106 protein-coding genes and 6 pseudogenes (1 of these 112 running past the window's edge) are annotated in these 115,343 nt (G+C 55.0%); 71 read left to right on the top strand and 41 right to left on the bottom strand.

All coding sequences use genetic code 11. The features are described 5' to 3' along the window. From paaK to Q0816_RS15350, 3 genes are all read left to right on the top strand, one after another. A protein-coding gene (gene paaK / locus Q0816_RS15360) for a phenylacetate--CoA ligase PaaK (RefSeq protein ID WP_298852106.1) crosses the window boundary here: on the top strand, positions 1–294 show its 3' end. It extends 1,017 nt beyond the left edge of the window; only the last 294 of its 1,311 coding nucleotides appear in the window; its start codon lies off the left edge, out of view; it ends in the stop codon at positions 292–294. Positions 295–297: 3 nt separating this feature from the next. After that, positions 298–894: a TetR/AcrR family transcriptional regulator gene (locus Q0816_RS15355; protein WP_298852103.1), complete on the top strand. Its 597-nt coding sequence runs from the start codon at positions 298–300 to the stop codon at positions 892–894. A 119-nt stretch (positions 895–1,013) separates the two neighbouring features. Beyond that, complete coding sequence (locus tag Q0816_RS15350) at positions 1,014–1,634, top strand: transferase hexapeptide repeat family protein (RefSeq protein ID WP_298852101.1); 621 nt, start codon at positions 1,014–1,016, stop codon at positions 1,632–1,634. A 133-nt stretch (positions 1,635–1,767) separates the two neighbouring features. On the opposite strand, the gene Q0816_RS15340 is transcribed toward Q0816_RS15350, so the two are convergent. The 7 genes from Q0816_RS15340 to Q0816_RS15310 are packed head-to-tail and all read right to left on the bottom strand — an operon-like array spanning position 1,768 to position 8,745. Next, a complete protein-coding gene (locus Q0816_RS15340) occupies positions 1,768–2,823 on the bottom strand; it encodes an aldolase/citrate lyase family protein (RefSeq protein ID WP_367180505.1) in 1,056 nt (351 codons plus the stop codon). 11 nt (positions 2,824–2,834) lie between these two features. Continuing rightward, complete coding sequence (hpaH, locus tag Q0816_RS15335) at positions 2,835–3,635, bottom strand: 2-oxo-hept-4-ene-1,7-dioate hydratase (RefSeq protein ID WP_298852099.1); 801 nt, start codon at positions 3,633–3,635, stop codon at positions 2,835–2,837. Then, positions 3,632–4,486, bottom strand: a complete 855-nt coding sequence (locus tag Q0816_RS15330) for a fumarylacetoacetate hydrolase family protein (RefSeq protein WP_298852096.1) — start codon at positions 4,484–4,486, stop codon at positions 3,632–3,634. The genes hpaH and Q0816_RS15330 overlap by 4 nt, the downstream gene beginning before the upstream one ends. After that, positions 4,483–5,880, bottom strand: a complete 1,398-nt coding sequence (locus Q0816_RS15325) for a pyridoxal-dependent decarboxylase (protein ID WP_298852094.1) — start codon at positions 5,878–5,880, stop codon at positions 4,483–4,485. Before Q0816_RS15325 ends, Q0816_RS15330 begins: the two co-directional genes overlap by 4 nt. Before the next feature lie 58 nt (positions 5,881–5,938). After that, on the bottom strand, positions 5,939–6,781 hold the full coding sequence (hpaD, locus tag Q0816_RS15320) for a 3,4-dihydroxyphenylacetate 2,3-dioxygenase (RefSeq protein ID WP_298852092.1): 843 nt from the start codon (positions 6,779–6,781) through the stop codon (positions 5,939–5,941). A gap of 53 nt (positions 6,782–6,834) precedes the next feature. After that, positions 6,835–8,343: a 5-carboxymethyl-2-hydroxymuconate semialdehyde dehydrogenase gene (gene hpaE, locus Q0816_RS15315; RefSeq protein ID WP_298852091.1), complete on the bottom strand. Its 1,509-nt coding sequence runs from the start codon at positions 8,341–8,343 to the stop codon at positions 6,835–6,837. Between the two features lie 3 nt (positions 8,344–8,346). Then, positions 8,347–8,745 (bottom strand): 5-carboxymethyl-2-hydroxymuconate Delta-isomerase, encoded by a 399-nt coding sequence (locus Q0816_RS15310; RefSeq protein WP_298852090.1) that lies wholly within the window; start codon positions 8,743–8,745, stop codon positions 8,347–8,349. A gap of 105 nt (positions 8,746–8,850) precedes the next feature. On the opposite strand from Q0816_RS15310, the gene hpaR reads away from it, so the two are divergent. Beyond that, complete coding sequence (gene hpaR / locus Q0816_RS15305) at positions 8,851–9,291, top strand: homoprotocatechuate degradation operon regulator HpaR (RefSeq protein WP_298852088.1); 441 nt, start codon at positions 8,851–8,853, stop codon at positions 9,289–9,291. Positions 9,292–9,323: 32 nt separating this feature from the next. On the opposite strand, the gene Q0816_RS15300 is transcribed toward hpaR, so the two are convergent. After that, positions 9,324–10,676 carry an aminotransferase class III-fold pyridoxal phosphate-dependent enzyme gene (locus Q0816_RS15300; RefSeq protein ID WP_298852087.1) on the bottom strand — a complete coding sequence of 451 codons (1,353 nt, stop codon included), beginning with the start codon at positions 10,674–10,676 and terminating at the stop codon, positions 9,324–9,326. Between the two features lie 34 nt (positions 10,677–10,710). Further along, positions 10,711–11,490, bottom strand: coding sequence for an IclR family transcriptional regulator (locus Q0816_RS15295; protein WP_298852086.1), 780 nt, complete (start codon positions 11,488–11,490; stop codon positions 10,711–10,713). 108 nt (positions 11,491–11,598) lie between these two features. Between Q0816_RS15295 and Q0816_RS15290 the strand changes: the two genes are divergently transcribed. The 8 genes and pseudogenes from Q0816_RS15290 to Q0816_RS26065 all read left to right on the top strand — a co-directional run. Next, complete coding sequence (locus Q0816_RS15290) at positions 11,599–12,528, top strand: tripartite tricarboxylate transporter substrate binding protein (protein WP_298852085.1); 930 nt, start codon at positions 11,599–11,601, stop codon at positions 12,526–12,528. Positions 12,529–12,591: 63 nt separating this feature from the next. Then, positions 12,592–13,128, top strand: a complete 537-nt coding sequence (locus tag Q0816_RS15285; protein WP_298852084.1) for a tripartite tricarboxylate transporter TctB family protein — start codon at positions 12,592–12,594, stop codon at positions 13,126–13,128. A gap of 7 nt (positions 13,129–13,135) precedes the next feature. Beyond that, positions 13,136–14,656: a tripartite tricarboxylate transporter permease gene (locus Q0816_RS15280; protein WP_298852083.1), complete on the top strand. Its 1,521-nt coding sequence runs from the start codon at positions 13,136–13,138 to the stop codon at positions 14,654–14,656. A 5-nt stretch (positions 14,657–14,661) separates the two neighbouring features. Beyond that, a complete protein-coding gene (locus Q0816_RS15275; RefSeq protein WP_298852082.1) occupies positions 14,662–16,146 on the top strand; it encodes an aldehyde dehydrogenase in 1,485 nt (494 codons plus the stop codon). Between the two features lie 15 nt (positions 16,147–16,161). Next, complete coding sequence (locus tag Q0816_RS15270; protein ID WP_298852081.1) at positions 16,162–17,457, top strand: aminotransferase class III-fold pyridoxal phosphate-dependent enzyme; 1,296 nt, start codon at positions 16,162–16,164, stop codon at positions 17,455–17,457. Further along, complete coding sequence (locus Q0816_RS15265; RefSeq protein WP_298852079.1) at positions 17,454–18,395, top strand: phosphotransferase; 942 nt, start codon at positions 17,454–17,456, stop codon at positions 18,393–18,395. Before Q0816_RS15270 ends, Q0816_RS15265 begins: the two co-directional genes overlap by 4 nt. Positions 18,396–18,408: 13 nt before the next feature. Further along, complete coding sequence (locus Q0816_RS15260; RefSeq protein ID WP_298852078.1) at positions 18,409–19,644, top strand: Tm-1-like ATP-binding domain-containing protein; 1,236 nt, start codon at positions 18,409–18,411, stop codon at positions 19,642–19,644. Positions 19,645–19,847: 203 nt separating this feature from the next. Continuing rightward, a pseudogene (locus Q0816_RS26065) lies at positions 19,848–20,207 on the top strand (DUF6636 domain-containing protein); the annotation flags it as partial. A gap of 45 nt (positions 20,208–20,252) precedes the next feature. On the opposite strand, the gene Q0816_RS15255 reads toward Q0816_RS26065, so the two are convergent. Continuing rightward, on the bottom strand, positions 20,253–21,131 hold the full coding sequence (locus Q0816_RS15255) for a LysR substrate-binding domain-containing protein (RefSeq protein WP_298852077.1): 879 nt from the start codon (positions 21,129–21,131) through the stop codon (positions 20,253–20,255). 102 nt (positions 21,132–21,233) lie between these two features. On the opposite strand from Q0816_RS15255, the gene Q0816_RS15250 reads away from it, so the two are divergent. Then, complete coding sequence (locus tag Q0816_RS15250) at positions 21,234–22,796, top strand: trimethylamine methyltransferase family protein (RefSeq protein ID WP_367180503.1); 1,563 nt, start codon at positions 21,234–21,236, stop codon at positions 22,794–22,796. A gap of 290 nt (positions 22,797–23,086) precedes the next feature. On the opposite strand, the gene Q0816_RS15245 is transcribed toward Q0816_RS15250, so the two are convergent. Both Q0816_RS15245 and Q0816_RS15240 read right to left on the bottom strand, forming a co-directional pair. Beyond that, positions 23,087–23,824 (bottom strand): response regulator transcription factor, encoded by a 738-nt coding sequence (locus Q0816_RS15245; protein ID WP_298852074.1) that lies wholly within the window; start codon positions 23,822–23,824, stop codon positions 23,087–23,089. Further along, the gene (locus tag Q0816_RS15240; protein WP_298852072.1) at positions 23,821–25,011 is read right to left on the bottom strand and encodes an ATP-binding protein; all 1,191 of its coding nucleotides are present in this window, start codon (positions 25,009–25,011) and stop codon (positions 23,821–23,823) included. The genes Q0816_RS15245 and Q0816_RS15240 overlap by 4 nt, the downstream gene beginning before the upstream one ends. A gap of 108 nt (positions 25,012–25,119) precedes the next feature. On the opposite strand from Q0816_RS15240, the gene Q0816_RS15235 reads away from it, so the two are divergent. Genes Q0816_RS15235 through Q0816_RS15215 form a run of 5 tightly spaced genes read left to right on the top strand, consistent with a single transcriptional unit; the run spans position 25,120 to position 30,534 of the window. Then, positions 25,120–26,250, top strand: a complete 1,131-nt coding sequence (locus Q0816_RS15235; protein WP_298852069.1) for a substrate-binding domain-containing protein — start codon at positions 25,120–25,122, stop codon at positions 26,248–26,250. A gap of 6 nt (positions 26,251–26,256) precedes the next feature. After that, the gene (locus Q0816_RS15230) at positions 26,257–27,729 is read left to right on the top strand and encodes a sugar ABC transporter ATP-binding protein (RefSeq protein ID WP_298852067.1); all 1,473 of its coding nucleotides are present in this window, start codon (positions 26,257–26,259) and stop codon (positions 27,727–27,729) included. Then, a complete protein-coding gene (locus Q0816_RS15225; RefSeq protein ID WP_298852064.1) occupies positions 27,726–28,652 on the top strand; it encodes an ABC transporter permease in 927 nt (308 codons plus the stop codon). Before Q0816_RS15230 ends, Q0816_RS15225 begins: the two co-directional genes overlap by 4 nt. After that, positions 28,649–29,626, top strand: coding sequence for an ABC transporter permease (locus Q0816_RS15220; RefSeq protein WP_298852062.1), 978 nt, complete (start codon positions 28,649–28,651; stop codon positions 29,624–29,626). The genes Q0816_RS15225 and Q0816_RS15220 overlap by 4 nt, the downstream gene beginning before the upstream one ends. Beyond that, a complete protein-coding gene (locus Q0816_RS15215; protein ID WP_298852059.1) occupies positions 29,623–30,534 on the top strand; it encodes an SMP-30/gluconolactonase/LRE family protein in 912 nt (303 codons plus the stop codon). The genes Q0816_RS15220 and Q0816_RS15215 overlap by 4 nt, the downstream gene beginning before the upstream one ends. A 14-nt stretch (positions 30,535–30,548) precedes the next feature. Here the strand turns inward: Q0816_RS15215 and Q0816_RS15210 are convergent, their stop codons facing one another. Together Q0816_RS15210 and Q0816_RS15205 are read right to left on the bottom strand one after the other, a co-directional pair. After that, positions 30,549–31,010 carry a hypothetical protein gene (locus Q0816_RS15210; RefSeq protein ID WP_298852056.1) on the bottom strand — a complete coding sequence of 154 codons (462 nt, stop codon included), beginning with the start codon at positions 31,008–31,010 and terminating at the stop codon, positions 30,549–30,551. Between the two features lie 80 nt (positions 31,011–31,090). After that, a complete protein-coding gene (locus Q0816_RS15205; RefSeq protein ID WP_298852053.1) occupies positions 31,091–31,795 on the bottom strand; it encodes a helix-turn-helix transcriptional regulator in 705 nt (234 codons plus the stop codon). Between the two features lie 268 nt (positions 31,796–32,063). Between Q0816_RS15205 and Q0816_RS15200 the strand changes: the two genes are divergently transcribed. From Q0816_RS15200 to Q0816_RS15150, 11 genes are all read left to right on the top strand, one after another. After that, a complete protein-coding gene (locus Q0816_RS15200) occupies positions 32,064–32,864 on the top strand; it encodes a transporter substrate-binding domain-containing protein (protein ID WP_298852051.1) in 801 nt (266 codons plus the stop codon). Between the two features lie 72 nt (positions 32,865–32,936). Next, a complete protein-coding gene (locus Q0816_RS15195) occupies positions 32,937–33,599 on the top strand; it encodes an amino acid ABC transporter permease (RefSeq protein WP_298852049.1) in 663 nt (220 codons plus the stop codon). Positions 33,600–33,610: 11 nt separating this feature from the next. Continuing rightward, on the top strand, positions 33,611–34,273 hold the full coding sequence (locus tag Q0816_RS15190) for an amino acid ABC transporter permease (RefSeq protein ID WP_298852048.1): 663 nt from the start codon (positions 33,611–33,613) through the stop codon (positions 34,271–34,273). After that, a complete protein-coding gene (locus tag Q0816_RS15185; protein WP_298852046.1) occupies positions 34,270–34,992 on the top strand; it encodes an amino acid ABC transporter ATP-binding protein in 723 nt (240 codons plus the stop codon). The genes Q0816_RS15190 and Q0816_RS15185 overlap by 4 nt, the downstream gene beginning before the upstream one ends. Before the next feature lie 40 nt (positions 34,993–35,032). Further along, positions 35,033–35,992, top strand: coding sequence for a dihydrodipicolinate synthase family protein (locus Q0816_RS15180; RefSeq protein ID WP_298852044.1), 960 nt, complete (start codon positions 35,033–35,035; stop codon positions 35,990–35,992). After that, positions 35,983–36,915: a proline racemase family protein gene (locus tag Q0816_RS15175; protein WP_298852042.1), complete on the top strand. Its 933-nt coding sequence runs from the start codon at positions 35,983–35,985 to the stop codon at positions 36,913–36,915. Before Q0816_RS15180 ends, Q0816_RS15175 begins: the two co-directional genes overlap by 10 nt. A 66-nt stretch (positions 36,916–36,981) precedes the next feature. Next, the gene (locus tag Q0816_RS15170) at positions 36,982–38,232 is read left to right on the top strand and encodes an FAD-binding oxidoreductase (RefSeq protein WP_298852039.1); all 1,251 of its coding nucleotides are present in this window, start codon (positions 36,982–36,984) and stop codon (positions 38,230–38,232) included. Positions 38,233–38,247: 15 nt separating this feature from the next. After that, positions 38,248–39,351 carry a cis-3-hydroxy-L-proline dehydratase gene (locus Q0816_RS15165; protein ID WP_298852036.1) on the top strand — a complete coding sequence of 368 codons (1,104 nt, stop codon included), beginning with the start codon at positions 38,248–38,250 and terminating at the stop codon, positions 39,349–39,351. 8 nt (positions 39,352–39,359) lie between these two features. After that, a complete protein-coding gene (locus Q0816_RS15160; RefSeq protein WP_298852033.1) occupies positions 39,360–40,385 on the top strand; it encodes a proline racemase family protein in 1,026 nt (341 codons plus the stop codon). A gap of 327 nt (positions 40,386–40,712) precedes the next feature. Then, positions 40,713–41,393, top strand: coding sequence for a GntR family transcriptional regulator (locus tag Q0816_RS15155; RefSeq protein WP_298852030.1), 681 nt, complete (start codon positions 40,713–40,715; stop codon positions 41,391–41,393). A gap of 72 nt (positions 41,394–41,465) precedes the next feature. Further along, positions 41,466–42,980 (top strand): aldehyde dehydrogenase (NADP(+)), encoded by a 1,515-nt coding sequence (locus Q0816_RS15150; protein ID WP_298852028.1) that lies wholly within the window; start codon positions 41,466–41,468, stop codon positions 42,978–42,980. A 172-nt stretch (positions 42,981–43,152) separates the two neighbouring features. Here the strand turns inward: Q0816_RS15150 and Q0816_RS15145 are convergent, their stop codons facing one another. Beyond that, entirely contained in the window at positions 43,153–44,673 is a 1,521-nt protein-coding gene (locus Q0816_RS15145) for a winged helix-turn-helix domain-containing protein (protein ID WP_298852026.1), read from the bottom strand. Between the two features lie 169 nt (positions 44,674–44,842). Between Q0816_RS15145 and Q0816_RS15140 the strand changes: the two genes are divergently transcribed. The 7 genes from Q0816_RS15140 (at position 44,843) to Q0816_RS15110 (ending at position 50,449) form a co-directional block, all read left to right on the top strand. Next, a complete protein-coding gene (locus tag Q0816_RS15140; RefSeq protein ID WP_298852024.1) occupies positions 44,843–45,679 on the top strand; it encodes a class I SAM-dependent methyltransferase in 837 nt (278 codons plus the stop codon). Between the two features lie 69 nt (positions 45,680–45,748). After that, the gene (locus tag Q0816_RS15135; RefSeq protein ID WP_298852022.1) at positions 45,749–46,315 is read left to right on the top strand and encodes an OsmC family protein; all 567 of its coding nucleotides are present in this window, start codon (positions 45,749–45,751) and stop codon (positions 46,313–46,315) included. 157 nt (positions 46,316–46,472) lie between these two features. Continuing rightward, the gene (locus Q0816_RS15130; RefSeq protein ID WP_298852021.1) at positions 46,473–47,447 is read left to right on the top strand and encodes a LysR substrate-binding domain-containing protein; all 975 of its coding nucleotides are present in this window, start codon (positions 46,473–46,475) and stop codon (positions 47,445–47,447) included. A gap of 97 nt (positions 47,448–47,544) precedes the next feature. Continuing rightward, on the top strand, positions 47,545–48,606 hold the full coding sequence (locus tag Q0816_RS15125) for an LLM class flavin-dependent oxidoreductase (RefSeq protein ID WP_298852020.1): 1,062 nt from the start codon (positions 47,545–47,547) through the stop codon (positions 48,604–48,606). After that, positions 48,603–49,394, top strand: a complete 792-nt coding sequence (locus Q0816_RS15120) for an SDR family oxidoreductase (protein WP_298852019.1) — start codon at positions 48,603–48,605, stop codon at positions 49,392–49,394. The genes Q0816_RS15125 and Q0816_RS15120 overlap by 4 nt, the downstream gene beginning before the upstream one ends. A 3-nt stretch (positions 49,395–49,397) precedes the next feature. Next, positions 49,398–50,201, top strand: a complete 804-nt coding sequence (locus Q0816_RS15115) for an SDR family NAD(P)-dependent oxidoreductase (protein ID WP_298852018.1) — start codon at positions 49,398–49,400, stop codon at positions 50,199–50,201. Further along, positions 50,189–50,449 carry a hypothetical protein gene (locus Q0816_RS15110; RefSeq protein WP_298852017.1) on the top strand — a complete coding sequence of 87 codons (261 nt, stop codon included), beginning with the start codon at positions 50,189–50,191 and terminating at the stop codon, positions 50,447–50,449. Before Q0816_RS15115 ends, Q0816_RS15110 begins: the two co-directional genes overlap by 13 nt. Positions 50,450–50,609: 160 nt before the next feature. On the opposite strand, the gene Q0816_RS15105 is transcribed toward Q0816_RS15110, so the two are convergent. The 3 genes from Q0816_RS15105 to Q0816_RS15095 form a co-directional block, all read right to left on the bottom strand. Continuing rightward, positions 50,610–51,905, bottom strand: coding sequence for a glycoside hydrolase family 99-like domain-containing protein (locus Q0816_RS15105; protein ID WP_298852016.1), 1,296 nt, complete (start codon positions 51,903–51,905; stop codon positions 50,610–50,612). A 128-nt stretch (positions 51,906–52,033) separates the two neighbouring features. Continuing rightward, positions 52,034–53,299, bottom strand: coding sequence for a glycoside hydrolase family 99-like domain-containing protein (locus tag Q0816_RS15100; RefSeq protein ID WP_298852015.1), 1,266 nt, complete (start codon positions 53,297–53,299; stop codon positions 52,034–52,036). Then, entirely contained in the window at positions 53,299–54,495 is a 1,197-nt protein-coding gene (locus Q0816_RS15095) for a class I SAM-dependent methyltransferase (protein WP_298852215.1), read from the bottom strand. The genes Q0816_RS15100 and Q0816_RS15095 overlap by 1 nt, the downstream gene beginning before the upstream one ends. 610 nt (positions 54,496–55,105) lie before the next feature. Between Q0816_RS15095 and Q0816_RS15090 the strand changes: the two genes are divergently transcribed. Beyond that, positions 55,106–55,960, top strand: coding sequence for a glycosyltransferase family 2 protein (locus Q0816_RS15090; RefSeq protein ID WP_298852014.1), 855 nt, complete (start codon positions 55,106–55,108; stop codon positions 55,958–55,960). A gap of 83 nt (positions 55,961–56,043) precedes the next feature. On the opposite strand, the gene rfbA is transcribed toward Q0816_RS15090, so the two are convergent. From rfbA to rfbC, 4 genes are read right to left on the bottom strand one after another with little or no spacing between them, the layout of a single operon-like run. After that, the gene (rfbA, locus tag Q0816_RS15085; RefSeq protein ID WP_298852013.1) at positions 56,044–56,910 is read right to left on the bottom strand and encodes a glucose-1-phosphate thymidylyltransferase RfbA; all 867 of its coding nucleotides are present in this window, start codon (positions 56,908–56,910) and stop codon (positions 56,044–56,046) included. Between the two features lie 18 nt (positions 56,911–56,928). Beyond that, entirely contained in the window at positions 56,929–57,792 is an 864-nt protein-coding gene (gene rfbD, locus Q0816_RS15080) for a dTDP-4-dehydrorhamnose reductase (RefSeq protein ID WP_298852012.1), read from the bottom strand. Then, the gene (gene rfbB, locus Q0816_RS15075; protein ID WP_298852011.1) at positions 57,789–58,829 is read right to left on the bottom strand and encodes a dTDP-glucose 4,6-dehydratase; all 1,041 of its coding nucleotides are present in this window, start codon (positions 58,827–58,829) and stop codon (positions 57,789–57,791) included. Before rfbB ends, rfbD begins: the two co-directional genes overlap by 4 nt. Beyond that, complete coding sequence (gene rfbC, locus Q0816_RS15070; RefSeq protein WP_298852010.1) at positions 58,829–59,395, bottom strand: dTDP-4-dehydrorhamnose 3,5-epimerase; 567 nt, start codon at positions 59,393–59,395, stop codon at positions 58,829–58,831. The genes rfbB and rfbC overlap by 1 nt, the downstream gene beginning before the upstream one ends. A 1,027-nt stretch (positions 59,396–60,422) precedes the next feature. On the opposite strand from rfbC, the gene Q0816_RS15065 reads away from it, so the two are divergent. Then, positions 60,423–60,974, top strand: coding sequence for a gluconate 2-dehydrogenase subunit 3 family protein (locus Q0816_RS15065; RefSeq protein WP_298852009.1), 552 nt, complete (start codon positions 60,423–60,425; stop codon positions 60,972–60,974). Between the two features lie 40 nt (positions 60,975–61,014). After that, the gene (locus Q0816_RS15060) at positions 61,015–62,592 is read left to right on the top strand and encodes a GMC family oxidoreductase (protein WP_298852008.1); all 1,578 of its coding nucleotides are present in this window, start codon (positions 61,015–61,017) and stop codon (positions 62,590–62,592) included. On the opposite strand, the gene Q0816_RS15055 is transcribed toward Q0816_RS15060, so the two are convergent. Next, a complete protein-coding gene (locus Q0816_RS15055) occupies positions 62,589–63,299 on the bottom strand; it encodes a glutathione S-transferase N-terminal domain-containing protein (RefSeq protein ID WP_298852007.1) in 711 nt (236 codons plus the stop codon). The genes Q0816_RS15060 and Q0816_RS15055 overlap by 4 nt on opposite strands. A gap of 276 nt (positions 63,300–63,575) precedes the next feature. On the opposite strand from Q0816_RS15055, the gene Q0816_RS15050 reads away from it, so the two are divergent. After that, complete coding sequence (locus Q0816_RS15050) at positions 63,576–65,096, top strand: basic amino acid/polyamine antiporter (protein WP_367180502.1); 1,521 nt, start codon at positions 63,576–63,578, stop codon at positions 65,094–65,096. A gap of 31 nt (positions 65,097–65,127) precedes the next feature. On the opposite strand, the gene Q0816_RS15045 is transcribed toward Q0816_RS15050, so the two are convergent. The 3 genes from Q0816_RS15045 to Q0816_RS15035 form a co-directional block, all read right to left on the bottom strand. Beyond that, on the bottom strand, positions 65,128–66,486 hold the full coding sequence (locus Q0816_RS15045; protein WP_298852006.1) for an amino acid permease: 1,359 nt from the start codon (positions 66,484–66,486) through the stop codon (positions 65,128–65,130). A 77-nt stretch (positions 66,487–66,563) separates the two neighbouring features. Continuing rightward, a complete protein-coding gene (locus Q0816_RS15040) occupies positions 66,564–68,915 on the bottom strand; it encodes an Orn/Lys/Arg decarboxylase N-terminal domain-containing protein (RefSeq protein WP_298852005.1) in 2,352 nt (783 codons plus the stop codon). A gap of 400 nt (positions 68,916–69,315) precedes the next feature. Further along, the gene (locus tag Q0816_RS15035; RefSeq protein WP_298852003.1) at positions 69,316–70,212 is read right to left on the bottom strand and encodes a LysR family transcriptional regulator; all 897 of its coding nucleotides are present in this window, start codon (positions 70,210–70,212) and stop codon (positions 69,316–69,318) included. Between the two features lie 90 nt (positions 70,213–70,302). Between Q0816_RS15035 and Q0816_RS15030 the strand changes: the two genes are divergently transcribed. The 3 genes from Q0816_RS15030 (at position 70,303) to Q0816_RS15020 (ending at position 73,969) form a co-directional block, all read left to right on the top strand. Continuing rightward, the gene (locus Q0816_RS15030; RefSeq protein ID WP_298852002.1) at positions 70,303–71,139 is read left to right on the top strand and encodes a TauD/TfdA family dioxygenase; all 837 of its coding nucleotides are present in this window, start codon (positions 70,303–70,305) and stop codon (positions 71,137–71,139) included. A gap of 9 nt (positions 71,140–71,148) precedes the next feature. Then, complete coding sequence (locus tag Q0816_RS15025) at positions 71,149–72,780, top strand: arylsulfatase (RefSeq protein WP_298852000.1); 1,632 nt, start codon at positions 71,149–71,151, stop codon at positions 72,778–72,780. Positions 72,781–73,087: 307 nt separating this feature from the next. Then, on the top strand, positions 73,088–73,969 hold the full coding sequence (locus tag Q0816_RS15020; RefSeq protein WP_298851999.1) for a hypothetical protein: 882 nt from the start codon (positions 73,088–73,090) through the stop codon (positions 73,967–73,969). On the opposite strand, the gene Q0816_RS15015 is transcribed toward Q0816_RS15020, so the two are convergent. Next, a complete protein-coding gene (locus Q0816_RS15015) occupies positions 73,920–75,497 on the bottom strand; it encodes a winged helix-turn-helix domain-containing protein (RefSeq protein WP_298851998.1) in 1,578 nt (525 codons plus the stop codon). The genes Q0816_RS15020 and Q0816_RS15015 overlap by 50 nt on opposite strands. Positions 75,498–75,624: 127 nt before the next feature. Between Q0816_RS15015 and Q0816_RS15010 the strand changes: the two genes are divergently transcribed. The 3 genes from Q0816_RS15010 to Q0816_RS15000 all read left to right on the top strand — a co-directional run bounded on the left by Q0816_RS15010 (position 75,625) and on the right by Q0816_RS15000 (position 77,838). Continuing rightward, on the top strand, positions 75,625–76,557 hold the full coding sequence (locus Q0816_RS15010) for a homocysteine S-methyltransferase family protein (protein WP_298851997.1): 933 nt from the start codon (positions 75,625–75,627) through the stop codon (positions 76,555–76,557). 114 nt (positions 76,558–76,671) lie between these two features. Then, positions 76,672–77,346 (top strand): hypothetical protein, encoded by a 675-nt coding sequence (locus Q0816_RS15005; protein ID WP_298851996.1) that lies wholly within the window; start codon positions 76,672–76,674, stop codon positions 77,344–77,346. Between the two features lie 309 nt (positions 77,347–77,655). Continuing rightward, positions 77,656–77,838: a hypothetical protein gene (locus Q0816_RS15000; protein ID WP_298851995.1), complete on the top strand. Its 183-nt coding sequence runs from the start codon at positions 77,656–77,658 to the stop codon at positions 77,836–77,838. Positions 77,839–78,284: 446 nt separating this feature from the next. Here the strand turns inward: Q0816_RS15000 and Q0816_RS14995 are convergent, their stop codons facing one another. Beyond that, positions 78,285–79,118 (bottom strand): LuxR C-terminal-related transcriptional regulator, encoded by an 834-nt coding sequence (locus Q0816_RS14995; RefSeq protein ID WP_298851994.1) that lies wholly within the window; start codon positions 79,116–79,118, stop codon positions 78,285–78,287. A 147-nt stretch (positions 79,119–79,265) separates the two neighbouring features. Between Q0816_RS14995 and Q0816_RS14990 the strand changes: the two genes are divergently transcribed. The 9 genes from Q0816_RS14990 to Q0816_RS14950 all read left to right on the top strand — a co-directional run bounded on the left by Q0816_RS14990 (position 79,266) and on the right by Q0816_RS14950 (position 87,509). Next, positions 79,266–80,519, top strand: coding sequence for a cysteine desulfurase-like protein (locus Q0816_RS14990; protein WP_298851993.1), 1,254 nt, complete (start codon positions 79,266–79,268; stop codon positions 80,517–80,519). A 32-nt stretch (positions 80,520–80,551) separates the two neighbouring features. Further along, the gene (locus Q0816_RS14985; protein ID WP_298851992.1) at positions 80,552–81,367 is read left to right on the top strand and encodes a transporter substrate-binding domain-containing protein; all 816 of its coding nucleotides are present in this window, start codon (positions 80,552–80,554) and stop codon (positions 81,365–81,367) included. Positions 81,368–81,465: 98 nt separating this feature from the next. Next, entirely contained in the window at positions 81,466–82,161 is a 696-nt protein-coding gene (locus tag Q0816_RS14980) for an ABC transporter permease (protein ID WP_298851991.1), read from the top strand. Next, positions 82,158–82,853 (top strand): ABC transporter permease, encoded by a 696-nt coding sequence (locus Q0816_RS14975; RefSeq protein WP_298851989.1) that lies wholly within the window; start codon positions 82,158–82,160, stop codon positions 82,851–82,853. Before Q0816_RS14980 ends, Q0816_RS14975 begins: the two co-directional genes overlap by 4 nt. Position 82,854: 1 nt before the next feature. Continuing rightward, entirely contained in the window at positions 82,855–83,607 is a 753-nt protein-coding gene (locus tag Q0816_RS14970; protein ID WP_298851987.1) for an amino acid ABC transporter ATP-binding protein, read from the top strand. A gap of 13 nt (positions 83,608–83,620) precedes the next feature. Further along, positions 83,621–84,409: an inositol monophosphatase family protein gene (locus tag Q0816_RS14965; RefSeq protein ID WP_298851986.1), complete on the top strand. Its 789-nt coding sequence runs from the start codon at positions 83,621–83,623 to the stop codon at positions 84,407–84,409. A 5-nt stretch (positions 84,410–84,414) separates the two neighbouring features. Next, on the top strand, positions 84,415–85,371 hold the full coding sequence (locus tag Q0816_RS14960; RefSeq protein ID WP_298851985.1) for an ornithine cyclodeaminase family protein: 957 nt from the start codon (positions 84,415–84,417) through the stop codon (positions 85,369–85,371). 30 nt (positions 85,372–85,401) lie between these two features. Further along, on the top strand, positions 85,402–86,550 hold the full coding sequence (locus tag Q0816_RS14955; protein WP_298851983.1) for an aminotransferase: 1,149 nt from the start codon (positions 85,402–85,404) through the stop codon (positions 86,548–86,550). Beyond that, a complete protein-coding gene (locus tag Q0816_RS14950) occupies positions 86,547–87,509 on the top strand; it encodes a pyridoxal-phosphate dependent enzyme (protein ID WP_298851982.1) in 963 nt (320 codons plus the stop codon). Before Q0816_RS14955 ends, Q0816_RS14950 begins: the two co-directional genes overlap by 4 nt. Positions 87,510–87,657: 148 nt before the next feature. Here the strand turns inward: Q0816_RS14950 and Q0816_RS14945 are convergent. Then, a pseudogene (locus Q0816_RS14945) lies at positions 87,658–88,511 on the bottom strand (transposase); the annotation flags it as partial. A gap of 314 nt (positions 88,512–88,825) precedes the next feature. On the opposite strand from Q0816_RS14945, the gene Q0816_RS14940 reads away from it, so the two are divergent. From Q0816_RS14940 to Q0816_RS26055, 3 genes are read left to right on the top strand one after another with little or no spacing between them, the layout of a single operon-like run. Further along, entirely contained in the window at positions 88,826–89,119 is a 294-nt protein-coding gene (locus tag Q0816_RS14940; protein ID WP_298852213.1) for an antibiotic biosynthesis monooxygenase, read from the top strand. Further along, on the top strand, positions 89,119–89,442 hold the full coding sequence (locus tag Q0816_RS26060) for a methyltransferase domain-containing protein (RefSeq protein WP_367180501.1): 324 nt from the start codon (positions 89,119–89,121) through the stop codon (positions 89,440–89,442). The genes Q0816_RS14940 and Q0816_RS26060 overlap by 1 nt, the downstream gene beginning before the upstream one ends. Continuing rightward, entirely contained in the window at positions 89,393–89,536 is a 144-nt protein-coding gene (locus tag Q0816_RS26055; RefSeq protein ID WP_367180499.1) for a class I SAM-dependent methyltransferase, read from the top strand. The genes Q0816_RS26060 and Q0816_RS26055 overlap by 50 nt, the downstream gene beginning before the upstream one ends. Here the strand turns inward: Q0816_RS26055 and Q0816_RS14935 are convergent. The 3 genes and pseudogenes from Q0816_RS14935 to Q0816_RS14925 form a co-directional block, all read right to left on the bottom strand. Next, a pseudogene (locus tag Q0816_RS14935) lies at positions 89,485–89,772 on the bottom strand (IS6 family transposase); the annotation flags it as partial. The gene Q0816_RS26055 and the pseudogene Q0816_RS14935 overlap by 52 nt on opposite strands. Before the next feature lie 109 nt (positions 89,773–89,881). Beyond that, positions 89,882–91,210: a sensor histidine kinase gene (locus Q0816_RS14930; RefSeq protein ID WP_298851981.1), complete on the bottom strand. Its 1,329-nt coding sequence runs from the start codon at positions 91,208–91,210 to the stop codon at positions 89,882–89,884. Positions 91,211–91,245: 35 nt separating this feature from the next. Then, entirely contained in the window at positions 91,246–91,914 is a 669-nt protein-coding gene (locus Q0816_RS14925; RefSeq protein WP_298851980.1) for a response regulator transcription factor, read from the bottom strand. 139 nt (positions 91,915–92,053) lie between these two features. Between Q0816_RS14925 and Q0816_RS14920 the strand changes: the two genes are divergently transcribed. The 5 genes from Q0816_RS14920 (at position 92,054) to Q0816_RS14900 (ending at position 97,655) form a co-directional block, all read left to right on the top strand. Further along, positions 92,054–93,142, top strand: a complete 1,089-nt coding sequence (locus tag Q0816_RS14920; RefSeq protein WP_298851979.1) for a tricarboxylate transporter — start codon at positions 92,054–92,056, stop codon at positions 93,140–93,142. An 82-nt stretch (positions 93,143–93,224) separates the two neighbouring features. Then, on the top strand, positions 93,225–95,255 hold the full coding sequence (locus tag Q0816_RS14915) for a tripartite tricarboxylate transporter permease (RefSeq protein ID WP_298851978.1): 2,031 nt from the start codon (positions 93,225–93,227) through the stop codon (positions 95,253–95,255). Then, the gene (locus Q0816_RS14910; protein ID WP_298852212.1) at positions 95,252–96,388 is read left to right on the top strand and encodes a 4-oxalomesaconate tautomerase; all 1,137 of its coding nucleotides are present in this window, start codon (positions 95,252–95,254) and stop codon (positions 96,386–96,388) included. Before Q0816_RS14915 ends, Q0816_RS14910 begins: the two co-directional genes overlap by 4 nt. Positions 96,389–96,441: 53 nt before the next feature. Continuing rightward, a complete protein-coding gene (locus Q0816_RS14905; RefSeq protein WP_298851977.1) occupies positions 96,442–96,678 on the top strand; it encodes a hypothetical protein in 237 nt (78 codons plus the stop codon). Next, positions 96,675–97,655 (top strand): D-2-hydroxyacid dehydrogenase family protein, encoded by a 981-nt coding sequence (locus Q0816_RS14900; protein ID WP_298851975.1) that lies wholly within the window; start codon positions 96,675–96,677, stop codon positions 97,653–97,655. Before Q0816_RS14905 ends, Q0816_RS14900 begins: the two co-directional genes overlap by 4 nt. On the opposite strand, the gene Q0816_RS14895 is transcribed toward Q0816_RS14900, so the two are convergent. Further along, positions 97,624–98,643, bottom strand: a complete 1,020-nt coding sequence (locus Q0816_RS14895; protein ID WP_298851973.1) for an AbrB family transcriptional regulator — start codon at positions 98,641–98,643, stop codon at positions 97,624–97,626. The genes Q0816_RS14900 and Q0816_RS14895 overlap by 32 nt on opposite strands. A 122-nt stretch (positions 98,644–98,765) precedes the next feature. On the opposite strand from Q0816_RS14895, the pseudogene Q0816_RS14890 reads away from it, so the two are divergent. The 5 genes and pseudogenes from Q0816_RS14890 to Q0816_RS14875 all read left to right on the top strand — a co-directional run. Next, positions 98,766–98,918: pseudogene (locus Q0816_RS14890) on the top strand (GntR family transcriptional regulator); the annotation flags it as partial. 74 nt (positions 98,919–98,992) lie between these two features. Then, positions 98,993–99,341: pseudogene (locus Q0816_RS14885) on the top strand (transposase); the annotation flags it as partial. A 274-nt stretch (positions 99,342–99,615) separates the two neighbouring features. After that, on the top strand, positions 99,616–99,882 hold the full coding sequence (locus tag Q0816_RS14880) for a hypothetical protein (RefSeq protein ID WP_298851971.1): 267 nt from the start codon (positions 99,616–99,618) through the stop codon (positions 99,880–99,882). Positions 99,883–100,070: 188 nt separating this feature from the next. Beyond that, a complete protein-coding gene (locus Q0816_RS26050) occupies positions 100,071–100,304 on the top strand; it encodes a transposase (RefSeq protein ID WP_367180498.1) in 234 nt (77 codons plus the stop codon). 315 nt (positions 100,305–100,619) lie between these two features. Beyond that, a pseudogene (locus Q0816_RS14875) lies at positions 100,620–100,715 on the top strand (IS5/IS1182 family transposase); the annotation flags it as partial. 570 nt (positions 100,716–101,285) lie between these two features. On the opposite strand, the gene Q0816_RS14870 reads toward Q0816_RS14875, so the two are convergent. From Q0816_RS14870 to Q0816_RS14840, 7 genes are all read right to left on the bottom strand, one after another. Continuing rightward, positions 101,286–102,023 (bottom strand): hypothetical protein, encoded by a 738-nt coding sequence (locus Q0816_RS14870; protein WP_298851969.1) that lies wholly within the window; start codon positions 102,021–102,023, stop codon positions 101,286–101,288. Positions 102,024–102,697: 674 nt separating this feature from the next. After that, positions 102,698–104,041, bottom strand: a complete 1,344-nt coding sequence (locus Q0816_RS14865; RefSeq protein ID WP_298851967.1) for an MmgE/PrpD family protein — start codon at positions 104,039–104,041, stop codon at positions 102,698–102,700. Between the two features lie 48 nt (positions 104,042–104,089). Further along, the gene (locus Q0816_RS14860) at positions 104,090–105,454 is read right to left on the bottom strand and encodes an MmgE/PrpD family protein (RefSeq protein WP_298851964.1); all 1,365 of its coding nucleotides are present in this window, start codon (positions 105,452–105,454) and stop codon (positions 104,090–104,092) included. A 36-nt stretch (positions 105,455–105,490) separates the two neighbouring features. Continuing rightward, a complete protein-coding gene (gene ltaE, locus Q0816_RS14855) occupies positions 105,491–106,540 on the bottom strand; it encodes a low-specificity L-threonine aldolase (RefSeq protein WP_298851962.1) in 1,050 nt (349 codons plus the stop codon). After that, on the bottom strand, positions 106,537–107,214 hold the full coding sequence (locus Q0816_RS14850; protein WP_298851959.1) for a hypothetical protein: 678 nt from the start codon (positions 107,212–107,214) through the stop codon (positions 106,537–106,539). The genes ltaE and Q0816_RS14850 overlap by 4 nt, the downstream gene beginning before the upstream one ends. Before the next feature lie 123 nt (positions 107,215–107,337). After that, positions 107,338–108,222 (bottom strand): LysR substrate-binding domain-containing protein, encoded by an 885-nt coding sequence (locus Q0816_RS14845; RefSeq protein ID WP_298851957.1) that lies wholly within the window; start codon positions 108,220–108,222, stop codon positions 107,338–107,340. A gap of 371 nt (positions 108,223–108,593) precedes the next feature. Then, complete coding sequence (locus tag Q0816_RS14840; RefSeq protein WP_298851955.1) at positions 108,594–110,333, bottom strand: arylsulfatase; 1,740 nt, start codon at positions 110,331–110,333, stop codon at positions 108,594–108,596. Between the two features lie 133 nt (positions 110,334–110,466). On the opposite strand from Q0816_RS14840, the gene Q0816_RS14835 reads away from it, so the two are divergent. Together Q0816_RS14835 and Q0816_RS14830 are read left to right on the top strand one after the other, a co-directional pair. Beyond that, positions 110,467–111,384: a LysR family transcriptional regulator gene (locus tag Q0816_RS14835; protein ID WP_298851954.1), complete on the top strand. Its 918-nt coding sequence runs from the start codon at positions 110,467–110,469 to the stop codon at positions 111,382–111,384. 673 nt (positions 111,385–112,057) lie between these two features. Then, positions 112,058–112,918, top strand: coding sequence for a murein L,D-transpeptidase catalytic domain family protein (locus tag Q0816_RS14830; protein ID WP_298851952.1), 861 nt, complete (start codon positions 112,058–112,060; stop codon positions 112,916–112,918). Positions 112,919–113,154: 236 nt separating this feature from the next. Here Q0816_RS14830 and Q0816_RS14825 read toward each other — a convergent pair whose 3' ends face one another. Then, positions 113,155–113,436 (bottom strand): HlyU family transcriptional regulator, encoded by a 282-nt coding sequence (locus tag Q0816_RS14825; protein WP_298851950.1) that lies wholly within the window; start codon positions 113,434–113,436, stop codon positions 113,155–113,157. Positions 113,437–114,242: 806 nt separating this feature from the next. Here Q0816_RS14825 and Q0816_RS14820 point away from each other — a divergent pair. After that, a partial coding sequence (locus Q0816_RS14820; RefSeq protein WP_298851948.1) for a metallophosphoesterase occupies positions 114,243–115,343 on the top strand: 1,101 nt, incomplete at its 3' end.

Genomic DNA, 115,343 nt, shown 5'->3' with positions numbered 1-115,343 from the left:
GTCAACGTATTCCCCAGCCAGATTGAAGAGCAGGTCATGGCAACGGGTGGCCTAGCCCCTTATTATCAGATCGAGCTGTACAAATCCGGCCGGATGGATGCCATGCGGGTCTTTGTAGAAGCGTCTGTGGACTCTACCGATGAGCTGTCAAAAACAGCCGCAGCACGGATGCTGACCAAGCGGATCAAGGACGTCGTTGGCGTTTCAACGGAAATTGTTGTAGGTGACCCCGGCGACGTCGAACGCTCTCAGGGCAAGGCGAAGCGCGTCGTAGACAATCGCGATAAGGAGTAAGCCTTGGCCCGGACAATCGCAAAAGATCACGATCAAAAGCGGGAACAAATTCTGAAGACCGCTGCCAAAGTGTTTGCCGATCAGGGGTTTGACCGCGCCTCGATGACCCTGTTGGCGCGAGAGTGCGGGATTTCAAAGGCCAATATCTACCACTACTACGACAGCAAGGATGCCATTCTGTATGACATCCTCGAAACCTATCTGCGCGAGCTGCGTGACCGGATTTGCAATGTGGATATGAACGGTCTTACCCCTGAGCAAAAGCTGCGGAAAGCAGTGCACGAAATCCTGTTTGCCTACCAAGGGGCAGATGACGAACACAGGGTGCAGATCAGTGGCATGAGCGCATTGACTGAGGAACAGCAAAAACTCCTGCGGGGGTATCAGCTTGAAATGGTGAACTTTGTCCGCGACATCCTGAAAGAATTATCACCAGATGCCTTTGACAATGCCAAAGACAAGCTTCGCGGTGCCACTATGTCAATCTTTGGGATGTTGAACTGGTACTATATGTGGAACACCGGTGCCGGATCCAAAGCCCGCGAAGATTACGCAGATCTGGTTAGCACCTTGACGGTACATGGCGTGCAGAATCTGTAGGCAAATTGCTTTGGATTTCTGGGCAACCACCCGTTGAGTCGGCGCTGCCACGGGCCACATCGAATACGCACGCAGCAATTCGACGTCGATAATTCCCCTAAAAATGAAAGGATAAGTATATGGGCGGATGTTACGCATTTGATGACGTTGTACCGGTCATTGCCCAAACCACTTTTGTGCATCCGGACGCTGTTATCCTCGGCGACGTGATCATAGGGGAAGGCTGTTATGTCGGGCCTGCTGCAGTCCTGCGCGGTGATTTTGGCCGGATCATCATTGGCGATGGATCGAATATTCAGGAAACCTGCGTGTTACACAGCTTCCCCGGTCGGGATGTGATCATCGAACGATCCGGTCATGTCGGACATGGCGCTGTCCTGCATGGGTGCCATCTGGAAGAAAACGTTCTGATTGGAATGAACAGCGTCATCATGGACGAGGTTCGAATTGCGCGGAATTGTATTGTTGGTGCGTTAAGCTTTGTGAAAGCGAAGTCCACATTCGAACCCCGGCAAATGATCGCAGGCTCTCCGGCACGGGTCTTGCGCCCGCTGACTGAATCGGAAATCAATTGGAAATCCCGAGGCACCGGAGTTTATCAGGAACTTGCTCGCAGAGCAGCGAGCGAAATAGTTCCGGTAGATCCCTTACGCGCCGTTGAGCCGGATCGACGCCGAGTGCGCGCCCCGGATTTCGACCCGCTGGTTTTAGAGCGGCTGGCAAACCAGCAAAGAGATTGAGTTTCTCTGTCAAAACCTCAAACATCTTCGAATGTCGATCTCCGACATTTAGTCTACTTTAACGATGAAATGCTGCAGCGGGACACGGATTCGGCCACAGTAATCTTTGATGGTCAAAATTGCCCGAGGGATTTCACTCAAGCCAATCAATGCTGAATTTTTCGCGAAAGGCGAACCGCTCCAGATGAGCCTCAATCACGTTTTGCCAACCGGCCAAGTCGCCGCGCGGTCCAGTGGTGGCGATGATAGTGAGACAGGTGTCGCTTGCTGTCAGGGTCACACGATCACCGTCGGAGAAAGAAACACTGCCCTGCGTTTCGTCAAATGATACCTGGGCCTTGTGCGACCAATGCATACAGAGTTGTTGAAGATATTTGGAGGCCGCACCCGTCTGCGCAGTTCCCGAGACGGTCTGGTCCGCCAGCAGGCTTAGACCTTTTGCGGCGGCGGACCGGATAGCCTTGGCAAACAACGTCACATCAATGTCAGTGGCCACAAATGTTGCCCCAAGATCCAGACATTTTCGCTGCACAACCGAGTCCAGGGTCAAGATTCCGGCGGCCTTGCCTGCCGCAACGATGCGCCGGATCGCATCCAGCACAGCCGCAACCACTTCTGGGTTCGCGGCGTTGCTGATATGGCCCATGTCTGCGGCCAAATCCGATGGTCCGATGAACACGCCATCCACATCGGTCGCCAGAATATCGTCCAGCGCCTCTAACCCCAACCTGTTTTCCACCTGCACCAGCAAACAGATCTGGGCATCCGCTGTTTTCAGATAGTCAGGGATGGCTGCAAATCGTGAGGCCCGCGCCAAAGCGGAACCAACGCCCCGCACCCCATGAGGTGGGTACCGCACAGCCCGCACCAAATCGCGCGCCTGATCACCGCTTTCCACCATCGGAACCAGAATGTTCTGCACCCCGGCATCGAGATATTGCTTGATCATCCAGGTCTCGCCAATCGGCAGACGTGCGACTGGGACGCTGCCAGATCCCTCGATCACCCTTACTTGTTCAAGGATTGAACGCAGGTCGTTTGGTGCATGCTCTCCGTCAACAAGTAGCCAGTCGAACTGCGCGGTGGCGGCGATCTCGGCTGTATAGGCATTGGCCAGCCCAACCCAACACCCGATCTGAGGAGTTCCCGCCCTCAGAGCGGCCTTGAACGTATTACTCGGCGCAGGCATTGGCGTTCCTTTCAGGCGAAACTGATATCGACCGAGCCGAACGGCCCGAAATCCGCTTGGATTTCTGTTCCCGAAGGGCACTCGACCGGGCGAATAAAGCTGCCGGATAGAATGACCTGTCCGGGTTCGATGCTCTGGCCGTATTGCGCCATGCGACGCGCCAGCCAGACAACACTTTCGACCGGATCGTTCAGCACGCCCGCGCCCAGACCGGTTTCTTCGATCTCGCCATTGCGGAAGGTGTGTGCCCCGACCCAGCGCAGATCAAAAGCATCGACCGGATGACGTTCTGCACCCAGAACGATACCTGCATTGGCGGCATTGTCACTGATCGTGTCAAAAACCGTGCGAGTCTTTCCGGTTTCCGTGTCGACGCGTTGAATCCGCGTATCCAAAATTTCAATCGAAGGCGCGACGTAATCAGCGGCCGCAATAATATCCGCACGGGACACGTTTGCCCCGCCAATGGCAGACTTCATGACAAAAGCAATTTCAGCCTCAATCCGGGGCTGAATAAAACGTCCCGCAGGAACAATGGCACCATTTTCAAAAGCCATATCGTCGAACAGAATTCCGCTATCGGGAATGTCGATGTTCAGCGCATATTGCATCGCCTTCGATGTCAGACCGATCTTCCACCCTATCACTTTGCGCCCTTCGGCCAGTTTCTGGCGATAGATGGCGTTCTGTATTTCATAGGCATCATCCATGCCCATCTCGGGATGGAGCAGGGTCAGCAATCCAATCTGTTCGCGAGATCTTTCAGCTTGCAACAGATCCGCGGCGGAGCGCGCGTGATCTTCGGGCGTCATACTTGCTCGTCCTCGATGGTATTGCGCAGGGTCCCGATACCTTCGACGGAAACTTCGACCACATCGCCTGGCACCAGATACTTTGGCGGATCGAACCGCGCGCCGGCCCCGGTAGGCGTTCCGGTTACAATTATGTCACCCGGCTCCAGCGTCATGAAAGTCGAGATGTATTCGATCTCACGCCGGATCGGGAACATCATTCGGTTCAGTGTATCGTCCTGCCGTAACTCGCCATTCACATGTGTCTGAATACGAGCGTCATCCAACTGGGCCGCATCTGTTAAGGGCACCAGCCACGGACCGATAGCTCCTGAATTGTCCCAGTTTTTGCCTTGCGTGACGTTAAATTTGGCATGGCGCACCCAGTCACGGATAGTTCCTTCGTTACACAAGGTCAAAGCAACGATGTGGTCATACGCATTGTCTTTCGAAATGCGACGGCCAGCCTTTCCAATCACAATGGCCACTTCGCCTTCATAATCCAGAGTGTGATTTTCCGGCGGGCGGATCAGTGGGCGGTCATGGCCGGTAAACCCGCTGGCAAAACGCGGAAACAGCGACATGTATTTTGGCTGCGCGCTGCCATCTTTGTACTCCGCGTTCCGGTCAGGAAAGTTCACCCCGACGCAAAGGATACGGCGGGCGTCCGGCATCACCATATCAAAGGTAAAATCCGTATGCGTGACGGATCTTCCATCGGCTGCTTCTGCCAATCGGTCGAAAGCACCAGCTGCAATTACCTCGTATAGGCTGTCATGATCCGGGAAAGCTTGATTCAGCGCGATTGCGCCCGTTTCGGTGATCGCGCCGAAGAAAGTTTCTCCGTTGGCAGTGAAGGTTGCAAATTTCATTTGAGGGTCTCCCAGACGTCGCGGATAACTTCGGCTGCCATTAGCACATCATCCCGAGTTGTATCGAACTGTCCGACCTGAAAACGAATGATCTTACGGCCGTCGAATACGCCTTGTGTCAGATAAATCCGGCCATCGTCATTCAACGCATCCACCAACCGCTGCTGCGTGGCATCGTCGCCCGGACAACGGAAGGAAAACAGGCTGAGGATCGGGCCGGTTGTTATCTCAAACCCCTCCATCGCGCCGATCTTCTGCGCAATCTCATTGGCCCAGGCTACGTGATTGCGAATACGTTCGCGCAACCCTTCCAACCCGTACGATCGCAACAAAAACCAGATCTTCAACGCCCGGAACCGACGGCCCAGAGGAATAGTCCACTCTGAGTAATTCGTTACTTCTATGCCGGTTGTCTTTAGGTATTCCGGTTCAATCTTCAGCGTATTGAGCTGCGGTGCGGCGTCTCGCAGGAACTGGATTGCGCAATCGAATTGCGCGCCCATCCACTTGTGCGGATTGAAAACAATGCTGTCATAGCGGTCCGCACCAACCCAAAGGGCTTCGCGAAATTCGGGGCAGATCATGGCCGATCCTGCCCATGCCGCATCAAGATGAGTGTAGAGGTCATACCTTTGCGCAATATCTGCCACCGTCACCAAGTCATCACAGGCACCAACGCCCGTTCCGCCAGTGATGGCAATGATACCGGCAGGGATGTTCCCGGCGGCTATGTCATCCTGAATGGCGGCCTCCAATGCGGCTGCATCAATCGCAAAGGTTGAGCCCTGCGTGGGCAATTTGACCAAATTGTCCTGGCCGATCCCTGCAACCCAGCATGCCCTGTCGATTGACGAATGCACCTGGTCCGAACAGTAAATCCGCAGTGCACCCTTGGCGCTCAGACCTTCGCGGTTGCCGGTAAACCCTGTGGCCCGTTCTCGCATAGTCAACACAGCCGACAAGGTAGCCGAAGATGCGCTGTCCTGAATGACCCCGGTCATACCTTCGGGCAATCCGAGAGCTTGCCGCAGCCAGTCGACCATAACGCCCTCAACCTCGGTCGCGGCAGGCGAGGTCTGCCACAACATGCATTGCGCTGCGATAGTCGTCACCAACATCTCGGCCAACATCGACGGCGGTGCAGCATTGGCTGGGAAATAGGCAAAAAAGCGAGGATGTTGCCAATGGGTGATGCCGGGCATCACGATTCGTTCGAAATCGGCCATGATGGCTTCCATCGGCTCGCCACTATCTGGGGGCGTCACCTTGAGCTGGGCCGCGATTTCCCCGGGTACGGTCTGTGCGCGTACAGGGCGTTCAGCAAGTGTCCTGTGGTAATCGGCCGCCCATTTTGAGATATGCTGACCCCAATGCGAAAACGCGTCCCAATTCATCTAATAGCTTTCCTTTGTGACGGGATCGCCGTCAAATCCACGTGTTCAGCTACCCGGTTCATACCGAAAAGCTGACATTCGCCTGACCGGTGCCAGAGCTGCCGAAATAAGGGGTATAGATGTCGATCTCACCCTTGTAGCTTCCCCAACCCAGAGCCCCAAACAGCAATGCGGTGTCATTCATGGCGCATTCACCTGTGCATTTCTTTGCATAGTCCGGCAGCATCTCAAGAAACTCTTCGAACTTGCCCTGTTCCCAAAGCTCCAGAACGCGCATGTCCATCTGGCGGTTGAACTCGCCATTCACTGCATTCAGCCCGTCGACCGAGCGTTCATTCGGTGTGAAATCATGGCTCAGCGAGCCCGATGCCAGAATGGAGACGTTGCGGTCCGAGCGTTGAATGCCTTCGGCAATGGCCTCACCCCAGACACGGTTTTCAGCAATCGAAGAGAACTGGTTGACCGCCACTGGCAAAACCCGCGCGTTCACCCCGTCGTTGATGAAATGCATAGGCAGCAGAGTGCCGTATTCCATACCCATATCCGGATGCGAGTGGCCCAACGCGCGCTCTCCGCGCTCGCGCAGAACATTGAGGATAGCTTCCCCCAGTTCGTGATCCCCGCGATAGTCGAACTCCATATCCGCCAGCATATGCGGCAGTTCATGGCTGATAAAACGACCCTTGTGGTGCTCTTTCGTGTTCAGATGAAACCCCTGATTGGTGATCCAGTGGGTGTCGAACACAATGAACGTATCAACCTTGCGATCTATCGCGTCCTGACGCAGGCGCTCATACCCATCAATGGCAGATTGCCGGATGCCTTTGTATTTGGGCATCGTGTGGGACATCCAGATGCTGGGTACATGCGTGATCTTCGCGGCTTGAACTATCTTTCCCATGGTAAATCCTCCTCGTAAAATCGGCCCGCCCCGGTGGGGCCGACCTGCGGGGTCTACTTACCCAATTGCATGATCTTGTGTTGACCGGTGGCAAAGCCGATGTGCTTTTGTTCCATATAGAACTCAAAGCTCCAATCGCCGCCATCCCGACCGATGCCAGATGCCTTGACCCCACCGAACGGTGTTGGCAAGTGACGCACGTTTTCCGAATTTACCCAGATCATTCCAGCCTCCAACTTGTCTGTAAACCCAAGGGCGCGGGTCAGGTCATTCGTCCAGACATAGCCAGTCAGGCCATAAGGCGTGTCATTGGCGATCTGCAGTGCCTCTTCCTCGGTCGAGAACGGGATCGACGTCAGAACAGGACCAAATATCTCTTCTTGCGCGATGCGCATCTGGTTGTTGGCATTGGTGAACAGGGTCGGGCGAACGAAATAACCCTCATCGCCCACCTTGACCCCACCGGCAGCGATGGTTGCCCCGTCTTCCCTGGCAATGTCGAAATAGCTCGTGACTTTACTGTAGTGCTCTTCGGTGACAAGCGGGCCGATCTCGGTCGCCGGGTCGAGTGGATGACCTACCTTGATGTTGTTTACGCGTTCTATCAGCTTGGCCTCGAATTCTTCCTTGATCGTGTCCTGCACCAACAGCCGCGAAGATGACGTGCAACGCTCACCATTGATCGAATAGATCATGAAAATCACAGCATCCAAAGCGCGTTCCAGATCCGCATCATCGAAAACGATGACAGGGTTTTTTCCGCCCAGTTCCAGATGGTTACGTTTATGCGTTTCTGCGCCTTGTTTGACGATCAGACTGCCAGTTCGGCTTTCCCCAACAAATGCAATGGCTTTGATCAACTGATGCTCGCACAAGGCCTTGCCTGCATCGGGGCCAAATCCATTGACCGTGTTCAGCACACCTTTGGGCAATCCGGCCTCTTCGGTGATTTCTACCAACAGGCGCGCAGTCAGAGGGCTGTCTTCCGCAGGCTTGTGAACTACGGTGCAGCCCGCAGCCAGCGCGGGCGCAATCTTCCATGTCGACAGCATGAAGGGCGTATTCCACGGGGTGATCACGCCAACAGGACCGATTGGCACGCGGGTGGTGACATTCATCAAGGTCGGAGACTTCAGGTGCTGCCCATCCCGCGCTTGTATAACCTGATCCGCGAAAAACCTGAAGTTCTCGGCCCCCCGCAGCGCAGCCTTGGACATGAAGCGCAGGGTTTGGCCTGTATCCCAGCATTCGCACAGCGCGATTTCTTCGGCGCGGGCTTCGATGGCATCGGCAACGTTCAACAAGATGCGGCGACGATCGGCGGCAGGCATGTCGCGCCAGTCGGCAAAGGCAGCATGAGCGGCCTTGGCGGCCGCATCAATGTCATCAGCCGTGCCATGGGCGACATCGCAGATCACGGATTTATCGACTGGTGAAGTGGACTGAAACACCCCGGCAGAACCTTCGCGGTCTTCGCCGGCAATACGGTTGCGGACACCTGTTTCCTTGAACCGGGTCAGAAAACCTGTAAGTTTTTCGATATTTGTATCCAGTGCGCTCATGCGTCAGGTCTCCTGCGTGGTCGCGGCCAGGTGGTCCCGGATCGTGCCGGTCTTGGGCGAAAGCTCGGGGTCGATGTCGCGCATCTCAAGCGAGAGCGCGATGGAATGTTGGGCAAGGGCGGGTGCCAGATATGCTTTGACCGCCTCAAACATACGATGCGTAGCAACCTGCTTAACGTCCTCAGATCGGCCTGCCCGCAGGCGGATCGAGATATCAATAAAACCATGCTCCGGGTTGCCATCTGCAATGGCATAGTGGTCAACGCACGTCGCGCGGACTCGAATGCCCGGCATCGGAAAGGTCTCAATCCCGGCAGCCGTTGCCCGAATACACTCGCACAGGCCACCCATGTCGATCTTGCCTTCCAGATTTCCGGAATATTCGACTTGGAAATGGGGCATGATCTCTCCTTTATTAGTTAACATGTTTAGTATTTATTGCACCACCTGTCAAGAGATTGCATTGTTAATCTTTGCAATTTCCCAGGCTGCAATCTAGAAGGCCGCATGAACACTCAAAGCCATACCAAAAGCACTGCCCGGTCCCTTCCGATTGCGCTGTTGCGTGCGCGTGAAACCGTCATGGCCCCGATCCGGGATATGCTGAACGGCATCCAACTGACCGAACAGAAATGGCGCATCCTGCGTGTTCTGGATGAGCTGGGCGAAGTGGAGCAAAGCACAATTGCGCATGAGGCTTGCCTGCTTCTTCCCAGCGTGACCCGCATTTTGCGCACGATGGAGGCCGATGGTCAGATCACCCGCCGTCAGGATAGCGACGACAAACGCCGCACCATGGTCACGATCACGGATGCAGGCCGTTCTATCCTCAAGGAAAACCTGGCCTCGTCCCTTGCGATCTCCAGCAATATCGAGACGCAAATGGGCCGGGAGAAACTGGATCACCTGCTGGACCTGCTGGAGGAATTGCAGGCCGTCAAAGTCTGACCCCGCCCGTTTCAGACGGGGCCGGTTGAAGTTCACAGGGTCGCCAGACCAGTATCCAACGCCGCCAAAATCTTGGCCACTTCTTCCGAAGTGATGATCAGTGGTGGCGACAGAATGATGTTGTTGCCGGATACGCGGACCATCACACCGTCTTCATAGGCAGCTTTCTGAACCTGCAGCGGCAGGTGTTTAGCGATGGGTGCCTTGCTCGCGCGATCCGAGACCAGCTCCAACGCACACATCAGACCCTCTCCGCCTCGCACATCCCCAATCGCGTCGTATTTATCAGCCAGTTTCTGCAACCCGGCAAACAACTCATCCCCGCGTGCTGCAGCGTTTTCCCAGACCCGCAATCGGTTGATCTCGGACAGGGCGGCCAACGCAGCCGCCGCACCAACCGGATGGCCAGAATAAGTATACCCCTGGTCGACGGATGCAAGACCGGTTGTATCTTTTTCAAAAACTTCGGCCACTGCCCCTGAGATCAGGACCGCACCAAAAGGGAAATACCCGTTTGTAATCGCCTTGGCCGTGGTCATGATATCGGGCTGCACGCCCCAGTGCCGCGCACCGCTTTCACTGCCAGTGCGGCCAAAAGCGGTGATAATCTCATCCGAGATCAGCAGAACACCATGTTTGGAACAGACCTCGCGCACCATCGGCATGAAACTCTTGTGCGGCGGGATCACGCCCCCTGCCCCCAGAATCGGTTCCATGATGAAGGCCGCGACGGTGTTCGCACCCTGAAACGCAATCTCGGCCTCCAGCGCTTTGACACAAAGCTGCGCCAGACGCTCGGGATCGGTTTCGTCAAACGGATTACGATAGGTCCAGGGCGCAGGCACATGAAAACACCCAGGCATCATCGGTTCGTAAACCGTGCGGAATTTCTGATTGCCGTTGACGGAGGCGGAGGCGAAATGGGTGCCGTGATAACCTTGCTTAAGACTGATGAACTTGGTGCGCCCCGCTTCACCCCGAACTTTATGATATTGACGCGCCAGCTTCAGTGCAATCTCAACGGAATCCGATCCGCCCGACGTAAAAAAGGCACGGGTCAGCCCGTCGGGCTCAAAGAACTGGGCCAACTCATAAGACAGCTCAATCGCCTTGTCGTTGCTGGTGCCGCGAAACGTCGAGTAATACGGCAACGCGTTTAGCTGGTCTGCTATAGCCTGCTTCACCGGCTCGCAGGAATAGCCCAGATTAACGTTCCATAAGCCTCCTACGGCGTCCAGCGCCTTGTGACCGTCGACATCAACGATGCTGACCCCCTCACCACCGCTTAGAATGGTCGGTGGGTTCTTCTGACTGTCGGCGGGATGCGCCATTGGGTGCCAAAAGTAACGGGCGTTGTTTTCCTTAAGGAAATTGGAGTCTTTCATGTCGCGGGTCTCCGGGAGCTGCGTCCACCCTCGGTCAAGGGTGGAATTCTGTTGGAAAGGTGTCAGGCAACTGACCGCCAAAATCTGCGGTCATATCTGTCGAAAGCGCGTGTAATGCAGACAGAATTTCAGGAAGGCGGTCGCTGGTGGCACGGCTTTCAGGGACAGCAATCGCAATGGTTCCCAGTGCTATCTGATCAATGCCAAATATCGGCGCAGCGTATCCAAAGACACCATCTTCGTAACTGCCACTGCTGTTGGCCCAGCCGGAAATACCGATCTGTGCGACCTGTTCTTTGATGAGTTTTGGATCAGTAAGTGTAGATTCCGTGAATTGCACCTGAACATCCTGATCCAACTGCACCCTAAGATGAGCCGGTCCAAAACTAAGCATGCAAAGACCCGAGGCCGTCGCATTGAGCGGGAGCATTTCGCTGGGGTCCAGGCTGACACGGACACTGTGCTGCGTTGTTTCGACCACGAGCGTTGTCTGGAGCCCATTCTTTTCCAACAAAGAAAGATGCAAGCTTTCACCGACTATCTGCATGGCAGCCTGCATTTTTTGGCGCGCGCTTTCAATGCCCGGTCTGGCGATTTCACGCAGTGCAGCCAACCGCAATGCCGCCGGTCCGATGGCATATGATTTTGTCATTGGATTCTGTTCGATCAGCCCGAACTCCTCAAGCGCACGCAAGTGACGCAGGGCAGTTGCTTTGTTCAGCCCCGAAAGCCGCGCAAGAAGGCTCAGCCCGATCTCTGGACGGGCATTGGAAAAGTAATCCAACAATTTTAGGGCATTAAGGGCAGTACCCATGTGCTTCACGTCCTCTCGCTCAGGTAATACTTGACAGAACTAACTTAACAAAGCAACATTATTATTGTTAACGAGGTTCATTTATTGAACCAATAACGGGAGGTGTCAATGAAGAAATTTCTAACAGCCGCCGCTTTCGTAGCTTCGGCAACCGCAGCACTGGCTGAATACCCCGAGAAGCCGGTTAGCTTTGTCGTTCCGTGGCCTCCGGGCGATCTGGAAGACGTGCTGACACGGATGATTGCAGATGAGTTTCAGGCCATGTACGGTGTGCCAGCCGCCGTTGTGAACAAACCCGGCGGTGGCGGCGGCCCGTTCCCCGGCGCTGTCGAGGTGGCAGCCGCTCCGGCAGATGGCTATACGATCGGTTCTTTCGTCATCGGCGTGCCGGTAATTGGACCTGAGATCGGAATTCCCGAACTCAACCCGAACCCGTTTGATCCGGTCGGAATCTTCCTGACCTATCCCTTCGTCATCGCAGCCAGCAAGGATGCGCCGTTTTCGAACTGGGAAGAACTGGTTGAGCACGGCAAGGAAAACGATTTGGCGCTTGGCCACTTCGGGTCGGTTCTGCCGCCCACGCAAGTCACCTTTGCTGCAGCTGTCAGCAGCGGGTTCGACTTTGCCAGCGAAGCAGCATTTGACGCTTTGGACTGCAACACATTGGCATCAGGCGACGTAGACGTGATCAACACGACGCTGCAACTTATTCTTCCCTGCCTTGATCAGGTGAATGTTCTGGCCAGCATCGGTGGCGAGCGGATTTCTCTGGTTCCGGACACGCCAACCATCGTTGAACTCAACCCGGACTTGCCTTTGGCCCTGTGGAACGGTTTGTTTGTCCACAAGGACACTCCGGCTGACGCACGCGAGAAGATCACAGCTGCCGCACAGAAAGCGTTGTCCTCTGACAAAGCCAAAAAGCTGGCTGAGGAAACAGGCGCGCTGATCTACTGGCAGGATCCAGACGCTTCCAATGCTCAGATCGAGCAGGACAAAGCCTCATTCGCCAAAATCGAAGAGATACTGGGAGAATAATCCGAAAAAGGCCCGGCACGATCAAACAGTGCCGGGCCTTTTTCATTCAAAAAGGAGGCCACGATGATTGCAAAGACACTGCAGGACATGTTCCGGCGCTATCGACGTCCCGGAGACATTGTTTTTGCCTTCATTTTCTTCAGTTTTTCCCTGTTCCTCCTCAGCCAGCTCGGCACTGAGACTCAGACTGTCAAACGAACCAAGTGGTTTGCGCAACCCGCCCTGTGGCCCAAGATCGCGATCTGGGGCATGGTTGTATTCAGCGGCCTTCACTTGCTGAGTTCTTTTTTATCCCCACGCATTCCCGGGCGGTTGAGAGAGGTGACGTTTTGGCTAATGTCCCTCGAATACGTTGTCTACTTCTTGATCTATGTCACCGCAGTTCCTTGGTTTGGTTATCTGCCATCGACCATGCTTTTCGCCGCCCTTCTGACAATACGATTGGGGTTTCGATTGCCGGGGGCTTTTTGTGCTGCACTCATTTTCGGCGCGGTCGTGGCAATTGTCTTCCGCGCGCTGCTGCAGGTGAACATCCCCGCTGGTCGCATATACGAATTGCTGCCCGACGGGCTGCGCGCATTTGCGCTGACCTATCTGTGAGGCCAAAATGGACAATCTGATTTCCGGTTTTGCAATTCTGGCACAGTGGCAGGTCGTCGTGGCACTGGTCATCGGATCGGTGGGCGGCGTCATCATCGGCGCGTTGCCCGGCGTCGGCGCTGCTGTGGCAATTGCCATTCTGCTGCCCGCCACCTTTGCGTTTGAGCCCATCGTCGGCCTGACCCTTCTGTTGGGCATTTACGGGTCGTCCATGTATGGCGGTGCAATTCCTGCCATTCTGATCAACACGCCTGGCACGGCCGTCAACGCACTGACCACCTATGACGGCTATCCCATGACCAAGCGCGGCGAGGGCCACCGGGCCCTGTCGCTGGCCTATTCGGCGTCGTTTTTCGGCGGCATCTTCTCGATCCTCTGTCTGATCATCCTATCGCCTGTGTTGGCCTGGGTTGCCCCACATTTCGGAAGCCGCGAAATATTCCTGGCTGCGTTAATGGGCATCCTTCTGGTGATCCTGGCCCATCGCGGACAGACCTTTTCGGCCGCGATGTTGGCGTTCTTCGGCATCTTCCTCAGCACCGTCGGTCTGGAACCCGTCAAATACACCAAACGTTTTACCTTTGACCAAACCTGGCTTTCGTCAGGTGTCGATCTGATCGTGGTGGTTCTTGGGCTGTTCGCCATCAGTCAGGCGCTGCTGCTGCTGGTCGACAAAGAACACGCGCCGGGCGAGACCCATGTGCGCGGCAGCATCTTCGCGGGCCTCAAAGAACTGCTGGGCCTGAAACGCATAGCAACGGTGTCGTCATCGCTGGGTGTGCTCATGGGCATGGTACCGGGCACAGGCGAATTCACATCACAGTTCCTGTCATACACATACGCACAGAAAACCTCTGAAGACCCCGACAAATTCGGCGATGGATCACCAGAAGGTTTGGTGGCGTCCGAGGCGGCCAACAATGCCGTTCCAGGGGCCGCAATGATTCCGCTGCTGGCTTTGGGTATTCCGGGTGAAGCACTGACGGCAATGATGCTGTCGGTCTTCTACGTCCATAACGTGATCCCCGGACCACAGCTTTTTGCCGATCAGATGGATTTTGTCATGGCACTGTACATGTCGCTGATCCTGCTCAATGTGATCGTTCTGGTCTTTTTGTTGTTCTCTACCAATCTGTTGCTGAAGATCATTCAGATCCCGACGCGCTTTCTGGGGATCATGATCCTGACGCTGTCCTTTGTCGGCGTATTTAGCCTGCGCAACTCAGTCACGGACTGCGCCATTGCCGCCGGGTTCGGCGTGTTCGGGCTGATCCTGAAGCGCCTGAACCTGCCCATAGTTCCGATCATACTTGGCATGGTTCTGAGCGGGATCATGGAAGTCAAACTGCGCAGCGCCATGGCGCGGGTGAAGACACCACTTGATTTCATCGACCGGCCGATTGCCGCAATACTATTCATCATGATCCTTGGGATCATTCTGCTCCACGTTCGCTCACTGATTCAGGAACACAAGGAACGCATCAAACCTCAACCGGTCCTCGATGAAGACTCAACTCAGCAAGGATAACCCCCATGGACCAATCCTCGATTGATGCGCTGCGTGCGCAGGACATTGCTCCGCTTGGGCATTTCATAAACGGCCGCTTTCAGGATGGCGAAACCGGAGCCCGGCATCAGGTTCTGTCTCCGATCAACGGTCAGCCTCTGGCTCTGATCGCCGAGGGCACGCCTGCGGATGTCGAGGCAGCCGTTCGTGCGGCGCGCATAGCGTTCGAGAATGGGCGATGGTCGCGCATGGCCCCTGCTGACCGCAAGAAAGTAATGCTGAAACTGGCTGACCTGATCGAAGCACGCGCGCTTGAGATTGCCGTGCTGGGCGTGCGCGACAACGGAACCGAGATCACCATGGCTTACAAGGCCGAGGTACTCTCGGCAGCTGCTACTTTCCGGTATTACGCCGAGGCGATCGACAAGACCTACGGACAAATCGCCCCGACAAGCGATGATGTTCTGGGTCTGGTGCATCACGCTCCGGTCGGGGTTGTCGGGGCCATCGTACCTTGGAACTTCCCATTGATGATCGGCAGCTGGAAGATTGCACCGGCACTGGCCGCAGGCAATTCCGTCGTACTGAAACCTGCCGAAAGCGCCTCGCTCAGCCTTCTCAAGATTGCTGAACTGGCCTCCGAAGCCGGGGTGCCCGATGGGGTGTTCAATGTCGTGACCGGGCGTGGTTCGGTCGTTGGCGAGGCGCTGGCGTTGTCGATGGATGTCGACATCCTGGTGTTCACCGGTTCAGGCGTAACGGGGCGGCGGCTGTTGGAATATTCCGCGCAGTCGAACCTGAAACGCTGTTATTTGGAACTGGGCGGTAAGTCCCCGAACATCGTCTTTGCCGATGCTCCTGATCTGGCCGAAGCGGCCAAGGTCTCAGCCGCTGGAATCTTCCGTAACTCGGGTCAGGTCTGTGTCGCCGGATCACGCCTGTTGGTCCAGCAGGAGATTTACGAGGACTTCGTCTCCGAGATCAGCGGTCACGCTGAAAAATACCGCGTCGGCGACCCGCTGGACCTGAACAGTCAGATCGGCGCAGTTCACAGCCTGCCCGAGCTAGAGGCCAATCTGGATTTCGTGACCAAAGCAGAAGCAGAAGGCGCCGAACGCCGCACCGGCGGCACCCGTATCCTGACAGAGACCGGCGGCTATTACATGGCGCCTACCGTCATGGCCGGAGTGAAAGAGACCGACAACCTGTTCCAGAACGAAGTCTTCGGCCCTGTCCTGGCCGTTACGCCCTTCAAGGATGAAGACGAAGCGATCCGTCTGGCCAATGACACGGTCTATGGGCTGGCTGGCGGTGTCTGGACCTCGAACCTCAGCCGCGCGCATCGCATGGTGGCTGGCATTCGCGCCGGTGTGGTGCATGTCAACACATATGGTGGCGCCGACCTGACTGTACCGCTGGGCGGGGTTCGCCAGTCGGGTAACGGGCATGACAAGTCGCTGCACGCTTTGGACAAATACTTCGATCTGAAGACTGCCTGGATAAAACTCTGAGAGAAAGCCATCTTCATGACCCTTCCAGCAAAGTCTGTTGAACTAATTGAACGCAGGGCACAGCTCTTGGGCCCCAACGTGTCGACGTTCTACGACGAGCCGGTTCATTTTGTGAAAGGTGAAGGCGTTTGGTTGTGGGATGCAGACGGGCGTAAGTATCTGGATTGTTATAACAACGTACCACATGTTGGCCATTGCAACCCGCGCGTGGTCGAGGCGATCTGCCGTCAGGCGAGCACGCTCAATACCCATACCCGGTATCTGCATGACGGAATTCTGGATTACGTGGAGAAACTGACCGGGACGATGGATGCATCGCTCGATACCGCTATCCTCACCTGCACCGGTTCCGAGGCAAATGATATTGCCCTGCGCATGGCCGAGGGCATGACCGGAAAACGAGGCATCATCGCGACCGACGCCACGTATCATGGAAACACGGCGCTGGTCAGCCAGCTAAGCAAGTCTAACATCCCGACCGTAGGCTTCGGGCTGGACCAATACTTCCGCTTTGTTCGTGCGCCTGATAGTTACCGAAATCCCGATCTCGATGGGGCGAAATTTGCTGATGCGGTAGCGGAACAAATTGCCGAGCACGAAAATTCTGGCACCGGTTTTGCCGCATTGATCCTCTGCCCTTACTTTCTGAACGAAGGCTTTCCTGACCATCCCGACGGTTGGCTGGCACCCGCTGCCGATGTCGTGCGCAAAGCCGGGGGCCTGTTGATCTGTGACGAGGTGCAGTCGGGTTTTGGGCGAACCGGCACCCATATGTGGGCGCATCAGAAGATGGGTGTCGTTCCGGACATTATGACCATAGGCAAACCCATGGCCAATGGTCATCCGGTGGGCGGCGTGGCAACACGATCGGAGATCATTGCGACGTTTCGCGAGGGATATAGGTATTTCAACACGTTTGGCGGAAACCCGGTTTCATGTGCCGCAGCTTTGGCGGTTCTGGAAGAGATTGAAGAACAGAACTTGGTCGCAAATTCCAAGTCCGTCGGCGATCATGCACGAAATCGGCTGAACCTTTTGAAAGAGAAGTATGATTTCATCGGAGACGTGCGTGGTTCAGGACTCATCTTCGGGGCCGAAATGGTTCTGAATCGCGATAGCAAAGAGCCCGCCGGTGAATTCACTGAACGTGTCATCAACGCCATGCGTTGCCGCGGGATCATACACTCCAAGTTGGGGCACCATAAGAACACCCTGAAAATCCGCCCACCCATGCCATTCTCTGTCGAAAACGCGGATCTGCTCTTTGACACGCTGGCCGAAGTTTTGGCGGAAACCCCGTTGGTTGCATGAAACAGATCATAGAACACGCGCTGATCCTTTGGGGAATGGCCGACAGCGAATGGTCTCTCGTGGCGGCTCGGGAAAACCACGTCTACCAAGTTCAAAATGGTCAGAACGCCTATGCATTGAGATTGCATCGAAAGGGGCTGCGAACGGATTCAGAACTCCGTTCAGAGCTACAATGGATGGCTGCAATCGGACAAAAAGGGGTTGGGGTTCCGACACCTATCCCTGCCGCAGATGGGCGTTATCTGCATCTGTTGGACGGCATTCAAGTCGACATGCTCAACTGGTTGCCAGGCCGCCCTTTGGGTGCAACCGGAACAGCCTTGGATCATCCAGATCGCACTGGCATTTTCTTCACGATTGGCCGGGAAATGGCTCGGCTACACGACATCAGTGACCACTGGGCTCGTCCGCACGACTTTATGCGTTGGTCATGGGACCGGAACGGGCTGCTGGGAGACGCGCCTCTTTGGGATCGGTTTTGGGAGAACCCAACACTTAGCCAAAAAGACCGCGCGTTGTTTCTGGAGTTCAGAAACATCGCGGTTCCTGACCTTAAGCAACTGGAAGATCAGCTGGATTATGGGCTGATCCATGCTGATCTCGTCCGCGAAAACATCATGATCGACGGAGACCAAGTGTGGCTGATCGACTTCGACGATGCCGGGTTTGGCTTTCGCCTGTTTGATATCGCGACGACGCTTCTCAAGAACCTGAACGAACCCGATTTCGACCAGTTGCATGATGCATTGCTGGCAGGATATCGATCTGAACGACAGATTTGCGCCGATCAACTTGGCCTGTTCATGGCACTGCGCGCAGCAACCTATGTGGGATGGGTGTCTTCCCGCCTGCAAGAAGATGGATCGGACTTACGAAACGCGCGGTTCATTGAAACCGCCCGAGAGTTGATGACCCAATACCTCGAACTGCACACGTAAAAGGGAGGCGCCAATGACCAACAAAACAATCCTGCTGATCGGCACTTATGATACGAAAGAACCTGAAATGCGGTTCATCGAAGAAGCGGTCAGAGCGCAAGGTGCCAACGTGCTGACCATGGATGTTTCGGTTCTGGGTGATCCGTCCGAACCTACCGATATCTCAAAACACGACGTCGCCGCGGCAGGAGGCATGACAATTGAAGAAGTCATCGCGCAAGGAGACGAGAACAAGGCCTTTCGCATAATGTCCGCCGGAGCAGCAAAAGTTGTTGCACGGGCCTATTCAGAAGGTCGGTTTGACGGGATGCTGGCCACAGGGGGGACCATGGGCACGGACCTGGCGCTGGATTGTGCGCAGGCATTGCCTATGGGCGTGCCCAAATACATCGTGTCAACGGTCAGCTTCTCACCTCTGATACCTCCGCATCGGTTGGCGCCGGATATTCAGATGATCCTCTGGGCCGGCGGACTGTATGGCATGAACTCGATTTGCCAGTCTTCTCTCAGCCAGGCCGCCGGCGCTGTTGTCGGAGCTGCCAAATCTGCCATTGCGCCAGATCGCAGTAAACCGCTGATCGGGATGACCAGCCTGGGATCGTCCTGCCTGCGATATATGAAAACTCTGAAACCAGCACTTGAAGAACGCGGGTTTGAAGTGGCTGTCTTCCACTCAACCGGCATGGGTGGCATGGCCTATGAGAAGCTGGCCAGCGAAGGTGCGTTCGCCTGCGTGATGGATTTCTGCATGCAGGAGTTTGGCAACCTAATGGCGGGTTCCGTTGTTTCCAGTGGTGATGATCGTGTCACCAATGCCGGGCGAGTAGGAACTCCGCAGATGGTGGCACCTGGTGCGCTGGATCTGCTGGATTTTGCAGGTTGGCAGGACATCCCCGAGCACTACGCCGACCGCCCGTTCCATGAACACAACCGCCTGATCAGAAGCTCGATTTTCAATGGAAAAGAACGGCGTACCTGGATTCGGGAACTTGCCAAACGGCTGGAAGCTGCGGCCGGACCTGTACATTTCTTTCTGCCGGTTCAGGGCGTCGAGGCTTGGGACAAGCAAGGCGAAGAGGCACACGACCCGCAGGCGCTGGCCGAGATGGTGGACGAGGCACGCAAGGTCATGCCCGGCCGGATACCGATGACCGAGCTCGATGCACACATCAACGATGCAGCCTTTTGCGATGCCGTTCTGGCCGTTTTCGACAAATGGGTTGAAACCGGGGTTGTCAGAGCGGGTTAATGCGCCGAAATACTCGCTGGTCCGTGCACAGTTTCTTTGGATCACCTCGCTTACTGCAAGTGACACCACGTCCTAACGGCATACCACTTTTTCTGAGTCGTCAATGGTGACAGGGCGTGTTCAGCCGTTCAGGTTGTTGGCATAGCGAATCTGTTCATTTTTTCCCCAGGCCAGTGGCCGCCAAAGAAGGATATTATCTGGTGATGCGTTTGGTATTTGTATTTCTGATGTTCCCGATCATGTCACATGCAGACGGGTATGGGTTCATGACGCCTTCGGGAAACATAGTCTGCAATGGTGCGGTGATGGATGGGTATATCGCCTGTTCGATCATCGAACGCAGCGGTGCTCCCGCTTTACCAAAACCCACCTCTTGTTCAGGCATTTGGGGACACGGGATTACGTTGGATCGGACTGGCGAAGCCCGCCTGACCTGTGACAACAAACCACCCAAACGTGTTAACTATTCCGACATTACAGGATACGGCCAGACAAGTGAGTTGGGGCCCATCAAATGCACGTCCGAACGAACAGGGCTGACTTGCCGCAATCAAAGCGGACATGGATTTTCCTGTCTCGCCGCGAACAAAAACTGTTTTGAGCACCGGTCAGACCTGAGACAGAAGCCAGTCCGAAAAAACCCGCGCTGTTTCCGTCGCGGCGATACGGTGCGGTCGAACAAGGAAATAGCCGTAATTAGGAAGCTCGATCCTGGACAGTCGCACCAGGCTTTCACTGTTTAACTCGCCTGTGACAAGATCATCCATCAAGGCAATTCCCTGACCGTCGATCACGGCTTGAACCCGCACATTTGGATCGGGAATAATAAGCACATCTCTACGGCTCTGCTGAGGAAGCTCCGACACTTCCAGCCATTCTGACCAGGCGTTGCTGTCATCGCAATCCCGCAAGAGGGTGAAACGTGAAATTGCGCCCTCTATCCCAAAGGATGCGACCTGATCTGCGGCGTCCCGATTACCAACCGGAAATGAACGCAGCGGCAAGAAAGATGTCACATCACAATCATTCCAGCTTCCGTCCCCCCACCTTATGGCCAGATCAACGTCTTGCATCTCGAACTCGGAAAACTGAACCATCGGCTGAATTCGCAACTGCACATCCTGATGTGACTGCATGAACGACATTAGCCTGGGCGACAGCCAACGCGCTGCGAAATATGTCGAAACACCAACCGTCAGCGAGCGCGAAACGACGTCCTTGGTCTTTTGTACTCCGTCTTCAATCTCGTGGTAAGGGATCCGACAAACTGCCAGCAACTTGAGCCCCTCGCCGGTCAAAACCACACCGCGCGTCGTGCGTCGAAACAGCGACAATCCCAGGTCAGTCTCGAGCGTCTTGATCTGGTAGCTGATCGCGCCTTTGGTCATGTTCAAGGCCCCGGCCGCATCGGAAAAACTGGAGTGGCGGGCAATCTCTACAAAAAGCCTGAGAAGGTCATGATGCCGGAAGCGAGTACGCATAGCCATATGTACAATTTTCTTTGACGCTGCGAAAAGAAATTTTCGATTTCCAGAGCTGACACAACGTGCAAACTGGCTTTCGGCTCTTGCGAAATCGGAGGGACCGCGTTGGAAAGATTGAACGCAGCACCGAACTCTGCGGTATCAGATGGTCATAGGCGCAAAACTCGTCGTGGTCGTTTGTCACGGCACAATGCACCACTTGAAACTCCAATTTTTCATAGGCGCAGGGTTCCGGCCTACAATTTCTTGAATGAAAGGGCTCTGGCAAGAATTGAAGACCAGGCGGATTGGATACTCAATGAAATCGGCGTTGAATTCCGCGGGGACCGACACGCCCTGGACTTTTTCGCTCAGGCGGGAGCCAGGATCAAAGGCGAAAGAGTGCGCTTTGAGCCGGGGCAAGTACGCGAAATATGTGCCACGGCCCCCGAAGAGTTCAATCTTCATGGTCGCGATCCCAATAACACCGTAACACTCGGAGGGGATAATCTGGTGCTGATGCCGGGTTACGGATCACCGTTTGTGAGCGATCTGTTCCGAGGTCGGCGTTACGCCACGCTGGAAGATTTCCACAACTTTGTGAAGCTCGCCTATGTCTCCCCGATCCTGCACCTTTCTGGCGGCACAGTAATAGAGCCGACCGATGTGCCTGTAAACAAACGACATCTGGACATGATGCAGGCGCATCTCACCTTGTCGACCAAACCTTTCATGGGATCCGTTACTGCCCCCGAACGGGCACTGGACAGCATCGAAATGGCCAAGCTGATCTTCGGGTGTGACTTCATGAAACACAATGCGGTTATGCAGGCGAATATCAACGTCAACTCGCCATTGGTCTACGATCATACTATGTCAAGCGCGCTGCGTGTCTACGCCGAAGCGAACCAATGTGTTTGCGTTTCTCCAGCGATATTTGCAGGTGCCATGGGGCCACTTTCCCCGGCAGCGGTGGCAGCTCAGACGTTAGCAGAGGCGATGGTAGGGATCGCCCTGACGCAACTTGTCAGGCCTGGCTGTCCAGTCGTCTTTGGCAGCTTCCATTCAACGATGAACCTGCGCAGCGGTGCACTGACCTTCGGGTCACCCGAAGCCGGCATGACCACGATGGCCCTGAGCCAGCTTGGACGACGGCTGGGTGTACCCGTGCGCTCTGGTGGTGGGCAGATCACGGCGTCCAACGCTCCCGACGGACAGGCGATGCAGGACAGCGCCGACGCTATGTGGGCCACGCTCTTGTCCGGAACACATCAGGTCTGGCACGCCGCAGGCTGGCTCGAGGGTGGCCTTGTGATGTCTTATGAGAAGTTCATCATGGATCTCGATCATTGCGGCGCGATGCTGAAACTGCTGCAAGGGTTCGATACCGACGACGAAGCCTTTGGCCGGGATGCTTATGTTGAGACCGGCCCCGGCGAGAACTTTCTGTCCACCAACCACACACTGCGCCATTACACGACGGCCAATTTCGAGCCACAGATTTCTGATGCCGGGCCTTATGAGAACTGGGTCGAAAACGGTGCGCTCACGTCGGATCAACGCGCTTCGACCCGATGGCGTCAGATGCTGGAAGATTACCAGCAACCCGAAATGAATTCCGGAATCCGGTCAACTTTGGAAGAGTACATCTCCGAACGCAAGGCAGCGATGCCGGATGAGTGGCACTAGAAAGGACAGTTAATGACCAAGGAACTCAGCCGCTCCTCTACCCTTGCTTCGCGCCAAACCGTGCTTGGATCGGGGCTGGAGGCAACGGTGACGCTGGCAGCAAGTCCTGTTTACGATCCTGAAAAGTCGCGTACGCACATCTCGTGTACGTTACGATAGGGGCGCCAAGTTCATCCGGCTTCGCCTTACGTGACAGGATGACCGAATTCTCAAAAAAATGCAGGCGGAATTCTTGCGACGCAATTGAGAACTTGCTTTCCAACTTTACGCGTCGGCGCTCCCGACCCGCTTCACCTGTCCCCCTTGATCTGAGTTCGTTGCCACCACAGCCCCAGCTCTTTTTCCGCCGAAAGAATGGTTTCACGATTCAGGATCTGAGAGGTCATTGCCTTGGAAACCGCACGCACGCGCTTGTTAATCGCAATGTCGAAACCATTCAGCGGCAGATCACCGACATCAAGCTTTTCATAGATCGACAGCAACCGGTTCTGCACAGTCCGCAGCGCCAGCTTGCGACGTATCGCGATCGTCTTGTCCGGCAATCCTAATGCCAGATCCGACAGGATGGCCAGTTCAACCTCGGTCAACTCTTCTCCCGAGCGGCTCTGATTGCGCTGTATGTGGTGGATTTCCCGATCAACCATGATCTGGGCTTCCACCAGCACCGCTCGCAACGCCAAATGCATGCGCGAAGGGCTTGCGGTTTTCAGAACATACCCATAGGCGGCCTCCTTCGGCACGATCCTGGCGATACCCCTCAGATAGGCTTCGTCCGAATAGTTGGACCAGAACAGAATACGTGTGTCGGGCCGTTCCGACCAGATGGTGCGGGCTGCTTCGATACCATTGCGTTCTTTCATGCGCAGGTCCATCACGATGGCTTCGACTGCATGCCGCCGGGCCTGTTCCTCGCCGTCGCGCCCGTTGGTAGCCAGCGATACTTCCGTTGCCTCCGGCAAAGCGTCATGAACCAGTTCCCGCAGATAATTGGCATGCATTGAGTCATCTTCGACCAGCAGAACCTTCATATGACCCTCTCACTTCGCGGACATTCAGACACCGGCAGGCAGACGCTGATCACAGTCCCGCCATCGTATCGGACGTCGAACTGCGCGGCGATCAGCCGGGCACGGGTACGCATATGAGTCAACCCGCCCGTGGCCTGCTCGGACTGGACAGCAGCCTTGCTGTGACCATCATCGCGTATTCGCAGATGCAGCCCGTCGCGACATTCCAGCTCAACCTCGATCTTGTTCGCACTGGCATGCCTGACCGCATTGTTTACTGCCTCTTGCGCGATGCGGAACAGGGCAATGCGTTTGGCTTGCGGCAGGTTATCGATAAGCCCGTCGGACAGATCTCGCACATCAACCTCAATATTCCGGCCCAAGCCGATGGCCCGCTCCAAATGCGTGCGCACCGCGTGCTGAAAGCCGAACAACTCCAAAAGCGAAGGAATGGAGGTGTCGATAATTTCGCGCAGCCCCTGAATGCAGTTCTGCACATTGTTGCGCAGGTTCTGAATATCCTCGCGGGATTTGCATCGCTCCAGATCACGACTTATCCGCGTCATGTCTGCCAGAGTCTGATCATGCAGATCCATTCCAATCCTCTGGCGCTCCAACTCCAATGCATCTGTCAGGCTCAACGCGCCAAGTCGCAGACCCTCTTCCCGGGCCTGCAACTCGGTGCGCATGATCGCTTCGCGGCGGGCCTGCTCATTGGCTCGCAAAGCGTAGAAATAGGGCGCCAGGATATCTGCAATATTTCGCACCTGTTCCACCGCATACCCATCATAAAAATCCGGTTTCCGCGAGGAACAGTTCAATGCCCCGATCGTGCGGCCAAGCACTTTCATCGCCACATTCACCCTACTGCGCATGTTGTGCTTCAGAATGGGTTCGCAATCGGCACCTTCAAAAACATAGCGTGGATCTTCCGGTGCGTTTCCGGTCAACAGGCTGTCACAATCGCCGCGAAGAATATCCCGCACCGGCGATACCTCAACAGGCGCGCGAGTGCGGCTCCAGCTGGTGCGCAGGCCAACCTCATAGCTGGTGTTCCAATACCCCTGATCATCTATCAGGCAGACGTCCAGATGATCGACTTCCAATATTCGATCGATCTCGGATTTGACAGAACGCAGCGCGGATTTGATATCCAGGTTGCCGGCCAGATGGTTCGATATCCGTAGGTAATAGGCAAGATCGGCCATAAGAGTGCCTTTGTAAAACCAGCCTGACGCGACAGGCGATGTCCATTATATAACCTGTCCGATCCAACTACCATGCGGATCACCGCAACGTATTTGCGGGAATCCGCAATGATTACGCGTGTCCTACTCTTACCTCATTGCATCGATCGGGGAATCCTTGCCGCGCCGACCCTGACGGGCTGGTGCATCATACGTGCGGCAATTGAGCCGCTTTGGGAGGAAAACATGACACTGAAGGCCATAATGCTCGGCGCGGCTACTGGGATCATCACGCTGACAGCCGCTGTTGCCGAAGCGGATACGTCGGATAAACGCATTGCATTATCGAATAACTATGCTGGTAACTCATGGCGACAGGCGATGCTGGAAAGCTGGCAAAAGAACGGGGATGCGGCGGTTGCCGAGGGCGTAGTTGCGGCGGCAGATGCGTTTACCACCTCGGAAAACCAGGCCACTGAACAGGCCGCGCAGATTCAGAACATGATCCTGCAGGGTTATGACGCCATCGTCATAAACGCAGCCTCTCCGACGGCGATCAACGGAGCGGTCAAGGCCGCCTGCGATGCCGGGATCACCGTGGTGTCGTTCGACGGCATCGTGCAGGAACCCTGCGCCTGGCGCATAGCGGTAGATTTCCAGCAGATGGGTCGCGAGCAGGTGAAGTATTTGGCCGAGCGCTATCCTGACGGCGGTAACCTGCTGGAAATCCGCGGGCTTGCTGGCGTGTTCGTCGACGACGAAATCAGCGCGGGTATTCATGACGAGGTCAAGAACAGCAATTTCGAAATCGTTGGTTCAGTCCATGGAGATTGGGCGCAGGATGTGGCGCAAAAAGCGGTTGCCGGTATCTTGCCCAGCTTGCCTGAGATCGTGGGCGTTGTAACCCAGGGCGGCGACGGTTATGGCGCGGCACAGGCCATCGGGGCCACGGATCGTTCGATGCCGACCATCGTGATGGGCAACCGTCAGGACGAATTGCAATGGTGGGCCGATGAACAGGCGTCCAACGGGTACGAGACCACATCCCTGTCGATTGCACCGGGCGTCAGCACGCTGGCCTTCTGGGTCGCGCAACAGATTCTGGATGGCAATGACGTACCCAAGGACCTAACCGTGCCATTCCTGAAAGTAACGCAGGACGATTTGGTCGAGGCACTGAAAACCACGCCCAAAGGCTCGGTCGCCAATGTGGAATACACACAGGATCAGGCCAAAGACGTGATCGCAACGGCCAAATAATCTGTGATGGATGACACCGAAATAGGCCCCGGCGCAGATCCAGCGCCGGTTGTCACGCTGGAACAGGTCCATATGTCGTTTGGGCCTGTTCATGCCTTGCAGGCAGCGTCGCTGATGATCAGCCCAGGCGTGTGCATTGGTCTGGTCGGGCATAACGGCGCCGGAAAGTCGACATTGGCCAATGTGATCAACGGGCGGCTGGCCCAAACGCAGGGTCAAGTGCAGTATCGCGGTGAAGACCCCGTGCAACGCAACAGCCAGAATGCGCATAATGCGGGTGTTCGCAGTGTGTTTCAGGAATTGTCGCTGTGCCCCAATCTCACGGTTCTGGAAAACCTGCGCATTCCTTACCGTACAATGCCACGCAGAAGCTGGCGGCGCGTAGCACGGCAAAAGATGCAAGATGCGTTGGATCTTGTCTTTCCCGGTCACAGCATCCGTCCACGCGCAACCGTGGGCGATCTGACTATTGCAGAACGCCAGATGGTCGAGATCGCAATTGCCTTCGCCGACCGCGACAGGGAACCCAGCCTTGTCATTCTGGACGAGCCGACTTCATCTTTGGACGCAGCCATCGCGCAGCAGCTATTGGATCATATCAAACGGTTCTGCAGTGCTGGCGGCGCGGTTCTGTTCATCTCGCATATGATGGGCGAGATATTTGAGGTCTCGACGCGCATAGTCGTTATGAAAGACGGTAAGATCGTCGAGGACCAAGCCGCTCAGGCCTTTACTCGCAGTTCCATTGTCGACGCGATGGGGCATGTCGCACCAGAAGCCGACACGGCCGACAATGGCTTGTCGCGACGAGAATTCGGCCCTGAAATCGTACGAGCGGCTAACGGATTGAACGCCCGTGCAGGCGAAATCGTGGGCCTCGCCGGTCTTGCCGGGCACGGGCAGGCCGAAGCTTTGGCCCGGCTTTTCTTCGATCACGCGCCAAAATGGAAACCCGCCCGCGAGCCGGAAGTGGTATTTGTCGCCGGTGACCGGGCTCGTGACGGGGTGATGCCGCTCTGGTCGATCCTGCGAAACCTGTCCTTGACGACCCTGCCCGAGTTCAGCCCCAGGGTGATGGTGGATCGTGGACGCGAAGCCAATCTGGTGCAAAGTTGGAAAGAGAAGATCGGTATCCGCACCGAAAATCTGTTGAACCCGATCCTGTCGTTGTCGGGGGGCAACCAGCAAAAGGTTTTGTTTGCCCGTGCATTGGCCTCGACGGCCCCAGTTGTGGTCATGGATGATCCGATGCGAGGCGTCGATGTCGGCACCAAGAAAGATGTCTATCAAATGATCCGGGACGAGGCTGCCCACGGGCGCTGCTTCCTGTGGTATTCAACCGAGACCGACGAGATCCTCGAATGCGACCGGGTCTTTGTGTTCCGCGCTGGACAAATTGCGGCGGAACTAACCGGTGATGAGATCACCGAGGAGAGCATATTGCATGCTTCGTTTGAAATGCAGGAGGCCGCCGAATGACCAGCGACCGTTTGCGTCTTTTGCTGCCTATGATGTCTCTGGCCGTCCTGCTTGGTGCCGTGTTCTACCTGCAGCCCCGCGCGATGAGCTATTTTGGCCTAAATCTGTTGTTCAATCTTGCGATCCCGGTGGCGCTGGCAACGATCGCGCAGATGATGATCATAATGGTCAACGATATCGATTTATCCGTCGGAACTTTCGTCAGCTTTTGCGCCTGTGTGACAGCGACCTTTGTGCATGATACCCCGCTGCTGGGCTATGCCATTTTGGCCACCGCAATCCTTGCCTATGCCGCACTTGGCGCACTGATCCAACTGCGCGGTCTACCGGCCATCGTCGTGACGCTTGGCATGTCCTTTGTCTGGGGCGGATTGGCTGTTCTGATCCTTCCTTCGCCCGGAGGTGCCTCACCCGAGTGGCTGAAAACCCTTATGGGCCTGAAGACACCTCTGATACCGATCGCAGTGATTGCACCTTTGGTCATTGCCCTTGTGGTGCATTTGCTGATCAAGCGGTCGTGGGTTGGAGTTATCCTCCAAGGCGTCGGAGGTAACGAACGCGCAATGGAACGCGCTGGCTGGTCCGTGGTCCGCCTGCGTGCGGCCGCCTATGGGCTGGCAGGTCTGTTCGGGGTTCTGGCAGGCATGTGTCTGGTCGGGTTGACCACAGCGGCAGATGCCAACATCGCCCTTCGTTATACTCTGTTATCCATTGCAGGTGTCATTCTTGGCGGCGGAGAGTTTGTCGGCGGGCGGATATCCCCATTTGGGGCCGTTATCGGCGCATTGACCCTAACCCTTGCGGCCAGCTTCCTGTCTTTCTTGCGCTTGTCGCCCGATTGGCAAATCGGCGCGCAAGGCGCGATCCTGATCCTTGTCTTGGCTGTACGACTCCTGTTTCTCCGCAAGGAGGCTGCGGCATGACCGACAAGACCGTCCTCACTCAAGCTCGTCCAAACCCTGCGCGTACCGTACTACAAAAACCATGGCTCTGGGCTTATCTCGCAGCGACGCTGACCTTTGCCGCCACCAGCATGATTGCCGGTTCAGATGCAGGATCGTTGTTCTACGCGGCCCTGACCTTCGCATCATTCTCGGCCATCGTCGGCATAGGACAGATGCTTGTGATCACGCTCGGCCCAGGCAACATTGATTTGTCGATCCCGGCCACAATGACACTGGCGGCTACGCTTGCCCTTAAATTCATGGATACACAGACGGCACTGATCCTGCCCGGGCTTCTGGTGGCTATCGGTGTCGGCATAGGCTGCGGGTTGGTGAACTTCATACTGATACTACTGCTGCGCATCCCGCCGATCATCGCCACATTATCAGCGTCATTCTTGTATCAGTCACTGGCGATCTGGTCGAACCGGGGCCTACGCATCAAACCGCCTGAATCATTGGCCGAGTTTGCGACCGGAGGTGCGTTGGGCATCCCCAATGTCGCCCTGGCGGGCATTATTCTGGCCACTGGAGCCTGGGTGTTGCTGGAACGCTCCATTGCCGGACGCTGGATTTCCGCCATTGGTCAAAACCTGCGCGCAGCAAGGCTGAGCGGCGTTCCTGTCAACGCAGTACGGTTCGGTATCTACGTCAACTCGGCCGTTTGCGCGGCGCTGACCGGATTTCTGCTGGCCAGTTTCTCGGGCGGGGCCAATCTGAATATGGGAACCGAATACATGCTGATGTCGATTGCGGTTGTGGTTATCGGCGGCTCGTCAATCGGCGGCGGCAATTCGAATGTCCCGGGCATCTGGGGGGCGGCGTTGTTCATGTTCCTGATCGTTTCGATGCTGAACTCTTACGGTCTGGGGGCCGGTATTCGCCTGATCCTGACAGGGCTGGTGATTGTTGGCGTGGTTACTCTGGCCAGCCGGAAAGGATATGACGCATGACGGGTTCACAGATATACGATATCATCCGCCCCGGTTTCCGTGACCTGATTCACAGCAATATCGGGCTGACACAAATCGCATCGGGTCTTGTCTGGACAGAAGGGCCGGTCTGGTTTCCCGCCCATGACATGTTGCTGTTTTCGGACATACCCCGCGCCCATATCTATAGCTGGACGCCCCATGGTGGGGTCAGCCTGTACCAGCAAAATTCGGATTACGCCAACGGCAACACGCGCGACCGGGAGGGGCGGTTGCTGACCTGCCAGCACGGCACACGGTCACTGGTGAGAACCGAACATGACGGCAGCCGAACCACCATTGCCCACAGCCACAATGGAAAACGATTGAATTCGCCCAATGATGTCGTGGTCCGTTCGGATGGTTCGATCTGGTTTTCCGATCCGACCTATGGAATTTTGTCCAATCTGGAGGGATACAAGGCGGATCAGGAGCAAGATGGACGTTTCGTCTACCGTGTGGAGCCTGACACCCATACTATCACTGCCGTTTCACGCGACTTCGTGCAACCGAACGGGTTGGCCTTTTCAGCAGATGAAACCCGGCTGATCGTAGCCGAATCCGGCAGCAGTCACGACCCGTCAGTGCCTTCGGTACTGCGCGGATATGACGTCTCACCAGACGGTCGATTAACGAACATGCACGATCTGGCCGAGATCGATCAGGGCCTGCCTGACGGGCTGCGCGTTGACGCGTACGACAATATCTGGTGTTCGGCTGCTGATGGCGTGCATGTGTTTTCCCCAACCGGCGAATTGCTGGGCAAAATTCTCGTGCCGGCCACTGTTTCCAACCTGACATTTGGGGGGCCAAGACGGAATATGTTGTTCATAACTGCAACGTCCTGCGTCTATTCCATCTTTGTGAACGTTTCAGGTGCCGTAGACTGAAACGATATGGGCGGTCATGATTTCAACCTATGTACATCGGTTCTATGAACCTCTGGCACCCAATCTTCGGCCGGAAGATTCCAGAATTTATTGGGGTTGTCCTCGTCCATCCCGGCCCGGTGCAAGGTGCGCAGCGCGGACCGGATCAAAATGACCGGTTCTTCATAAGGATGTTGAGCAAAAAGCGCTTCCGCTACGTCCTGAACATGCTTTTCGTCAGGAAGAAAGAACGAAAGCTCAACGCAGGGCACCGCAACTATTTGATCGGTCGCCGCGTTACGCCCTCCGGGCAAAGATCGAAAACGTTGAATGCCGACCTCAGTTTGGAATGAAACGCGGTCGTAATCTCCGTAGCCAAGCGCGGCTACAGGATAAACTGCCTGAAGCAGAGCTTTTGCATGCGGTTGCGGAACCTGCACGGAAATCTCGAAACCCTCTTCAAGGTCAAAGCGATTGGATTTGACTTGCATCATCATGGAGTCACCTTTCCTTTGGCAACACATGATCGGAGGCATAGGCCATCCGCCACATTAATCAGTTCGGTTCCGACCGAAGTTCAGGTGGCATCAACCTGACGGAACAGTGCGGTTCTGGAGATGCCAAAATACTGGTCGAAAGCGGCAAATCCTTTTGGTTCGATGTGCAAAACCCTGCCATGGCGCGGACGGGTCAACCATTTTTGTGACAGCGCATGATTGAGCAAACTGCTCCCAAGCGGGCCGGAGAAATGGTGGCGTCGTTCCGACCAGTCCAAACAGCATTTGACCAGAAGAAACGGCATGGTATCAGACAAAAACCCAATACGCCTCAGATGCTCGGTTCCGCTTTGGGTCACCGCTGCAGTCGCCCCTTCGACGGAAATCCATCCTCGGTCCATCAATCGCTTGGCCATTAAAACGCCAAGACGGCCGGCAATGTGATTATAACATGTCCGCGCGATCAATTCCGGCGGACATTGGCGGTTGCGACCCCGATACAGATGATCAGTGGGCGACAACGCTGACATCTGTTCAAGAGTTTCTGCAACCTCATCGCTAACGATGCGGTAATAGATACACCGGCCAGTTCTTTCGGCCGTGATCATACCAATATCCAATAACTTCGAAAGATGCTCACTTGCCGTGTTAGGAGCGATGCCCGCGACAGATGCAAGCTCTTTGCCTGTGTGCGACCTGCCATCCATAAGCTCACACAGGATGCGAACGCGGCTCGAGTCCGCAAGTGCGGCTCCGATGATATCAAGTCTTGGTTCAAACTGCATATCACAGCTTAACCGAAACTGGCCGTTTGGCACATGCTTCGTTGTTCGGTGATGACCGAACTGAATGGCGATTAGTGGTCAATGAAATCCAAGCGTAAGGGTCAGAAAACGATGTGAAACGCATGAATTGATGGTGCTTTGGAACAAGCGGTGATCTGGCTGGCACCTGCGAAAAAACATGCTCCGATAACAGTATCGAAAAAAATACTGGATGTTGGATCCAATATCCTCTACTCGTGCACGCATCGTTTGATTCAGGGAGGATCACATGTTCAAGAAAATCGTCGCGTTGGCGGCCTTCACTACTTTCACAGCAGTTCCAGCGATGGCGGACACGCTCGACGAGGTCGTGGATCGTGGCACTTTACGCTGTGGCGTTGTGCTGGATTTTCCGCCGATTGGTTATCGTGACGCCAATAACGAACCAGCAGGTTTTGACGTTGAGTACTGCAATGATCTGGCTGCGGCGCTTGAGGTTGAGACAGAGATCCTGCCGCTGACCTGGGCGGAACGCCTGCCTGTTATCGTGACCGGTCGTGCTGATGTCGTGTTCGGGGCAACCTCGGACAGCCTAGAACGGGCGCGGACTGTGGGCTTTACCATTCCCTATGCAATCTACTATGCGCAGGGCGTCGTGAACGCAGACAGCGGCATCGAAACCTTCGAAGATATCCGTGGCAAACGCGTGGCCGCCGCAATTGGAACCGTGCCCGAGCAGGAATGGCTAAAGATCGCTGCCGAATGGGGCGAAGAAGGCAATTATCAGGGTTACCAATCCGAAAATGAAGTGTTTCTGGCAGTTGCGCAGGGCAAGGCCGATATTGGCATCACCACCAACACCGCCGTTCTGCCAATCACCCAGCAGTATGAAACCGTGCTTGCCGGACCGCGTATGCCCTGGACCACCGATTACACCTCGGTCGTTGGTAAACGACAGGACGTCACCTGGCTGAACTTCCTGAACCTGTTCGTAACTCATCAAGTGCGTTCGGGCCGCTATCAGGAACTATGGGGCAAATATGTCGGCGGCGAAGCGCCCGAGCTGCGCATTCCCGGTGTGATGTACTGATCCCATCCCAAAACATCCTTTCGTCCGGTTTCATCCGGGCGAAGGGCTTAAGGGATATCGGAGGGGAAACCCGTGTTCGACTATAATTTCCACTGGCGACCGGTCATGAAAAACCTGCCGGACCTGCTTGAGGCGTCGCTGCTGACGTTGCAGGTTTCGGTGTTGGCTATGATCCTGGGCATCATCATCGGCCTGTGTCTGGCGCTGACGCGACTGCACCTGAAGGGGCCGCTGTACTGGTTCGCTTCGGCCTGGGTCGAACTGGCTCGCAATACACCTGCCCTGTTCCAGCTGTTCTTTTTCGGCTTTGGACTTGGCGCGTTCGGCCTGCACCTGTCGCCTTACTTCATCGTTCTGATGGGTTTGACTTTTAATTGCGCCGGGTATCTGGCCGAAAATTTTCGTGGAGGTTTTCAGGCCGTCCCCGAAACGCAGTTGCGCGCGTCGCGTTCGCTGGGCATGACCGCGTGGCAGGCTTATACCCGCGTGGTAATCCCGCAGGTGTTTCGCATCGTCTATCACCCGATCACCAACCAGATGGTCTGGGCCGTGCTGATGTCGTCTCTGGGTATGCTGGTCGGCTTCCGGGAACTGTCGGGAGAGACCCAGTTCTTTGCCTCGCGCACCTTCCGCATCTTTGAATATTTCGCCGTCACCGCAGTCATCTATTACGTGATCGTCAAAATTATCCTCGGAGCCTCACGCCTGCTGGCGGCCCGGCTCTTTCGCTACTGAGGGAGGCTTTGATGGAACCAACTGTCAGCTTTTTCAGCGGCTTCAATGTCAATGATCTGTGGTTTCTGGGCGAGGCCGCCCTGCGGACGCTCTGGATTTCAATGTTGTCAATTTCCATCGGAACGGTTCTTGGCGTGGTGTGCGGCTGGATCCTGTACGAAGGTAAACTGGCGGCAACCCTGACTCTTGCACCGTTTTTGGATATTTTTCGTTCGGTCCCGCTGATCATCCAACTGGTGTTGTTTTACAATTTTGCACCGATTGTCGGGCTTAATCTGGATCCGTTCGCCTCGGGTGTGGTGATCTTGTCGATCTATACGGCAGCGTTGGTTGCGAATGTCGCGCGCGGCGGGATCGAAGCGGTCGGCGCACCGATGCGACGTGCTGCGCGCAGTCTGGGCATGACCTATTGGCAGGATCTACGCTATGTCGTCTTCCCGATAGGCGGGCGCGCAGTGTTCCCGGCATGGGTTGGCGTAGCACTAGGCGTCATGAAGGACAGCGCGCTGGTCTCTGTGCTGGGCTATGTCGAATTGCTCAAAGCCAGCCAAATTCTGATCACCCGCACTCAGGAACCGTTCCTGATCCTGTCAATCGCAGGCGCGTTCTATTTCGCGCTCAGCTATCCGATTTCGCGCTACTCAGCGTCTCTTGAAAGAAGGTGGGCCCAATGATCGAAATTCGCGACCTGCACAAGTATTTCGGCGCGTTGCATGTGCTAAAAGGCATCGATCTGGATGTGCAGAACGGCGAGGTCCTGTCAGTGATCGGCGCGTCGGGTTCCGGCAAATCGACCCTTCTCTATTGCATCAACGGTCTGGAACCGATCCAGCAAGGCTCGGTCATTGTCGATGACACCGACGTTCATGCGAAGGGCACCGACATCAACAAGCTGCGTACAAAGCTGGGCATGGTGTTTCAGCAATGGAACAGTTTTCCCCACCTGACCGCACTGGAAAACGTTGCTCTGGCGCCTAAGATCGTCAAAGGAAAGTCCAAGGCCGAAGCTCGCGACATCGCCGCCAAGCAGCTGATCCATGTTGGCTTGGGCGAAAAGCTGGATGTCTACCCTTCGGCCCTTTCGGGTGGCCAACAGCAGCGTCTGGCCATCGCCCGCGCGCTGGCGATGGAGCCCGAATACATGCTGTTTGACGAGGCGACCTCGGCGCTGGACCCAGAGCTTGTGGGCGAGGTTCTCGACACCATGCGCCTTTTGGCCGAAGAGGGCATGACCATGATCTGTGTCACGCACGAGATGGGCTTTGCCCGCGATGTATCCGACCGGGTTGCTTTTTTCCATCAGGGTGTGATGGAAGAGATTGGTCCGCCCGGGCAGATATTCGGCGATGCACAGTCCGAACACACACGCAAATTCCTGGCCAATGTGCGCTAAGCATCTCGGCCCACCTGAAACACTGAGGAAGGTTATCTTCATGTCCAAGAATATCTTTACCGGCACCATGCCAGCCCTGATGACACCGTGCAAAGCCGACCGGACACCGGATTTCGATGCTTTGGTAAAAAAAGGTAAAGAAATGATCGCGGCAGGTATGTCCGCTGTTGTTTATTGCGGTTCGATGGGCGACTGGCCGTTGCTGTCGGATGCCGAACGCATGGAAGGCGTCGAGCGTTTGATCGATGCAGGCCTGCCTGTTGTCGTCGGCACCGGTGCGATAAACTCGAAATCCGCCGTGGCGCTGGCCGCGCATGCGCAAAAGGTTGGCGCGGCAGGGCTTATGGTGATCCCGCGTGTGCTGTCTCGCGGATCGTCCATCGGGGCACAACGCAACCACTTCAAGGCGATCCTATCAGCTGCGCCGGACATCCCGGCTATCATTTACAACAGCCCGGTTTACGGTTTCGCCACCCGTGCCGATTTGTTCCTGGAATTGCGTTCAGATCATCCGAATCTGGTTGGGTTCAAGGAATTCGGCGGCAAAAGCGATCTGCGCTATGCGGCAGAACACATCACCTCGAAAGACGATCAGGTTACACTGATGGTCGGCGTGGACACCGAGGTTTATCATGGCTTTGTCAATTGCGGCGCCACCGGCTCGATCACCGGTATTGGTACCGCCTTGCCCAAAGAGGCTCTTCTGCTCGCGGCTTTGTGTCAAAAGGCAGCGGCAGGCCACGCCGAAGCCCGCCTGCGTGCACGCGAGCTTGAAGAAGCCTTTGGCGTGTTGGCCAGCTTTGACGAAGGCGCCGATCTGGTGCTGTATTACAAACACCTGCTGGTTCTGAACGGCGAAGAGGAATACCGCTTGCACTTCAACGAAACCGACGAGTTGACAGATGCGCAGCGCAACTATTGCGAACAGCAATACAGCCTGTTCCGCACCTGGTTCACCAATTGGTCCAGCCAGGGTGGGGTCATAGCTGAATGCGTGTGATCGACAGCCATACCGGGGGAATGCCCACGCGGGTGATCCTCGACGGCGGCCCCGATCTGGGGTCGGGCCCGTTGGCCGAGCGTGCACATCGCTTCGCCACCGAGCATGAGGCGTTCTACAAGTCGGTTCTGCTGGAGCCGCGTGGCCAACCCGGCATGGTTGGTGCGCTTCTGGTCGCACCCGAAGATTCAGAATGCGAGACCGGCGTGATTTATTTCGACGCGGATGCAGTTCTAGGCATGTGCGGACATGGCACCATCGGTCTGGGGGTCACTCTGGCGCATCTGGGCCGGATCGGACCGGGTACGCACAAAGTCGAAACCCCGGCTGGTGTCATCTCGGTGGACCTGCTGGATGCCAATACTGTGCGCGTTACCAATATCGAAAGCCGCCGGGTAAAGGCTTCTGTATCGGTCGATGTCGAAGCCCATGGGAAAGTGACTGGCGATCTGGCCTATGGTGGCAACTGGTTCTTCATTGTCGATCCCAGTCCGATAGCAGTTGATCCCTGCAATATCCGTGCCTTGACCGATCTGACTATTGCCATCCGCGAAGCGTGTATCGCTCAGGACGTGCTGGGTGAAAACGGGGAACCGGTGGATCACGTGATCCTGCAGGATCAATCCCATAACAAAAACGTTCATAGCCGAAACTTTGTTCTGTGCCCGGACGATCAATATGACCGATCCCCATGCGGAACCGGCAGCTCGGCGCGTCTGGCGTGTCTGGCGGCGGATGGAGTATTGGCCTCGGGGGAAGAGATCGTGCAGGAAAGCGTGATCGGCAGCCCTTACCGGTTGAGCTATCAGCCCGGCCTCAATGGTGGTGTTATTCCAACCTTGACCGGGCAGGCACATATCATGGCCGAAGGGAAATTGATTTTCGCGCAGAACGATCCGTTCCGCCACGGGATTATTCTTTGACATAATGACTGGGGACCGGCGCAATCCGGCCCTAGGAACTGAACCACAATCTGAGAACATCTGGCCATGCCGCAAGACACCCGAACGGATATTGTTGTGATCGGCGCTGGCATCATCGGGATCAGCACCGCGCTGGAATTGCAAAAGCGCGGCAGGCAGGTGCTGGTTCTGGATCGCGAAGGCATCGGCGCCGGGGCCTCGAAAGGCAACGCCGGAGCATTTGCCTTTGCAGATATCGTGCCTTTAGCCACACCGGGGATCATGCGTAAGGCCCCGAAATGGCTGCTTGATCCGCTGGGGCCGCTTTCAGTTCCACCCTCTTACGCATTGAACATCGCGCCGTGGATGCTGCGGTTCTGGCGGGCTAGTTGGCGGGATCGCTATGGTGCCGCGCTGTCTGCGCAGGCCGCGCTGATGGATCACAGCCGCGCTGCGCTTGAGCGACAGATCACGGATGTGGATGGCGAAGCGCTGATGCAGCGCGAAGGCCAATTGCAATTGTTCGAGAGTGAAAGCGAATTCTGCGCCAGTCTGCCCAAATGGGACCTGCTCAACGATCATGGCATCCCCTTTGATCTGCTGGACGGCCCCGACGCGATTGCCGAAATTCAGCCTGGACTTCACCGGAGATTTACCCATGCAGGTTTTACGCCCAGTTGGACGAACACAGTAGATCCGGCCCGCTGGACCAGCTATCTGGCCGAGCAATTCTCCGCACGCGGGGGACGGATCGAGATCGCTGAGATTACCGAGCTTACACCGACCGATTTGGGTGTACACCTTGCCACCACCATTGGTGAAGTTGCTGCCGGACAAGTGGTCGTGGCTGCCGGAGCCTGGTCTCACCAATTGACGAAAATCCTAGGCGATCACATCCCGCTTGAGACAGAGCGCGGCTATAACACCACTCTGCCCGAAGGGGCCTTTGACCTGCGCACCCATCTGACATTTGGAGGGCACGGGTTTGTGGTGACGAAGATCAACGGCGGTGTGCGCATCGGCGGTGCGGTCGAACTGGGGGGCCTGAAACTGGCTCCCAATTTCAAGCGCGCCGATACCTTGCTGGCCAAGGCCGGGCGTTTCATGCCTGACCTCAACCTTGAAGGTGGCACACAATGGATGGGCTTTCGCCCTTCGCTGCCTGACAGCCTGCCGGTGATCGACCGCTCGGCCCGCGCGCCGCAGGTTCTTTATGCCTTTGGGCATGGCCATCTGGGTTTGACTCAATCCGCAGGCACGGCAGACCTGATCGCCGATCTGATCACAGACACCAAGCCGACACTCGACATGACACCCTATGCATCTACCCGTTTTTGATCTGGAGAACACCGCATGAAAATCACCGCATTGAATGTATACCAGGTGGATCTGCCGCTGAAAGAAGGCCGCTATAGCTGGTCCAATGGCAACTATGTCGAAGTATTCGACAGCACCGTTCTGGAAATCATCACTGACGAGGGTCTGAAAGGCTATGCCGAGTGTTGTCCGCTGGGATCGGCCTACCTTCCTTCGTTCGCGCTTGGCGTTCGGGCGGGACTGGCGGAACTTGCCCTGCATCTGATCGGGCAGGATCCGCTAAATATCGGTCAGATCAATCGCACGATGGATGCAGCCCTGCGCGGCCATCCTTATGCCAAAGCACCGGTTGATATTGCCTGTTGGGATCTGCTGGGCAAAGCCACGGGCCAACCGCTTTACACGCTGCTGGGTGGCGGCGCGCAGGATGATGTGGCGCTCTACCGTGCGATCAGTCAGGAAGCGCCCGAAATCATGGCGAAGAAGATCGAAGGCTACGCGGCTGAAGGATACACCAAGTTCCAACTCAAGGTAGGCGGTGAGGCCAATGACGATATCGACCGTATTCACGCCACCCGAGCGGTTCTGAAAAAGACCGACCTGCTGGTGGCAGATGCCAATACCGGCTGGACCCGGCACGAGGCTGCCCGCGTGGTGGGCGCAATCTCGGGTCTGGATGTCTATGTGGAACAGCCCTGCCTGACCTATGAGGAATGCGTCTCGATCCGTCGCCGCACCGCGCTGCCGTTTGTGATGGACGAGGTGATCGACACGCCCAACACGCTGGTTCGCGGTATTGCCGAAGACGCGATGGATGTGATCAACCTCAAAATCTCCAAGGTGGGCGGTTTGACCAAGGCGCGGCTTATGCGGGATTTGTGCGTGTCACATGGTATCCCGATGACCATCGAAGACACCTGGGGTGGCGACATCACCACAGCCGCCATCGCCCATCTGGCTCGGTCGACACCGTCCGAGTTCACGTTCTCGGCCACCGATTTCAACTCCTATGGCACGGTTGACATCGCCGAGGGCGCACCAGAGCGAGTGAATGGCCGGATGACCGCCTCGGATCGGCCCGGTCTGGGCATCACACCGATACTCGACACGCTGGGCGCGCCTGTCGCACAATATAGCTGAGGGACAAAATGCGCAGCAGCAAAACCGTACATGTGATTTCGGCCCACGCCGAAGGTGAAGTCGGGGACGTCATCGTCGGGGGCGTCGCTCCACCGCCAGGCGACACCCTCTGGGCACAGCGTAGTTTCATTGCACAGGACCAGACCCTGCGCAACTTTGTGCTGAACGAACCGCGCGGCGGTGTGTTCCGGCATGTCAATCTTCTGGTGCCACCCAAAAACCCTAAGGCAGACGCAGCCTGGATCATCATGGAGCCAGAAGACACGCCGCCCATGTCCGGCTCAAATTCGATCTGTGTTTCAACCGTGTTGCTGGATGGTGGGATCATTCCAATGCAAGAGCCTGAAACCCATATGGTGCTTGAGGCTCCAGGCGGATTGGTCCGGGTGCGGGCGGAATGCCGGGACGGCAAGGCACAACGCATCTTTGTACAGAACTTGCCCAGTTTCGCCGACAAGCTGTCAGTCCCGCTCGAAGTGGCGGGCGTTGGCACGTTCACGGTTGATACCGCCTATGGCGGTGACAGTTTCGTTGTCGTCGATGCTCAGGCACTCGGGTTCGAAATCGTCGAACATGAGGCACGCGATATAGCCCGGTTGGGGGTAAAGATCACAAACGCAGCCAATGAGCAGCTTGGGTTCTCGCATCCCGAAAACACGGATTGGGATCACATTTCCTTTTGTGCATTCTCCGGGCCACTGAGTGAAACACAAACCGGGCTAGCCAGTAAATCCGCCGTGGCGATCCAGCCGGGCAAGGTAGACCGCTCACCGACGGGTACAGCAGTGTCAGCCCGCATGGCGCTGATGGCGGCAAAAGGGTTGATGCAACCCGGCCAAACCTTCGAGGCTGTCTCGATCATCGGATCGCGGTTCGCTGGCCGGATTGTTGACACTGCGCAAGTGGGTGACCGCGCGGCGATCATTCCAGAAATCAGCGGTCGTGGCTGGATTACTGGCATTCATCAGCATATGTTGGATCCTGACGACCCATGGCCGGGTGGATATCGTTTGTCGGACACCTGGGGTGTCTGAATGCGGCTATCGCGCAATTTTCTAACATGCATGGGATCTGCAACGCCTTAAGATTCACGGCAAGGTATTGGTAATTTGAGTTTAATTTAGCGTGATGGCAAACCTTGTCGGACACCTTCAACACTTACAAGTTTGGACGGTTGATCTTGTTTCGGACCTGATGACCTACCCTTTCAAAGTAGTGGACTTGAAACATCCTGGATGTTGGAATCATCATCAGATTTAGACTTTTTCAGCTCTTCCATATGAATCGAAGTCTAAGTTCGGCTTGGAAAGGCCACTGAAAATGGGTAATTGTATCCAAAAAACCGTGGCGGGAAATTGGAAATGGCAGGAAAACGCGCAATCGCAAAGCAAAGCTTACCAGACGTTATCGCGAATGACCTGCGTGAGCGTATCCTGAGCGGCGAGCTTGCCGAAGGTGAGACGATCCGACAGGAAGCGCTGGCCGAGGAATATGATGTCTCGCGCATGCCAATCCGCGAAGCGCTGAAGCGTCTGAATGCAGAAGGTCTGGTTCAATGGGCCAACAACCGCGGCGGTTCCGTTACCAAACATTCCCTCGACGAAATCGGCGAGATTTTTGATCTTCGTATCCTGATCGAAGTGGACCTGTTCCGCCGGGCCATCCCGAATATGGGCCCCAATGATTTTGCACGTTGCGATGAAATTCTGACACAGATGGAGGCGTCATACGATGAAAATGACGTCGGCAAGTGGGGGATATTGAATTATCAGTATCACTCGGCGCTTTACGCGGCCTCACGGCGGAAGCTGACCAATGAACTCCTGGATCGCGTCAACCTGCAATCGGATCGCTATGTACGGATGCACCTGAGTGTGATGAAACAGCGTGAGCCTGCAAAGAAAGAGCATCGCGACCTGCTGCGGTTAGCCCAGGAGGGTAAGGGGGATGAGGCAAGCGAGGTCTTGCTGCGGCATATCCGGCGGACCAAAGAACAGCTTCTGGAAATGATTGCCTCGAAACGGGTGGCAGAGGATTCCTGACGTAGGTCTTGTAAGTTTGGTCATTTTGGATACATTATCCAGAAACTGAACATCCACATATACGAGGCCCAAATGATCTTCACTCCGCATGGCAAACACCTGATCGCCGGCAACTGGCTGGCAGGCGACGAATTCTTTACGTCGCAACCCGCGCAAGGGCCGTCTCATGACTTCTCAAAAGGTCGTATTACCGACGTCGATGCCGCCGTGCAGGCCGCAGAGGAGGCATTCTGGAGTTATGGCTATTCCACCCGGGAAGAACGTGCGGCATTCCTGAACGCGATCGCCGACGAGATAGAGGCACGCGCCGATGCGATCACCGAGATCGGCACACAGGAAACCGGCCTGCCCGAAGCTCGGCTGCAAGGAGAGCGGGGCCGAACCTCGGGACAACTAAGGCTGTTTGCAACGCATATCCTCAGCGGAGAGTATCTTGACCGACGCCATGACGGCGCGCTGCCGGATCGTGCGCCCCTGCCCCGCCCCGATCTGAAAATGATCCAGCGCCCGATTGGCCCGGTTGCGGTGTTCGGCGCCTCAAATTTCCCGCTGGCGTTTTCAACCGCCGGGGGCGACACCGCCGCGGCGCTGGCCGCAGGCTGCCCAGTTGTCGTCAAGGGCCACAGCGCCCACCCGGGCACCGGCGAGATCATAGCCGAAGCAATATACGCCGCCGCCCAGCGCTGCGACGTGCATCCTGGTGTGTTCAGCTTGATACAGGGCGGTGACCGCGCAGTGGGATCAGCCTTGGTGCAACACCCACTGATCAAGGCCGTTGGTTTCACCGGGTCGCTTGCCGGGGGCCGTGCTCTTTTCGATCTATGCGCAGCCCGCCCCGAACCGATCCCGTTTTTCGGTGAGCTTGGATCCGTCAATCCGATGTTCATTCTGGATGCTGCGTTGACAAACCGAGGCGAGGAACTGGCCAAAGGCTGGGCCGGGTCGCTGTCAATGGGCGCGGGGCAATTCTGCACTAATCCGGGCGTTGCAGTGATGCTGGCAGGAGAGGCAGCAGACCGTTTCGCCGGCACCACACAGACCGCGTTGACCGAGGTTCCAGCGCAGACCATGCTGACCGACGGTATCGCTGAAGCCTATCGTCATGGTAAGGCGCGGGTTGCGGAAACCGCTGGCGTTCAGGAGGTTCTGACTTCGATGTGCGATCAACGCAACGCAACCCCCTACCTGTACCAAACCAGCGCAGCGACATGGCTAGCAAACGAAACCCTCGCTGAAGAGGTGTTTGGTCCATTGGGAATCATTGTGACCGCCGAGACACCAGACGAAATGCGCGAAGTCGCGCGCAGCCTGCATGGCCAGTTGACCTGCACCCTGCATATGGATGACGACGACATGGATACGGCACGATCCTTGCTTCCGATCCTAGAACGCAAAGCCGGGCGCGTGTTGGCCAATGGGTTCCCAACCGGGGTCGAGGTATGTGACAGCATGGTACATGGCGGCCCATACCCGGCTTCGACCAATTTTGGTGCAACATCTGTTGGTACATTGTCGATACGCCGTTTCCTGCGACCTGTCTGTTATCAAAACCTGCCTGACGCTTTGCTGCCGGAACAATTCTCCTAAAGCGTTCTGGGAAACACTGAGTCTCCAATACCTCATGAGCGTAAAGCACAGCAGGTATTGGCGGTTCAAGTTTTCACGATAGGATATAGCTTCCGAAAGGATGACAAATGACAGTGGTTGGTCAGAAGAAACTCACTGATTGGCGCAAGTGCCTGTGTTGTCAGTTCTGTAGTTAAGACGACAGTCTTGCGCTTTCCAGCAACGGCTCTAAGCGCAAAGCAAACCCCTTCCCTACCAGAGATTTCAGCTCACGTTCCGATAAGTCTGGGCGGATTTTCAGAGCTGAAATCAAGGCTTGGCGGGCTAGTTCCATTTGGTTCCCGCAAACTTGAACAACAGCATCTATGACACATGGGATGTGATTTCCAGAATCGGCGTGGCGTGCTTTCTCGATCTCTGTTGCGGCTTGTTCCGTATCGCCGACCAGTAAGGCAGACATGGCGAGCGCCGATCCCCAAACCGCCCGCCGTGAGTCCATTGGGCTGGCCGCTATTCCAGCCTTCAGGTCAGCATTCGCTTCGGCAAACCGGCCTGCAAGTAAATAGACGGTCCCCAACGCCGTTCTGGCCTGCGCGTTATCAGGATTCAGGTCCAGAGCATGCCGAAGGATCGGAATGGCCCGGTCACGCTCACCAATGTCGGCAAGCGCACATCCGGTCATGCCCAGAATTGTCGAATCCAACCCATCCAGTTCCATTGCACGGTCCGCGGCTTGTATGACCGTCGGGAACAATGTGTCACGATCTGCCAGTATTCCAACCCTGTGACCCAATCCCAGCACCAGGGCGAGATACGCATGCGCAAGGGCCAGATCCGGCTCAAGCTTCAAAGCCTCAGAAAGTAGACGTGCAGCCTCTTCGAAAGCTGACCTGTTCCATCCTTTCAGCGAAAGCACTCCGGTCGCCTGCAAAGTAAGGGAGCGGGCAGAGCCGCCACCGCCATTCAAAGACAAGTCCTGCATCATAGCCCGAACAAGCTGGGGTTCCAGCAACGGCACAAGGGCCTCCAGCAAATTGTCGACCAAGCCCAAGCCATCCGGGTATTCGATCCGACGCGCCCACAGGTGATGTCCGCTCTGCGCTTCGATCAGCTGAAAATTGGCGCGGACCCCAGCAGCAATACGCTGAAAACTGCCCTCAAGCATGTACCAGACACCAAACCGTTTACGCATCGCTGCGAAGTCGATGTCCTGCTCTTTCAACGTAAAGCTTGCTGTTCTTGAAACGATAGACAACAGCGGTATCCGGGTCAAAACGGTGGTCAATGTCTCAACAAGATTATCCGCCGCAGCTTGCAAGGTCGGATCACAATCGAAGACCTGCAATGGAAGGATGATCAATGATGGAAGATCATTAACTCCTCTGCGCACGGACGGGGGCGTGATCGGTTGCGTGTCAAGCGCGCTCACAAATCGGAAGCCACGACCATGTACTGTTTTTATCAAAGCCTGCGCTTTGCCGTCGTCGCCTATGGCCCGTCGCGCGCTTTTCAGACAAGTCGAAATCGCGGCCTCGGAAACGATGCGCCCGTTCCACAGTTTCTCGATGATCTCATCGCGGCCAACAACCCGATCTCTATTTTCGATCAGAAGGCACAATAACTCCAACGCGCGCGGTTCAGCTTTTACCGGCTGCCCCTCACGACGTAATTCAAACGCCCCTGTATCAAGTTCGAATTCTCCGAAGCGGAACATGCTGTGATCCCCGGAATTCGCGATCATTCCAACACGCTAGCGCAGCATCTCAACGTTTCCAAGCAATCCTCATGAATTCCTCAAACCGACCTCAAGCACGATCTCGGAGCTGGAGGTACATCTTTTCCCATCAGCGGGCCCGGCCTGCTTCACGCCAAGGAGAAGATCAATGAACACATCGATGACCCCAACCAAAACGGTCGGAACACCTGACTTTGTCGCGATCAAAGCCAAACAGAACGCTGCCTGGAGCTCTGGCGATTACGCCAGAATCGGAACCACGTTGCAGATCGTGGGTGAAACCCTGGCAGAAGCGATGGACCTCGCACCATCGACACAGGTGCTGGACGTCGCCGCTGGAAACGGCAATTCGACACTGGCATTTGCGCGCCGCTGGTGCGATGTAACCTCTACCGATTATGTACCAGCCCTACTCGAACGCGGGCGCGACAGGGCAGAGGCTGAAGGCCATTCCGTTACCTTTCGCCAGGCCGATGCTGAAGCGCTGCCCTTTCCCGACGGCAGCTTTGACGCGGTGGTATCGACCTTTGGCGTTATGTTCACTCCGGATCAGAAAACGGCAGCGAGTGAACTTGAGCGCGTGACTCGATCTGGTGGGAAGATTGGCCTAGCCAACTGGACCGCATCCGGTTTCATTGGTCTGCTTTTCAAGACACTGGGTGGCCATGTCGCTCCGCCTGCAGGTGTGAATTCACCCGCACAATGGGGGGATACGGAATGGATCACCGATACATTCGAAGGCACAAACCAGATTTCTATTAACAAACGCAGTTTCGCGTTCCGCTACCGTTCACCAGCTCATTTTGTCGATGTATTTCGTACCTGGTACGGACCTGTTCACAAAGCCTTTCTGGCACTGGACAGTACAGGCAAAGCCGCGCTGGAGGCGGATATTCTTACCCTGATCGACCGGATGAATACCGCCACCGACGGATCAATGTGCGTCCCTGCAGAATACGCCGAAATCATCATCGACAAGACGTGAACCACTCGTCGAAGTGCGGTGCCTTGATCAAAGGCACCCACTGAAACATTCCAAACAAGGATCAGGAATATGGCTACTCAGACTCTTCAAACCGACGTGGCGCTACTTGACGGTGCAAGCATCGCATCGCGCCAGCAGCCGCTGCGCGCGCTGTATCATCAGGCACCTGAAAACGCTCAGATCTCGGACCACGCCGCCACAGGTTCTCGGGAAATCGCGGCAGATAATCCACTTTATACATCCGTCACCGTCGGAACCGGACTGCCGACGGACCTGAAGATCGGAGTTCACAAGGCCGTTGGCGGCGAAAGCGATTACCCTGTGCCCGGTAAGATCTTTGCCGCCGCCATCGCAAGCTGTCTGGACAGCGCGACCAGAATGATTGCCAACCTTCTTGGCATATCGCTTACAAAGCTGGAAGTACGTGTTTCTGTCCACGTCGACGTACGCGGAACGTTGATGGTCGACAAAAGCGTTCCGGTTGGGTTTCAGGCGGTTGATGTTTCCATCGACATCGAGGGCGCTAAGGGTGTTTCGCAAGATCAGATAGATCATCTTCTGAAACTTGCCGAAAGATCCTGTGTTGTCTTGCAAACACTGCAGGCGCCGCCCGAAATTCGGGTCAAAAAGAGATAGAGGTGTACAGACGACGTGCGCAGCCGGGCTGCTACAATAGTTTGTTCGCACGAATTGCGAAAAGCCGGACCAACGCAGTTGCCCCAAGCCAGTCTATTGACTGTCAGATGGTTTTGCTTACCGTCTGCCAAACAAATCCTTATGCGACGGATACTTCATGAGCCGCAGCCTGAAATCCAAACTCGACCGTCTTGGACCGAGCGCCCTTTCAAAGCTGGAAGCAGTCGGCTTTGACAGCAATCGGATGCGGCGTAGCCTTCCACCATTGCAAACTCTGGTAGCATTCGAAGCCGCCGCCCGATTGAACAGCTTCACACTCGCTGGGACCGAACTCAACCTAACGCAACCTGCGATCAGTCAGCAGGTTAAGTTGCTGGAGTATCGGTTAGGGGTGCCCTTGTTCCGTCGCAGCAACAACCAGATCATTCTGACTGAGCAGGGTGAACAATTTTCCGAAGCAGTTGGCATGATGCTCAACGCTCTCAGCGAAAGCGTCCATAATCTGCGACCGGACGGAGGACGCACGACCCTGACAGTCAGCTTGCTGCCTTCTTTCGCCTCAACCTGGTTTGCCACACGGTCCGGCCGGTTTATTCTGGATAACCCTCAAATCGATCTGATCGCCCTTTCTACTGTTGCATGCACCGGGTTCGGCCAGGAAGGTGCCGATGTCGCCATCCGTTGGGGGCCCGGCGGCACCGAGGACCTTTACGAAGAAATACTACTGGACGAACACCATATGCTGGTGGCCTCAACCGAGCTGGCATCCGCACTGGGTCCGGCACCTTCGATTGAGGACCTTAAACGCTATCCCTTCGTGCACGATACCAATTACAGTGAATGGCAAAAGGTTATTGAGGGCAACGGCGGGGATCCTGATGATTTTCGGGAGGGACTGTACTTTGGCGACGCTGCAGCGACTTTGACAGCTATTGCAGCGGGGCATGGCGCCGGTGTCGTGCGTGATGTCGTGGCCTCTCATCTTCTGGCTAGCGGGCAAATCGCACGTTTGCCGTTCAAATCCGTGAAAGGGCCCCATTCCTATTTCTTTTTGTGCCCCAACAGGCGACTGAAACAGGCACGCGTACAAGCCTTTCTTCAATGGTTGCGATCTGAAGCGGCGACCTCATAAGAATTTCTTAGGCACCTCCCAAGGAGCCACCATTTGGCCCCCACCCCACCTTGGTGGAAACTTCACAAACAGACGCATTGCGCACGGAGGATCGTCGATGGAGTTTTCACTTTTCAATCTGATGACAAAACCGGTGGATGGCTCTGGCCACTCTGAGGTTTTCCAGCAGATGCGAACCATGACGCGCATGGTGGATCAGGCCGGTTTCGACATCGCGTGGTTCGCAGAGCACCACTTGTCGAACTACTGCATTTCACCGTCACCCCTGATGAGCTGCGCGCATATGGCCGGTCAGACGAGACACATCAAGTTGGGACCGGCGGTTGTGGTTATGCCTTTTTATGAACCGCTTCGGCTGGTCGAGGATATTTGCTTAGCAGATCAACTGACCGAAGGTCGCCTGGTATTGGGGCTGGGCACGGGTTATCAACCGCGTGAGTTCAAGAAATTCGGCTTTGAAATCAATGACCGCCTCATGCGAGGCCTCGAAATATGGGACTGTATAGAACAGGGCGTCTATGGCGGCGTGATCGACTATCAGGGCGATCACATTCAGATCGAAAACGCTGCGCTGTCAATCGCGCCGGTTCAGGATCGGATCCGAACCTTTGCTGTCGGAAACGCGCCTGAGATGCGCCAGAAAATGATAGATTATGGGGCTGAGACCCTGACCACTCCGGCCATCGGACCAAATTCGATCATTGGAACAGCGCGCAGATTGTACAAGGAAACGCGTGATGAAAACGGCCAGAGCGGAGATGACTTTCCATTCGCAGTTCAACGTTATGTATATGTTTCGCAAGACAAAGCGGATGCCCGCGCCGCTGCCGAGCAGGTTCTGATTCACGCGCGTATGGCCTGCAATATGCGTCAGCCGGATCCCAAGATGGACGGTGCGAATCTGAAGATCGTGCCTTTTGACAACGAACCTGACATCGACACGATCCTCGGACGCGCCATTATCGGCGATGCTGAGGAAGTAACGCAACGCATTGTTGCAGAGGCCCGTGAGTTTGGTATCACGCATCTGAGCGTTTTCATGCAGATTGCATCGATCCCGTTTGCAAACACGCTGCGTTCGCTCGAGATGTTTTGTGATCAGGTCATGCCTGCCGTCAAAGCGACGTTGAACAAAGACAACAAGGCGCTTGCGTCATGAGTGCTCCGAATTTCTCATTGGAAGGCAAGGTCATATTGATCACGGGTGCCGCGCAAGGGTTAGGCGCCGCGATGGCGCAGGCCTGTGCAGCACAAGGCGGGCGGATACGACTACAGGATTTGAACGCAGATGGAGTGGAGGAGGTTGCCGAAGCATTGCGCGCTGAAGGATACGATGCCGAATCCTCTGCCTTCGATCTGACCGACTTCGCCGCGTGCGAAGCCTGGGTCAAAAAAACTGCGGAAAATGCCGGATCTCTCTGGGGTTTGATCAACAATGCTGGCTTCATCAATCACGCCCATACCACCGAACACTCGGTGGATGACTACAAGGCCATGTACGATCTACATGTGTTTGCGCCATTCGTTCTGGCGCGCGAAACAGCGCGTGTCATGCTTCGGAACCCTGGTCCGCAACGGGGCAGGATTCTGTCAGTCTCATCCATCGCAGCAACGAACCCGCGTCCGGGGATCGGCAATTACGCATCGTCCAAGGCGGCAATTGCAGGGCTGACCCGGGCACTGGCAGCCGATTTCGGCAAAGATGGCATTTGCACTAACGCCATCGCGCCGGGCTATGTACTGACTGAGATTAATCGCAAGATTTTGAGTGATGAGAGTTTTGTACGACGAATTGAAAACCGCACACCCGCCGCCCGTTGGGCTGAGCCAGAAGAAATCGCAGGACCTGCTGCATTCCTGATGTCCGAGGCGGCGTCGTACATCAACGGTCAATTATTGGCGGTCGACGGCGGTATGAACGCCTTTCTGCAAGCCAATGAGGCCTGACCGATGAAACGACTGAAGAACCGGATCGCGTTAGTGACCGGCGCCGGGACAATGAATGGCGGGCTAGGCAACGGCAAAGCCACAGCCATACGACTGGCGCAGGAGGGCGCAACAATCTGTGCGCTGGACATCCACATGGAAGCGGCAGAGCAAACCTGTCAGCAGGTCAGGACCCACGGTGGAACCGCGCTGGCCGTTGCTGCCGACGTCACCAATGAGGACCAAATGGCTTCAGCGATCGAGGCCTGTCTGAACGCGTTCGGCAGGATCGACATCCTGCAAAACAATGTTGGAATTCTGCGCGCAGGTGGCGCCTTGGACACCAGCGTGTCCGACTGGGATTTGATGACACAAGTTAACATGAAGGCGGTGTTTCTGCCGACCAAACATGTGCTTCCGCATCTTATCGAACAGGGCGGCGGGGTCGTTACAAATGTCTCGTCCATCGCGGGCCTGCGCTATCTGGGGACGCCATATATCGGCTATAATGCCACAAAGGGCTCGATCATTTCATTTACCCGCAATCTTGCGGCCGAGGTCGCACCGCATGGTATCCGTGCGAACGCAATCCTTCCGGGTTTCATCGACACTCCGATGGCGCGCAATATCACCGAACAGAACACGGATGATCCCGATACGATAGACTGGGACACTCTGGACCAGCAACGGGCAGCCCGCATTCCGCTTGGTCGCGTTGGCACGCCCTGGGATGTTGCAAATGCCGCCGTCTTTCTGGCCAGTGACGAAGCCTCTTATATTACCGGCACTGAAATAACGGTGGACGGCGGCGTTTCATGTCGCGTCTGAGAACTGGCCGCGCCGAACGGCTGCGAAGTCGCTCTGCCGCCCCTCCTCGTCTTGAACCCGTCCCGCGCCGCCTCAATCACATCGAAGTCGGGGCCGTCAAAGCGATTGAGCGCATCCATGACGCATTCCGCGCCAAATCGGAGGTTTTAGGGATCGAGTTTCGTGATCCGTTGGCACTTTATCACTGGCGCAAAGCCAAGGCAGGCAATCCAACCACACAGATGAGCCAGATCCTTTTTTCGCTGTGACCGCTATCTGACCCAAATCCCCGACGACGGACTGCGAACACCAATCGCCAGTTTCGATGCTGTGTTTCAACCTTTAAGGAAGAAGTTCAGACAGTATTCTCAAGGATAGGAAGACGCAGAAATTGACCCCACTACCCTCAAGCCCAGGAAGAGAGAGACGTCATGTATTGCTCGTACTTTCCGGCTTCTTGGGCAGGGCGTCATATGTTGCCTGAAGATAGGCAAACCCATATCTCCGGTCGGGCTCCAAATGTGTCCCCTCCGCCCACTCGTTCCATGCGTTTATAAAAACGATTTTTTCGTCAGCACTGTATTTTTCCTGCGCCAGAACCTGACTGCACAAATGTGTCGTCCACCGCTTGTAGGCGTCGATTGAAAACCGACCCATAATCCGAGGCGCATCCTGATTGCGGGCGGTATTATCCCAGGACAAAGTGGAGGAACGAAACAGCTTATACCCCGGTTCTGGCTTTTGAAGCTCTGCCTCCACCACCGCTTCATAATCCAGAACGGCACCTGTGAACTCTGGATTGTAAATATCCATTTCATCTGTGATATCGGTGCGCTTTACCTGGTGCGGTGGGAACTCCATAGCTGCGTCGAAGCCCAGATTCTCCGGGTCGCCGATATCAAAGGTTTGGGCGGCTATCAGGTAGAGATCCGTCTCTCCCCAACTCTGTGCCTCTTTTCTCCATGCTGCGGTGGTTTCCTGGATATTCGGAATGATGTTCGCACGGTAGACAATAAAAACCGGTTTCCCGTCTATCCGGATGTAGCGCGGATCATCCATATATTTGCGTATATGGCGCAGAAGGTTCAGGGAATCCTCGATCGAATGGTTTTGCGCGATAAGTACATCGTGAGCCCGCCCGTCCCAGCGACGCGTCCAGTTCTCATTTGCCCATATCAGGCAAAAAGGCATGTCAACATCCGGATTGGTCAGCATTTGCTCCAGCGGGTGTTCCATCAGGGTTTTTCCGCCAAACCAATAGTAGTAATAGGAAAAACCGCCCAACCCATAAGATTTCGCGATCCGCGCCTGCTCGACCATGATCTCTGGCAACCGCAAATCGTAGTAACCCAGATGAATTGGGCAATGAGGTTGGTAATGGCCCGGATAATTTGGAACGGCCTTTCCGACATTGGTCCACTCGGTGAAGCCTTTGCCCCACCACTCATCATTTTCTTTGAATGGATGGAACTGGGGTAGGTAATGCGCGATTGCCCGCACAGCAGGTTCAGTATTCACAGGCGGGTCGAATGGTGTGAACGTTTCGGCCCGACCAACGGCTTCAAAACTCTGACGGTTTGATTGCCCTTGCTTATTCCATCCCCGCTTGGGGTCTCTTTTTTTCGCCGAATTTCGAAACCGCCTTGCCGTGCGTGACGACAAGGGCGGGCTAAGTTTCGAAGCCGCGGTAAGCAGATAGAAAAGCAGGGTATCTTTGATGGACATGCAGTTTCTCGTACTAAGGCGCGTCACGCTGACTGTGAAAAAGAAAACCTTTTTTGCGACACGTAGCACCAATCAAAGTCGCATGAAAATATCTTTGAAGTTCATGCAACCCAACCCCACGTGGTTTTCTATTTTGGGCGAGCCTCCGAAAGCCATTGCTTCAACAATCGACCGCTGACCGTATCGCGCAATAGACGGAAAGCACGTTTGGCCAAGGACTTATTGGCACCATATGGAACAGGCTGCGCCGTGCCATGGGTTTCTTCACTGCGGCGTGACGCTTCGGGCACGCCCACATGCGTCCAGTCGGTCAGTTTTGAACCCTGTAGAGCCGCTTGAGTCGCATGCAGGAACGCGTGACCATACTCTCGGTCCGGTTCCAGATGACATCCTTCGGCCCACTCATTCCATGCGTTTACAAAAACCAGACGTTCCTGATCAGGGAAATCCTGAGCGGTTTGCTGCAATGACCGCGAGAGCCAATATTCGTAGTTTTCCGGAGTTCCGTTCAACACAACCATAGCATTTTCCTTCCGTCGGGCAGTATTGTCCCAAGACGGAAAAACGGATCGATGAACATTGTTTTCCGGCCCGTAGCTATGATCCAGATACTGTTCTGCGATGGCGGAATAATCGACGCAATGCCCTTGGAAATCATCTAACAAATCCACCTCTGGTGAGAGGTTCGGCACGTTGATTCCATGGGGTGGGAACTCCACGCCGGAATCGAACCCGTATGAAGCGTAGTCCCAGTTTCGGTGCGTAAGAGCGCAGGCCAGGTGAATTTTTGGAATCCCAACGGACGCGCAATAGTCACGCCAGACCTTTACGGTTTTGCGCGAGTTCTTCAGGTGCTGTGGGCGATATACGATCAGAAACGGAGCGCCATCTACTGTTATGTAGCGCGGATCGCGGAAGAATGGTTCGACCGATTTGATGAATTCCAGATCATCTTCGGGTTTGTACTTCTGCTCGATGAGAATCTCGTGTTCAGCCGCATCCCAGCGACGAGTCCAGTTCTCATTTGCCCAGCACAGACAAAACGGCATATCGCTTTCTGGATCCGCCAGCATTTCGTCAACGGGCCGCTCAAGCAATCGCTTCCCCGAAAACCAATAATAGTGATAGCAGAATCCATCAATTCCGCTGGCCTTGGCAATTTCGATCTGCTCAAGCCGCGTTTCGCGAACCCGCAGGTCGTAATATCCAAAATCCGTCGGGAAATGAGGTTGATAATGTCCGGTGAAAAGCGCCTTGGCTTTTGCGACATTCGTCCACTCGGTAAACCCTTTTCCCCACCAGTCATCGTTTTCCGGGATCGGGTGGAACTGAGGTAAGTAGAAGGCAATCGTCCTAATATTGCCAAATTCACGATTGGCGATGTCAGTGGACATTACTTCTTCAACCCCAACAGGCGCGCTAGGGATTTTTTTTTCTTCTTAGCCAATGGACCGGGATCAATCCGCGAACCAGAACCCGATGCCACCGGGCCGATAGTAGATTGCAGATCAATTTCCTCGGACAGTGGCAACCCTGCCATCATGTTTGTCCAATGTTGTCTGGTTTCTTCATCGGGTTGTTCGACAGGTTGGCCCATCAGGTAAAGGTCGTTTACCGCGCGTTCTTTGGGGACAGATCTGCTCACGACCTGGAACACATGAGAGTATCGGTTGCGCTGTAACGCGGACTGAACATCCTGAGGCAAACGGCTCCAACGGTGACAAAACTCTGTCATCTCTGGGGAACGAACCACAAACTCAGCTTGTTCAATGCTCATACCTTGCGAGGAAAGCAGGTGCTGAACGTTTTTAATACCGAAAAACCGGACATGGGTCCGATCCAGCAGGCCCCAGTCACGATATTCGAAATCTTCGTCGACAAGACAGCCGGCAATGGCAGCATGGCCAACATGTGGCAGCGAAAGAATTACCGATCCATTGTCGTTCAAAAGCGACTTCATGCCGGACAGAACGCTCCACGGGTCGTAGACATGCTCCAGAACGTCCGCCGCAATTACGTAGTCAAAAACACCGTCCTTTTCGCGAACGATGTCGCTCCATGCGGCATCATTGAGATCCATCGGATACACAGAACGCGCAAAAGGCTTCAGTTTCTCGATTGCTGAAGGATCGATCTCAAGCGCAACGACATCGCATTCCAGGGTACCGGAAAGATGGCGCGTGATCGAACCCGGTCCAGCTCCGATCTCAAGAACCTTGGACCCAGGCTTAACCATACGCAGCACCCGTGCGGGTGCCACATCGCTGTTCATATCAATGTCGTATTCGTAGGTATGTCTATCGCTCACTGTAATGCTTCCGTGATGCTTATTTTCGTGCTTCAATTTGGCTGCTATATAGTTTGGCTTTGTTCTGCAATCCCCAATACAAACCGGTCCGCAGGGCTTCGGATAGCATTCCTGGATGTCGCGAAGAACCATGGGTACTGTTGCACAAAACTCCATTGGCAGCAATGGCCCGTCCCCTAAGGTCATGGAAACAGGAGATGTTCCACAACTTGTATCAAAACGATATCTTTCTGCAAGATGCTGATCCGTTGTCGATGCACCAGACAGGATCAAAAAAGGCATCCCTTTCAAGATGTGCCTCGCAGTTACCTATGGCTGTATCGCAGTGAGTCGCAATATACGATGTAACTTCAATATCTTATCATCGCCATGGAATACTGCTCTTGGTGATCGCGATGACTTGCAGTTGCGCAACTGGTACTGAGTGACACCCGACCCTTGCGTCGGCAGCTATTTGCTGAACAACTGACTTATGCAGGCGCAAACACTCTGGCAGACGGCTTGCACCAGGATACAGAGATCAATTTGGGGCAGACGTTGATCCTTCCTGGTTTCAGCCTGCCGATAGGCGGCAATCTGCCAATTCACTTTAATTGTTCGGCTACAGAAGTTCGGAAAACCACGGGAAAGTACATCGTATTTCTCAAGTGCAAAAGCACGTTACTCGTTCAGATTCGGTTGCTGTTCTGTCGCCGTGACTCATTACCGCAAAAATCATGGCTAACTTAACATCAGCAATTTCAGACAATTCACGGACCCAGCGGTCTGAGTAGACACAAACACAGAGTGCGCTCAGCCGCCCAAAACTGTTCCAACTGAGCTGGGGGTTGACCCCAACTTTGATTGAGACGAAGAAACAACGAGGATTTTTCCATAAAGGCGGCAGGCGGGTTTGTCACAGATTACGATCATAAGCGTTTGTTACAACAGCAGCGAAATCCTGCCGGAGATGCTGAATTCGATCCCCGAAGATGTACCCATAGTTTTGGTCGATAATGGGTCGGGTGATATTGAAATGGTTCGACAAATGGCCGAAGCACATGGCGCGACTCTGGTCGAAAGCCCGGAAAACATTGGGTTCGGCCGCGCGTGCAACCTTGGTGCCGTCGAAGCAACTACGGATTTGCTTTTGTTTCTGAATCCGGACTCTCACTTGCTGCCCGGCGCGTTGGATGCTCTGAAAAAAGGGGCCGACAACCATCCTGATGCGTCAGCGTTCAACCCTGCCATTCTGGACAAGAAAGGGGAACCTCGTTTTAGACGATACAGCGTGATCCTTCCTGGTAGTAAGGCTTTACCTAGGAAATCCGCAGATTCCGACTTTGAATTACCTGTTCTCGTTGGAGCCGCAATGCTGATCCGCCGCGAAGCATTTGAAGCAGTCGGCGGGTTTGACCCCAAAATCTTTCTGTATCACGAAGATGATGATCTGAGCTTGCGGCTGAAAGCTGTTTGCGGCCCCTTGTACTATATTCATGATGCTCAGATGCGTCATGCCAGAGGCAAATCTTCTCCTGGCAGTTCAGCCATTGCCGGCCTGAAAGGATGGTATATGGGACAATCGAGAGTTTATGTCGCTCGCAAGCACGAAGTTCCGTTTGCCCTTGGTCGCGCTTTGTCATCAGCGCTACTGCAGATGGTATCTCCGGTTGTGCTGTTTTCGGCAAGAAAACGCGCCAAGCAATGGTCCTTCCTGCGCGGTGTTTGGCAAGGTCGGGGTGTCCGTCCAACTCCGTTCAGGTCCTGATGGAACTGGATGAAGAAATTTTCAGTCCGGGCTAATTCTAAAAGAAAATCGCCTCTGCGGGCTACGTAGAGGCGGTACTCCCGCTAGCTCAACAACCCTTTCAGATAAGCGCCATACGTGGACTTAGCGAACAGGCGCGCGCGCTTCTCAAGCGCCTCGTTGTCAATCCAGCCGTTTGCCCAGGCAATTTCGTCCAGGCTTCCGGTCTGCATACCTTGCCGTTCCGTGATAGTCCGCACGAAGTTTCCTGCATCCAGCAATGACCCGTGTGTTCCGGTATCAAGCCACGCAAAACCGCGCCCCATGGTCTGCACATCCAGCAAATCTTCGTCCAAATACATCTCCAACAGCGACGTGATTTCCAGTTCACCACGTTCCGACGGTTTGACCTCATGCGCGCGAGCCGGCGCATCTCCATCCAGGAAATAAAGACCGGTCACCGCATAATTCGAGGGCGGAACCTTGGGTTTTTCGACGATCGCACGGGCTTTTTTACCCGCAAAGTCCACAACGCCATAGCGTTCAGGGTCCGCGACGCGATATGCGAATACCGTACCGCCGCGTTCCAGATGATCCGCCTCGAGCAGCAGTTCCGGAAGACCATGCCCAAAGAAAATATTATCACCCAGAATCAACGCAGATGGCGCACCGTCCAGAAAATCCTCGGCCAGCGTATAAGCCTGTGCCAGACCATCAGGGGAAGGCTGCACGATCCATGTCAGTGACAACCCGTATTGGCTTCCGTCACCCAAAAGGCGCTGAAACTGCTCTTGATCCTGAGGCGTGGTGATGATCGCGATCTCGCGGATCTGCGACAACATTAGAACACTCAGAGGATAAAAGATCATCGGCTTGTCATAGATCGGCAGCAATTGCTTCGAAATCGCCATGGTAATCGGGTAAAGCCGGGTTCCCGATCCACCGGCAAGAATAATGCCTTTCCGCTGCATAATCTTTCCTTTCAAGGTTCAGCTGATCGCTGACTTCAACTCGCTTAATATTGCGGCCAGACCAGCTTTCCAGTCTGGCCTTTGGATTTCGAACACGTCTTTCAACCGCGAGCAGTCCAAACGTGAATTCAGCGGCCTGGGCGCCGGGGTTGGGTACGCTTCGGTTGGAATATCTTCGATCTGGACAGGCAAGCCGGATTGCGAAACAATCTCACGGGCGAAATCCGCCCAGCTGACATTGGGTGCACCGGAATAGTGGAACACGCCACCCTCTACCTCGGATCCGGTTTTGGCCATTTTAAGCAGCGTGTCGGCGATGTCGGCTGCAGGTGTTGGTCCGCCGATCTGATCTGCGACAATTGTCAGCCTGTCGCGGGTCTCAGCCAGCCTGAGAATGGTTTTTACAAAGTTCTTTCCGTGGGCCGAGAACACCCAGCTTGTGCGCAATATAGCGTAACTTCCACCGGCCTCTGCAATCTGGCGTTCGCCGTTCAGTTTCGTCTGACCATAAGCGCCCAGCGGCCCGGTCGGGTTTTTGGTTCTCCACGGGGTCGTACCAGAGCCGTCAAATACATAGTCCGTCGAGATATGTAGAAAAGGCAGACCTCGTTCTGCGGCGGCGCGGGCCATTGCACCGGGAGAATCTCCGTTGATCCGCTGCGCCAGATCTCTTTCTTCTTCGGCCTGGTCTACAGCTGTATAGGCCGCAGCGTTGATGATCACCTCGGCGTCGGTTTTCCCGATGACCGCCGCACATTGCGACGGATCAGACAAATCCGCTAGGGAACGATCCAATGCCTCAACCGTGACGCCTTGCGCTTGTGCACGACGCCGCAGCTCGGTGGCCACCTGACCGTTGTGGCCGAATACCAGCGCCTTCATTTGGCTGTACCCAGACGCTCACCTACACCGCTGCGGACCTTCAGTGCGTTCAACCAAGCGCTGTTGTCCAGATACCATTGAACCGTCTGTTCCAGCCCGGTTTCGGGCGTGTATGAAGGACGCCAGTTCAGTTCCGTGCGAATTCGGTTAGGGTCAATGGCATAGCGTTGATCGTGGCCCGGGCGATCAGTGACGAACGTGATCTGATCCCCATATGGCGTATCGCCCGGCTTCAGGCGATCCAAGATTGCACACAGCATTCGGACAAGATCAAGATTGGTCATCTCATTCTCGCCACCAATATTATAGCTGCGCCCCAACTCACCTTTTTCGAGCACCAACAGCAGCGCTTCGGCATGGTCTTCGACATGCAGCCAGTCGCGAATATTGTCGCCTTTCCCGTATATCGGGATCGGCTTTCCGGACAAGGCGCCGAGGATGACCACAGGGATCAGTTTTTCCGGGAACTGGTACGGGCCGTAATTGTTGGAGCAATTGGTGAGAACCACCGGCAGGCCGTAGGTTTCCCGCCAGGCTCGCACGAGATGATCTGATCCCGCTTTCGAGGCCGAATACGGTGAATTGGGCTGATATGGGCTGTCTTCGGTGAAAAACCCGGTTTCGCCCAGGGATCCAAAGACTTCATCCGTCGATATATGGTGAAAACGGAAACTCTCGGGACGACCCGCCTCCACCCAATAGGCGCGCGTAGCTTCCAGCAATACGTAGGTACCGGTCACGTTGGTGTCGATGAACGCTGCAGGACCATCGATCGAACGGTCAACATGGCTTTCGGCGGCCAGATGCATGATCGCGTCCGGCTGATGCGTGTTCAGGATGGACGACATCGCCGCCGCATCGCGGATATCTGCCTGCACAAAAACGTACCCTGGTGCGTCCGCGACTGCGGCGACATTGTCCAGACAGGCGGCGTAGGTCAGAGCATCGACGTTGACGACCGAATGCCCGTCAGCAATCGCGCGACGGATAACGGCAGAGCCGATAAAGCCCGCCCCGCCCGTAACCAGAATCTTCATTACGTATCCTCAAAAGCGAAAGGGGTTTCAATGTCGCGCAGACGCGGTGCGATCTGATCTTTCTCGGAAAGCTGGGGGTCCGAATTGCTCTGCGGCCATTCAATTCCAATATCGGGATCATCCCAACGTACAGCGCCCTCAGTTTCTGGCGCGTAGGTGTCAGAACACTTGTAGACGATCTCGGTCTCTGGCTCCAATGTCACAAATCCATGCGCGAAACCCACAGGGACCAGCAGCATCCGCCCATTCTCAAAACTCAGTTCTTCACCAACCCATTGGCCAAAAGTGGGCGAACCTTTGCGGATATCGACCGCGACATCGAACAGTCGCCCGCGACCGCAACGCACCAGTTTAGCCTGCGCCCTGGGAGGAGACTGAAAATGCAGGCCGCGCACTGTGTTGACCGTGCTTGAAAGAGAATGATTGTCTTGAACAAATTGCGTTTCAATACCTTCAGCAGCGAAGCTGTCGGCATTGTAGGTTTCCTCGAAGAACCCTCGATGATCGCCAAAACGCCTCGGGGTAATCAACTTCACTTCCGGAATGGAAAGCGCCAATATTTCCATTGTTACTAATTTTCATCTCTGTGTTCATGTCTCGGCATGCTATGTCACATTTGTTCCGCTGTCGCCAAGGCCTATGTTAACTCTTCAGCAATTTGGGCGGTTTGTCGGTCCTCAAGGCTCGGGCGAAATTTGCTGACTAATGGTGAGATTGGTGGACTCCACTGCAATCGTTGGACCATTGGTGCATAAGAAGGCAGCAGTTGAAAAGATGCCGGTAGCCACCAAAACGACAATGGTCCGGTCTCAAGACAAGTCACCGCGACTTGGGATGGCTCTGGATTGCAGAGCCAGCAACATTTCTAAATGGCTATAGAAGTTAGCCCGCGGCATCCCGCTCAAGCAGAACCAATCCCGGCTTCACCTGACATAAACCTTGGGGGTTTTGCCACGTTGCGGGCGTCAAATTGGACTTCATCGGCAATGGTCGGATCATATGCGGATGGAAACCTCTGAGCCTCACGGTGAGACTTGAACCGGCCGACAAATTTCTCTCACTTTCGGGTCGGTCAGTGCGAGACCCTGATCGTCTTGTTTAGACCCTTGTCGGCTCGATGGCCTGCGCCCGAACTGAAGCTCGACTTGCAGTCCAGTCTTGCCGCTTACGTTTGTGACAGGTCTTTGGGTTGGCAGGCACAAATACGGTGCATTAGATGATTGATGCAATCTTAATTGCCAGCCCCGCCTGAGAGCATAGAAATGCCAAGAGTGTCGGAAGCAGAAAAACAGCTCAATCACAACAGGATACTGGATGCAGCCGTGCAATTGCTCTGCGATCGCGACGTCGAGTGGTGAGACCAGTGGCAGGTCTGGGCCGCAACTTCGCGAGCTTCGAAAAAACTCGGTGCTCCTTCGCGAACGTCGAGGACGAATTTCCCGTAAACCGACGTCACTCTTGCTCCGTACCCAACACCGGTAAGGCAAAGGGGGATTTTGGACGCTCCACGAATGTTGCTGAATCAGTCAATTTGACAAAAGAATATAGCTGCGAAGATACTGTTTGCGTACCAAATTGTCGGAGGCAGGTCGAATGATGCGCCGTAGACGCTTTGTGACTCGCATGATTTCGGCTCCGTTCTGGACAAGCATTTTTGCGCGCGGCCTGTCTGAAAAAGCGGAGGCAAAGACCGTCGAACAAACCAGTTACAAACGGCTTACACACAGTGATGCGGACGTTCTTGCGGCCTGGTGCGACGTCATAGTTTCCGGTGCCCGCCCTGCTGGGGTCGCGAATTTCATCGACCAGAGCCTGTCAGGAGATCCGGCTTCATCCTTGCTGCTTTTGAGATATCTGAAAGCAAGTGATATGGCTGATTTTTACCGGAAAGGTATCATTGGGATCGAAACGGAAAGCCACCACCGTTTTGGTGTGCCCTTTCTACAGCTGGCACAGCACCAGCAAAAGGAAATGATTGAGGCGGCGGTGGCGTCAAATATGCAGGTCTGGCACGATCCGGATCCGAACTTCTTCTACTTCATCTCACGCAGCGATGCAGTAGATGTGGTCTATGGCACCGAAGCAGGGTTTGCGGATCTGGGGATACCTTACCTGGCCCACATTCCACCACCCAAGCCCTGGTAGTGCGAAGCAGGCAAAACCCCTGTCCGCACTGAGAGGTCGAATGACGAAAATTTCACACGAGAAAGTTGAAGTTGTCATTGCTGGCTCCGGCATCGCAGGCAGCACAATGGCGGCCGAGTTGGGTGAAGCCGGGTTCAGCGTGGTGGTTTTGGAAGCCGGGCCGGAACGAAAGCTTTCAGAAATGATCAGTTCGCAGATCTGGTCTCGTCGACTTCGGTGGGCCGGGCCTGAAGTTCAGGAAACCGGCGATCTTGTCGGAGCCGCAAATTTCGCAATGGGATGGGGCACCGGTGGGGCCGGCCTTCATTGGTACGCCAACTGGTATCGGCTGCATCCAGATGACTTTCACGTCCGCTCCAAATACGGTCGCAGCTTGGACTGGCCCATCAGCTATGATGACCTTCGGCCCTGGTATGATCACGCGCAGGCCTATTTTGGTGTCTCTGGGGATTATGATCCCAACGCCCCGACGGGTGCACCTTATCCGATGCCCGCTATTCCCATATCCGATCAATCCGCGGCCATAAAAAAGGGATTCGACGCCGAGGGGTTGACGCTTTCTTTGAATACGCTCGCGGTTAACAGCATTTCCTACGATGGGAGAGCAGGATGCCTTCTGGACGGTTGGTGTGATGCCGGTTGCCCGATCGGGGCGTTGGCAAACCCTTTGGTGTTGCAATGGCCGCGGGCACAAAAAGCCGGTGTTGAGCTGCGCCACAACGCCTATGTTGCACGTTTCGAGACAGACCCTTCAGGATCAAGGGCAACCGGTGTGGTTTACATTGATGAGAACGGAAATGAGAACGTTCAACCTGCCGATATCGTGATATCTGCGTGCCACACAATTTGGAACGCCCGACTGCTGTTGTTGTCATCCACTGATAAGCACCCGGACGGATTAGGCAACCGCAGTGGAACACTGGGGCAATATTTCACCTCTCACGCCCTAACGACGATCCACGGGTTGTTCGAACGGGAAACTGAACCGCATACAGGGGTGACCGGAGCAAATACACTGTGCCTTGAGGATTATGACAACAAACTGCCCGCAAAAGATGCATTCGGGAGCCGGGCGTGGCTTGTGGGGCAAGCGGCAAAACCAAATGATCTGTTGGGAACAGCGCTGGCGAAACCCGAGTTATTCGGAGACGCATTGGATGACTATCTTCGCAAAGCGAGTTCTCACTACGGTAACATGACCGTACTGTGTGAAGAGGATAGCATAGCGGAAAACCGCATAGTTCTCGATCACTCAAAAAATGATCGCTTTGGGTTACCGCAAGCGCATGTAACAAACTCGCTTCCGCAAGCCAATGTCGTCAGGTCGGAAATGGCGAAATCCGAAGGCCTGCGCATTTTCAAGGCCGCCGGAACCAGCGAGGCTTGGGCCGGTCCCAGAAACCCCATGCACATGATAGGTGGCACCATAATGGGGAACGATCCCTCCAGCTCGGTGACAAATTCCTTTGGCCAACTCCACGAGGTCAAAAACGTGTTCATCGCAGGCGCGAGCTTGTTTCCCACCCCCGGTGCGATCAATCCGACTGCAACACTGGCCGCCCTTGTATTCCGCACGGCGGATCATATTCGTACCAACCGCTCTTCATTGCTGCCCTAAAGCATGCAACGTGGCGGTTGTGCCCGCCCCATTCCGTCAAAAGCATCCAGCAACGCCTCGAACCATCTGTGTAATGCGCTGCCTTCCGACCAGAATGGTGTGTGGCTTACAACCCGAACCCATTGGAACGTGCCAAACAAGATATAGTCAGCATAATCCGGTGTGCCGCCTCCCAGAAACGAAACCTCGACCAGAGTATCCTCAAGCGGGCCAAGCGCCTGTACCACAGCCTGGCGCGCAGCTTCGGGATCAGCGCCGATCTCTTCCACGCTCTGCTCGAATTTGCGCTGCGTTCTCTCTTCGTAGAAGGCTTTGTCACAGCCCGCCGTAAGGGGAAACTGCTCTGCAATAACGGCACGAAAGATCAAAGGATGCAGCGCGTTGTCTGCCCATCTATTGACAAACAGCGCCTTGGCCTTTCCCGCAACGCCATCAAAAAGCGGATAATCCGGATACGACTCTTCGAGATAGGATGCAATTTGCCAACTGTCGCGAACCCATTTTCCACCATCCACCAATACGGGCGCTGTGACGCCGCCAGAGCGTGCTATTCGCTGCTTTTCGGTTACGTGCCATGGCTCTGAGACAAACTTCAGTCTCTTATGTGCCAGCGCCATGCGGCTGCGCCAGCAATACGGGCTCAGATGGGTCTGAGGGTTTTCTCCGATGACTTCAAAAAGTCTACGCTTTTGCTCGCGTGTTTTCATGTTGAACCGGATTTTGTGCTCCGGTTCAGGCTACCATATGAATTGGGTCGGAGTCGTCATGTTAACATTCGACTGAATGTTCGTGTTAGAGTTTGGACGTAGGTGATGTTGATGAATTCATCGCTGTTCGCACCAGAATTATGCTCATCTAACGGTATTGGTCATTCCCGGGGTCAGTAACTACGATCACGATAGAACGGCAAGACAAGTTCAAACCTAGATTACCCAACACGATCCAATTGGGATTACCAAGTCGTCGCGGAAGAGTAGAGAACCATGTCAAACACAAAGCACTCCGACAATTCCAAGTCTTCAAACGCGGTTTCATCAACGCCTCCGGAGGTCAAGAAACTTGGCCTATTTGCAGTGACCTTGCTGGTGGTCAGCGCGATGTTCGGGGGAGGTGTTTTTAATATTCCCCAGAACATGGCCGCCTCGGCGGGGCTCGGGGCAATTCTGATCGCCTGGGTCGTATCGGGGCTGGGAATTTTCTTTCTTGCCAGAAGTTTCCAGGTTCTGGCGGATGTTCGGCCCGAGATGACTTCAGGCATTTACATGTACTCTCGAGCCGGTTTCGGAAGGTTGGTCGGTTTCCTGATTGCCTGGGGATATTGGCTGTCGGTCGTGTTTGGCAACGTGGGCTATGCTGTCTTGCTCATGGATGCCCTGAACTATTTCTTTCCACCGTATTTTCAGGGCGGCAATACCTGGCAGGCCATTCTTGCAGCCTCTGTAATCATCTGGGGAATGTGTTTTCTGGTCATGCGCGGCACCAGTGGCGCAGCACTATTGAACAACATAGGGACGATCGCGAAGTTCGTCCCCCTTGTATTGTTCCTTTTGGTTGTTGGGTATTTTTCCATTGGGAAAGGTCTGTTCACCACAGACTTCTGGGGAAATGTCGCAAGCAGTCAAACTCAGGACAAACCCCTTGGCAGCATTCTTGATCAGGTCAAAAGCACGATGCTCGTCACATTATGGATGTATATCGGGATCGAAAGTGCGGTTGTCATGTCTGACAAAGCCGATGCAGCTACCGTAAGCCGGGCAACTTTGCTTGGTTTTCTCGTCGCGACGGGCCTGTTTGTTTTGGTCTCGATCCTGCCCTTTGGCGTGCAATCTCAGGGCGAATTGTCCCAACTGGCACCGCCATCAACCGCCGCGATCCTGGGTGACCTTGTTGGGTTGTGGGGGGAAGTGTTTATCAATTTAGGCGTCATAATAGCATTGCTCAGTTCTTGGCTGGTCTGGACATTGCTCGTTGCCCAGCTGCCCTGGGCCTGCGCAAAAGACGGCACTTTTCCAAAGCTTTTCGCGAAAACCAATCAGGCAGGCATCCCATCGATTTCCTTGTGGATCTCTACATTCATCATGCAAGCTGCGATGGTACTGGTGTATTTCTCGGACAACGCGTGGAACGTGATGTTGTCAATCACCGGAATTGTGGTCCTGCCAGCTTACATTGGCTCGGCGGCATTCCTGTGGAAGTTGATGTGGACCGGAAAATATCCAGACACCGCAAGAATTGGAAAAACTTCAGCCTTAATTGTCAGCGTACTGGCGACGCTTTATGGATTTTGGCTCGTATTTGCGGCCGGTGTACAGTTTATGCTTGCCGGTGCGATCATCTATACGATTGGAGTTCCCGTCTTTGTATGGGCCCGCCGTGAAGGCGCTCACGATAAACCTGCATTTAACAAGGTCGAGCTACTAGTTACAGCCTTGTTGGTGATCCTTGCCGCCGTGGCGATCTGGATGCTGTTTGATGGGCGCTTGCCACAAGTTTACAACGTCTGAGCCAATTTTCGTTCGATCGCAAATTGCGGCCTTAGTTTCTGTTTGTCCACTTTGTTCGGATTAGGACATAAACCGGCAATCCGGTAAGCAGCAGTAACAGGCCCCACATGGCCGCCTCGGCTCCGGCGCCGAAAATTGTGACCATCGAGAACAGAAACGCGATCGCTGCCACCGGCAGATATGTTTTTGGGTCCAGGTATCCCTGACGTTTACCCAAAACCAACAAAATGATCGCTTCAGCGAAACAGCAGAATACGTAAGGCACCATATCGGCAACCGTCGACAGGCGGACTACAAACTCATAGATGCTGATCAGGGCCTTGGACCCTGACGATTGCAGCGTGAGCGTTGCCGCAGCCAGTGTAACCGAAATGATAATTCCCTTGGCCGGGACGCTTCGTTTGTTCAACTCGGCAAATACAGGCGGTAACAAACCGTGACGCGCAGCGGCCAATGGCACCATCCCCATAACCATGGTCCACCCGTTGAGAGCCGCAAGCGAAGATAGTACCGCAGCCGCAGCGACGACATAACTGGCCCAGCTTCCCCACATAAGACCTGCGGCGTCAGAAAACGGCGCGCTGGAGTGCTCCAAGGCAGATCGGCCCATAACACCCATCACCGAAAGAGTTCCAAAAGTATAGAGCGCAGCGGCTATCAATGTTCCTGCAATAGTAGCGATTGCGATGGTTTTTTGCGGGTTCACAACGTCTCCAGCAGGGACCGTAGCGGATTCGACGCCGGAAAAAGCGAACATTATGAACGGTGCTGTCGCAGCCAAGGCCAGGAAAAACGACATAGGCGTTGGGTTAATCGGCGTAAACTGTTCCCAATCAATCCAGAACAATCCCAGGAAAGACACGGCCATGAACGGAATCAGTTTCAAGCCAACCACTATCAGCTGAAACCGCCCAGCCTCTTTTGTACCCGCAAGATTGAGACAGCCCACACCGATGATCAACCCAAGCGAAACAATGGCCTTCATGCCGGGTGATCCCTTGAGCGCGGGAATGAACACCTGAAGATAGTCCGTCGCTGCAATGGCGATGGCTGGCAGCGCCGCCCAGATCGATATCCAATACCCCCAGGCTACAAGAAACCCGGCAAAATCTCCAAATCCCAGCCGGGCATATGCGTAAGGTCCACCGGTTTCAGGCGCGATCCGGCTAAGCCGGGCGAAAACCAGACCCAAACACAATGCGCCAATGGACATCACGATCCATCCGATCACAGCCACTGATCCGTAAGGCGCCAGGGCGGCAGGCGCCAAAAAGAAGCCCGATCCCACGACGTTACCTACAACCAGCGCCGTACAGGTCCAGACCCCAAGCGACTTGGCACTGGCTGGCACTTCGGAAATCTTGTCCGCAGGGTTGTTTCCCGTGGTCACGGAACCTCCGTGTTAATAAAAGACACCCGGTGGAGTCTCTGGAAAAAGAAACTCAAGTTCAAACAGATTCCAGGCGATTATTCTTTGACGACATAAGTGTAATAGCGGATCGCGCCGTCCACATCTTCGCGATAGACACCCTGAACTTCGTTCTCGAAGCCGGGGAATAGGTTCTCCGTTTCTTCAAACAACATGAAGTAGTCGATTTGTGGCTGCGCACGATCATCATAGCGTTCGCCTGGAACTATGACACCGATACCTGGCGGGTAAACCAGCGCCAGAGTCGCCGCGACCCTACCTTTGACTTCGGACATCGGCACATAGTCAGCTTGATTGGCGATAAATGCGCTGTGTGCGTCATGGGGGCTCATCGCCAGTTCAGGGAAATGCGCGCGCTGGAACTGCTTTTTCTGCAGGGCCTTGGCATCGCGCTTTTTGTAGAGATCGTGCAGATCCTGAGCGAGCTCCTGAATACGCATACCAGAGTATCGTTCAGGATAATCACGGATCAGATCAGGCAAAACCTGTTCAACCATCGCATTCGTGTCGAACAACCGCTTGAAGCTGACAAATTCGGCCAACAATGTGCCCGCCTTGCTGCGTTCAAGACCGGGTGTCAGCAGAAAGAGGATAGAATTGAAATCCGTCTTTTCCGGAACAATGCCACGGCTTCGCAGGAAGGCACCTAAGATCGCGGCGGGAATGCCCCAGTCCTGATAATCGCCTGTCTTCCTGCCTACACCGGGTGTCAGAAACAACATCTTTGTCGGATCTACCATGGCGTAGCCATCCACAATCCGAGTGTAGCCATGCCAATCGGCCCCTTCGCGGAACCACCAGCATTGCTGCTCATTGACCAGCACGTCGGTTGGAAGTTCTTCCCAAGTGGCATCCGTCATGTTCTCACAATGGTCGGAGTTTTTGATGGTGACTTTGTCCGGAACAAACGGATCGAAGAACCAGTTTTTCTTCAGATCTGCCTCATCTTCTTTGAATCCCCGGGCAATCTCTCGGGTTTTCTTGCGAATATCGATACCGAGCCGCAGCGCCTCATCCCATAAAAACGTGCCGTTTTTGCCCTTCATCATCTGGGCCCCGACATCGAGCGACGCGTACATCGGATAAAATGGCGATGTAGACGTGTGCATCATGAATATTTCGTTGATCCGCTTGTGATTAACGCGTCGATCCAGTCCCTTGAGGTGGTTGTCCTTTACATGGAATTGCGAGGCTTGCGACATTCCCGCCAGTTGTTTGTGTGTCGACTGCACTGCGAACACTCCGGCATCATCGCTGCCCAGATTTTCCAGCCCCATGGCATATCGGTTTTGATAAATCGGGTGAAACCGCATGAACCCACCCCAGGCCTCGTCAAAGAGAAGGTAGTCGCACAAATGCCCCAGCTTTTCCCGGATCGTTTCAACCTGATAAATAGTGCCGTCATAAGTGCAGTTTTCAAGCAATGCGACCCGAAATGGCCTGTCCTTCTTCCAGGCATTCGGGTCAGTCACCAGCGGGTTGTCCCGGATCTGTTGTCGCAGCTTGTCTTCGTCTAACGCGTCAAATTCAATCGGGCCCACCATGCCATACGAGTTTCGATCATCGGGCAGATAGATCGGTATGCCGCCATTCAGCATCAAAGCTGAATGGTGATGAGACTTGTGGTTGTTGCGATCAAACAGAACCAGATCACCCGGTGCCACCAGAGAGCCGTTGACCATTTTATTCGACGTCGAACTTCCATTCAGAACAAAGTATGTGCGGTCCGCTCCGAAAATTTCCGCCGCTTGCTGCTCGGCCTTCAGGAACGGACCGGTCGGCCCGAAAATATCCCCTAAGTCCGGCACAAAATTGAAATCCGCCCGCCAGAAATTCTCGCCAAGATAGTCGAATAGAACACGGCCAATTGGGCTTTTTTCGTAGAAAATACCGCCATTGTGACCAGGGGCGAGCCACATCTGATTGCCCGCCTCAACATAATCGATCATGCCACCAAAGAATGGGGTTTTGAGGCCTTCCACGTATTCACGGTAAGCTCTGAGGGCATATCTCGCGATAAATTCCGGCGTATCCTCTTGCGGGAATATCGTGCCCCGAATTTGCTCCAGAATACGGTCCGTCAAGTCTGAAATTCGATGTCGTTCAGTCACCAGAAATACAGGAGATTCCAACCCGCGATGGCGTATGGAATCCAAAATTTCCTCTGTGTTCAAACCTTGGTCGCCACTATCCCAGCCAATCAAAAAACATGCAATTGACGCGTCATTCTGAATTTGAAACTTGGCCTGTTCCGTAGATTGTGCGGTCAGCACCTCATAGCCGCGGTCACGCACGGCGCGAACTATTGCCCGCAACAGCCGTCCCGTAACTGTTTCATCTTCTGCCTCACTATGAACAAGAAATAACTGAAAAAGCCTATTGTATTCCATGACTTGGCTCCTGAATCTCGGAGTGTCATCCATGGTATAATATCAAGTTTTCACAATTGGATGACTTTAGGGGCGCAACTTTGAGCGTCCATTTCTGGTAACGTTGCCTGTAAACCAAATAACTTACAACAAATTCTGACGATGTGTCGATGGAGCCCCCCAGGTTTCCCGTCCGATGACCTTGCCATGTGTGACGCGCTTGGCGATCCCCGGGTTCCTATTCAAGACCGAGGCGACGGCTGTGGAATGACTCAGTAAAACTTGCCGATAAGGACCGACCCTCCGATGGCCGATATGTCCGCACATGTAAGGTCGCCCGGATCGGAAAGCGTGGTCGCGGCGGATGTCCGGAAAGCGGGCTGCAACCGCAGCGGCGCAGGTGGGATCCGCGATCCAAAACTCAGACCGACGACCTGCAAATCTCAAAAAATTTGTCAATCAACATTGAACCAATGGAATGGCGGGAACTGGCAATCACCACCTTGAAGTGGCCTATTTTCTCATTGAGCGGGCGAATGACAACGGGATCACCTTCGACGGTTATGTCCCGCATGGGAGGGAAGCCGACAAGTGTGTACCCCAATCCCTTGCCCACATAAGCCTGGACCAGTTCCCACGAATGAGACTGGAACGGTACTTCGGGTTGAATGCCCGCAGCTTGCAACAGCTGCAGATAGCTGGGCCCCGGACCAGCAGGTGATACCGCCACGTAAGGATGATCCGTCAGGTCTGACAGGGATATTGTGCGACGATCTGCGAGCGCATGGTCCGCGGACAAAAGCACTTGGGGCGGAAGCTCAGCGATTACATCATATTTGTGGCGTGTTGGATCGAACCCCTGATCAAAAACGATTAGCGCGTCAACCTTCCCGGTATCCAGTGCCTCGATCAGCGCAGGGTATTCGCCCTCCATGACTTCGATGCGGACATCCGGATGGCATTCCCGAAATGTGAGAACTGCGGGAAGAACAATTCTTTGGGCAAGCGCATAGTGCGTGCCAATACGAATGGCCCCCGCAAGTCCGGCACAGAGATCCACCGCGAGCCTGTCGAGCGCACCGGCCTTCGCCAAAACGGCATCGGCCTCGGCAGTGAATATCTCGCCAGCACGGGTCAGCCGCATACCCTGAGCGGGAAAACGGTTGAACAATTTTAGCCCTGTGGTGTTCTCGAGCTTATCGAGCGCCGAGGCGATTGCCGCCGCCGAAACATTCAAATGTCGGGCGGCCTGAGCAATGCCGCCCTGACGCGCCGTTTCTGACAGGTATGCCAGCTGACGAAGTGTGTATCTGACCATCAATAAAATCTCTTTTTAGTGAAGCATAAATCAGTTTTTTCGATGCTTCGAGACCCTTTAACCTGAACGAGAACAGTTGAGGAATCCGACATGGAAATTTTACCACTGACAGGCAGTTTGGGCGCTGAAATCTTTGATGCGGATATACGGCAGGAAGAAGATTTTGATGAAATTCAGGCCGCTTTTTCGAAATACTCGGTGATTGTGCTGAGGGGGCAAAACGTTGGACCGAAAGACCATCTGGCATTTGCCCGCCGCTTTGGGCCGATCAACGTCAACCGGTTCTTCAAGCCAGTTGATGAGTATCCCGAAATCGCCACAGTTCTCAAGGAAAGCGATCAGAAAGAGGCCGTCGGAGAGGGATGGCACACGGACCACTCCTATGACGCAGAGCCAGCCATGGGGTCAATTCTACATGCGATCGAAATGCCGCCCTTTGGAGGCGACACGCTGTTTGTATCGATGGGGGCAGCTTACGAGGCTCTGTCCGCGCCAATGCGAGAGTTTCTCGACGGGCTGACAGCAATCCATTCGTCACGCCATGTATTTGGTGCTGCCGTAATGGATAGCGAAGCGGTCAAAAGCGGCCGCTTGGGCAATGCGGAAGCCGCAACTCAGGACACCCGACATCCTGTTGTCATTACGCACCCCTTCAGCGGGCGGCGCGGTCTGTTTGTGAACCCCGTGTTCACCACAAAAATCGAAGAGTTGGACAGCCAGGAATCCGAGGCCATCCTGACGATGCTTTACGCACATTGCCAGCAGCCTGAATTCCAATGCCGAGTGCGCTGGAAGGTCGGCGATATCACCATGTGGGACAACCGTGCGACGTGGCACAAGGCCATCAATGATTACCACGGCTTTCGCCGGTTGATGCATCGTGTCACCGTCGAGGGGGGTCCGCTCTCACATAATATTACTGCTTGAGGATCCGTGATGCCCACAACTTCCGAGCCTGACCAAAAGCAGCGGCCCAATGTCATCCTCATTCTCGCTGATGATATGGGATTTGCGGATCTCGGTGTTACGGGGTCAGAAATCCGTACCCCAAACATCGACGCTCTGGCACAGGATGGGGTGATGCTCTCGGCGATGTACAACTGTGCCCGATGCTGCCCGACACGTGCCTCACTGCTGACCGGGCTTTATCCGCACAATGCCGGCGTTGGTCATATGGGCGCCGATTTGGGCACGCCCGCCTATCAAGGCTTCCTGCGCAATGACAGCGCGACCATTGCCGAGCATCTTAGGGCCAACGGGTACGCGACGTTGATGTCCGGCAAGTGGCATGTGGCCGGCGATTTCGAGGCCCGTAACGTCGACAGTTGGCGCGTTGGCGATGTCGAGCACCCGACTCCGCGCCAACGTGGCTTTGACCGGTTCTACGGGATCATGGACGGCGCAACTCATTTCTTTTCGCCCCACTATATACTTGAGGATGACAGTAGGGTCGAAACCATCCCGGACGATTTCTATTTCACCGACGCCATCACCCAAAAGGCAATTGGGATGATTGAGGGCGCGGTCACCGAAGAAAAGCCGTTCTTTCTTTACCTAGCCCACACCGCACCTCACTGGCCCCTCCATGCCCTTCCCGAAGACATTGCCCGTTACGATGGCGTCTATTCCAAGGGCTGGGATTATGTCCGAACTGCGCGCCATGAAGAGATGAACGGTCAGGGCGTTTTTCAACACGTGTGGGATATCTCTCCACGCGACGGATCGGTTCATGCGTGGACAGATGAGAAGAACCAAGATTGGGAAACCAGCAAGATGGCCACCTATGCTGCTATGGTCGACCGTATGGATCAATCTATCGGCGCGCTGATCACATCTTTGAAACGGCTTGGTCAGTTCGACAACACGTTGATCATGTTCCTGTCCGACAATGGCGGCTGCGCTGAATTCATGGCCGAAGATGGTTGGGCGCAATTTTATCCCGACCACACTCATGACGGCCGAAAAATCACCATGGGCAATGTCGCAGACCTGCGGCCAGGCGATGCACAGACCTTTCAGAGCTACGACAAGCCTTGGGCCAATGTGTCCAACGCTCCGTTCCGGCTGTTTAAACACTATGTTCATGAGGGTGGCATCTCTACGCCGCTGGTCGCGCATTGGCCAAAGGGCTTCGAGCCGCGCAGCATCGCGCATGCTCCGTGTCACGTGGTCGATATCCTTCCCACTATCCTTAAGGCAACTGGCGCGACCTATCAGACCGAAGTGGGAGGGCATGAAATTCAACCACTCCAGGGAGAATCCTTGCTTGATCTGTTTCGTGGAAGGGAATGGCGACGCGAACAGCCCATCTTTTGGGAGCATGAAGGAAACGCAGCAATTCGTTTGGGTCAATTCAAGCTGGTCCGTCTGCATGATCTGGCGTGGGAGTTGTACGACATTGAGGCCGATCGCACTGAGCTGACAAACCTTGCAGGTCGAAATCCTGCGTTGGAAAACAATCTGATCCGCCAGTACGAGTCTTGGGCAGAAAGCGTGGGCGTTCTGGATTGGAACAAGGCGCTTCCAAAGCTACTTAGGGCATGGAATATTGAAGCGGCCGACGGTTAAAGCTAAGGCAGCACAACCTTCGAGTCGTTTGCGTACAAGCTTGCGTTGTTGGTTCAACAACCGCTTGTGGAAAGCTGCATTGCGATTTGTCGCAACCATTCGTTTAAACATCCTGGTTTTGTTCATTTTCGCGTGGCGGGGAGCTCAGTGATTGTCTTAATCTGATACCATGACACGTTTGTTCGTCTCAGTACCCATCTCGTTGGGTGCTGTAATCATCAATACAATGCCACTTTGGCTTGCGGAACTCGCATCTTGTCCGAACGTGTCTGACGGTTTGGCAGGCGGGCTCGGGAGCCTTGTGTTATTGACGACCTCATTGGCTTGTGCCGTCCCGATCAGGCATCAGCTCTTGGTCCCGGCACGCATCGTTGTCCCCGTGGCATTTGCCCTCCTCGCGGTCAGTACATCGACATCAATTTTCTTCCTCGCCACTACCTGCCTCCTCTTGGGGCTCGCTTTGGGTGTGGTCACGCGACAAGCACTGGGTTCTTTGCCCACAGGAATTGACCTGTTGGAAGCTGTCAGCGTCGCGCTCGCGATTGGGCTTGCTGTATCATTGGTTGTTTACTTGGTGGTTCCTGCCGTCAGACTAACTACGCTGTCTATACTGGCGCTTGTTTCGATTCTCTTGCTGTTTACGGGGTCAACGACTGCCTCTTCAGCAACCGGCCTCGCGGCCACGAAACTCTTTACCGGGCTTCCGTTTGGATATTTTCCCTTCTTTGTCATGATGGGAGCGTACTGGAGTTTTCTCGAACTCTATGGACAGACTCTCGACGCAGAAAGTGGATTGGCCATCTGGCTACTGCTCAGCCTTCTTTCTGGCGCAGTTGGTTCCACTCTGGCCGGAAGGCTTCCAGAAAACCTATGGCGATGGGTTCGAGTTGTTGCACTGATCGCTGCAGCTTTGACCGGCGCGGCAAGCTACGCCTTCGCTGCACCGGTATTCGTCGGTCTCAGCATTATCGCCAACGGCTTTTTTCTGTTCCTGTTCTTTCCTTTGTATCTGACGTCACAAGGAGCAAGGGCACCCCAAGCGATGGCGCTTTATCTCGTTGGTTTCGCATTTGGAGGACTTGTCGGCGCCATTCTCATCGAGTTTGGCGGGTACACGAGCCTTTCGCTGGCAATTCTGCTCAGTCCTCTTGCGGTCTGGGCAAATCCTTCATTTGGAGCGGTAAGCTGACGACCAGTCCCGCCTTCTTCCAGCCATCAAACGCTTTCTGCACCAGAGGACCGGTAAAATAGTTGAAAACCATCTCATTCGGTATGTCCGCCTCGAAGTTCGGGAGAATATTCAGAAGGGCCAGACGAGCCTCTTCCGCAGCATCAAGATTCCCAAGCTCAGCGTGAAACCACACCTGATGCGCGTGGTACCAAGGGAAGCCAGGCATCGGAACCTTCTCGATTTCAAGAAGCGCAGCCTGCCAAAAATCCCCGAGCGCTAAACGCCAGGCATGGGCGTAGTGGTACCAGCCCGGATGAATAGGGCTGAGGTCTATTGCTTGATCAAGTAACGGTATAGCTCGATCGAATTCACCCAGAAAGGCATGACAGTGGCCTATTTCTGCAAGAATATCTGCATGGCCAGAATTGAGGTTCAGGGCTATTCGAGAGGTTTCGCGGAATCCGGACAGATCACCGGTGTGGAACTGGCAAAGCGCCAGCGCCATGCGCGCGAAACCGCTCTGTGGGTCACACTCGACGCAGCGTCGCGCCGCGGCAAGCGCAAGTTGCGGGGCGTCGACGTCGGACCGTTCGTTCAGGTGGTACCGCTTTTCCTCCAAAAGAAGGAGCGCATAGGCTGCCCAGCCATCGGACGCTTTCGGATCGGCTTCCAGCAATGTTGGTAGCCGGTCTCTGAGCTCGAGGTGAAGCCGCGGGTCATATGTCCTGTAGAACTCATAGAATTGGGCGACGGCTGCATACACATCCCAAGTTTGCGCCTGTCCTCCAAGCGCGCGCTGTCGGATGCGGGTGCCGAGATCGCCATGCTGAGACGCCACACGACCAGCCGTCAGAAGCCCGATCTCGTCTTGAATATCAAACATGTCCTGAATCTTTCCAGGACGATCAAACTGCTCCATCAGAGCAATCTCGCCGGTCGAGACATCGGTGACCTGAACCGTAACCCGAAGGCGTTGCGGCGATCTGCGCAGGCTGCCTTCGACCACGAAATCGACATCGTAGGACCCCGCGATCTCCGATTGGTCCATCCCGGATGCCTGGATGTGATGCGCTGTCAGGTGCGACAGAACCCGCAAGTTGCGGAACCGGGTAAGGTTCGCGGTAACTTCTTCACTGAACCCATCGGCAATTTGCTTGTCTTCGTCTGCGGCGCTGAGGCTGCGGAAAGGAAGAACAAGTATCACCGGTTCTTTTGCCACTTGGGCCGGTTTGGCCGGGCTTCGAGCAACTCCGACGGAAAGCCGAAACCCGACGCCATGAACCGTTTCTATGATCCGCTGTTCATTGCCCGTGTCGCCGACCGCCTTCCGCGCTTCCTTCACTGCAGTTGACAGGGTGGCGTCGGTGATGATCCGACCATCCCAGACCTGCGAGATCAGATCGTCCTTACTCACTATTTGGCCATCGGCCTCGACCAAGGCGCGCAGAATGCCAGCTGTCTGTCGCGTCAGGCGGCGCACATCGTCGCCTTGCGCAGCGGTCATCTGATCAAAGTCAATCCGGGCATCTGAAATCGTGATCTGCATCTGCATCACGCTAGCGAAAAACACGTTTTGAGGAAAGCTCGGCAAAACCTCAGACTCTTCTCAGATCTGTCTCAAGCGCTCTTATCGCTGGTCCCTTAGGTCTTCCTTGAACACGAAAGGACAGACCATGAAATATCGCAACGTACTGCCCCAACTTGCCGGACAACAAATGATCACCGACGGGGGCTTGGAGACGACCCTCATTTTCCACAATGGGATCGACCTGCCGCTGTTCGCAGCATTCAAGGCGCTCGAATCCGACGACGGCCTCGCTGCAATGGACGCCTATATGGAGCGGTTCGCCAAGATCGCCGTCGATGCGAAGCGCGGCTTCGTTATGGATACGCCGACATGGCGCGCCAGCGCTCGATGGGCGGCAGAGCTAGGCATGCCCCAAGACGGCCTGCGTGCCGTTCATCGCGAGGCGATCTGCACATTGACCCGGTTGCGCGACCGCTTCGAGACGGATCAATGCCCCTTTGTCATCAATGGTGTCATAGGCCCCCAGGATGACGGCTATGCCCCCGCTCGCGTCATGAAGGCGGCACAGGCAGAAACCTATCACGCCGCCCAGATTGGCTGGTTCGACGAATTTGGTGCTGACATGGTGTCTGCCATCACAATGACCTACTCTGATGAGGCCATTGGGATCGCCAGCGCGGCGAAAACGAAAAGTATGCCGGTCGCGATTGCCTTCACCGTCGAGATCGATGGGCGATTGCCTTCAGGAGAGACCCTGGCGGACGCAATCCGCGCCGTCGATGAGGCGACAGACGATTACCCGGCGTATTACATGATCAACTGCGCCCATCCCGATCACTTTGCGCACGTGTTGCACGGTGACTGGACCAAGCGGATCATGGGGCTCCGGGCGAACGCGTCGCGGATGAGCCACGCAGAACTAGATACGTCTGACACGCTCGATGACGGCGATCCCGTGGAACTTGGGCAACTCTATTCCGGGTTGTCTGCCCTTCTGCCACATCTCACCGTTATGGGTGGATGCTGCGGCACCGACCACCGCCACATCGCCGCGATTTGCCAGGCGACCACCACCTGACACCCGCCATTCCGGACGCCCAGGCGCCCCTAAACCAACAGTCGCGTTCGGGGCCTGCTCCTCGCGCACTGTACCCCTGATCCAAATCCAACCCTGCCTCAAAGGATAAAACCAATGTTCAAATCCACACTCCCTGCTCTGGCCATGCTGGCATCTGCCAGCATCGCGACGGCCGACGGTGCCCCGATGTCCTTCGATGTCGCCGAAGACCTGACGCGTTTTGTTTTCGCGTCAGAGCCCGTGTTTGACGATGGCATGCCCGCCTACGGCAACGCTTTCATCACCGAAGGGTACATCTACGAAGACGGTACACTTGATGACGGCGCCGAAGGCACGCTTGCCGATGGCAGCGCGGCGTTTCCAGATAAGGTGATTGGCCGCTGGACCTGTGATGGTTTCTTTGTCGGCGACGGCGCACGCACACTGACCGGGGCGATGGTCATCACCCGCCAGGTGTTCGAATTCGATAGCGGCGAAATCCTGGTCAACCAAGGAACCGAACTGGCCGATATCGACGTTGAAGCGCCGCGCATGATCACCGGTGGCACCGGCATCTACGCGCACGTCGGTAGCGAAATGTCTCAAACGCTTCTTGGCATGACCGAGGGCTATGGCGTGCGCCTGTCCATCGATATTCCGGTGAAAAAACAAGCTTCATCGGCCCGCACGGGAGCTTCATCGGCCTGGCGCCATTCCTATTACGATCAAATCGACGAAACGGACCATACAGAGTGGGATTCCGGTTTTCCCGTTGGCCCAATCGAGGGTGTTACCGCACCTGCGTCCTAAGCGGAAACCACAATCTGCCTTTGCCCGTTTTCAAACTGGGCAAAGGTATCTCTCCAATCGTCCTTTGAAAGGCAAAGGTCATGAAAGACTTTCCCGGCTACACCATCCGCCCTGTATTGCGCGGGGATGCTGAGGAACTGGCCCGCCTCATCGACATTTCTGGTGAGAGTATTCCCTCGTGGATTTGGGCACAAAGTGCCGCGAAAAGCCAAGGCCTACTGGATATCGGTATCGCGCGCGCAACGCGAAAGCGGAGGCTTCACATATCGAAATGCCATTGTCGCAGAATGCGCGGGTCAGGTGCTCGGCATGGCACTCACTTATCCGATTGACGAAGCACCCGGGGCCGCTGCAGCCGATCTGCTCGCTCAAATTGCGCCCTTTGTCCCGTTGGAGGCGCAACCTGTCGGGGCATGGTACGTCAACGCCCTCGCGGTCCGGGCAGGGGCGCGAAGTAACATAATGGGTACCGAGACCTTATGGCCGCGATAGAACACCAAGCCACAGACGCTGGATTGCCGCACTCAGTATTCAGGTCTATTCCCAGAACGTTGGTGCGGTCCGGTGTACCACAAACTTGGGTTCGAAACTGGTGGTCGCGCTCCGGTTCAACTGCATCCATGCCAGCTCTACTACATTGGCGGTGTGTTACTTCTTGTGAAATCCTTGGCACCTCACAGCACCCTGTTCCAGGAGCAGAGCCCCCGATGACTGTTATGAATATCAACCCTCGAAGCGTAATCCGTGGCGACCTCTTTTTTACAATTTTGTATTAGACGCCCTTACCGCCAGGCAGGCGGAGTTCGAACGCTGGCGTGTGGACCGCGTGTTTGGCGAGTTGAGTGCTCTATCCGATTTGCAACATCGTCCGCTCAAGGGGTTGTGCGGCGGGCGGCAAAGGGCTGCACTGCTGGCTGCTTTCTGGATTCAGGAACCTGTTATTGTAGATGCAATAGAAACAAGCTGAACAACTCCGCCTGAGAAGATATCTGCAACTTGCTGTAGATATTGCGTCGGTGGGTTTTGACCGTCGACAGTGAGACACAAAGTTTCAACGCAATCGAATTGCTGTTGTGGCCGACAAGTATCAGCTGAACAACTTCGCGTTCTCGGTCGGTCAGAGCGTCGCCACCAAAGTCCTGGAAACGCTCTTCCTGACCCGGGCGCGCATGATGCTCAAAGCTCTGGGGACAAATCTCAAACTGCTTATTCATAACCGCATCCAATATCGGAAAGCAGTCCTGCAATCGCTTTTCGTGATCTTTGTGAAGTGTTCCGTCCATCTCGGTCAGGAATGTGAAGTCGATCGCTGTCCCATTGGGAAGATTGATCAGGACAATAAATTCCGTCATGTTTTTGGGCCAGCCGGGAGTACGATAACCAATCGATTCGCTGTCTTCGATGCGGATCTCAAAATCGGTGGACCCGATGATATCATCATAGCCTTCCGGGATGAAATCCGAGATTAGAAAAACGCCGGAATTGGCCCCGTGTTGAAAGGCCCGATAAGTCGGGTTGATGACATAAGTGAAGTTCAGATAGTTCTCAAAGCCTCGTTTGTACGCGACATCACGCGGGTGATTGCTCAGGGCCACGGGGGCCGTGTCTTTGGAGTATTGAAAGATGTGAACCCATTTGAATGGCAATGCCTCGCCCAGAATACTCGCAAGGCCGTCAAAAAAACGATCCGAGCCAATAAGCGAAATCATCGATGCAAAAAGCGCGCCTTCGATCTGGGGCGTTCGCAATGTTGTTGAGGCATCTCTTGGCATGTAAAACCATAGCTTTACAGGGGTTTGAATTACAAGATTTTCTGCGGCCTCGTCATCCTTTGGGATGATGGACCGACCTGACAGTTTGCTTCTACCGTCGAATCGATGGCCAGCAACGATCTGGCCGTGGGAATTTAGGACGGCTGCATGAAATTTCCGATTTCAGACGTAAGGGCTCGCTTCCCGGCACTTGCGATACGCGACGATGGCTGCGGTCGCATTTATGCGGACAACCCTGCGGGAACGCAGGTTCCTGCTTCGGTTGCTGAAGCGGTATCGCAATACATGCTGACGACATCAGCGAATGCCGGGGGACATTTTAACACGAGTGTTGAAACGGACCGCATAACACTAAAGTCCCATGACGATGCAGCTGTGTTTCTGGGTGCGTCGTCGGGCCGGGAAGTGGTCATTGGTCAAAGCATGACTGCGCTGACATTTCACATGTCACGCAGCATTTGCCGGGACTTTGAACCAGGTGACGAAATCATCATTACCCGAATGGAACATGAAGGAAATGTTGGGCCTTGGTTGACGATTGCCGAAGACATGGGGCTGGTTGTCCGCTGGCTCGATTTCAACCGCGAAACATGGGTTGTGGAACCGGAAGACCTGAGTGCGCTGCTGACAGATAGGACGCGATTGTTGGCGCTGAACCATGCGAGCAACATGACAGGATCTATCAATGATGTTGCGGGCCTGTCCGCCATGGCAAAAGACGCGGGCGCGCTTGTGTTCGTGGACGCAGTGCAACTGGCGCCGCATCACTTAGTCGACGTGCAGGCGCTTGGTTGCGACTTTCTGGCCTGTTCGTCTTACAAGTTTTTTGGTCCGCATCTGGGGTTGCTTTGGGGACGCAAGGATATCCTGCAAGATCTTTATCCCTACAAGGGGCGCTGCGTATCGGATGATACGCCGGATCGGTTTGAACTTGGTACGCCGCAGTTTGAGCTGCTGGCCGGACTATCTGCGACAGTCGCGTATTTTGAGGATTTGGGCCGACTGGAATCGGCATCAGATAATCGCCGCGCGCTGATAACGACCGCTTATCAGATGTCACGGGATTACGAAGAGCCACTGACCAATATGCTGATTGATGGGTTGGCCCAGATTCCTGGCGTGTCGATTTATGGGATCACGAATCCAAATCGTGTTAAACACCGGGTGCCAACTGTCTCGATCCGGCACTCCAGTGTGAAGCCGACTGAAATCGCGCGGGCACTGGCCTTTGCGGGCATCCATGTCTGGCATGGTCACAACTATGCATATGAACCGGCACGCGCGTTGAACCTGCCGCTGGACGAGGGTGTCGTCCGCATCGGGCTGGCACATTACAACACGAATGATGAGGTCGAGAGCATTATCGACGAAGTTCAAAAGACTGTCGCGCGAACAAAATAGAGACTGAAAAGTCCATCAACCTGGAGGAAGAAATGAAACTGACAATGCTTAGAAATCTGGCCATTGGCCTGTCCGCGGCGCTGACGCTTGGAACAGCGGGCACTGCTTCTGCGGAAACCCTTCGCGTAGGAATGGAATGTACCTATGCGCCTTTCAACTACAAGACTGCTGACGGTGAGCTGGCTGGATACGACGTAGATGTCGCCAACGGGGTTGCCGCCATCATCGGCGTGGAACTGGAGTTTGTCTGTCAGGAATGGGACGGTATGATACCTGCCCTGCTGGCCAACAAATTTGATCTGATCATTGCATCCATGTCGATCACCGAAAAGCGCAAGGAGAAGATCGACTTTTCCGGTCCTTACCGCTTCTCGACCGGTCAAATGCTTGGTCCGAAGTCTAAGGAAATGGACCTGTTTGACGATGCGGGCAATCCAATTCCCGATAATTTCAACGGCCTGCGTGTCGGCCTGGAACGGGCCACCACCTATGCCAGCTGGTTTGAAGACGTTTTGCCGGGTGCCGATGTGGTTTTGTACGACGGTTCAGAGCCCTTGTATCTGGATCTGCAAAATGGTCGTGTCGATTTGATCATGACCAACCCAATGAAGGCGCATCTGAAATTTCTGAGCAAGGAAGACGGTGCCGGGTTTGAATTCAAAGGCCCTGTAGTTGACGAAGAAAAATACTTCGGAATCGGTGTGGGTATCGGAATGCGTCAGGGTGAAGATGAACTGAAGGGTCGCCTGAACAGCGCGCTCAAAGAACTGATCAATTCCGGTGAACTGGAAGGTTACGCAATGAAAATTTTCCCCTTCAAACTGCACAAGGATGAATGGGGGCAGTAAACTACTTCTCCCTGGCAGGCGGCAGGCGCATTCCAGTGTCCTGCCGCTGAGATTTGGGAAGAGGGAACGGCATCCGTTCATAAGGCAGAGGACAGGGCGTGGACGTACTAACCGGCTGGTGGGATGACTATTTCTGGGGCGCAATTGTCGTCGGACAGGTCTTCATGTGTTCGCTGGGCCTGATGATAATTTTCGGGCTGTTGGGGGCGATGGCCAAACTGTCCAATAGCCGCGTTGCTCAGAAAATCGCTGGTGCGTATACGGTGATCTTTCGCGGTACGCCGGAGATCCTGGTCATTCTGCTGCTTTATTTCGGATCGGCAATCACTCTGACCGCGATCGCACAAATCTTCAATCCAGAGATCAAGTTTGTCGATGTACCGCCATTTTGGGCCGGCACGATAGCGATCTCAATTATCGTGGGATCCTATGCCACCGAAACTTTTCGCGGTGCGTTTCTGGGCGTTAACCCCGGTAGTATCGAGGCGGCCCGCGCATTGGGGATGAGCAATCTGCAAACATTCATCTACGTGCGCATTCCCGAGATGTGGCGACTGGCGTTGCCGCCGTTCGGAAACCACATGTTGTCGCTGATCAAGGACACCGCGCTGATATCAATCATCGGGTTGAATGAAACGATGTTTGTGGCCAAGCAGGCGATTACAGTCACGGGTAAACCGTTTACGATGTATATCGTCGTCGGTGCTATCTATCTGGGCTTTTCTACGATCATTACCCTGGTTGTGATGGGAATTGAAAAATTTGGTGAACGCACCACGATAGGTGCCAAATGAGCTTTGATCTCAACCTTATTGCCGAAAGCCTGCCATTAATGCTGATGGGCATCGGGATAACGTTCAAGCTGTTGATCGTGTCAGGATTTCTTGGGCTGATACTGGCGATCTGTCTGTTGTTGATGCGGATCAGTGGCAGGTGGTTTCTGAATTTTCCAGCACAGGTTTACATCTATGTATTCCGGGGCACACCGATCCTGGTACAGATTTTCATCATCTACTACGGCCTGCCGCAGTTCGAGGCGGTACGCGACAGCATCTTCTGGCCCATCCTGCGCGAACCGACGGGTTGTGCGATCCTGGCGCTGACATTGAACACCGGGGCCTATGTTTCGGAAATTTTGCGCGGTGGCGTGTTGGGCGTGAGCAAAGGCGTGTTAGAGGCTGGTTCAGCCCTAGGCATGTCCGCACGGCAGAATTTCATCTACCTCACTGCCCCGATCGCTACGCGACTGGCGCTGCCGGCCTACAGCAATGATGTGATCAGCCTGCTGAAATCTACTGCGCTGGCCAGCACAATCACTATTGCGGATATGACTGGCATCGCGCGGACCATCGTGGCCGATACTTATGCACCTTATGAAATCTTCATATCGCTTGCGATCGTCTACATGATTTTCACATTCGGGATTCAGAAACTGTTCGGTGTGATTGAAAGATATCTCGGCCGATACATGGAACGGGAGGGGTAACATGAGCACAGCAGACGCGCAGCCTTTGATCCAGATGCAGGGGGTCAACAAATTCTTCGGAAAGTTTCAAGCGCTCAAGAACATCAATCTTGAGGTGCGTAAGGGCGAGCGCATTGTGGTTTGCGGACCGTCTGGCTCGGGTAAATCAACGATGATCCGTTGCATCAACCGACTGGAAGAGCACAATGATGGCCATATCGTCATTGGTGGCAAAGAACTGACTGATCAGATCGAAGACATCAATGCGGTGCGCCGCGAAGTTGGTATGGTTTTCCAAAGCTTCAACCTGTTTCCGCACATGACAATCGTCAAAAACCTGATGCTGGCACAACAACTGGTTCGCAAGATATCCAAGACCAAGGCCCGTGAGACGGCGATGCACTATCTGGAACGGGTGAAGATACCTGAACAGGCTAACAAATACCCGATTGCGCTGTCAGGGGGACAACAGCAACGGGTCGCTATCGCGCGTGCGCTATGCATGAAGCCTGAGATAATGCTGTTTGATGAACCCACATCCGCACTGGACCCGGAAATGATAAACGAGGTTCTTGAGGTCATGGTCGATCTGGCCAAAGAGGGTATGACCATGATCTGTGTGACCCATGAAATGGGATTTGCCCGCTCTGTCGCCGATCGTGTGATTTTCATGGATAAAGGCGAAATTGTTGAAGAAGCACCGCCAACTGAATTCTTCGAAAACCCGAGAAGCGAACGCACCAAAAATTTCCTAAGCCAGATCCTCTCTCATTGAAGGCATCATTCAGATGACATCCGAACTCCCCCAACATGCTGATTTTCTGTCCTTTGCAGAGACCCTGGCCGATGCCAGCCGCTCGATGTTACTGATGGCGTCACAGAAATTGCCCGAAGTTACGATCAAGGCCGATGCGTCGTATGTGACCACAACCGACAAGGCGGTCGAGGAAAAGCTGCGCGAGATGATCATATCCCGTTATCCCGAACACGGGATATTTGGTGAAGAATTTGAGAACATTAACACAGATGCGGAGTTTGTCTGGGTACTTGATCCCATAGATGGCACCGCAGCATTTGTTGCCGGGATACCCGTTTACGGCACGTTGATTGCGCTGGCGTGGAAGGGCAAACCCTTTATCGGGGTTATTGATCACCCACTGACTGATGACCGCTGGGCTGGGGTTAACAACATATGCGCATTTCATAACGGCAAGCCTGTAAAGACCCGAGCCTGTGAGGCGCTTAGCTCGGCCTATGTTACATGTAGCAACTCTGATTTCATGTCATCTGATCAACTGGCGCGGTTTACCACGCTGCGCAAAAAAGTGGCCTATGTCCAATATGGTGGCTCGTGTTTTTCATACGGTGTTCTGGCGTCAGGTCGAACCGATTTCGCCGTTGATGCGGGCCTTGATGCCTTTGATATTTACGCGTGCGCGGCGGTAATTCAGGGCGCGGGCGGCATTGTAACCACATGGGACGGATCGGAATTATCATTTGACATGGACGGCACGGTGCTGGCGGCTGGCGATAAATCCCGATTGCCGGAAATCATCCTTTCGCTGAACGAAAGTTAACTCACATGACCAACCAGGCCACGCCCAAGATTCTTGACGCGACTGCCGTGGATGCGTTGCTTCCGGGGCTGGATGTCAAATCTGAACTAACGACGCTTTTCCAGGCGCTTGGAACCGAGCGAGCAGTCCAACCGCCACAAACCATCACAGATTTTCCGAATGCCAAGGGTGACTTCATTACTTATCTGGGCGCGGTTGCTGATATGGGCGTTTTTGGCGCCAAACTGTCCCCCTACATTGTCACAGATGCCACCCCGGTCATAACCGCTTGGACCTGCCTGATGTCGATGGAAACCGGGGATCCACTAATGTGGTGCGATAGTGGCAGGCTGACCATTGAACGTACGGCAGGAACCACTGCACTGGCCGTTGACTTGCTTGCCCCGGCAAACGCCCATCGACTGGCAATCATAGGCAGCGGCGCAGTGGCTGAAGCGCATTTTCAACACGTCCAGGATTTGCGAAACTGGACAAGCGTGACTGTCTATTCGCCGGGGTTGATCGCTGATCCAGAACGTCAGGCAAAGTGGCGTAGTTTTGACGGCAAGATCGAAATCGCCGCCGATAGTTCAAGTTGTCTGACCGGGTGCGATGTGGTCATGTTGTGCACGTCTTCAGGAACGCCGGTGATCGACCCGAAAGACACCGGAAAGCCGTCCCTGTTTACGTCTATCAGCACGAACGTTGCTAACGCCCACGAGGTTGCGCCCGACTTCCTGCCCTTGGCCGATGTGTTTTGCGACTACCTTCCGACGACACCCGGCAGTGCTGGCGAGATGAAATTGGCCACGGCAGCGGGCGACTGGTCTGCGGATCAGATTTGCGGCGACCTGGCGCAACTGGTCTGCGGAACTTGCCCAAAACCCAACTATGAAAAATCCGTTTTTTTTCGTTCGATCGGACTAGGGTTGGAAGATATCGCGATGGCCCATGGCATCTATAAACTCTCGCAGATCTACTGACACCGGGCGCACAGCAACAAGGATCGCACAATGAAAATCAAACCATTTGGTGTCGAAATCTGGATGAATGAATTCGAGAACCACTGCGAATTCAATCTGGGCGAAACCTGTGTGGCATCTTTGACAATTGATCAGTTGCTACGAATGTCCGGCAAGAACGACACAGTTCTGAGTGACCTGTTGCCAATGAAAATGACCTACGGCGCCATTCAGGGCTCGGACCGGCTACGCGACAATATATGCACGCTCTACAAGCATCAGACGCGCGACAACATCGTTGTGACCCACGGGGCAATCGGCGCAAACGCTCTGGTGCACGAAACACTGGTCGAACCCGGTGATCATGTGATTTCGGTGCGGCCGACCTATCAACAGCATTATTCGATCCCCGAGAGCTATGGTGCGACGGTCGAAATACTGAACCTGAGACCAGAAAACGGCTTCCTGCCCGATCTGGAAGAATTTGCCGCTTTGATCCGCCCGAATACCAAGCTGGTTGTGATCAACAACCCCAACAACCCAACCGGTGCGGTGATGGATGGCGACTTCCTGAACAAGTTCATCGATATTGCCCGGTCAAGCGATGCCTACATCCTGTGTGACGAAGTATATCGCGGCACTGGCCAGATCGGAGACGGCTTTTCCCCCGCGATTGCCGATCTGTACGACAAAGGCATCAGTGTTGCGGGCATGTCCAAGACCTTTTCTCTGGCTGGGCTGCGGCTGGGTTGGATTGCAGGTCCTGTTGACGTGCTTGAGGCTGTGTCCATCCACCGCGACTACAACACGATCAGCGTGGGCATGCTGGATGATTACTTTGCCGCCATGGCGCTGGAAGCCAAGGAAAGGATTCTCGAACGCAGCCAGCGCATCACCCGGCAGAACTTGCGGATTCTTGACGACTGGGTGGCCAACGAACCCGCGATATCATACATCAAACCGCAAGGCGGAACGACAGCGTTGCTGAAATATGATTTTGATATGCCGTCGCGTGATTTCTGTGTTCAGCTTTTGCAGGCAACCGGTGTCATGCTCACCCCAGGATCGGTGATGCATATGGAAGGCTGGTTGCGCATTGGATACGCCAACAGCCCTGAGATTCTAACAGCTGGATTAGCCAAGATGAGCGAATTTATCGCGAACCTGCCCCGTCCGGACATCACGCGAGAAAAGACATGAATGCACTTGTGAAGGAAACCGCACAAAATGCCGTAAAGGCCCGCGACCGTATCAGGGATTACATCTACGAAACTCCGTTGCTGCCCTCGCAGCAACTGGGCGAAGACCTGGACTGCCGGCTGCGTTTCAAGGCCGAGAACTTTCAACACACAGGCTCGTTCAAAATGCGTGGTGCGGCCAGTAAAATGACTTCGATTACGGGTGATACCGGATTGATCACCGCCTCTTCCGGCAACCACGGAATTGCGTGTTCACGCGCGGCGGCGCGTGTCGGAAAAAACCTGACAGTCGTGTTGCCCGAGACTGTCGCAAAGCCAAAATTGGCAAAAATTCAATCATTTGGCGTCGAGGTCATCCTGCATGGTCAGGAATCAGGTCAGGCCGAAACGTACGCACAATCACTCGCTGCTTCGCGTGGGTTGTCCTACGTCTCGCCTTATAACGATCCTGTTGTAATTGCCGGTCAAGGCACGATCGGGCTGGAGCTGCTGGAGCAAACGGACCAGATCGACAACGTCTTCATCTCCATGGGCGGCGGTGGCTTGATCGGCGGCGTAGGGGCCGCGTTGAAAAACGCCAATCCCGGCACCCGAGTGTTTGGCGTGTCGGCGAAAAACTCTGCGGCACTGGCCGCCTCGATGAGCGCGGGTGAAGTAGTAGAAACAGACCACTACGACACGCTCGCAGACGGGGTCGCCGGGGGCGTCGATGCCGACAGCGTTACCTTGCCTTTGGCAATGCAGGTGATCGACGAAGTACTGATCTGCGATGAGGCTGAAATTGTGTCCGCCCTTCAGGCGATGGCGCTAAAGGAAAATCAACTTGTGGAGGGGGCAGCCGCCCTTGCCCTTGCCGGATTATTCCAGATTTCCGAACGTCTGCATGGGCAAGCCAATGTCGTATTGTTGTGTGGCGCAAATTTTGATTCAAAGAACGTAATGTCAGTTATCAGCGCGTAGCGTCCCTTGTCACTTACCATTGAATTGCGCTCATTTGCTGGCACACAACAAAGAACTCCTGATGGGGTGATGCCTGTCCGTCGTCAGGAATTTTGGGACAGATTGCAGCCTGAGCTAAGAGAGGGTCTGGCGCATCTGGTTGGTTTGATTATGCGGCGGATTTGCGGTGAAGCAAGCGCCGGGTTTTGATGGTCTTTCGTTTGATCCTTTCTCTTTGTTGGAGGATGGTCTGGCCGCGTCCGAACTAGACATCGGCTAGGGTGAGGTTTTGCAGTCTCTCGTGATAGCGTCGATGGTTGTAGTGATCGACGAAGGCATCGATCTGTTACCTTAGATTGCCAGGCAGATAGTAGTTTTTCAGCAGGATGCGGTTCTTCAAGGTCTGGTGCCATCGCTCGATCTTCCCCTGAGTTTGCGGGTGATACGGAGCACCTCGAATATGATCCATCTGCCGGTCCTCCAGCCAATCGGCCAACTCGCTGAAGATGTAACTGGGCCCGGTGTCGCTGAGCAGCCGTGGCTTATGCAAAACCGTCGCCTGATCACAACCTGAGGCTTGCAACGCCGATCCAGCATGTCGGTCACATCGCCCGACTTCATCGTCGTGCAAAGCTTCCAGGCGATGATGTGGCGGCTGTAATCATCGAGGATGGTCGACAGATAGAACCAGCCCCAGCCGATGACTTTCAGGTAAGTGAAGTCGGTCTGCCAGAGTAGGTTCAGCCGAGTGGTTTTCTCGTGAAACTCGTCTGCGGCCGACAGAACCACTTAGGCTGGGCTGGTGATCAGGTCATAAGACTTAAGCATGCGATATCCGTTCGTCGGGTGATCCGTCCACTGGACGGATCACTGATCCTCCTTACCCTCTGACACAAAATACTGTTCCGTGTCAGTGAACCGCACAGCCAACTCGCGCGGCGACAGCTCGCTTTCCTTCAGGGCCAAGTCCTTGATCTTCTCTCGACCCGGCTCGGGAATGCGGTTCCAGACCCGTGACGGCTTGGGGCCCTTTCGTGCACGCGACATTCCGGATGACCTGATCGAAAACTACGCAAGGGGCTCAAGCTTGCAGGGTGGACGTTTGAGGAATGCCTGAAGTTTGGTCGGTTGACCTCCTGGAGCGAGATTCCGTTATTTCTCATAGCTTCCGTCCAAGCGTCTTGAAGCTTAGGTCTGATCCAGGATGGGCCCTCAAGTTTTGCTGTGCATAGGCGTAAATTACCAATAAGCCAAAGCGACAATGAGCCAGCGATGTGATATGAGGTATTCTTGAGGTCATCATGCAGGCAGCAACCCTACCAATGGGAGGGCGCGTTATGATCATGCGGATATTCCAAGTCACAGCGAGAGAAGGCAAAGAGGAGGAATTCGGTGACTTCTTCCACAACACGGCCATACCACTGATGCGAGGAACCGAAGGGATCGTTCAGGTACTTCCGGGTGCGGCACGGGCTGACAGTCCAAGAGAATTCAGTTTCGTCATGATCTGGAAAGACCTTGCGTCTCTCATGGCGTTTGTAGGCGATGATTACCAATCGGCGCATGTGGATCCTTCGGAAGCCGAATTAGTCGAGTCCAGATCAATCAAACATTACGAATTCGTAGAGTGATGCGAACGGCTGCCGACGCAACACAGGAAGAACTCCAAGCGGGTCGTGGAAATGAGGCTCCTTTTGTGCCAGCGCTACTCGCGCCCTGGTGTGCCCACGTAACGGGCGGAGCAGGAAAAGGTGACGGTGCGCATGTATTGGATGTTGCAGGTGGCACAGGAGTGCTGACACGAACTGCACGCGAGTGTTCGGGTCTTACCGGCCGTGTGGTCGGACTTGATCCCGCCCCGGGGATGATCGCGGCAGCAAAAGAAGTCGAGCACACAATATCGAATGGATTTTGGCAATGCCGAAGAGTTACCCTTGGAAGATGGCTCGTTTGATTGCGTGATCTCGCAGTTTGGAATGATGTTTTTTCAGGACCTTCAGCAAGCTCGAGTGGCGGCATACCACGCGTCATATGCCTGGAAGCGGTGACATCGGATTGTTAGGGCCAAGCGACGGCGCCCTAGTGCAAAGAACCAATTTCGAACGGTTGAATGTGTGACTGCGTAAAGCTGCAAACCTCCCGGAGGTCGATTTCCTTGCTTCGTCCGCTCCCGCTTTCGGACTGTGAGATGGCTGTTTTCCGCGCGGTTGTTAGGACCCTTGTGCAACCAATGAACTAAGTCCGATGAAACCTCTCATTTGGCGGCTCCATAGGACCGCAATTTTGTCCGTGATGATCCGCTTGGAAGGCGTGGAAGCAGCGACTCGCTGCGCTGATGAAATGGTATTGTGGACAGGACAGGTTTCAGATTCGTCAATAAAATCCAGAACGTTTTACAAAGCTGTTGGAAGCTCAAGCGTAACGCTCGCTCCTCTTTCGACTTGGTTTATTGAGATTAGTCCGCCGTGGCGGTGCGCAACGGCGGAGACTATTGATAATCCCAATCCGCTGCCTTCGGAGTGTTCCAGCTGCGAAAACCGGGCGAATGCTGCGCCGCTTTGGTCAGGCGAAAGGCCCGCTCCATCATCCGCCACCGTTAGACTGACAGAGCCGCCGTCACAGTGCAGCACAACTGAAATTCTATTTAACTTGGGGCCGCCGTGCTTTACCGCATTATCCAGCAGGTTCTTTATTGCCTCAGTTAGAAATACCCGATCACCGGACACCATGATCGCTGCGTCAGGCATTGTGACATCAAATTCAATACCCTTCGCGAGGATGTGAACACCCATCTCCGCGCAGGCTTCTTCTACAACAGAGCGGAAATCAATCTCATCCATTTGATCTTGGTGTGTCGGCTGTCTGAGCCTTTCAAGCGACAACAGTTGTTCAGCCACAGTCGCAGAATTTTTCGCCGCAATTACAAGCTCTGAAATACGCTTGCCCCGGTCCTCATCCGTTTTTGCCTCCTGAAGTGCTTCGGCCATAGACTGTACGGCTGCTGCCGGGTTTCGCAACTGATGCGCCGCCTCGGAAATGAAGGTCTGGTGGGCGTTGATACTGTGCTCCACCTGCGCAAAAAGCCGATTCAGGGTCCTGACGATTCCCTGCACTTCGACCGGTACCGCTCGCTTTATTTCACTGAGGTCGTCCGGCGAACGCAGGTCAATTGCGTCTTGTAGATTCAGCAATGGTCTCAGCCCGCGGGCGACACCGAACCAGACGACAATGGCAAGCGTCGTCAACAAAACGCCCATCAGAATTGCGGCGCGGATCGACAGTTGATTGGCAAATGCGTTTCGATCGGCCATGAGTTGCCAAACAGTTACAGTCGCGTCTCCCACCAGGTTTTCCAAAGTGACGCGTTCCGTCATTCTGAGAACCCGGACTGGCTCATCCTGATGAGCAGATTCAAAAAAATGTGGCTTATATGGGTCTTGCTGGGCGGATGCAGTTGACGTCGGAGGGTAAGCATATCCGGTGACATAGCTGCCCCCGGGGCCGGTCACGTGATAGAATATCTCTCCCCCCGATGCATCGCGGATCATACTGCGTGTGGATGGCAGCAATGCATCTCCACCTGAGATCGCCACGTCGCGGGAAATCGCAAGGCCCGCAGACAGCAAGCTGTCATCAAAAAGCTCCTGTGTGGTTCTTTGAGCAACGGTAAAGCGCCAATATCCAAGCAGAAACGCAAGCAAAACCAAAGGTGTGAGGATCAACAGAAATAACCTGAGCCTAAGCGAGCGGTGCGGGATCACTTCTGCACCTCAAGCAAATAGCCAAGCCCGCGGGCCGTTTTGATTCTGATGCCCAGATCTTGAAGTCGTTTTCGCAACCGTGACACATGGGGTTCTACGGCAGAATCCTCGACATCCGCCCCGACGCCATAGACATAGTCGGTCAGTTGGCTTTTGGGGACAATCCTGCCTCGGCGTTCCAGCAGGCATTCAAGCACGGCCAATTCCCGGCGTGGCACGTCCAAAACCTCTCCGTGAACAGTGACCTGTCGTGCAGAGCGATCGAATTCCAACCCGCCGATGGTCTCACGCGCGCCATAGTCGAGGTCCTTTCGGCGCGAAAGTGCACGAATGCGGGCTTCCAACTCATCCATCTCAAAGGGTTTGACCAGATAGTCGTCAGCGCCCATATCCAAACCCGACACCCGGTCGCTGGTCTCTGAGCGTGCGGTCAACAGGATCACCGGTGCACCATCTCCGCGACTGCGCAAGGATTGCAGGATTTCAAGTCCGGACCGGCCTGGTAAGTTGATATCCAGAACGATCAGGTCTGCACCTTCCTGTTCCAGATAGACATCGGCCTCGTCACCATCGGTCAGCACGTCAGCCGCATGGCCACGATCACGCAGGCGATATGCAATGGCGTTGGCAAGTGGCTCATTATCCTCGACGATGACAATCCGCATCGGGTCTCCTGCAAGTTTCGCGCAAGGTTGGCCCTTCATGATTGCCAGATGGGAGGGGGAATCAACCCCACAGTTCTATTTGCGATCATGGTGGTGCCAAGCGTGCCTTCGTGATTGTTTGGTCAACAGGGAGGAACCAATGACCATTTCCAACTTTACCCGTCGCGCCGTCGTGGGGCTGATCGCTGCCGCCGGAATGGCCGCACCCGTTGCTGCCGAGGTCGATTTCTCGGGCAAGACCATTGAGTGGGTCATCCCGTTCTCGGAAACGGGCGGTTCAGCCAAATGGGCCAACTTTTTTGCGCCACTTTTGTCCGAGGCGCTGCCCGGCCAGCCCACTGTTGTGGTAAAATTCATGCCGGGCGCAGGCTCGACCAAAGGCGCCAACTGGTTTCAGGAACAAGAGCACGACGATGGCACTCTTTTGTTCGGCACATCTGGTTCAACCCAGTTTCCGTATCTTCTGAGCGACCCGCGCGTGCGGTATGAATACAACGACTGGATTCCGGTTATGGCGTCGGGCACCGGGGGCGTCGCTTATCTGAACCCAGAAGATGGAGCCAAGTTTGACGGTTCTGCAAACGCGCTGAAAGACACAAGTTTTATCTATGGTTCGCAGGGGGCCACTCGGCTGGATTTGGTACCGCTGCTAGCGTGGCAGATGCTTGGTATGGATGTTGAGCCGGTCTTTGGCATCAAGGGTCGTGGTGATGGCCGTCTGATGTTCGAACGCGGCGAAGCCAATATCGATTACCAGACCTCATCGGGTTATTTGGGCGGCTCCGCCCCATTGGTTGAGGCCGGTCAGGCTGTTCCAATGATGACCTGGGGCGCGCTGGATGCGGATGGCAACATCGTGCGCGATCCTACCTTCCCGGATATCCCAACCTTCAAAGAGGTGTGCGAAGCCACCGATGGGTGCGAAACCAGCGGTGAGGCCTGGGACGCGTGGAAAGCCTTCTTTGTCGCAGGCTTTCCGGTGCAGAAGCTGGCGTTCCTGCCCGGTGACACGCCGCAAGAGGTCGTCGATGCCTACACCGCAGCGTTCCAGGCCGTGACCGAGCGTGGCGACTTTGCCGATATTTCCTCCAAGCGCGTGGGCAAGTACCCGGTGTTCGTCGGTGACGGCTCCAAATCAGCGCTGCAGACGGCGACAAACGTTGATGACAACGCTAAAGCCTATGTCCTGAATTGGCTAAAAGACTCCTACGGCGTCGAGCTGAACTAAGCCGGGCCTTCACAGCGTGTGCCCTTCTGCGCGAGGGCCGCGCCATCGGAATTCTACAAAAATTGAATGAAAGGCGGCCGCTATGGAGGTTTTCGCCACCGCTCTTCCTGCGCTTGGTGATGCGTGGGCTCTGATCCTGCAACCTATCGTTCTGGGCTATCTCGTGCTCGGCGTTGTCATGGGATTGGCCGTTGGAGTTTTCCCTGGGCTCGGTGGTATCGCCGGTCTGTCCCTTTTGCTGCCATTCATGTTCGGCATGGACCCGATCCTGGGCCTGGCGCTGATGATCGGGATGGTCGCCGTCGTTCCGACCTCTGACACATTTGCCTCGGTTCTGATGGGGATACCAGGCAGTTCGGCCTCGCAGGCGACCGTGCTTGACGGCTTCCCGATGGCAAAAAAGGGTGAGGCCGCGCGGGCATTGTCTGCGGCCTTTGCGTCATCCCTGTTCGGGGGTCTGGTCGGCGCGACATTCCTGACCATGTTCATTCTGATCGCGCGGCCAATCGTTTTGGCCTTTGGCCTGCCCGAGATGTTAATGATCACCATTCTCGGTCTTTCGATGGTTGCTATCTTGGCCGGACGCATCCCGTTGAAAGGTGTTGCCGCCGCCGGGCTGGGCCTGATGGTCGGCACCATCGGCGAGGCGGACGCCGGTGGCTCGCTGCGTATGGCTACCTATGACATTCCCTATCTGACCGATGGCCTGAAACTGGTCATTGTCGGTTTGGGAATCTTTGCTGTCCCTGAAATCGTTTCTCTGCTGCGTCAGGATCGGTCGATTGCCAAGGGGGCTTCATTGGGGGCCGGATGGCTGGACGGGGTCAAGGACTGGTTCGCCAATATCTGGCTTTCGGTTCGCTGCTCAATCATCGGTGTGATCGTAGGCGTTATCCCCGGACTTGGGGGCTCGGTTGTTGACTGGATCGCCTACGGCCATTCCGTGCAGACAACCAAGGACAAGAGCAACTTCGGCAAAGGCGAAGTGCGTGGCGTGATCGGGCCGGAAAGCTCGAACAACGCAAAAGAGGGCGGCGGTCTGGTGCCAACCCTGCTGTTCGGCATCCCCGGTTCCGGCTCGATGGCGATCTTCATCGGCGCTGTGGCGTTGCTGGGATCCGGCGATATCGAGGTCGGCCCGAGCATGCTCAAGGACAATCTCGACATCACCTATTCCATCGTCTGGTTGCTGGCGCTTGCCAACGTCGTGGGCACCATCCTGTGCATCGCGGCCTCGGGCGGGATCGCCAAGCTGACCACGATCCGTTTTACCTATCTGGCGCCGTTCCTGTTCATGCTGATCAGCTTTGCTGCCTTCCAGTCCGGGCAAAACTTCGAAGACCTTCTGGCACTGTTCGTGATCGGCCTGATCGGCACCTTCCTGCGCCGGTTCGACTGGTCGCGCCCGGCCTTCCTGATCGGCTTCGTGCTATCAAACCCGGTTGAGAAGTTCACCAATCAGGCGTTCCAGATCGCCTCATTCCGGTTCCGCAAGAGCTTCAGTGAAGGTATGGAATACGTCTTCAGCCCCATCGTGATCGTCCTGATCGTGATCACGGTTGTCTCGGTCATTCTGGGTATTCGTCAGGCCAAGATGATCATGGCTGAAGGTGACGTGCAGGCAGGTACCAAGCGCGCGCCGCTGGTCTTCCTGCTGGTGATCATGGCTTATCTGATCGTCGCTTTAGTCAATGCCAACATGATCCCCGATTACAACATGACCGACAAGATCATCCCGCTGGTGATCGGCAGTGTGTCTTTGTTCTGCTGCGTGATCCTGCTGATCCAGATGACGCGGCGGCCCGAAGGCGATGCGATCTTCGCCGACAAGGAAATCGCGGGTGAAGACGCCAGTGCCCCTCACGGTCTGTGGTCCACGCTGGCATGGTTCGCGAGCCTTATCGCGGCGACCTGGGTCGTTGGCTTCATCCTCGCGCTTCTGGGCTTTCTGATCGCTTTCTTCCGCATTCGGGCGGGGGCCAGCTGGCAGATGACACTGATCCTGACCGCCTGTGGCATCGGTTTCATGTGCGTCATGGCAGGTGCGTTGAACCGCGATTTCCCGCCGGGTTTGCTGCAGGGCATGGTTGATCTGCCATGGCCGCTGAAATGAGCCGGGTCTTGCCAGGAGTGCGCAAAGATCTGAAAGGGCGCGCCAAGACCCAAACCGGAATTCCGTTCATTTTCATGCGGGGCGGCACATCTCGCGGCCCCTACTTCCGTCGCTCTGACTTGCCAGAGGATCTGGAGACCCTCGCGGACGTTCTGATCGCTGTGGTTGGCGCTGGGCACCCGTTGAATATCGACGGGATAGGCGGCGGCGCTGCCGTCACGACCAAGGTCGCGATGCTATCCGCCAGTGACGAAAACTGGGCAGATATCGATTTTTTCTTTGCCCAAGTTTCAGTTGAGGAAAAGCTGGTAGATTTCAAACCCACCTGCGGGAACATCCTGTCTGGCGTCGGCCCTGCAGCAATCGAAATGGGTTTGATCGAGCCGCGGGGCGATGAAACCGAAATCCGTATTCGCGCCGTCAACACAGGGGCGCAGGTAGTGGCAATGGTGCCGACGCCCGGCGGTGAACTGACTTATCAGGGAGATGCGGAAATTGCGGGCGTGCCGGGGCGTGCCGCACCGGTGCAACTCAGCTTCATGGGTGTTGTGGGTTCATCCACCGGCGCGTTCCTGCCCACTGGTCATCTGCGCGACACGGTGCAGGGTATCGAGCTAACCTGCATGGATGTCGCGATGCCGATGGCCATTGCGCGCGCTTCTGATTTCGGCCTGACCGGATACGAAAGCGCAAAGGAACTGGACAGCAATCGCGCGTTTTTTGACCGGATGGAGGCCGTTCGGATTGAGGCCGGACAGTTGATGGGAATGGGTGATGTGTCCCAGTCCGTGACCCCAAAATTCGGCATACTTGCACCTGCTCGGGACGGGGGCACACTTGCTGTCAGGTATTTCATGCCGTGGAATACTCACCCGACGATGGCGGTGACAGGGGCACAATGCATGGCCTCTTGCGCATTGACGCCGGGAACTGTTGCGGATGGCTTATTGCAACGAACCACATCCGGACCTGCCGAAGTCGTCCTTGAGCACGCTTCGGGTAAAATCGATGTTCTGGTGGATTTCTCCAGCGAAGATGGGTTCACACTCAGCGCGGCAGGATTGGTGCGAACAGCGCGCAAGCTGGCGGATGGCAAAATCTATGTACCGAAATCTGTGTGGGATGGGAGTTGAACGGGCACATATTTTGTTAGTATACTATGGTATACGCATAAGGAGATGTCATTATGAACGACTACTCTGAATGTCTCGATATTGCCAGGCAGGAACTGAAATTGGCGCAGGCAGCATTGCGGCAGGATATGGTGGATTATCCCACGCCGATCGCTGGCTGCGATGAACAATTCAATCATTTGCTGGATCAGAGCCAACGTGTCCGCAATGCGCTCGCGGCGCTTGAGGCCCCGCATTTTGTTCCGACACCAAAAAAAATGGAATCCGGGCAAGGCAGTCAAAGCCGATGAAAGTACATATTCTGGATGACTGGTTCGACACGCTGCGCGGCCTGCCTTGTTTTGCAAGGCTTGCGGATCATGACGTGACGGTTTGGACGGATCACGTTGAAGATATCGGCGTGTTGGCAACGCGGTTACAAGATGCCGATGCCGTGGTTCTGTTCCGGGAACGCACCAAGATTACCCGAGCGTTGCTTGAGAAGCTGCCTAACCTTCGGCTGATCAGTCAGCGCAGTGTCTACCCCCACGTCGATGTGCAGGCATGCTCTGATCACAATGTGCTTATATGCTCGAACATGCACAGCGGCACTCCGTCTTATGCCGCGGCCGAATTGACCTGGGCCCTGATCATGGCCGGAATGCGGGATCTTCCGGCTCAGATGGAGTCGGTCAAAGCAGGGCGCTGGCAGGCCGGGGTGGGTAAGACGCTGCGCGGGCGTCGACTGGGCTTATACGGCTATGGGCGTATCGCCCGGGCTGTTGCAGGCTATGCCGAGGCCTTTGGTATGAACGTCATCTGGTGGTCGTCCGAAGAAGGTCGTGCGCGGGCGATGGCGGACGGAGTCGAAGTCGCGCCCAGTCGGGAAGCGTTCTTTGCCGATAGCGATGTGGTGTCGGTTCATGTCCGCCTGAATCCGGACACGCGCGGAGTTATCAAAGCGTCAGACTTTGCAGCGATGCAGCCAGGCTCGTTGTTCGTGAACACGTCGCGGGCGGGGCTCATTGCACCGGGCGCTTTGCTAGGGGGGCTCAACACTGGCCAGCCCGAAAAAGCGGCCATTGATGTTTTCGATACTGAACCTCTGACCGACCCAAATGACCTGCTATTGTCACATCCCAATCTGATCGCTACGCCACATATTGGCTTTGTCACAGAGGACGAGTTCGACCTGCAATTTGCGGATATCTTCGATCAAGTAAACGCCTATGCCGATGGCGCTCCGATCCACCTGATCAATCCCGAGGTTTGGACCAACGCAAAATAAGACCGGCCGCGATAGGTGCGCCGATGATCACCAGCACGATACGTGTCAGATGGTGGGTGATGACAAACCCCAGATCAGCGCCCGAGACGATGGCAAGAACGGTCATCTCAGCCTGACCTCCGGGCGCAAACGCAAGAAACGCCTCGAGCGGTTGACCCAAGCCAAGCATGGTCACCATTGCCGTAAATCCGGCAGCCAGAATGGCGAGAATAACAACATAGGCGACGCCAGCAGCAACGACCCGACGTAGTTCGGCCCATGTCACGCCAACAAATTTCACACCTATCCCGCACCCGATGAAGAACTGCGCAGCCAGAATGGCTTCGCGTGGGGGGCGGGCATGGATAAAATCCCCCAGAGACAATGCAGCCGTAAGGATCATCGGCCCAAGAATGGACGCTCCGAAAAGTCCAATTCTTTCGCCGCCTTTCCAGCCGACGAAAGCTGCCAAGACCATGAGCAGAAGCTCATGAACAGGCAGCTCACTCGCAGGCTGCCCGATGGGGTTGGTGAGTTCGGCATCGTAGAATATCGTCAGAAACAGCGGTGCCAAGGTCACGATGATCAACACGCGTGTTCCGTGGATCAGGGACAACGTTCTGGGATCAGCCCCGGCCTCGGTGCCGAATATGATCATGTCCTGCAGGCCGCCCGGCATGGCGGCGTAAAACGCTGTCTTTTCATCGAACCCGCAGACTTTGCGGAAGAACGGCACGCCGATCAATACGATCAGGATGATGAAGAACGGGATCAGCATGATCGACGCAGCCATTTTTGGCAGCTCGGCAAACAGTCCGGGCGTGATCGATGCGCCAACCGCGACGCCCAGAATGGTTCTGGCTGCGACCGAGATCTGTCCGAACCCTGCCATTGGCGCATGAGCCAGAGCTGCGATCAGGCATGCTGTCATAGGGCCGAACAGAAACGGCAACGGTAGATGCAATACCCAGAAGATCAGCGTGCCAAGCGTCGCAAAGCCAAGTGTCATTGACCTTTTTTTCAGCATAGCTGGTTGGGCTTTCAGGCTGTTCAAAACTTGGCTTTCAGGATCATTGACTCGTTATGTATCCAAATGTATACAAATGCACGCAATATACAAGTGTACGCGCTATGACCATCCAGGACGACCCAATACAGCCCGGCCCACAAGGCAATTCCGCGTATCAGCGCATGCTGGAGCAGATCCGCGACGGCACGCTCTTGCCTGGCGATCGCTTGCGCGAGATCGAGCTGTCTGAACGCTTGGGTGTCAGCCGCACACCCAATTGAGCTTTGGGGCAGGATACATTGATTTCCGCCGCGCCACGTAATTCACGGCTCAATTGCGACCGGTGAGCATGTCTGATCTTTTTTGGGCTGGTCGACGCGCAGATGGCGCGCTTGGAGCCCTAATTTCCAAAACCCCATAGCGGACAACGCGTGGATGATCGTCGCGTGTTGAGTGGGATTATCTTCCTCAACCGCAATGGGTTAAGGTGGCGCGATGTCCCTGCAGCCTATGGCCCGCACAGGACCCTGTACAACCGTTGGAAACGCTGTAGCGAGAACGGCATCTTCGCACGGATGGTGGCTGGTCTGGTCGCCGAGCACGGCAAACAGAAGACGGTGATAAACAACAAATTGCACGCCATCACCGAAAGCCTCGGCCGCCCTATTCGGTTCTTCATCTCTGCCGACCAGGTCAGTTGGAATGGCTACCGCCCTCCCCTGACGGCATCGCAATACGCCAGGGTCCTGGTACTATTTGCCGCAATATGGAGAAGACAGCGACATGAAGGATATAATGATTGGGGTCGATCTGGCAAAAGCTGTTATTCAAGTACACAGAGCCCTGCAACCCGTGGCAGTGCAGTTTCGCAATAAAGCTCACGCGAAAGCAGTTCGTCACGTTCATGTCACATCAAGAGCCCTGTCTGGTTGTCTTTAAAGCGTATGGCGGTACGCATTTTAGGCGCGTGAGATGGAAGCTCTTGGCCATGAGGCCAAGCTAATTGCGCCACAATACGTGCACCCTTTCGTGAAGCGTCAGAAGAACGACGCCGCCGATGCCGAGGCGATCGCATTCGCAGCTCGTCAGCCGGAAATGCGTTTTGTAGTGGCCGAGACAGTTGAACAAAATCTCGCGCGGCAATGTTTCGCGGTCGGCAGCGATTGGTCCATCAGAAGGCTGAAGACGTCAATGCCTTACAGGCATTGCTATATGAGCATGGCCATGTATGCCCTGTAGGGATACGTTCTCCAGATCACATGGCAGCGCTGTAGGAGGATAAAACCGCGGACCTGTCAACACTGATCCGAGAGGATTGCACGGAGCTGCTGGCGCAAAATGCAGGGAAAACAGCTCAGGTCCTTGAAAGGAACAGGAAATTCTCCACTCTGGAGTCCCGGTCAGACAGAGCTCGCCGGCTTCAGAACATGCCAGGTGTCGGCCCCGTCACAGCCATCGCGGTGGAGGCGTTCGGGCCTGATATGGCACAGTTCAAAACGGGGCGTGACTTCGCAGCTTGGCAGGGACGTATGACCAAGACAGACCAGACCGATATCCGACGCTTTCTGATCATTAGCGCAATGTCGCGATTGCGCTGGGCAACATCCATCTCACACATGCAAGCATGTGTTGCCGGGCATTGGATGGAACGGCAGATATAGGTGATGCTGACGAAACACGAGGACGACAAAGATCCGGAACTTGCAAACAAGGCATGATACTAATGCAAGGCTGCGTGGACCGGTGCCACGGGTGTGTGAGAAAACGCTGGTATGAATGGGCGCAATGAACGAGCAGATCTGGATCAGGAAAACCGGTTAATCGCCGCGTGCGCAAAGCTAGACGGTTAGATTTGGACCTGATCCGCTGATCACCATCCCGGCCTGTGGCTTCTGGAAATGCCGCGAAGAGAGGGCTTACAGAAGTTTGCTCTCGATCACACGCCTGGATAGTCAAAAACTTCTTGCACTAGGGGGGGCAGGCTCAAGGATTGGCGACGCGCTGCAACCCGCCATGACCGCTGTTCCCAAGTATTCCTTCCTGCCACCGCGCTCGCAACAACCGTCATCTAATGGTTATGAACCCTGACCCTTAGGAAGTGATTTCGCACACTGGTTTCCTGCACCTGCGGAATAGTGTTCCCTACCAGATCTGAAAGAGTTCATGGCCGAACACGGCGTACCCTGCTACGGTGAACTCGCAGCACTTCGGTCTCAGGGTTGAGCAGGGTCATGAAATTTGGCCGCGCACCGGTCGAGCCGCCGCCAGAGCCAGGGAATGTTCACGTTGGCGGGGAATGATGCGAATTTCTTCATTTGTAGGCTTGGAGGCTTATTGCCGGTCGCCATAGCGGTCACGGCCCGCAGACTGTCAGACCATTGCGCCAGATCACCAGAGACAGGACTGCTTTCATAGTCGTTGAGCAGCCAGGGTTAGTGAAAAACGGAGACACTGATGCTGCCAGGGTGTCGTCTAACGTCTTCGTGACTTCGTCAGCTTCCATCGTCGAGCAAAGGCGTCAAAATACAACGTGACAGCTGTAGTCACCGAGAATTGCCGACAGGTATCCGCGAAGCTCCTGAAGCAAACGACATGACGCGGGATGGTAGCTGAGGTACCGAAACAATAACCTTTTGCATAGACTACTTGGACCGATAGAGCGTCTTAATTTCACTCACCAAATTGTTGTTTCCGACAAGCTTTTCGACAGCATCGTTTGTCTGGTGAACCACATCCCGCAAGTAATCTCTATGTGCTGGAAAAACAATATTTCGGTTCTTTCGCCCCCTACTATCCACCTTTTCGCCAACAAATTTTCTTAGATCTCTATGAGAAATCGCAAACTCCCTGAGTTCAGGTTTTTCTCGTAACACTGAACGGACTGCGAATGGGCGTAACTTAATATCATATTTCTCGCCTTCCCGGTGGAAGAGGAGGAAGCTGTCCCGATGTGTTCCAAATTCTCTCAGACCCTGAGTATCTGACATGGAGGTAGGAACGGTACGATTTGGATGCTCCGAGGTGTCCCATACTGCCGTAATGCCCGTAACGGGCTTGCCCTCGGCGGTTATTTGAAACACATCTAGAACCGTTCTGGTTAGCTTGATTGTAGCCACATTGGGGTCATCGACTTTTTCCATTTCACCGTACAAACTGTATGGGACCGGAAATGTCTTAATATGACCGTCGCGCAAACAGACGCCTCGACCTTCAAGAAAAGATGCGCCGTCTTTGTCAAGAAACCTTGTATTGGGCCACGAGAACAGATTTGCAGGTTCGCAACTCGAAGGCAGTGGGTAGCTTTCTACACATCTAATTTTGGTCAGTTTCGTCAGCGTACCCGAGGCACTTTTTATCAGCTTTGGAAGCAATTCCGTCATTAGCGAACCCTAATAATATCGCATTGAGCATTGGCTGTTCCTTGAATCACACTTTCCTTAATTGGGATGCCATTTCGACGCAACCAACACTAGGCACCCCAGGCGGATCAAGTGCTTTTCAAAGCCATGTTTCCCGCCAATGATCTGAGAACGCACAATTTTTTACGGCGGGCGACTGTGCTGTCCAGGTGCAAGCCCGCGGCACCCCAAGAATGGCTCGTAGTGCCGTGGCCCTGTCGGACCACTTTCACCGAGAGCTGCAGTTCAACCAATGAACATACGTCCGCTTTTAGGGCGAAGGGGTGTCTCTGTTTCGAGCTATCGTCAAGATCGGTAAGATCATGAGTTTCTTGCTCGCCAAGCACAGAAGCAAAGCAACTGCGACCGAGTTCTCTGCACGTGTTCTGGAGCTAAGTTGGTTATGACCCAAATTTGTCGTCCACCAAGGTGATCGTTTGGTTTTCCAGTGTCGCCGTTCGGGCAACCGGCTGATCACCTACAACTCTGATCGCCTACACTCGACCCATGGCTTATTGCCGCCCACGAGAACCACGAAAGCAAAACAGAGCCAATGAATTCAGCAGCCAGAGATGAACCTCTGATCCATCTTTACAACACCGCAAACTGGTCAAAAGCCAGGACCACCATTCACTGATCGGGAAAAGATCCTGTTTTCAAACCGGCTGAACACATAGGTCGAGTAAATGGTTAAACTCTTTGGTGTCCAAGCTATCGAAGTGAAATGCGTGTTCGGCAAGTTTCTTTGCTCTTTGCTCACCCATTACCGGGTCCGCCAAGAGATGGTATTTGGCGTAGATCTCGGCATCGCTCAGCGGCGCATCTGAATCTCCGCGCGGGGCGCGCGGCTTATCCTCGATCCGGCGGCCATCTGTCAGGATCAGCGCGACTTGCGCCCAACGTTTATCCGTGCTGATCCGAGTCATCTCTGGATCGTCGATCAATTGGACTGACCGGCTGACACGCAAGATATCCGGGTCTTGCAAGGTATCCAGGCCAAGCTCTTCAACCCCAACTTGTCCGCGCACGATCATTGCAGCGACCGGAAACGCGATGGAGTAGGCGAATTCGTCGGGCGTGGTGGGTGCGTGACCGGCAAGCCGGGTTGCATAGTGGAAAGTGCGGATTTCGACGCGATCAATTTGACCGTGAGACAGATTATGCGCCTGCATCATGTCCTTGACGGAATCGACAGACGGATGCGCCCAGCGGCAGCAGGGATAGGCTTTGTAATGTGTGTGGTCAATCAACCGCCACCCCGTTCCCAGATCTTCCCAATACGGTGCGGATTCCTCGCTTTCACAGGTCAGGGCGGGTGCGCCAGTAAACCCTTCGCTGGCCAGATAAGCGGCCGTCACACCCGACGGAGCGCCCCAACCTACCCCGTCTCGCAGCATGGTAGGGTGATCGATACACCGCATCATCTGGCTGCGCGGTCCATGATATTCACCAATCCCGGCTGCGTGACGGATTTGCTGCGTTGTGCCGCCCAACAACCTAGCTCCTGCCGCAGCCACGCCGACTGCAGTCCAGGCCCCCGAGGTGTGGTAGTCGGCACAGGTCGCGTGTTGCGCCAAGCCAGCGCGATAGGACAGTTCGTAAGCGGTGGCAATAATTCCGGCAAAGCTCGGCCCGTCAAACTCTGTTGCGCTGGCCTGAGCCATCGCAATCATTGCTGGGAAAATCGCCGAACCTGCGTGCCCTTTGCACGGAGTTGTTCCATCATGCGCGTCGATACTGTCTATGGTGAAAGCCCCGGCCATGGCCGCGCCAACCGGGCTGACTGAACATCCATCCATCAATATCTTCGCGCTTCCAGTTGTACCGGTGCCGAACAGCATCGGAGCGATACGGCGGGTAATTGCTGATAGTTCAGTTGTTGCCCCAACTGCGGCGACGCCCATCGTATCGAGAAACGAACGGCGTAATGTCCACAAGGCCTTTGGGGGCAGATCTTCGTACTGTAATCCGGCAGCAAATTCATCAAAAGTCACGGCCATCCGGTACCCCCGTCAAATTCCGATTGGACAACTTGATCCGCCTATTGGCTACTGCGAAATGTCGGCGCTGACTCGCGCTGTGCCGGCATCCTGCAACTTTGCATTGTAGCTCAATTTGGCAATCATACTGTTCAAATCTCCCCCATTGGCAAGCTCTTCTATGCTGGATAACAAATCCCGAGCCTTGGTCGATCCCATAACCGGTTCGGTCAACCGCAGGAATTTTTCACGGATGACATCGTGACCGACTCGATCTTCGGGATCACCCCTTGCTTCGGTGGCCTCCGACGTGAGAGTTTGGCCATCCACCAAACCGATCCAAGCCTGCGCGAAACGGCGGGCGGGGAAAGCGTTATTGAATGCGTCGGTCTCTTCAATCTGGACAAGATGTGCCAAACGCAGGATGTCGGCATCGCCAAGGCCAGGCGCCATCACCTCGTCCACTCCGATCGTCCCTGCAACCAGCGCAGCCCCGACCGAAAACGGCAGTGAATATTGCGCCTGTTCCGTTGTCGTCGGCATAGCATTCAGGCGCTTGGCCTCGTGAAAACTCTCGATCCGGATCGAAGTAATTTCTTCGATGCCAAAGCCATGATCACGTTGCAGCGCCATGACCGCTTCGGCCGCAGGTTGTGCCCACCGGCAGACCGGGTAGAGCTTGATGTACTGGTCCTGAATATACCAATGCGCTCCGATATCACTCCAGATATCTGACAGGTCCTGAGCCTCTACCGAGATCGCCGGAGCGCCAGTGAAACCATCGCGGGCGAGATAGGCCGCAGAAACGCCGGCCATCGCCCCCCAGCCAGATCCATCCTTGACCATGGTTGGCGCATCAATGGCACGCATCATCTGGCTGCGAGGACCATGATATTCGGCGATTCCCAGCGCCTCGCGCGCGCGGGTCTCATCCAGCCCCAGAATGCGCGCACCCATCGCAGCAGCGGCCAGGGCGACCCATGCCCCGGATGTGTGATAATCGCAGGCACTGCGATGCAGGGCGATGCCCGCGCGCGTGCCGATCTCGTAGCCAATTACCACGAGGGTTAGAAATTCCCGCGCGTCCGCCAGCCCTTCGGCCTGAGCCAGCGCAATGCCTGACGGGATGACACCGCACCCGACATGGCCTTTGGTCAATTTGTGCCCGTCATGAGCATCCAGCGCGTCAATGGTCATGCCGTTGGCAAGGGCTGCCCCGGCGGCGCTCGCTGTTTTTCCTTCGGGCCAGATCTGCGCCGCCTGCCCGCCAAACATGACCTGCGCATGAGTTCCGATGATCCGCGACAGCTCGGTCTGAACCGCGCTCATGCCGACCCCAAGCGTATCCACCAGCGCGCGTACTGCGTCTTGAACGACCGCTTCAGGAAGCTCGTCGTACGTTGTATTCAGAATGAAACGGATAACATCTTTCATATCATCACCTCAGTTTCGGGCAGACCTTCCAGGGGTTCAGACAGGCACAAAATCCCGGAGCGCGCGGATCGCCACCCCGAGCGCTTCGTCGTCCACGTCTCGGTGCAGGACCATACGTATGGCCGGCGACTGCCCCCCGATCTTGACGCCGGCCTGAGCCATATGGGCAATCAGTCGGGTATGATCCTCAGCTGCGGGCGTCAGGAAAACCATATTCGTTTGCGAAGAAACATGCCCAATGCCCGTCTCGCGCAGGGTGTCCGCAAGCTGGGCCGCACGGGTATGATCTTCGACCAGTTTTGGCAGATGATGTTCCAGCGCAAAAAGGCCGGCCGCAGCCAGCACACCCGATTGACGCATCGCGCCGCCCAAAATTTTCCGATTGCGCCGGATCTGCCTCATCAACTCATCAGGCCCCACCAGCACTGACCCGACCGGTGCGCCAAGTCCTTTCGACAGACAGATCGAAACCGTATCAAACGGCAGCGCGAGTGTCGCCGCGTCGCATCCCAAAGCAGTTATCGCGTTGAAGAACCGCGCCCCGTCCAGATGCACTGCAAGACCTGCATCGCGCGCGACCTGAACACCGGCAGTGATCCGATCCAAGGGAACGACTTGACCGCCGACAGTGTTTTCAAGGCTGAGCAGACGGCTGCGGGCATAGTGCGGATCATCAACCTTGATCGCAGCTTTGATACGGTCAGGATCCAGGCCCCCATCTTCTGAGACAGATGCCGGGTTCATCGAAACACCCGCCAAAACAGAAACGCCAGCCGCCTCATCACAGAACAGATGATAGCGGTCTCCCACGATCATCTCATCCCCGCGCCCACAATGGGCCATGACCGCCGCCAGATTACTTTGTGTTCCGGTTGGAAAGAAAACGGCGGCATCCTTGCCCAGACGCGCGGCCAGCTCCTGTTCCAGACGGTTGACCGTGGGATCTTCACCATAAACATCGTCGCCAACCTGTGCTTGGCTCATCACCTCGCGCATGTGGGGGCTGGGTTTGGTTAGCGTATCGCTGCGCAGATCACATAGGCAGTTTGTGCCCGTATCTGCCAAGCTGTATCCGTACAGGCTCATTCCTTGACCTGATCGTAGGCGAGCGCCGCAACGATATGCACACGGTGCTGTTCACCGCCATTCAGAGCCGTGTGGTAGGCGCGTGTGTCCGTGAAATAGACCGAACCATCGGCGGGCAGATGCGTCACATGATGGTTCACCACGAACAAAGAGCCGGGGTTTGAAAGCACGGGTATATGCAGGCGCGGTTCGGGGTCACGGTGCCAGGAGTTGCAGTTATAAAGCCCCTTGGACAGGATTCGCGTGCGCCCAATGGGAAAACGTTTGCTCAGTTCCTGATACACAAACTCAAAATATGTGCCTTTGAATTTCGGGTTGAACTCGGAAAAGTCGACCTCCGGCACCAGATCCTCGCGCGGCTCTTCCAAATAGCGGTCATCTGCACGCAGCCAATAACGACCCGAGAGGTCATTTGCGGTCCATTCGGTCTGGCCCGGGCGTTGCGTCAGCGGCAGCGTGGAAAACCCCTGATCCTGCATCCCGCCCATGAACTCTTCACGACGAAGACATTCCTGAAGCGCTTCTTGCAGCTTGGCGATGTCAAACTTCAGATTCAGACGCGCAATGCCGGGACCCGGAACAAATTCCGCGACCGACTTGTAATCGAGCATGGTGGACATCGACCGTTCGATCAGAGCAACATCACTGTCTTGAATTTGCGGCGTAAAGGACATGTTTTTTTGGATCTCCTTATAGGCTGGTGTTTCCGTCCAAGATACGTAACCCGAGTGAGTGTTTTGTAGCGGTGATTTCTCATGAGTTGATGACGAAAACGCATTAACTTGAACCTCTGCGCGTCAATCTTGCGCGTTCTCAAGCAGCCAGCTGCGCATACGTTCAATACGTGCCACACCAACCTTGCGATCCGGTGTCAGTAGAAAATAGGCGCTTTCTGTGCTGGCTTCGAAAGGATTTAGCGGGATCAGTGTTCCATTGGCCAGTTCCTTGTGGATCAATACCCTTGGAATGATGGCAATTCCATGCCCGGACTTGACCGCATCAATGAGCATTTCGAACTGACTGAACACCGGGCCGATGATCTTGCGGTTCAACGGTACGCCGAGATTTTCGAACCAAATCTCCCAGGACCGAGGTCTGGTCGCGTGCTGTAGAATCCGGCAATCAAGCAACGCGGTCGGATCGTCTACTGAGCCCGGCAAAATATCCGGTGCTCCCACAACCAAAAGCGTCTCCGGCATCAACCGGTCTGCTCGAAACCCGGGCCATGGAGCATTCCCCTGCACAATTGCCAAGTCTATGAGACTCGAATCAATTTCGCTGTTCTTCAGGTAAGTGATCAGGTTAAAACTGGACCGGGCGAGATCGGCTTTGGGCTGCATGAGGATTGGCATCAACCATCGACTGCCCAGGGTGGGATACACCCCCAAATTCAGGCTACCGTCTTCGCTATCATGCGTTTTAACCTTGAGGAGAGAGAGCTCCATCTCCTCAAGGAGCGGAGACAAATCTGCCATCAAGCCAATGCCGGCAGTTGTCAGCCTGACGCGTTGCTTGGATCGATGGAAAAGTGACTGACCAACAAAATCCTCAAGGGACTGAATCTGACGACTAACTGCACTCTGCGAAAGATTAAGCTCTTCTGCCGCTCTGGCGAAGTTTTGTAGCTTCGCGGCGGCCTCGAATGCAAGCAAGGCGGAAATGGATGGAATACGTCTGCGCATGAGGAAAAAACAGATTGTTGGTTTGCGCAGCTTAATGAGATTTTTGCAACCGTGGCAACCTGCAGATTTTGGTTAATTGATGTGATGGATCGACTGCTTTCGTTCTACATCGTGGCAAACCATACACCGCGACCGCGAGAATATGTTGCTGGCACGCGGGATCGATGCCTCTTAAGGGACCGTCCGGTGTCGGATCATCAAGTTCGGGCCGCTGATCGCCTGAGAACCTTGCGGCAGAGGCAATGCTGTCCGTGTTTCGTCCGGATACTCTTCCTCAAAACGCTTACCTCGCATCACTGTACGCACAAATGGGATCAACACAGTACACCCAGTGATGTTTTAGACACCACTGGGCACTTGGTTACGCGGTCTTAGTGGCTGCCATTTCGCTTGGCATTTATGACCGTTTGCTCAAGCGGGTTATACCCTTCAGGCACTGGGACGAGGTTCACATCGTCCGCCCACTGGTCATAAAACATCTGCATCTCAGCAACCAGTTTGCCGTTCTCACCAGCAAGGTCATGCAGCTCTGACGGGTCGGCTTCGATGTCATACAGCTCCCATGCACCTGTCCCTTTGGGCGCGAGGTTCTGTACCAGTTTCCAGCGGCCTTTGAACACGGCGGAAGATCCGGCGAGTTCATACCCAACCGGGTGCTCTTCGGTGCGGACGGTGTCTTGCTTGCCTTGCAAAACCGGAAGCATGCTGATCCCGTCAGGTGAGTAGATCTCACGACCATCATACGTTCCCTCGGGCACGTCTACGCCCGCCAGTTCAAGCAAGGTCGGCACCACGTCCCGCACATAGGCAAATTTGTCCATCTGGCTGCCCGGCTCCACTGTACCGGGGAACCGGACGATGAAGGGCACGCGCAAACCTCCCTCAGTTGAGAACGTCTTGTAGTAGCTCCCAGGTACTGCTGAAGCTGCGGCCCAACCCGGGCCATAATCCGCATAGACGCCCTTCTGCCCCATATCGGAATAGTCGCCGTCGAAGTCCTCTATATAGACCTTGTCGTAGTTCGCCTTGTACCAGTCACGATAGGCCTCAGACAGCGGCAGCTGGTTGGGGTCGGGACCGTTATCTGCCATGAAAATCACAAGCGTGTTGTCCGCGATGCCCTTCTCGTCAAGGTAATCCAAAATGCGTGAAATGTTCGTGTCCATATTGTCGAGCATGCCAGCATAGGTCTGCATGCGACGTGTGTTGAACGCCTTTTCCTCTTCTGTCAGGCTCTCCCAATCGGGCATCTGCCATGGCTCGTACGAGGTTTTGGCAAAGTCAGGGTCAAGCTCAACATCCGGCGAGACCAATCCCATCTCCTTTTGCTTTTGCAAGCGTGAGACGCGCAGCGCTTCGAAGCCGTCATCGTAGACACCATTGTATTTATCGATGAACTCTTTCGGCGCCTGATGCGGGTAGTGCACCGCCTGATAGCCGACCCAAGCCAGGAATGGCTTGCCGTCATCAAGGCTCTCATCGATGTATTCGATCATCCGGTCCGTGTAGAAGTTGGATGAGAAATAGTTTTCATCTACCGGCAATTTGACCAACTGGTCGTCTTCATAATAATGCACACGCTTGTAGAAAGGCGCGTAGGGTTGCTCTACCCAGTTGTCGGCACCGCTTTCGCCCAGCATAAACGATTTCTGGAAACCACGGTCGTAGGCGATTGTTCCGGGTTCATGACCCAAATGCCATTTGCCGGTCATGTAGGTGTTGTAACCCGCGTCCCGCAACAGCCTTGGAAGTGCCACGACCTTGTCATTGAGATGGCCTTCGTAACCTTGCTTGCCGAACTGGTTGTCGGCTTGAATTTCGGCCATGTTCCCCAAACCGGCCAGGTGGTTATCCACGCCGCTGATCAGCATCGTGCGCGTTGGGGAACAGGATGCTCCAACATGGAAGTTCGTGAACAGCATCCCCTGCTCGGCCAGTTGATCTATGGCCGGTGTGTCAATTTCACTGCCGAACGATCCGACGTCTGAAAACCCCATGTCATCCGCAATGAGAATGAGGATATTGGGCCGTTCATCTACCTGAGCGAATGTTGCAGTCGCAAAGACTGCGCAGACGCCAAATAAAGTGATTGCCGATTTAACTTGAACCATTCAGGCCTTCCTTTGACTAACGTGCTTTGGGCGATTTTCCCCTCGCCGTTATTCTGACATGTGAGTATCGCGGAATGCGATATCGCAAGACATCCGTTTCACTTCTTGGTACGGACATCGCAAAATTTGGGACATGGAAGACATGATCGATACCAAAGTCGCCGCAGCGGTCCGTGCCTTGGCGCAGCACAGGAATTTTCGGGCGGCAGCCGATGCGCTCGGGAGGTCGCCTGCAAGCTTCTCTCGCTACATTGCGCAAGCGGAAAGTTACGCTGGTCACCCGTTGTTCGAGCGTCTCGCGAAAGGCGCTTCCCTGACAGCCGCCGGACAGGAGTTTCTTTCAATGCTGGACGCCTTCATGGAGGCCACCAGCCGCTTTGAAACCGGCGTCGAACGATTGCGAGACACCGGCCCTGACATACTCAATATCGGGTGTGGCCCCTTGACCACGCGTACGGTCGTTGCCCCACTTCTTGCTGAAATGATGAAAGATCAGCCCGACTTAAGAACCCGTGTACAGGTGAGCGCGACAAAGGCGCCGCTGGAAGGGCTTCGCAACGGGGAACTTGACGTGGCGGTCTGTGACCTCACCCATACTCCGGATTTGAGTGATCTCGATCTCCATATGCTTCAAAAAGAACCCGTTTCTTTCTGGGCAAGGCCATCTCACCCGCTGCATCAGGCGTCGAAAGTGAGCGTCGCCGATGTTTTTCGAGATCGCTTCATCACTGCGCATCTCCACCGTCATTGGCGTACGGCAATCGCAAATGTCCTTGGAGGGACAGAAGAAGCCTGGCAGATCACCAATACCTTGCCGCAAGTCGAATGCGACGACTTTGCGTTAATGACCGATCTGGCATGCCGTGTTGATCTCGTATGTGGAGGCATGCGCGCAGATTTTGCGCAACATCAAGCTTTGGGGTTGCTGACACAAGTTCAAACAACCGAAACGCTGACATGGAACATTTGTGCCGCACGGCGCAAAGGCAATAGCTTTCCAGCACTGGACAATTTTTGGGGCCAGCTTTGCGCTCAATTTGGAGCGCCATGAGGCTTTTTGCACAAATACCGTTCAGGGGTTCATCTCACGAATACTGCACGCCAGCCGGAGGGTTCAGGAGCCATCCACACAGGACCTTCGCTGATAGCGAATTATTTCATGCTCGCAGCCGGGGACCGGAAGGTGTACGTCACCCACTAAAGGGGGCTTTGTTGAGGCGCTGTGGAAACTGTTCGGGGCCCAGATCAAGACATCACGCCAAATTCAGAACCGGTCCGTTCAGAAATTCGATCAAGTCTCCGAAATAGCCAGCAGATCTTGCCGGGCGGGTTTCCCCGCACAATGAAAGACACAGACACAGCGAGAGCAGAAGCCAACAGGAATGAGCGCCGTGTGAACATAACCTTCATGTGGATGCAGAAATTATGATGTCCAGTTGCTTGGACTCTCTTTTTCGTCCGAATTACCGTCGAAAACAGAAACCAGGACTATGGGGTTGGGACTAACGGCAACAGTATCTGTCGATCCAACAAAACAGATCCACGATCGGGCTAGATTTCCGTGCTAGACTGGACCGGAGGATAGTCTAGCAGGAGCAGTCCCGTTGCGACCGAATTCACTCTGTCTTTCGATCACCGTCTTGATCATTGCCCTAATTGTTGGCTCATTCCCCAATCGAGGCAATGCGTTGTCAAAAGAAATACCAGCATGGCTGCAAAAACACGTGGGCGCATCTGAAGGTCAAATCGCGCCGATAGTCCTGAAACGGGCTCGTGCGCTTTATCAGAAGAAACTCCGGCAGGGCGAAGTTTCGAACCCCTGCTATCTAGCAAAGGACGCCACACGTCCCAGCACGGCGCGGAATGGCAACCCGGGGCGACGGTTTTATGTGATTTGCGAGGCCCAAAAGTCGTTCCATGCCGTTTCGTCCGGCTACGGCAATGGCCGAAAATTGCGGCGGGCCAATTTCGCAAATGGCCGACAATGCGCGAAGAACTTCAGCAATGCAGAAGGTTCAAAGCTGACTGCGGGCGGAGCTTACGTTACGGCCGAGACCCGGACCTCCTTCAAAGGATACTACCAGCACTCTGGCAAGACCAAACCGTTTTATCGGACATTCCTGTTGTTTGACGGGGAAGGCGAAACAAGCAACGCCCGGGAACGTGCCATCGGTGGTCATCCCGCAGTTTTTCTCAAGTGGCAATGCCGATTCAAGAACCCGCAAAGCACACATGCCGACAAGGATGGATATGTCCCGTACGGCAAGCTCGTGAATTATACCGGTGGTCGTAGCAACGGATGCACAACCTGGTCGCAAACTGCATCGAAAGAGATTTTGGCGCTTGTCGAAAGGAACCCTACCACCCTCTATATCTATCCCGAATCGAAAGACATCAATGCTGTTGCCAAAGCGGTGAAGCAGGGACAACCGCTTTCGCGTGCAGGCGTCTATTGGAACGCCGCATGTCTGCAAGCGATCGGTGCACCGAAGTTCTGGCCGAAAAGAACCTTGCAACCGATCATCAATCAATGGCGGTCATCTCTGCCCCAACAGCCGCCACTTGAGTTGCCAATTTGCCGATAGTGGTTGGTGCAATATGCTGCAGTAGGCCACACAAAGAATTGAGTATTAAGAATCAGACAACCCGCTGGAAATTGTTACTGCATGCGCAAGACCCCAGACATGCCCAAATATGAACTCTATCTTGACCCTTGTTAACCAAAGGAGGCTGCGGAAGGCCTCACGTTTCTCCAAGTTCTAGACGGCAGGACCGATGGATTTGACGGCAACACCGCACCGTTCGCTGCGCTGGCTTCAAGCTATCGGTCCCCTGAACCGAATATGCGTTCACCTTGCTCGTCAACCACTTGCTTCGCCTTGGCGATGCTGAAGCTTTCGGCCTGATCCCGGCTTTCAAAGACGTCCGCCCGGATCACCACATGGGTCTTGCGATCTCCGTCAATTGTCTTTTCGATACGGGCCGACAGGCGGTACTTGCCGCCCTCGGCCACCGGATCGGGGAAGACGTCGAACCCTTTGTACGAGACCGGCTCAGGCTCCGACTTTTCGCTGCTACCGAAGAGTTTTGCGAAGAGTGACATTGGGTGGCTCCTTTCAGCGTTGCTCGGTTCTGAGACTAGCGTCGCTCAGGGCCGGAGTTAAGGGCGTTGTGAGATCAATTCACTAGTTCTTCAATCCAATAGTACTCTCCATGCAAAATCTAATCGTTCCGATCCGCGGCGAAGAGCCGGTCCCGAGAATAAGCGATGTCGGGCATGGGGATTTCCGTTGCGTGTGAGCCAATGCAAACATGCGTTCTCGCCGCCGGCCCGATGGACTCACTGACAACCTAGGTGCAAGCGCAACATCTAGCGCTCACGCGTTTTTCGTTTGATGAGCAACGGCCCATTGCCAACGTTCAATGCCCAAAATTTGTACCATCCGACCTTCCCAATGCCGGACATTCATGCACAGCGCAGCATTTATTTGACTTGGAAGTCTTCCAGGTAGGCAAACCAGATAATAATCAGTTCAGGTGTTTCGTAGTCCCCGATGCAACCCAAACAGGACGTCAGCGTCCACTGCGGATCTGCCACTGACGACGGTATAGGTCGTAGTGCTGAAATTCGTTCCTTCCGGGCGTTTCTGCAGAATTTCGTATCCACTGGACTTACGGGTCGCTGAGCGTAAATTCGTTTTGTCATTCAAGAGGGATGCGCGCTTGTCAGTAAGAACTGGTTCATTCGTTTTTGGAGCATGGATGTGGTTCGCTTTCGCGGTTCCGCTTTCTGCCGCCGAAGTGCTGTACAATTGGGTTCAGCTTGGGCCCGGCACGGAAACGATTGTCCGTGTCATCGCCCGATCGCCGAATTGCCCCACGCTGCAAGTCGATGGGCGTTCTGTCACTATGAACAAACGCACTGAACAAGCAGAACATTTCCCGGAAATTGTTTGCGAACATCGCGCACAAGCGCCGCAGCAGATAGCGCAAGAGGATAAGGTCCTTCCAACGCTGAAACCGGACATCCAGCGCATTGTCGTGTTTGGAGACACCGGCTGTCGTATCAGGCGAGGCGTGGTGCAGGCCTGCAATGATCCAGCTGCCTGGCCATTGAAATCGATCGCAGCAGAAATTGCAGCCAGATCGCCGGATCTGATAATCCACGTCGGCGACTACCTGTACCGATCTACGGAATGTCCTGAACCGGACAAATGCGATGGGTCTCCATTCGGCGATAATTTCCAAACTTGGTCAGCGGACTGGTTTAACCCGGCTGAAGAATTGTTTTCGATTGCCCCTTTCATATTTCTTAGAGGCAATCATGAAAGCTGTGGACGCGGCGACAAAGGCTGGTTCAGGTATTTTGCACCTCGGTCCTTTCCGGCAGATTGCCCAGCTGCAACCGCACCCTGGGTGGCCTCGGTCAATGGCCTGGATTTGGTTGCTTTCGATTCATCTGCTGGATCGGCGCCGGAAAGTAGCCCAGAGTTGTTACCCATATATGGGCGCATGGCGAGGGATGTGTTTACGAACATCAAACAGGAAACCTGGCTTCTGACGCATCGCCCACTTTGGGCGAACATGCACGCGTTTGGTGAGCTGATCGATGGTGACGATACTCAGCGTGCGGCATTCAGCGCGACCATGCCGGAGTTGCTAAACCTTATTCTGTCCGGTCATATCCATGCCTTTCAGGGGATCGATTTGGCCACCGGTCCAATTCAGTTAATCAGCGGCAACGGCGGGACGCTGCTTGATCCAATGCCAACTAGCATGGAGAACAATCTTGAAGTTGCCGGAAGTTTGGCCAGTACCGTGGTCAACGATAGTAGCTTCGGTTTCCTGATGTTAACCCGAGAGCGAACCGACGGCTGGTGGGTGGATGCGATGGACTCAAACGGCCGACTGCGAATTCGATGCCGCCTAAAAGGTGACCTGCCCCCCGAGGCTCCCTCATTCATAACGAGAGTCTGCGGGTCTGGTCTTCATATTCGTCGTCGTTGGTTT

The organism is uncultured Ruegeria sp., assembly GCF_947497005.1.
Classification (GTDB): domain Bacteria; phylum Pseudomonadota; class Alphaproteobacteria; order Rhodobacterales; family Rhodobacteraceae; genus Ruegeria.
This window is presented reverse-complemented; position numbering and strand designations above follow the sequence as displayed.

Coding starts and splice junctions, on each gene's coding strand:
- Q0816_RS15350 (WP_298852101.1), top strand. CDS start 1,014: ATGGGCGGATGTTACGCATTTGATGACGTTGTACCGGTCATTGCCCAA.
- Q0816_RS15340 (WP_367180505.1), bottom strand. CDS start 2,823: ATGCCTGCGCCGAGTAATACGTTCAAGGCCGCTCTGAGGGCGGGAACT.
- hpaH (WP_298852099.1), bottom strand. CDS start 3,635: ATGACGCCCGAAGATCACGCGCGCTCCGCCGCGGATCTGTTGCAAGCT.
- Q0816_RS15330 (WP_298852096.1), bottom strand. CDS start 4,486: ATGAAATTTGCAACCTTCACTGCCAACGGAGAAACTTTCTTCGGCGCG.
- Q0816_RS15325 (WP_298852094.1), bottom strand. CDS start 5,880: ATGAATTGGGACGCGTTTTCGCATTGGGGTCAGCATATCTCAAAATGG.
- hpaD (WP_298852092.1), bottom strand. CDS start 6,781: ATGGGAAAGATAGTTCAAGCCGCGAAGATCACGCATGTACCCAGCATC.
- hpaE (WP_298852091.1), bottom strand. CDS start 8,343: ATGAGCGCACTGGATACAAATATCGAAAAACTTACAGGTTTTCTGACC.
- Q0816_RS15310 (WP_298852090.1), bottom strand. CDS start 8,745: ATGCCCCATTTCCAAGTCGAATATTCCGGAAATCTGGAAGGCAAGATC.
- hpaR (WP_298852088.1), top strand. CDS start 8,851: ATGAACACTCAAAGCCATACCAAAAGCACTGCCCGGTCCCTTCCGATT.
- Q0816_RS15300 (WP_298852087.1), bottom strand. CDS start 10,676: ATGAAAGACTCCAATTTCCTTAAGGAAAACAACGCCCGTTACTTTTGG.
- Q0816_RS15295 (WP_298852086.1), bottom strand. CDS start 11,490: ATGGGTACTGCCCTTAATGCCCTAAAATTGTTGGATTACTTTTCCAAT.
- Q0816_RS15290 (WP_298852085.1), top strand. CDS start 11,599: ATGAAGAAATTTCTAACAGCCGCCGCTTTCGTAGCTTCGGCAACCGCA.
- Q0816_RS15285 (WP_298852084.1), top strand. CDS start 12,592: ATGATTGCAAAGACACTGCAGGACATGTTCCGGCGCTATCGACGTCCC.
- Q0816_RS15280 (WP_298852083.1), top strand. CDS start 13,136: ATGGACAATCTGATTTCCGGTTTTGCAATTCTGGCACAGTGGCAGGTC.
- Q0816_RS15275 (WP_298852082.1), top strand. CDS start 14,662: ATGGACCAATCCTCGATTGATGCGCTGCGTGCGCAGGACATTGCTCCG.
- Q0816_RS15270 (WP_298852081.1), top strand. CDS start 16,162: ATGACCCTTCCAGCAAAGTCTGTTGAACTAATTGAACGCAGGGCACAG.
- Q0816_RS15265 (WP_298852079.1), top strand. CDS start 17,454: ATGAAACAGATCATAGAACACGCGCTGATCCTTTGGGGAATGGCCGAC.
- Q0816_RS15260 (WP_298852078.1), top strand. CDS start 18,409: ATGACCAACAAAACAATCCTGCTGATCGGCACTTATGATACGAAAGAA.
- Q0816_RS15255 (WP_298852077.1), bottom strand. CDS start 21,131: ATGGCTATGCGTACTCGCTTCCGGCATCATGACCTTCTCAGGCTTTTT.
- Q0816_RS15245 (WP_298852074.1), bottom strand. CDS start 23,824: ATGAAGGTTCTGCTGGTCGAAGATGACTCAATGCATGCCAATTATCTG.
- Q0816_RS15240 (WP_298852072.1), bottom strand. CDS start 25,011: ATGGCCGATCTTGCCTATTACCTACGGATATCGAACCATCTGGCCGGC.
- Q0816_RS15235 (WP_298852069.1), top strand. CDS start 25,120: ATGATTACGCGTGTCCTACTCTTACCTCATTGCATCGATCGGGGAATC.
- Q0816_RS15230 (WP_298852067.1), top strand. CDS start 26,257: ATGGATGACACCGAAATAGGCCCCGGCGCAGATCCAGCGCCGGTTGTC.
- Q0816_RS15225 (WP_298852064.1), top strand. CDS start 27,726: ATGACCAGCGACCGTTTGCGTCTTTTGCTGCCTATGATGTCTCTGGCC.
- Q0816_RS15220 (WP_298852062.1), top strand. CDS start 28,649: ATGACCGACAAGACCGTCCTCACTCAAGCTCGTCCAAACCCTGCGCGT.
- Q0816_RS15215 (WP_298852059.1), top strand. CDS start 29,623: ATGACGGGTTCACAGATATACGATATCATCCGCCCCGGTTTCCGTGAC.
- Q0816_RS15210 (WP_298852056.1), bottom strand. CDS start 31,010: ATGATGATGCAAGTCAAATCCAATCGCTTTGACCTTGAAGAGGGTTTC.
- Q0816_RS15205 (WP_298852053.1), bottom strand. CDS start 31,795: ATGCAGTTTGAACCAAGACTTGATATCATCGGAGCCGCACTTGCGGAC.
- Q0816_RS15200 (WP_298852051.1), top strand. CDS start 32,064: ATGTTCAAGAAAATCGTCGCGTTGGCGGCCTTCACTACTTTCACAGCA.
- Q0816_RS15190 (WP_298852048.1), top strand. CDS start 33,611: ATGGAACCAACTGTCAGCTTTTTCAGCGGCTTCAATGTCAATGATCTG.
- Q0816_RS15185 (WP_298852046.1), top strand. CDS start 34,270: ATGATCGAAATTCGCGACCTGCACAAGTATTTCGGCGCGTTGCATGTG.
- Q0816_RS15180 (WP_298852044.1), top strand. CDS start 35,033: ATGTCCAAGAATATCTTTACCGGCACCATGCCAGCCCTGATGACACCG.
- Q0816_RS15175 (WP_298852042.1), top strand. CDS start 35,983: ATGCGTGTGATCGACAGCCATACCGGGGGAATGCCCACGCGGGTGATC.
- Q0816_RS15170 (WP_298852039.1), top strand. CDS start 36,982: ATGCCGCAAGACACCCGAACGGATATTGTTGTGATCGGCGCTGGCATC.
- Q0816_RS15165 (WP_298852036.1), top strand. CDS start 38,248: ATGAAAATCACCGCATTGAATGTATACCAGGTGGATCTGCCGCTGAAA.
- Q0816_RS15160 (WP_298852033.1), top strand. CDS start 39,360: ATGCGCAGCAGCAAAACCGTACATGTGATTTCGGCCCACGCCGAAGGT.
- Q0816_RS15155 (WP_298852030.1), top strand. CDS start 40,713: ATGGCAGGAAAACGCGCAATCGCAAAGCAAAGCTTACCAGACGTTATC.
- Q0816_RS15150 (WP_298852028.1), top strand. CDS start 41,466: ATGATCTTCACTCCGCATGGCAAACACCTGATCGCCGGCAACTGGCTG.
- Q0816_RS15145 (WP_298852026.1), bottom strand. CDS start 44,673: ATGTTCCGCTTCGGAGAATTCGAACTTGATACAGGGGCGTTTGAATTA.
- Q0816_RS15140 (WP_298852024.1), top strand. CDS start 44,843: ATGAACACATCGATGACCCCAACCAAAACGGTCGGAACACCTGACTTT.
- Q0816_RS15135 (WP_298852022.1), top strand. CDS start 45,749: ATGGCTACTCAGACTCTTCAAACCGACGTGGCGCTACTTGACGGTGCA.
- Q0816_RS15130 (WP_298852021.1), top strand. CDS start 46,473: ATGAGCCGCAGCCTGAAATCCAAACTCGACCGTCTTGGACCGAGCGCC.
- Q0816_RS15125 (WP_298852020.1), top strand. CDS start 47,545: ATGGAGTTTTCACTTTTCAATCTGATGACAAAACCGGTGGATGGCTCT.
- Q0816_RS15120 (WP_298852019.1), top strand. CDS start 48,603: ATGAGTGCTCCGAATTTCTCATTGGAAGGCAAGGTCATATTGATCACG.
- Q0816_RS15115 (WP_298852018.1), top strand. CDS start 49,398: ATGAAACGACTGAAGAACCGGATCGCGTTAGTGACCGGCGCCGGGACA.
- Q0816_RS15110 (WP_298852017.1), top strand. CDS start 50,189: ATGTCGCGTCTGAGAACTGGCCGCGCCGAACGGCTGCGAAGTCGCTCT.
- Q0816_RS15105 (WP_298852016.1), bottom strand. CDS start 51,905: ATGTCCATCAAAGATACCCTGCTTTTCTATCTGCTTACCGCGGCTTCG.
- Q0816_RS15100 (WP_298852015.1), bottom strand. CDS start 53,299: ATGTCCACTGACATCGCCAATCGTGAATTTGGCAATATTAGGACGATT.
- Q0816_RS15095 (WP_298852215.1), bottom strand. CDS start 54,495: ATGCCTTTTTTGATCCTGTCTGGTGCATCGACAACGGATCAGCATCTT.
- rfbA (WP_298852013.1), bottom strand. CDS start 56,910: ATGCAGCGGAAAGGCATTATTCTTGCCGGTGGATCGGGAACCCGGCTT.
- rfbD (WP_298852012.1), bottom strand. CDS start 57,792: ATGAAGGCGCTGGTATTCGGCCACAACGGTCAGGTGGCCACCGAGCTG.
- rfbB (WP_298852011.1), bottom strand. CDS start 58,829: ATGAAGATTCTGGTTACGGGCGGGGCGGGCTTTATCGGCTCTGCCGTT.
- rfbC (WP_298852010.1), bottom strand. CDS start 59,395: ATGGAAATATTGGCGCTTTCCATTCCGGAAGTGAAGTTGATTACCCCG.
- Q0816_RS15065 (WP_298852009.1), top strand. CDS start 60,423: ATGATGCGCCGTAGACGCTTTGTGACTCGCATGATTTCGGCTCCGTTC.
- Q0816_RS15060 (WP_298852008.1), top strand. CDS start 61,015: ATGACGAAAATTTCACACGAGAAAGTTGAAGTTGTCATTGCTGGCTCC.
- Q0816_RS15055 (WP_298852007.1), bottom strand. CDS start 63,299: ATGAAAACACGCGAGCAAAAGCGTAGACTTTTTGAAGTCATCGGAGAA.
- Q0816_RS15050 (WP_367180502.1), top strand. CDS start 63,576: ATGTCAAACACAAAGCACTCCGACAATTCCAAGTCTTCAAACGCGGTT.
- Q0816_RS15040 (WP_298852005.1), bottom strand. CDS start 68,915: ATGGAATACAATAGGCTTTTTCAGTTATTTCTTGTTCATAGTGAGGCA.
- Q0816_RS15035 (WP_298852003.1), bottom strand. CDS start 70,212: ATGGTCAGATACACACTTCGTCAGCTGGCATACCTGTCAGAAACGGCG.
- Q0816_RS15030 (WP_298852002.1), top strand. CDS start 70,303: ATGGAAATTTTACCACTGACAGGCAGTTTGGGCGCTGAAATCTTTGAT.
- Q0816_RS15025 (WP_298852000.1), top strand. CDS start 71,149: ATGCCCACAACTTCCGAGCCTGACCAAAAGCAGCGGCCCAATGTCATC.
- Q0816_RS15015 (WP_298851998.1), bottom strand. CDS start 75,497: ATGCAGATCACGATTTCAGATGCCCGGATTGACTTTGATCAGATGACC.
- Q0816_RS15010 (WP_298851997.1), top strand. CDS start 75,625: ATGAAATATCGCAACGTACTGCCCCAACTTGCCGGACAACAAATGATC.
- Q0816_RS15005 (WP_298851996.1), top strand. CDS start 76,672: ATGTTCAAATCCACACTCCCTGCTCTGGCCATGCTGGCATCTGCCAGC.
- Q0816_RS15000 (WP_298851995.1), top strand. CDS start 77,656: ATGGCACTCACTTATCCGATTGACGAAGCACCCGGGGCCGCTGCAGCC.
- Q0816_RS14995 (WP_298851994.1), bottom strand. CDS start 79,118: ATGCCAAGAGATGCCTCAACAACATTGCGAACGCCCCAGATCGAAGGC.
- Q0816_RS14990 (WP_298851993.1), top strand. CDS start 79,266: ATGAAATTTCCGATTTCAGACGTAAGGGCTCGCTTCCCGGCACTTGCG.
- Q0816_RS14985 (WP_298851992.1), top strand. CDS start 80,552: ATGAAACTGACAATGCTTAGAAATCTGGCCATTGGCCTGTCCGCGGCG.
- Q0816_RS14975 (WP_298851989.1), top strand. CDS start 82,158: ATGAGCTTTGATCTCAACCTTATTGCCGAAAGCCTGCCATTAATGCTG.
- Q0816_RS14970 (WP_298851987.1), top strand. CDS start 82,855: ATGAGCACAGCAGACGCGCAGCCTTTGATCCAGATGCAGGGGGTCAAC.
- Q0816_RS14965 (WP_298851986.1), top strand. CDS start 83,621: ATGACATCCGAACTCCCCCAACATGCTGATTTTCTGTCCTTTGCAGAG.
- Q0816_RS14960 (WP_298851985.1), top strand. CDS start 84,415: ATGACCAACCAGGCCACGCCCAAGATTCTTGACGCGACTGCCGTGGAT.
- Q0816_RS14955 (WP_298851983.1), top strand. CDS start 85,402: ATGAAAATCAAACCATTTGGTGTCGAAATCTGGATGAATGAATTCGAG.
- Q0816_RS14950 (WP_298851982.1), top strand. CDS start 86,547: ATGAATGCACTTGTGAAGGAAACCGCACAAAATGCCGTAAAGGCCCGC.
- Q0816_RS14940 (WP_298852213.1), top strand. CDS start 88,826: ATGATCATGCGGATATTCCAAGTCACAGCGAGAGAAGGCAAAGAGGAG.
- Q0816_RS26060 (WP_367180501.1), top strand. CDS start 89,119: ATGCGAACGGCTGCCGACGCAACACAGGAAGAACTCCAAGCGGGTCGT.
- Q0816_RS26055 (WP_367180499.1), top strand. CDS start 89,393: ATGGATTTTGGCAATGCCGAAGAGTTACCCTTGGAAGATGGCTCGTTT.
- Q0816_RS14925 (WP_298851980.1), bottom strand. CDS start 91,914: ATGCGGATTGTCATCGTCGAGGATAATGAGCCACTTGCCAACGCCATT.
- Q0816_RS14920 (WP_298851979.1), top strand. CDS start 92,054: ATGACCATTTCCAACTTTACCCGTCGCGCCGTCGTGGGGCTGATCGCT.
- Q0816_RS14915 (WP_298851978.1), top strand. CDS start 93,225: ATGGAGGTTTTCGCCACCGCTCTTCCTGCGCTTGGTGATGCGTGGGCT.
- Q0816_RS14910 (WP_298852212.1), top strand. CDS start 95,252: ATGAGCCGGGTCTTGCCAGGAGTGCGCAAAGATCTGAAAGGGCGCGCC.
- Q0816_RS14905 (WP_298851977.1), top strand. CDS start 96,442: ATGAACGACTACTCTGAATGTCTCGATATTGCCAGGCAGGAACTGAAA.
- Q0816_RS14900 (WP_298851975.1), top strand. CDS start 96,675: ATGAAAGTACATATTCTGGATGACTGGTTCGACACGCTGCGCGGCCTG.
- Q0816_RS14895 (WP_298851973.1), bottom strand. CDS start 98,643: ATGACACTTGGCTTTGCGACGCTTGGCACGCTGATCTTCTGGGTATTG.
- Q0816_RS14880 (WP_298851971.1), top strand. CDS start 99,616: ATGGAAGCTCTTGGCCATGAGGCCAAGCTAATTGCGCCACAATACGTG.
- Q0816_RS26050 (WP_367180498.1), top strand. CDS start 100,071: ATGCCAGGTGTCGGCCCCGTCACAGCCATCGCGGTGGAGGCGTTCGGG.
- Q0816_RS14870 (WP_298851969.1), bottom strand. CDS start 102,023: ATGACGGAATTGCTTCCAAAGCTGATAAAAAGTGCCTCGGGTACGCTG.
- Q0816_RS14865 (WP_298851967.1), bottom strand. CDS start 104,041: ATGGCCGTGACTTTTGATGAATTTGCTGCCGGATTACAGTACGAAGAT.
- Q0816_RS14860 (WP_298851964.1), bottom strand. CDS start 105,454: ATGAAAGATGTTATCCGTTTCATTCTGAATACAACGTACGACGAGCTT.
- ltaE (WP_298851962.1), bottom strand. CDS start 106,540: ATGAGCCTGTACGGATACAGCTTGGCAGATACGGGCACAAACTGCCTA.
- Q0816_RS14850 (WP_298851959.1), bottom strand. CDS start 107,214: ATGTCCTTTACGCCGCAAATTCAAGACAGTGATGTTGCTCTGATCGAA.
- Q0816_RS14845 (WP_298851957.1), bottom strand. CDS start 108,222: ATGCGCAGACGTATTCCATCCATTTCCGCCTTGCTTGCATTCGAGGCC.
- Q0816_RS14840 (WP_298851955.1), bottom strand. CDS start 110,333: ATGGTTCAAGTTAAATCGGCAATCACTTTATTTGGCGTCTGCGCAGTC.
- Q0816_RS14835 (WP_298851954.1), top strand. CDS start 110,467: ATGGAAGACATGATCGATACCAAAGTCGCCGCAGCGGTCCGTGCCTTG.
- Q0816_RS14825 (WP_298851950.1), bottom strand. CDS start 113,436: ATGTCACTCTTCGCAAAACTCTTCGGTAGCAGCGAAAAGTCGGAGCCT.